104 protein-coding genes and 2 tRNA genes (2 of these 106 only partly in view) are annotated in these 113,224 nt (G+C 70.2%); 52 read left to right on the top strand and 54 right to left on the bottom strand.

Going from position 1 to position 113,224, the window contains the following annotated elements; translation table 11 throughout:
• Positions 1–4,100 carry the 3' portion of an HAD-IC family P-type ATPase gene (locus ACIBF7_RS05155; protein WP_397196489.1) on the top strand. It extends 193 nt beyond the left edge of the window, so 4,100 of the gene's 4,293 nt are visible here — the last part of the coding sequence; its start codon lies off the left edge, out of view; the stop codon is at positions 4,098–4,100.
• Positions 4,101–4,200: 100 nt separating this feature from the next.
• Entirely contained in the window at positions 4,201–4,326 is a 126-nt protein-coding gene (locus tag ACIBF7_RS05150; protein WP_261808989.1) for a hypothetical protein, read from the top strand.
• Here the strand turns inward: ACIBF7_RS05150 and ACIBF7_RS05145 are convergent.
• On the bottom strand, positions 4,323–7,868 hold the full coding sequence (locus tag ACIBF7_RS05145; RefSeq protein WP_397196488.1) for a replicative DNA helicase: 3,546 nt from the start codon (positions 7,866–7,868) through the stop codon (positions 4,323–4,325). The two genes, ACIBF7_RS05150 and ACIBF7_RS05145, sit on opposite strands and share 4 nt — an antisense overlap.
• A gap of 282 nt (positions 7,869–8,150) precedes the next feature.
• Here ACIBF7_RS05145 and ACIBF7_RS05140 point away from each other — a divergent pair, with 282 nt between their 5' ends.
• Both ACIBF7_RS05140 and ACIBF7_RS05135 read left to right on the top strand, forming a co-directional pair.
• Positions 8,151–9,452, top strand: coding sequence for an MATE family efflux transporter (locus ACIBF7_RS05140; protein ID WP_148035965.1), 1,302 nt, complete (start codon positions 8,151–8,153; stop codon positions 9,450–9,452).
• 88 nt (positions 9,453–9,540) lie between these two features.
• Positions 9,541–11,010: an APC family permease gene (locus ACIBF7_RS05135; protein WP_261808988.1), complete on the top strand. Its 1,470-nt coding sequence runs from the start codon at positions 9,541–9,543 to the stop codon at positions 11,008–11,010.
• Here ACIBF7_RS05135 and ACIBF7_RS05130 read toward each other — a convergent pair.
• The 7 genes from ACIBF7_RS05130 to rpsF all read right to left on the bottom strand — a co-directional run bounded on the left by ACIBF7_RS05130 (position 11,007) and on the right by rpsF (position 15,354).
• Positions 11,007–11,750, bottom strand: a complete 744-nt coding sequence (locus tag ACIBF7_RS05130; RefSeq protein WP_397196487.1) for an amino acid ABC transporter ATP-binding protein — start codon at positions 11,748–11,750, stop codon at positions 11,007–11,009. The genes ACIBF7_RS05135 and ACIBF7_RS05130 overlap by 4 nt on opposite strands.
• Positions 11,747–12,595, bottom strand: a complete 849-nt coding sequence (locus tag ACIBF7_RS05125; protein ID WP_148035964.1) for an amino acid ABC transporter permease — start codon at positions 12,593–12,595, stop codon at positions 11,747–11,749. The genes ACIBF7_RS05130 and ACIBF7_RS05125 overlap by 4 nt, the downstream gene beginning before the upstream one ends.
• Positions 12,592–13,458 (bottom strand): ABC transporter substrate-binding protein, encoded by an 867-nt coding sequence (locus tag ACIBF7_RS05120; protein WP_397196486.1) that lies wholly within the window; start codon positions 13,456–13,458, stop codon positions 12,592–12,594. Before ACIBF7_RS05120 ends, ACIBF7_RS05125 begins: the two co-directional genes overlap by 4 nt.
• A 187-nt stretch (positions 13,459–13,645) precedes the next feature.
• On the bottom strand, positions 13,646–14,092 hold the full coding sequence (gene rplI, locus ACIBF7_RS05115) for a 50S ribosomal protein L9 (RefSeq protein ID WP_148035962.1): 447 nt from the start codon (positions 14,090–14,092) through the stop codon (positions 13,646–13,648).
• Positions 14,093–14,106: 14 nt separating this feature from the next.
• Positions 14,107–14,343 (bottom strand): 30S ribosomal protein S18, encoded by a 237-nt coding sequence (gene rpsR / locus ACIBF7_RS05110; protein WP_020543048.1) that lies wholly within the window; start codon positions 14,341–14,343, stop codon positions 14,107–14,109.
• A gap of 66 nt (positions 14,344–14,409) precedes the next feature.
• The gene (locus ACIBF7_RS05105) at positions 14,410–14,970 is read right to left on the bottom strand and encodes a single-stranded DNA-binding protein (protein ID WP_148035961.1); all 561 of its coding nucleotides are present in this window, start codon (positions 14,968–14,970) and stop codon (positions 14,410–14,412) included.
• Between the two features lie 93 nt (positions 14,971–15,063).
• Positions 15,064–15,354, bottom strand: coding sequence for a 30S ribosomal protein S6 (gene rpsF / locus ACIBF7_RS05100; protein ID WP_148035960.1), 291 nt, complete (start codon positions 15,352–15,354; stop codon positions 15,064–15,066).
• Between the two features lie 191 nt (positions 15,355–15,545).
• On the opposite strand from rpsF, the gene ACIBF7_RS05095 reads away from it, so the two are divergent.
• Entirely contained in the window at positions 15,546–15,857 is a 312-nt protein-coding gene (locus tag ACIBF7_RS05095) for a hypothetical protein (RefSeq protein WP_148035959.1), read from the top strand.
• A 44-nt stretch (positions 15,858–15,901) separates the two neighbouring features.
• Here ACIBF7_RS05095 and ACIBF7_RS05090 read toward each other — a convergent pair whose 3' ends face one another.
• The gene (locus tag ACIBF7_RS05090) at positions 15,902–16,081 is read right to left on the bottom strand and encodes a hypothetical protein (RefSeq protein ID WP_219549793.1); all 180 of its coding nucleotides are present in this window, start codon (positions 16,079–16,081) and stop codon (positions 15,902–15,904) included.
• A 72-nt stretch (positions 16,082–16,153) separates the two neighbouring features.
• On the opposite strand from ACIBF7_RS05090, the gene ACIBF7_RS05085 reads away from it, so the two are divergent.
• Entirely contained in the window at positions 16,154–16,897 is a 744-nt protein-coding gene (locus ACIBF7_RS05085; RefSeq protein WP_219549791.1) for a deoxyribonuclease IV, read from the top strand.
• A 63-nt stretch (positions 16,898–16,960) separates the two neighbouring features.
• On the opposite strand, the gene ACIBF7_RS05080 is transcribed toward ACIBF7_RS05085, so the two are convergent.
• The 4 genes from ACIBF7_RS05080 to ACIBF7_RS05065 all read right to left on the bottom strand — a co-directional run bounded on the left by ACIBF7_RS05080 (position 16,961) and on the right by ACIBF7_RS05065 (position 22,544).
• Complete coding sequence (locus tag ACIBF7_RS05080) at positions 16,961–18,025, bottom strand: mannosyltransferase family protein (protein WP_397196485.1); 1,065 nt, start codon at positions 18,023–18,025, stop codon at positions 16,961–16,963.
• A complete protein-coding gene (locus ACIBF7_RS05075; protein WP_271279305.1) occupies positions 18,022–19,347 on the bottom strand; it encodes a glycosyltransferase family 87 protein in 1,326 nt (441 codons plus the stop codon). The genes ACIBF7_RS05080 and ACIBF7_RS05075 overlap by 4 nt, the downstream gene beginning before the upstream one ends.
• Positions 19,344–22,004, bottom strand: a complete 2,661-nt coding sequence (locus ACIBF7_RS05070) for a transglycosylase domain-containing protein (RefSeq protein WP_397196484.1) — start codon at positions 22,002–22,004, stop codon at positions 19,344–19,346. Before ACIBF7_RS05070 ends, ACIBF7_RS05075 begins: the two co-directional genes overlap by 4 nt.
• A 153-nt stretch (positions 22,005–22,157) precedes the next feature.
• Entirely contained in the window at positions 22,158–22,544 is a 387-nt protein-coding gene (locus ACIBF7_RS05065; RefSeq protein ID WP_148035954.1) for a DUF5318 family protein, read from the bottom strand.
• A 133-nt stretch (positions 22,545–22,677) separates the two neighbouring features.
• Between ACIBF7_RS05065 and ACIBF7_RS05060 the strand changes: the two genes are divergently transcribed.
• Together ACIBF7_RS05060 and ACIBF7_RS05055 are read left to right on the top strand one after the other, a co-directional pair.
• Complete coding sequence (locus tag ACIBF7_RS05060) at positions 22,678–23,265, top strand: PadR family transcriptional regulator (protein ID WP_364233918.1); 588 nt, start codon at positions 22,678–22,680, stop codon at positions 23,263–23,265.
• Between the two features lie 13 nt (positions 23,266–23,278).
• Positions 23,279–24,358: an inositol-3-phosphate synthase gene (locus ACIBF7_RS05055; protein WP_148035952.1), complete on the top strand. Its 1,080-nt coding sequence runs from the start codon at positions 23,279–23,281 to the stop codon at positions 24,356–24,358.
• A 49-nt stretch (positions 24,359–24,407) separates the two neighbouring features.
• On the opposite strand, the gene idi is transcribed toward ACIBF7_RS05055, so the two are convergent.
• Positions 24,408–25,004 carry an isopentenyl-diphosphate Delta-isomerase gene (idi, locus tag ACIBF7_RS05050; RefSeq protein WP_148035951.1) on the bottom strand — a complete coding sequence of 199 codons (597 nt, stop codon included), beginning with the start codon at positions 25,002–25,004 and terminating at the stop codon, positions 24,408–24,410.
• 107 nt (positions 25,005–25,111) lie between these two features.
• Here idi and ACIBF7_RS05045 point away from each other — a divergent pair, with 107 nt between their 5' ends.
• Complete coding sequence (locus tag ACIBF7_RS05045; protein ID WP_219549781.1) at positions 25,112–26,398, top strand: MFS transporter; 1,287 nt, start codon at positions 25,112–25,114, stop codon at positions 26,396–26,398.
• Here the strand turns inward: ACIBF7_RS05045 and ACIBF7_RS05040 are convergent.
• The gene (locus ACIBF7_RS05040; protein WP_397196483.1) at positions 26,388–27,791 is read right to left on the bottom strand and encodes a CCA tRNA nucleotidyltransferase; all 1,404 of its coding nucleotides are present in this window, start codon (positions 27,789–27,791) and stop codon (positions 26,388–26,390) included. The genes ACIBF7_RS05045 and ACIBF7_RS05040 overlap by 11 nt on opposite strands.
• Positions 27,792–27,937: 146 nt before the next feature.
• Between ACIBF7_RS05040 and ACIBF7_RS05035 the strand changes: the two genes are divergently transcribed.
• From ACIBF7_RS05035 to trxA, 8 genes are all read left to right on the top strand, one after another.
• Positions 27,938–28,462 (top strand): aminoacyl-tRNA deacylase, encoded by a 525-nt coding sequence (locus ACIBF7_RS05035; protein WP_271276836.1) that lies wholly within the window; start codon positions 27,938–27,940, stop codon positions 28,460–28,462.
• A 47-nt stretch (positions 28,463–28,509) separates the two neighbouring features.
• Entirely contained in the window at positions 28,510–30,657 is a 2,148-nt protein-coding gene (locus tag ACIBF7_RS05030) for a DUF6049 family protein (RefSeq protein ID WP_397196482.1), read from the top strand.
• Positions 30,654–32,261: a murein biosynthesis integral membrane protein MurJ gene (gene murJ / locus ACIBF7_RS05025; protein WP_397196481.1), complete on the top strand. Its 1,608-nt coding sequence runs from the start codon at positions 30,654–30,656 to the stop codon at positions 32,259–32,261. The genes ACIBF7_RS05030 and murJ overlap by 4 nt, the downstream gene beginning before the upstream one ends.
• A gap of 167 nt (positions 32,262–32,428) precedes the next feature.
• Positions 32,429–33,943 carry a protein kinase family protein gene (locus tag ACIBF7_RS05020; protein ID WP_397196480.1) on the top strand — a complete coding sequence of 505 codons (1,515 nt, stop codon included), beginning with the start codon at positions 32,429–32,431 and terminating at the stop codon, positions 33,941–33,943.
• A gap of 15 nt (positions 33,944–33,958) precedes the next feature.
• Positions 33,959–34,588 (top strand): RNA polymerase sigma factor SigM, encoded by a 630-nt coding sequence (gene sigM, locus ACIBF7_RS05015; RefSeq protein WP_148035945.1) that lies wholly within the window; start codon positions 33,959–33,961, stop codon positions 34,586–34,588.
• A complete protein-coding gene (locus ACIBF7_RS05010; protein ID WP_397196479.1) occupies positions 34,585–35,445 on the top strand; it encodes an anti-sigma factor family protein in 861 nt (286 codons plus the stop codon). Before sigM ends, ACIBF7_RS05010 begins: the two co-directional genes overlap by 4 nt.
• A gap of 125 nt (positions 35,446–35,570) precedes the next feature.
• Positions 35,571–36,503 (top strand): thioredoxin-disulfide reductase, encoded by a 933-nt coding sequence (gene trxB, locus ACIBF7_RS05005; RefSeq protein ID WP_148035943.1) that lies wholly within the window; start codon positions 35,571–35,573, stop codon positions 36,501–36,503.
• 12 nt (positions 36,504–36,515) lie between these two features.
• Positions 36,516–36,830 carry a thioredoxin gene (trxA, locus tag ACIBF7_RS05000; protein WP_148035942.1) on the top strand — a complete coding sequence of 105 codons (315 nt, stop codon included), beginning with the start codon at positions 36,516–36,518 and terminating at the stop codon, positions 36,828–36,830.
• Positions 36,831–36,878: 48 nt separating this feature from the next.
• On the opposite strand, the gene ACIBF7_RS04995 is transcribed toward trxA, so the two are convergent.
• Both ACIBF7_RS04995 and dnaE read right to left on the bottom strand, forming a co-directional pair.
• Positions 36,879–37,166: a DUF6300 family protein gene (locus ACIBF7_RS04995; RefSeq protein WP_148035941.1), complete on the bottom strand. Its 288-nt coding sequence runs from the start codon at positions 37,164–37,166 to the stop codon at positions 36,879–36,881.
• The gene (gene dnaE / locus ACIBF7_RS04990) at positions 37,163–40,687 is read right to left on the bottom strand and encodes a DNA polymerase III subunit alpha (RefSeq protein ID WP_397196478.1); all 3,525 of its coding nucleotides are present in this window, start codon (positions 40,685–40,687) and stop codon (positions 37,163–37,165) included. Before dnaE ends, ACIBF7_RS04995 begins: the two co-directional genes overlap by 4 nt.
• A 100-nt stretch (positions 40,688–40,787) precedes the next feature.
• Here dnaE and ACIBF7_RS04985 point away from each other — a divergent pair, with 100 nt between their 5' ends.
• Complete coding sequence (locus ACIBF7_RS04985) at positions 40,788–41,738, top strand: LysR family transcriptional regulator (RefSeq protein ID WP_397196477.1); 951 nt, start codon at positions 40,788–40,790, stop codon at positions 41,736–41,738.
• 36 nt (positions 41,739–41,774) lie between these two features.
• Here ACIBF7_RS04985 and ACIBF7_RS04980 read toward each other — a convergent pair whose 3' ends face one another.
• Positions 41,775–42,392 (bottom strand): GNAT family N-acetyltransferase, encoded by a 618-nt coding sequence (locus ACIBF7_RS04980; protein ID WP_397196476.1) that lies wholly within the window; start codon positions 42,390–42,392, stop codon positions 41,775–41,777.
• 267 nt (positions 42,393–42,659) lie between these two features.
• Between ACIBF7_RS04980 and ACIBF7_RS04975 the strand changes: the two genes are divergently transcribed.
• The 3 genes from ACIBF7_RS04975 to ACIBF7_RS04965 all read left to right on the top strand — a co-directional run bounded on the left by ACIBF7_RS04975 (position 42,660) and on the right by ACIBF7_RS04965 (position 47,367).
• On the top strand, positions 42,660–43,892 hold the full coding sequence (locus ACIBF7_RS04975) for a PLP-dependent aminotransferase family protein (protein WP_246640482.1): 1,233 nt from the start codon (positions 42,660–42,662) through the stop codon (positions 43,890–43,892).
• Positions 43,893–44,032: 140 nt separating this feature from the next.
• Positions 44,033–45,004 (top strand): D-alanine--D-alanine ligase, encoded by a 972-nt coding sequence (locus ACIBF7_RS04970; RefSeq protein ID WP_148035936.1) that lies wholly within the window; start codon positions 44,033–44,035, stop codon positions 45,002–45,004.
• A gap of 1,319 nt (positions 45,005–46,323) precedes the next feature.
• A complete protein-coding gene (locus tag ACIBF7_RS04965; protein ID WP_397196475.1) occupies positions 46,324–47,367 on the top strand; it encodes a threonine aldolase family protein in 1,044 nt (347 codons plus the stop codon).
• Positions 47,368–47,691: 324 nt separating this feature from the next.
• Here ACIBF7_RS04965 and ACIBF7_RS04960 read toward each other — a convergent pair whose 3' ends face one another.
• The 8 genes from ACIBF7_RS04960 to rpmH form a co-directional block, all read right to left on the bottom strand.
• Complete coding sequence (locus tag ACIBF7_RS04960; protein WP_397196474.1) at positions 47,692–48,657, bottom strand: ParB/RepB/Spo0J family partition protein; 966 nt, start codon at positions 48,655–48,657, stop codon at positions 47,692–47,694.
• A 271-nt stretch (positions 48,658–48,928) separates the two neighbouring features.
• Positions 48,929–49,861 carry a ParA family protein gene (locus ACIBF7_RS04955; RefSeq protein ID WP_271276846.1) on the bottom strand — a complete coding sequence of 311 codons (933 nt, stop codon included), beginning with the start codon at positions 49,859–49,861 and terminating at the stop codon, positions 48,929–48,931.
• Between the two features lie 136 nt (positions 49,862–49,997).
• A complete protein-coding gene (gene rsmG, locus ACIBF7_RS04950; protein WP_397196473.1) occupies positions 49,998–50,690 on the bottom strand; it encodes a 16S rRNA (guanine(527)-N(7))-methyltransferase RsmG in 693 nt (230 codons plus the stop codon).
• Between the two features lie 248 nt (positions 50,691–50,938).
• A complete protein-coding gene (locus ACIBF7_RS04945; protein WP_148035932.1) occupies positions 50,939–51,427 on the bottom strand; it encodes a R3H domain-containing nucleic acid-binding protein in 489 nt (162 codons plus the stop codon).
• 20 nt (positions 51,428–51,447) lie between these two features.
• Positions 51,448–52,398, bottom strand: a complete 951-nt coding sequence (gene yidC / locus ACIBF7_RS04940) for a membrane protein insertase YidC (protein ID WP_397196472.1) — start codon at positions 52,396–52,398, stop codon at positions 51,448–51,450.
• 4 nt (positions 52,399–52,402) lie between these two features.
• Positions 52,403–52,681, bottom strand: a complete 279-nt coding sequence (yidD, locus tag ACIBF7_RS04935) for a membrane protein insertion efficiency factor YidD (RefSeq protein WP_148035930.1) — start codon at positions 52,679–52,681, stop codon at positions 52,403–52,405.
• Positions 52,678–53,043, bottom strand: coding sequence for a ribonuclease P protein component (gene rnpA, locus ACIBF7_RS04930; RefSeq protein WP_148035929.1), 366 nt, complete (start codon positions 53,041–53,043; stop codon positions 52,678–52,680). The genes yidD and rnpA overlap by 4 nt, the downstream gene beginning before the upstream one ends.
• A 63-nt stretch (positions 53,044–53,106) precedes the next feature.
• Entirely contained in the window at positions 53,107–53,244 is a 138-nt protein-coding gene (rpmH, locus tag ACIBF7_RS04925; RefSeq protein WP_020547366.1) for a 50S ribosomal protein L34, read from the bottom strand.
• Positions 53,245–53,691: 447 nt separating this feature from the next.
• Between rpmH and dnaA the strand changes: the two genes are divergently transcribed.
• The 9 genes from dnaA to ACIBF7_RS04880 all read left to right on the top strand — a co-directional run bounded on the left by dnaA (position 53,692) and on the right by ACIBF7_RS04880 (position 65,514).
• Positions 53,692–55,287 (top strand): chromosomal replication initiator protein DnaA, encoded by a 1,596-nt coding sequence (gene dnaA / locus ACIBF7_RS04920; RefSeq protein ID WP_397196471.1) that lies wholly within the window; start codon positions 53,692–53,694, stop codon positions 55,285–55,287.
• Between the two features lie 522 nt (positions 55,288–55,809).
• A complete protein-coding gene (gene dnaN / locus ACIBF7_RS04915) occupies positions 55,810–56,949 on the top strand; it encodes a DNA polymerase III subunit beta (protein ID WP_148035927.1) in 1,140 nt (379 codons plus the stop codon).
• 49 nt (positions 56,950–56,998) lie between these two features.
• Positions 56,999–57,949, top strand: a complete 951-nt coding sequence (gene gnd, locus ACIBF7_RS04910) for a phosphogluconate dehydrogenase (NAD(+)-dependent, decarboxylating) (RefSeq protein WP_148035926.1) — start codon at positions 56,999–57,001, stop codon at positions 57,947–57,949.
• 62 nt (positions 57,950–58,011) lie between these two features.
• Positions 58,012–59,244 carry a DNA replication/repair protein RecF gene (gene recF / locus ACIBF7_RS04905; RefSeq protein ID WP_148035925.1) on the top strand — a complete coding sequence of 411 codons (1,233 nt, stop codon included), beginning with the start codon at positions 58,012–58,014 and terminating at the stop codon, positions 59,242–59,244.
• Positions 59,234–59,734, top strand: coding sequence for a DUF721 domain-containing protein (locus tag ACIBF7_RS04900; protein ID WP_261808987.1), 501 nt, complete (start codon positions 59,234–59,236; stop codon positions 59,732–59,734). The genes recF and ACIBF7_RS04900 overlap by 11 nt, the downstream gene beginning before the upstream one ends.
• 411 nt (positions 59,735–60,145) lie before the next feature.
• Entirely contained in the window at positions 60,146–62,068 is a 1,923-nt protein-coding gene (gene gyrB / locus ACIBF7_RS04895) for a DNA topoisomerase (ATP-hydrolyzing) subunit B (RefSeq protein WP_396991010.1), read from the top strand.
• Between the two features lie 36 nt (positions 62,069–62,104).
• Positions 62,105–64,606 (top strand): DNA gyrase subunit A, encoded by a 2,502-nt coding sequence (gyrA, locus tag ACIBF7_RS04890; RefSeq protein WP_148035923.1) that lies wholly within the window; start codon positions 62,105–62,107, stop codon positions 64,604–64,606.
• Between the two features lie 3 nt (positions 64,607–64,609).
• Complete coding sequence (locus ACIBF7_RS04885) at positions 64,610–65,314, top strand: DUF3566 domain-containing protein (RefSeq protein ID WP_148035922.1); 705 nt, start codon at positions 64,610–64,612, stop codon at positions 65,312–65,314.
• A gap of 126 nt (positions 65,315–65,440) precedes the next feature.
• A tRNA-Ile gene (locus ACIBF7_RS04880) sits at positions 65,441–65,514 on the top strand.
• Positions 65,515–66,560: 1,046 nt separating this feature from the next.
• Here ACIBF7_RS04880 and ACIBF7_RS04875 read toward each other — a convergent pair.
• Positions 66,561–66,956 (bottom strand): RidA family protein, encoded by a 396-nt coding sequence (locus ACIBF7_RS04875; RefSeq protein WP_397196707.1) that lies wholly within the window; start codon positions 66,954–66,956, stop codon positions 66,561–66,563.
• Positions 66,957–67,067: 111 nt separating this feature from the next.
• On the opposite strand from ACIBF7_RS04875, the gene ACIBF7_RS04870 reads away from it, so the two are divergent.
• From ACIBF7_RS04870 to ACIBF7_RS04855, 4 genes are all read left to right on the top strand, one after another.
• Complete coding sequence (locus ACIBF7_RS04870; RefSeq protein ID WP_271276849.1) at positions 67,068–68,042, top strand: YafY family protein; 975 nt, start codon at positions 67,068–67,070, stop codon at positions 68,040–68,042.
• Between the two features lie 185 nt (positions 68,043–68,227).
• A complete protein-coding gene (locus ACIBF7_RS04865) occupies positions 68,228–69,046 on the top strand; it encodes an ABC transporter ATP-binding protein (RefSeq protein ID WP_271276850.1) in 819 nt (272 codons plus the stop codon).
• Positions 69,043–70,029: an aliphatic sulfonate ABC transporter substrate-binding protein gene (locus ACIBF7_RS04860; protein ID WP_397196470.1), complete on the top strand. Its 987-nt coding sequence runs from the start codon at positions 69,043–69,045 to the stop codon at positions 70,027–70,029. The genes ACIBF7_RS04865 and ACIBF7_RS04860 overlap by 4 nt, the downstream gene beginning before the upstream one ends.
• Entirely contained in the window at positions 70,026–70,796 is a 771-nt protein-coding gene (locus ACIBF7_RS04855) for an ABC transporter permease (protein WP_148035917.1), read from the top strand. Before ACIBF7_RS04860 ends, ACIBF7_RS04855 begins: the two co-directional genes overlap by 4 nt.
• A gap of 9 nt (positions 70,797–70,805) precedes the next feature.
• Here the strand turns inward: ACIBF7_RS04855 and ACIBF7_RS04850 are convergent, their stop codons facing one another.
• Positions 70,806–71,345, bottom strand: coding sequence for a dihydrofolate reductase family protein (locus ACIBF7_RS04850; protein WP_397196469.1), 540 nt, complete (start codon positions 71,343–71,345; stop codon positions 70,806–70,808).
• Between the two features lie 137 nt (positions 71,346–71,482).
• On the opposite strand from ACIBF7_RS04850, the gene ACIBF7_RS04845 reads away from it, so the two are divergent.
• Positions 71,483–73,984, top strand: a complete 2,502-nt coding sequence (locus tag ACIBF7_RS04845; RefSeq protein ID WP_397196468.1) for an ABC transporter substrate-binding protein — start codon at positions 71,483–71,485, stop codon at positions 73,982–73,984.
• A gap of 40 nt (positions 73,985–74,024) precedes the next feature.
• Here the strand turns inward: ACIBF7_RS04845 and ACIBF7_RS04840 are convergent, their stop codons facing one another.
• Entirely contained in the window at positions 74,025–75,629 is a 1,605-nt protein-coding gene (locus tag ACIBF7_RS04840) for an RICIN domain-containing protein (RefSeq protein WP_372452471.1), read from the bottom strand.
• A 173-nt stretch (positions 75,630–75,802) separates the two neighbouring features.
• Between ACIBF7_RS04840 and ACIBF7_RS04835 the strand changes: the two genes are divergently transcribed.
• Positions 75,803–76,651, top strand: a complete 849-nt coding sequence (locus ACIBF7_RS04835) for a fumarylacetoacetate hydrolase family protein (protein ID WP_148035915.1) — start codon at positions 75,803–75,805, stop codon at positions 76,649–76,651.
• Here ACIBF7_RS04835 and ACIBF7_RS04830 read toward each other — a convergent pair.
• The 4 genes from ACIBF7_RS04830 to ACIBF7_RS04815 form a co-directional block, all read right to left on the bottom strand.
• On the bottom strand, positions 76,640–76,915 hold the full coding sequence (locus ACIBF7_RS04830; RefSeq protein ID WP_271276856.1) for a hypothetical protein: 276 nt from the start codon (positions 76,913–76,915) through the stop codon (positions 76,640–76,642). The genes ACIBF7_RS04835 and ACIBF7_RS04830 overlap by 12 nt on opposite strands.
• A gap of 18 nt (positions 76,916–76,933) precedes the next feature.
• Positions 76,934–77,941, bottom strand: a complete 1,008-nt coding sequence (locus ACIBF7_RS04825; RefSeq protein ID WP_397196467.1) for a methyltransferase — start codon at positions 77,939–77,941, stop codon at positions 76,934–76,936.
• 267 nt (positions 77,942–78,208) lie between these two features.
• The gene (locus ACIBF7_RS04820) at positions 78,209–79,396 is read right to left on the bottom strand and encodes a sensor histidine kinase (protein WP_397196466.1); all 1,188 of its coding nucleotides are present in this window, start codon (positions 79,394–79,396) and stop codon (positions 78,209–78,211) included.
• The gene (locus ACIBF7_RS04815) at positions 79,393–80,049 is read right to left on the bottom strand and encodes a response regulator transcription factor (RefSeq protein ID WP_148035911.1); all 657 of its coding nucleotides are present in this window, start codon (positions 80,047–80,049) and stop codon (positions 79,393–79,395) included. Before ACIBF7_RS04815 ends, ACIBF7_RS04820 begins: the two co-directional genes overlap by 4 nt.
• A gap of 128 nt (positions 80,050–80,177) precedes the next feature.
• Between ACIBF7_RS04815 and ACIBF7_RS04810 the strand changes: the two genes are divergently transcribed.
• Genes ACIBF7_RS04810 through ACIBF7_RS04795 form a run of 4 tightly spaced genes read left to right on the top strand, consistent with a single transcriptional unit; the run spans position 80,178 to position 83,621 of the window.
• Positions 80,178–80,648 carry a hypothetical protein gene (locus tag ACIBF7_RS04810; protein WP_364233969.1) on the top strand — a complete coding sequence of 157 codons (471 nt, stop codon included), beginning with the start codon at positions 80,178–80,180 and terminating at the stop codon, positions 80,646–80,648.
• Entirely contained in the window at positions 80,648–81,748 is a 1,101-nt protein-coding gene (locus ACIBF7_RS04805) for an efflux RND transporter periplasmic adaptor subunit (protein ID WP_397196465.1), read from the top strand. The genes ACIBF7_RS04810 and ACIBF7_RS04805 overlap by 1 nt, the downstream gene beginning before the upstream one ends.
• Positions 81,745–82,416 carry an ABC transporter ATP-binding protein gene (locus tag ACIBF7_RS04800; protein WP_397196464.1) on the top strand — a complete coding sequence of 224 codons (672 nt, stop codon included), beginning with the start codon at positions 81,745–81,747 and terminating at the stop codon, positions 82,414–82,416. The genes ACIBF7_RS04805 and ACIBF7_RS04800 overlap by 4 nt, the downstream gene beginning before the upstream one ends.
• Entirely contained in the window at positions 82,416–83,621 is a 1,206-nt protein-coding gene (locus ACIBF7_RS04795; RefSeq protein WP_148035907.1) for an ABC transporter permease, read from the top strand. Before ACIBF7_RS04800 ends, ACIBF7_RS04795 begins: the two co-directional genes overlap by 1 nt.
• Positions 83,622–83,677: 56 nt before the next feature.
• Here the strand turns inward: ACIBF7_RS04795 and ACIBF7_RS04790 are convergent, their stop codons facing one another.
• The 3 genes from ACIBF7_RS04790 to ACIBF7_RS04780 are packed head-to-tail and all read right to left on the bottom strand — an operon-like array spanning position 83,678 to position 86,005.
• Positions 83,678–84,877: a Dyp-type peroxidase gene (locus ACIBF7_RS04790; protein WP_397196463.1), complete on the bottom strand. Its 1,200-nt coding sequence runs from the start codon at positions 84,875–84,877 to the stop codon at positions 83,678–83,680.
• The gene (locus tag ACIBF7_RS04785) at positions 84,877–85,395 is read right to left on the bottom strand and encodes a copper chaperone PCu(A)C (RefSeq protein ID WP_397196462.1); all 519 of its coding nucleotides are present in this window, start codon (positions 85,393–85,395) and stop codon (positions 84,877–84,879) included. The genes ACIBF7_RS04790 and ACIBF7_RS04785 overlap by 1 nt, the downstream gene beginning before the upstream one ends.
• Positions 85,396–85,453: 58 nt before the next feature.
• Positions 85,454–86,005, bottom strand: coding sequence for an MFS transporter (locus tag ACIBF7_RS04780; protein ID WP_397196461.1), 552 nt, complete (start codon positions 86,003–86,005; stop codon positions 85,454–85,456).
• An 86-nt stretch (positions 86,006–86,091) separates the two neighbouring features.
• On the opposite strand from ACIBF7_RS04780, the gene ACIBF7_RS04775 reads away from it, so the two are divergent.
• Positions 86,092–86,775, top strand: coding sequence for a hypothetical protein (locus tag ACIBF7_RS04775; RefSeq protein WP_397196460.1), 684 nt, complete (start codon positions 86,092–86,094; stop codon positions 86,773–86,775).
• Between the two features lie 74 nt (positions 86,776–86,849).
• Complete coding sequence (locus tag ACIBF7_RS04770; RefSeq protein ID WP_148035902.1) at positions 86,850–87,371, top strand: universal stress protein; 522 nt, start codon at positions 86,850–86,852, stop codon at positions 87,369–87,371.
• Positions 87,372–87,422: 51 nt separating this feature from the next.
• Here the strand turns inward: ACIBF7_RS04770 and ACIBF7_RS04765 are convergent, their stop codons facing one another.
• The 3 genes from ACIBF7_RS04765 to ACIBF7_RS04755 are packed head-to-tail and all read right to left on the bottom strand — an operon-like array spanning position 87,423 to position 90,816.
• On the bottom strand, positions 87,423–89,624 hold the full coding sequence (locus ACIBF7_RS04765; protein WP_397196459.1) for a heavy metal translocating P-type ATPase: 2,202 nt from the start codon (positions 89,622–89,624) through the stop codon (positions 87,423–87,425).
• Positions 89,625–89,644: 20 nt separating this feature from the next.
• On the bottom strand, positions 89,645–90,607 hold the full coding sequence (locus ACIBF7_RS04760) for a hypothetical protein (protein WP_397196458.1): 963 nt from the start codon (positions 90,605–90,607) through the stop codon (positions 89,645–89,647).
• The gene (locus tag ACIBF7_RS04755) at positions 90,604–90,816 is read right to left on the bottom strand and encodes a heavy-metal-associated domain-containing protein (protein ID WP_148035899.1); all 213 of its coding nucleotides are present in this window, start codon (positions 90,814–90,816) and stop codon (positions 90,604–90,606) included. Before ACIBF7_RS04755 ends, ACIBF7_RS04760 begins: the two co-directional genes overlap by 4 nt.
• Positions 90,817–91,098: 282 nt before the next feature.
• On the opposite strand from ACIBF7_RS04755, the gene ACIBF7_RS04750 reads away from it, so the two are divergent.
• From ACIBF7_RS04750 to ACIBF7_RS04740, 3 genes are all read left to right on the top strand, one after another.
• Positions 91,099–91,218: a DLW-39 family protein gene (locus ACIBF7_RS04750; protein ID WP_013130296.1), complete on the top strand. Its 120-nt coding sequence runs from the start codon at positions 91,099–91,101 to the stop codon at positions 91,216–91,218.
• A gap of 15 nt (positions 91,219–91,233) precedes the next feature.
• Entirely contained in the window at positions 91,234–91,965 is a 732-nt protein-coding gene (locus ACIBF7_RS04745) for an HAD family hydrolase (RefSeq protein WP_148035898.1), read from the top strand.
• Between the two features lie 19 nt (positions 91,966–91,984).
• A tRNA-Ala gene (locus ACIBF7_RS04740) sits at positions 91,985–92,057 on the top strand.
• A gap of 126 nt (positions 92,058–92,183) precedes the next feature.
• Here the strand turns inward: ACIBF7_RS04740 and ACIBF7_RS04735 are convergent.
• Together ACIBF7_RS04735 and ACIBF7_RS04730 are read right to left on the bottom strand one after the other, a co-directional pair.
• Positions 92,184–93,617 carry a DEAD/DEAH box helicase gene (locus ACIBF7_RS04735; RefSeq protein ID WP_397196457.1) on the bottom strand — a complete coding sequence of 478 codons (1,434 nt, stop codon included), beginning with the start codon at positions 93,615–93,617 and terminating at the stop codon, positions 92,184–92,186.
• Positions 93,618–93,975: 358 nt separating this feature from the next.
• On the bottom strand, positions 93,976–94,182 hold the full coding sequence (locus ACIBF7_RS04730; RefSeq protein ID WP_397196456.1) for a cold-shock protein: 207 nt from the start codon (positions 94,180–94,182) through the stop codon (positions 93,976–93,978).
• A gap of 1,246 nt (positions 94,183–95,428) precedes the next feature.
• Here ACIBF7_RS04730 and ACIBF7_RS04725 point away from each other — a divergent pair.
• Complete coding sequence (locus tag ACIBF7_RS04725) at positions 95,429–95,785, top strand: helix-turn-helix domain-containing protein (protein ID WP_397196455.1); 357 nt, start codon at positions 95,429–95,431, stop codon at positions 95,783–95,785.
• 27 nt (positions 95,786–95,812) lie between these two features.
• Here the strand turns inward: ACIBF7_RS04725 and ACIBF7_RS04720 are convergent, their stop codons facing one another.
• The gene (locus ACIBF7_RS04720) at positions 95,813–96,403 is read right to left on the bottom strand and encodes a ClpP family protease (RefSeq protein WP_219546817.1); all 591 of its coding nucleotides are present in this window, start codon (positions 96,401–96,403) and stop codon (positions 95,813–95,815) included.
• A complete protein-coding gene (locus ACIBF7_RS04715; RefSeq protein WP_397196454.1) occupies positions 96,400–97,026 on the bottom strand; it encodes a ClpP family protease in 627 nt (208 codons plus the stop codon). Before ACIBF7_RS04715 ends, ACIBF7_RS04720 begins: the two co-directional genes overlap by 4 nt.
• 200 nt (positions 97,027–97,226) lie before the next feature.
• Here ACIBF7_RS04715 and ACIBF7_RS04710 point away from each other — a divergent pair, with 200 nt between their 5' ends.
• The gene (locus ACIBF7_RS04710) at positions 97,227–97,730 is read left to right on the top strand and encodes a hypothetical protein (protein WP_397196453.1); all 504 of its coding nucleotides are present in this window, start codon (positions 97,227–97,229) and stop codon (positions 97,728–97,730) included.
• 225 nt (positions 97,731–97,955) lie between these two features.
• On the opposite strand, the gene ACIBF7_RS04705 is transcribed toward ACIBF7_RS04710, so the two are convergent.
• Positions 97,956–98,606 carry a class I SAM-dependent methyltransferase gene (locus ACIBF7_RS04705; protein ID WP_397196452.1) on the bottom strand — a complete coding sequence of 217 codons (651 nt, stop codon included), beginning with the start codon at positions 98,604–98,606 and terminating at the stop codon, positions 97,956–97,958.
• A 61-nt stretch (positions 98,607–98,667) separates the two neighbouring features.
• Between ACIBF7_RS04705 and ACIBF7_RS04700 the strand changes: the two genes are divergently transcribed.
• Entirely contained in the window at positions 98,668–99,306 is a 639-nt protein-coding gene (locus ACIBF7_RS04700) for a TetR/AcrR family transcriptional regulator (protein ID WP_397196451.1), read from the top strand.
• Between the two features lie 19 nt (positions 99,307–99,325).
• Here ACIBF7_RS04700 and ACIBF7_RS04695 read toward each other — a convergent pair whose 3' ends face one another.
• Complete coding sequence (locus tag ACIBF7_RS04695; protein WP_397196450.1) at positions 99,326–100,216, bottom strand: aminoglycoside phosphotransferase family protein; 891 nt, start codon at positions 100,214–100,216, stop codon at positions 99,326–99,328.
• Positions 100,217–100,469: 253 nt separating this feature from the next.
• On the opposite strand from ACIBF7_RS04695, the gene ACIBF7_RS04690 reads away from it, so the two are divergent.
• Positions 100,470–101,885: a hypothetical protein gene (locus ACIBF7_RS04690; protein WP_397196449.1), complete on the top strand. Its 1,416-nt coding sequence runs from the start codon at positions 100,470–100,472 to the stop codon at positions 101,883–101,885.
• 14 nt (positions 101,886–101,899) lie between these two features.
• On the opposite strand, the gene ACIBF7_RS04685 is transcribed toward ACIBF7_RS04690, so the two are convergent.
• From ACIBF7_RS04685 to sigJ, 3 genes are all read right to left on the bottom strand, one after another.
• A complete protein-coding gene (locus ACIBF7_RS04685) occupies positions 101,900–104,470 on the bottom strand; it encodes a BTAD domain-containing putative transcriptional regulator (RefSeq protein ID WP_397196448.1) in 2,571 nt (856 codons plus the stop codon).
• A gap of 49 nt (positions 104,471–104,519) precedes the next feature.
• The gene (locus ACIBF7_RS04680) at positions 104,520–106,607 is read right to left on the bottom strand and encodes a glycoside hydrolase family 6 protein (protein ID WP_397196447.1); all 2,088 of its coding nucleotides are present in this window, start codon (positions 106,605–106,607) and stop codon (positions 104,520–104,522) included.
• Between the two features lie 63 nt (positions 106,608–106,670).
• Positions 106,671–107,561 carry an RNA polymerase sigma factor SigJ gene (gene sigJ, locus ACIBF7_RS04675; protein ID WP_397196446.1) on the bottom strand — a complete coding sequence of 297 codons (891 nt, stop codon included), beginning with the start codon at positions 107,559–107,561 and terminating at the stop codon, positions 106,671–106,673.
• Between the two features lie 92 nt (positions 107,562–107,653).
• On the opposite strand from sigJ, the gene ACIBF7_RS04670 reads away from it, so the two are divergent.
• Positions 107,654–108,019 carry a hypothetical protein gene (locus ACIBF7_RS04670; RefSeq protein WP_397196445.1) on the top strand — a complete coding sequence of 122 codons (366 nt, stop codon included), beginning with the start codon at positions 107,654–107,656 and terminating at the stop codon, positions 108,017–108,019.
• Between the two features lie 5 nt (positions 108,020–108,024).
• On the opposite strand, the gene lgt is transcribed toward ACIBF7_RS04670, so the two are convergent.
• Both lgt and ACIBF7_RS04660 read right to left on the bottom strand, forming a co-directional pair.
• Entirely contained in the window at positions 108,025–108,888 is an 864-nt protein-coding gene (gene lgt, locus ACIBF7_RS04665) for a prolipoprotein diacylglyceryl transferase (RefSeq protein ID WP_148035877.1), read from the bottom strand.
• Between the two features lie 64 nt (positions 108,889–108,952).
• Positions 108,953–109,879 carry a zinc-binding dehydrogenase gene (locus ACIBF7_RS04660; RefSeq protein WP_397196444.1) on the bottom strand — a complete coding sequence of 309 codons (927 nt, stop codon included), beginning with the start codon at positions 109,877–109,879 and terminating at the stop codon, positions 108,953–108,955.
• 101 nt (positions 109,880–109,980) lie between these two features.
• On the opposite strand from ACIBF7_RS04660, the gene ACIBF7_RS04655 reads away from it, so the two are divergent.
• Entirely contained in the window at positions 109,981–110,673 is a 693-nt protein-coding gene (locus ACIBF7_RS04655) for a TetR/AcrR family transcriptional regulator (RefSeq protein WP_397196443.1), read from the top strand.
• 65 nt (positions 110,674–110,738) lie between these two features.
• On the opposite strand, the gene ACIBF7_RS04650 is transcribed toward ACIBF7_RS04655, so the two are convergent.
• The 4 genes from ACIBF7_RS04650 to ACIBF7_RS04635 all read right to left on the bottom strand — a co-directional run bounded on the left by ACIBF7_RS04650 (position 110,739) and on the right by ACIBF7_RS04635 (position 113,116).
• Positions 110,739–111,002: a hypothetical protein gene (locus ACIBF7_RS04650; RefSeq protein ID WP_397196442.1), complete on the bottom strand. Its 264-nt coding sequence runs from the start codon at positions 111,000–111,002 to the stop codon at positions 110,739–110,741.
• Positions 111,003–111,125: 123 nt separating this feature from the next.
• Positions 111,126–112,010 (bottom strand): hypothetical protein, encoded by an 885-nt coding sequence (locus tag ACIBF7_RS04645; protein WP_397196441.1) that lies wholly within the window; start codon positions 112,008–112,010, stop codon positions 111,126–111,128.
• Positions 112,011–112,064: 54 nt separating this feature from the next.
• A complete protein-coding gene (locus ACIBF7_RS04640) occupies positions 112,065–112,823 on the bottom strand; it encodes a class I SAM-dependent methyltransferase (RefSeq protein ID WP_397196440.1) in 759 nt (252 codons plus the stop codon).
• Between the two features lie 83 nt (positions 112,824–112,906).
• Positions 112,907–113,116 carry an ATP-binding protein gene (locus ACIBF7_RS04635; RefSeq protein ID WP_397196439.1) on the bottom strand — a complete coding sequence of 70 codons (210 nt, stop codon included), beginning with the start codon at positions 113,114–113,116 and terminating at the stop codon, positions 112,907–112,909.
• Between ACIBF7_RS04635 and ACIBF7_RS04630 the strand changes: the two genes are divergently transcribed.
• Positions 113,115–113,224 carry the start of an ABC transporter permease gene (locus ACIBF7_RS04630; RefSeq protein ID WP_397196438.1) on the top strand. It continues 811 nt past the right edge of the window, so only the first 110 of its 921 coding nucleotides appear in the window; the start codon lies at positions 113,115–113,117; its stop codon lies beyond the right edge, outside the window. The two genes, ACIBF7_RS04635 and ACIBF7_RS04630, sit on opposite strands and share 2 nt — an antisense overlap.

Here is a 113,224-nt window from a genome sequence, read left to right as displayed (position 1 = left end):
CGCGCCGCGCCGAGGTGAACGGGGCGCTCGGCTGCGTGTTCGTCGACTGCCGGCCTGGCGAAGAACTGGACGAGCTCATCGAGCTCATCGAGGAGCACGACACCGGGGACCCGGCCCCCGCGCGCGTGCTCGACGGTGTGGAGCAGCAGGCCAAGGCCGCCGTGAGCCTCGGGCTCAACCTCGTCGGCGCCGCCCTCGCACTGACCGGCCAGGTCGCCCGCGTCCCCCGGCTGTCCGACGCGGTGCCCAGCTTCGCCGCGCTGGCCGACGAGATCCCCCGGGTGCGCCTTGAGCTGGAGCACCGCCTTGGCGCGTCGGCCACCGACGCGGTACTCGGCACGACCAGGATCGTCGCCAACGCGCTGGCCGCGCGACCCGTGACGCTGCTCGTCGACTCCGCCGCCGCCGCGGGCCGGTACGCCGCCGCGCACACCGGCCGCCGCGCCTGGGAACGGCGCGAAACGGCGCTCGCCGGCCACGACGGCTCCTACCGGCACATCAGGACCGAGGAGTCCGAACGGCCAGCCCCGCTGCCCCGCGGCCCGCTCGAACGCTACGCCGACCTCGCGGGCCCCGGCGCGCTGGCCGCGCACGGCGTGACCACGTTCCTCACCCGCGACCACCGGCGCGGGCTTCCCCTGCTCATCTCCGGCACGCCCAAGGCCGGCCGGCTCGCCAGGGACGGCTACGTCAGCGCGATCATGGCCGCTCTGGCCAGGCGCGACGCGATGGTGCTCGACCGCCGGGCGTTGTCCCGCATGGACCGCGTCGACACCGTCGTCTTCGACGCCGCCGTGCTCACCTCCGGCCGGTGGGCGATCGAGAGCGTGCTCCCCCTCGTACCCGACGTGGACCTGGACGAGCTGCACGCCTGCCTCTACACGCTGCTCGACCTCAGCGACCCGGACGCGCGGCGCGAGCAGGACGGCTGGACCGCCGCCCCCGCCGGCCTGGACGTCGCCCGCTCGGAGTGGGTCGACCAGGGCATCCGCCCCGTCACCGTCTCGAAGGACGGCGCGGAGGTCGCGCTGGTCGGGCTGGCCAGGGAGCCGCATCCGATGGCCGAGGCGCTGGTCTCCGCGGCCAGGAGCGCCGGCACCGTGATCATCGCCGGCGACGAGGACGGCCTCGCCCTCCGGCTCGGCGTCGATCCGTCCCCAGGGTCAGAGCCGGCTGAGCTGGTGCGCGAGCTGCAGGCTGACGGGCACGGCGTCGCCGTGGTCTCGCGGCGCGCGCGGCGCGCGCTCCGCGGGGCCGACCTGGGCATCGGCGTGCTGGAACCGTCCAGGCGCTTCCCCTGGGACGCCGACGTGGTGGGCGGGCTGGACGCGGCGCACCTGGTGCTGCGGTCCCTGCCGGTCGCCAGGAAGGTGAGCACCCGAGGCGTGTGGCTCGCCGCCTCCGGCGCGGTCGCGGGCTCGGGGCTGGCGTTCATCGGCCCGGAGGCGTCCGCCCCCCGGCGTGCCAGTTGGGTGCGGGACGCCGTGTCGGCGGTCGCGCTGGTCTTCGGCTACTGGTCGGGCCGCGCCACCGGGCGCGGCACTCCGCCCGTCCAGGCCGACCCCACGCCCTGGCACGCCATGGCCATACCCGACGTGCTCGCCCGGCTCGACACCTCACGCAAGGGACTGACCGAGGAGGAGGCCGCCCGCCGCAGGACCCCGCCCGCCGCGACGGAGGAGGCGCCGGAGTCCCTGGCCGGCGCGGCGGTCCGGGAGCTCGCCAACCCGCTGACACCGGTGCTCGCCGCCGGCGCGGGCGTGTCGGCCGCCGTCGGCTCGGTCCTGGACGCCGGGCTCATCGGCGGCGTGATGCTCATCGACGCCCTCCTGGGCGGCGCCCAGCGGACCGGCGCCGACCGGGCGCTCAACCGCCTCTCCGAGATCACCGCGGTCACCGTGCGCGTGCGCCGGCCCGGCGGCACGGTCGACTGCGACGCCGGCGTCCTCGTCCCGGGAGACGTGATCGAGCTGCGCGCGGGCGACGCCGTGCCGGCGGACGCCAGGTTGATCAAGGCGTCGGGGCTGGAGCTCGACGAGTCCACGCTCACCGGCGAGTCGCAGCTCGTCACCAAGACCATCAGCCCCACGGCTGCGCCCGCCGTCGCCGAGCGCAGCTCGATGGTGTATCTGGGCACCACCGTCGCGGCGGGCAGCGGCCGCGCCGTGGTCGTCGCCACCGGCGAACGCACCGAGGCCGGCCGGACCGCCGCGCTCGCCGCCCTGGAGCCGCCACCGAGCGGCGTGGAGCTGCGGCTGCGCGAGCTGAGCCGCAGGATCCTGCCGGCCGCCGTCGGCTCCGGCGTGGTGCTGATGGGCATCGACCTGCTCCGCGGCTCGCCGCTGGCCACCGCGCTCGGGCCCGCCGTGAGCATGATGGTGGCCGCGGTGCCCGAAGGCCTGCCGTTCGTCGCCACCATCGCCGAACTCGCCTCCGCCAAGCGGCTCTCGCAGCGCAACACGCTGGTACGCAACCCGTCCACGATCGAGGCGCTGGGCAGGGTCGGCGTGCTCTGCTTCGACAAGACCGGCACCCTCACCGAAGGCCACATCAGCCTCGGCCGGGTGTCGGACGGATGGCACCAGAGGTCGCCTGAGGAGCTGACCGGCGAGATGCGGGCCCTCGTCGGCGCGGCGCTGCGCGCGGGGCCCAAATTCGGCGACGACCGCAGGATCGCCCACCCCACCGACCGGGCCGTCATCGAAGGCGCGAACGCGCTCGGCATCACCCTCGACGAGGGCCTGAAGTCCTGGAAACGCGTCGACGAACTGCACTTCGAGCCCGCCCGCGGCTACCACGCCGTGCTCGGCACCTCCGGTCCCGGACACCTGCTCAGCGTCAAGGGCGCCCCCGAGGTCGTGCTCGGCCGCTGCTCCACCGTCCTGCGCGACGGCCACCACGTCCCGCTGGACGACCGGATCAGGCTGGAGCTGGGACAGGAGGTGGAGCGGCTGGCCCGGCAGGGCTACCGCGTGCTCGCCGTCGCCGAGCGGTCCGCCTCCAGCCGCGCCGACCTGGACGAGTCCCGCATCGAACGGCTGTGCTTCCTCGGCTACCTCGGCCTGGCCGACCCCATCAGGCCCACGGCCAAGGCGAGCGTCCGGCAGCTCATCGGCGCGGGCGTCCGGGTCATCATGATCACCGGCGATCACCCCAGCACCGCCGAGGCCATCGCCGCCGAGCTGGACGCGATCAACGGCCGGCGGATCATGACAGGGCCCGAGATCGACGCGCTCGACGACGAGCGGCTCGGCGAGGTGCTCTCCGACGTGGCCGTCTTCGCCAGGACCACCCCGGAGCACAAGGCACGCATCGTGACCGTCCTGCGCGACACCGGCAAGGTCGTCGCCGTGACCGGCGACGGCGCCAACGACGTGCCGGCCATCCGCCTCGCCGACGTGGGCGTCGCGCTCGGCTCCACGGCCACCCCGGCCGCCCGGTCGGCCGCCGACATCGTCGTCCTGGACAACCGCATCGAGACCATCATCGACGCGATCGTCGAGGGCCGCGCCATGTGGGGGTCCGTACGCGACGCGCTGGGGATCCTGCTCGGCGGCAACGTCGGCGAGATCGCCTTCACCCTCGGGTCGAGCCTGCTGACCCGGCGCAGCGCGCTGAACGCCCGCCAGCTGCTGCTGGTCAACCTCCTGACCGACATGCTGCCCGCACTGGCCGTGGCCGTGCGGCCGCCCAGCGCCGCCAGCCCGGAGAAACTGCTGGCCGAGGGGCCGGAGGCCTCGCTCGGCACCGCGCTCACCCGCGAGATCTACCTGCGCGCCGTCACGACCGCGGCGGCGGCCGCCGCCGCGTGGCTGCTGGCCAGGATGGGCGGCACCCGCGGGCGCGCCGACACCGTCGGGCTCATCGGCCTGGTCGCCGCCCAGCTCCTGCAGACCCTGGCGCTCGGCCGGCGGGACCGCCTGGTCGTGGCGGCGTCCGTGTCGTCGCTGGCCGCCCTCTTCGTGGTCGTGTCGGTGCCGGGCCTCAGCCAGGTCTTCGGCTGCCGCCCGGTCGGCCCCATCGGCTGGGGGATCGGGCTCACCAGCGCGGCCGCGGCCACGCTGGCCGCCGTCGCGGTCGAGAGCCTCGGTATCAGATAGACATCGATCGTTCACCTTCCGGTCACTCGGACTACAGCTCTCGGCGTGTTTTGTGGTTAATTATGCGAGGAAAGACACACTCGTCCCCGCGAGGTACCTAATGTCCGAATTCCTGGCGTCCCTGCTGGCCAAGGCGGCGGTCATGCTGCTCGAAGCCCTCATCATGCGCCTCGTCCAGTCGATCGTCACGTCGCTCGTGAGCCCTGCCGGAGTGCGCCTGGCCTAGTGTTGCGCCATGTCGACGAAGCGGCTGTAGTGGCCCTGGAAGGCCACGGTCACGGTCGCCGTCGGCCCGTTACGATGCTTCGCCACGATCAGGTCGGCCTCGCCCGCCCGTGGCGACTCCCTCTCGTAAGCGTCCTCACGGTGCAGCAGGATCACCATGTCGGCGTCCTGCTCGATGGAGTTGTGCAGGCTGATCCCGTTCGCGATGAAGTTGTGCGTGCCCAGCACCGTGGCGTCGAAGACCGGCTGCTCGCCCAACGACTCGACTGAGGCGATCTCATCCCAGAAGACGTCGTTGGTGGCCAGCAGTTCGAGGTCCGAGGCGTCCAGGACTGCGGCGACCCGTCCGAGGCGCTCCCGGCTCGGCGCGTGTTTCCAGAGCGTGGTCCCGCAATAGCTCGTCCCCATGCCGGCGGCGAACTCACGCTGTGACATACCTCGTTCCACCAGCGCTGTGCGGACGCGCATCCAAACCTCCTTCGGCACCGTGTCGATGTTGGTGTTACCGGTGATCAGCCGTAGGCGCCCGGCGCACTGACGCGCAGCCGTCTCGCGCCCGCCGTGGACACCGATCTCGTCGAGGAAACGCAGCTGGTTCTCCGCTCCGTAGACGAACAGCTGGTAAGAAGGGCGGTGATCGCCCTTGCGGGACTCCTTCACCCGAGTCATCACGTTGAACCGCAGCAGGAGCCGCGCCACGTCGTCCACCAGGCGCCTGCTGGTGGACGCGTAGTAGATGCGCGCCTGCCCGGCCTTCTCGTCCCACCACACGCACCCGTCGGTGGCCCACAGATGCCTGAGGAAGAGCGCGGCCTGCCGCTTCGGCAGCGCGAACAGGCCGTCCGGCATGAACTTCTCATGACTGCGCAGACCGAACAGGCCCAGCCCGTCGAGCCAGGCGGCGATGGGATTCCGCTTGCCATGGGTCAGCCGATACGGCGCGGGCAGCCGCAGGGAGGTGCACCGAGCCGCGGCGTGCTCGTCCCGCACGGCGGTGATGTGGAAACGCCGGGCGGCCGCCTCCGTGACGACGGCCAGGTTCGCCTCGTCGGTGCTGCTGTAGCGGATCGGCTGCCCGCGTACGAACGAGCCGTCGCCGATCAAATGGGCGAGCAGGACCAACTCGTCCTCGTCCCAAGACTCGACGTCCAAGGGAGCGGGGACGTGTCGCGGCACGGCCACCCGCGCCCCGGCGGCGAGATCCGCCAGGGGACGCCAGCCGTCGTAGGTGAGGAACGGGTGGCTGGCCGTCGCCTCCACCTCTCTGCCTGACCGGAGCCGGACCCGGTAGACCTCCCTGACCCCGCTCGGGAAGACGTGCGTCATCGTCCGGGGCACGAGCTTCAGCCGGTCGTCGAGGGACCAGACCGGGATGTCGCGCGCACCCGATTCGAGCAGATCTCCCAGCGAGACCTCGGCGCCCGTGTCGGCCCGCATGACGCGGGTGGCGGCGGTCAGGCAACCGGACTCACGCAGGTCGCTCACCTGGGGGCGCTTGTCCGTGCGTTGTTCGGGGCCTCGGTTGAGCTGGGAGATGGCGATGACGGGGACCTCCAGCTCCTTGGCCAGCAGCTTGATGGCACGGGAGATCTCCGACACTTCGTTCTGACGGCTCTCGGTCTTCTTCGGCGAGCTCATCAGCTGCAGATAGTCGATGACCACGAAGCGCAGGTCGTTGCGCTGCTTGAGGCGGCGGCACTTGGCCCGGATCTCCATCATCGACATGTTGGGCGAGTCGTCGATGAACAGCGGCGCCTCCGCCACCTCGCTCATCCGCCGCGCCAGGCGCGTCCAGTCGTCGTCGGTCATCATGCCCGAGCGCATGGCGTGCAGCGCCACCCGCGCCTCGGCCGACAGCAGTCGCATGGTGATCTCGTTGCGCGACATCTCCAGCGAGAAGATGACGGTCGACATGCCGTGCTTGATCGCCGCCGACCGGGCGAAGTCCAGGCCGAGCGTGCTGTTGTGGGTCGGGATCCAGGACCGGCTCGCCAGGTAGAGGTGGTCGGCGTTGTCGACCTGCACGCAGCGTACGGGCCTGGACGGGACGGGGCGCACGTCCACGATGTGGCGGACCGAGGCCGTCAGGTCGGCGCCGCCGCCCTGCCCGACGGCCTTCCCGGGGAGCCGGAAGACCTGGTCAGGCGTGGTGAAGCCGATCACGTAGGTGGATGACGCCTTCATCCGCTCGGTGCGGACGGTCGGCTGGTAACCGAGGCTCAGGATCAGCTCGCGCGCGTCGCGGGCGAGGCGCCGGTCCGTCACGGCGAGCCGGATCCGGCCCGCGGCGTCGACGCGTCCGCCGGAGTCGAGCAGCCCTGCCAGCAGGGCGCGGCGCTGCCGCTCCGACGCGCGCAGGTAGCTCACGGGGATGTGCCTGTCGTCCAGGACGCCGAGGGAGCGCAGGACACCCTGGAGGCTGGGACTCACGCTCGCGCCGCGGCCGTCGCCCAGCCAGACCCCGAGGGCGTAGGGCGGCAGGGGAAGGTCCGCCTCCTCCCCCTGGAGAGCCGCGGCCACCTCGACGGCGTGGTGGGGCTGCTGATCGGCGGGACACCGCAGGGTGGCGGCGATCTCCTCCGTGGTCACGACCGAGCGGACGGCCGCGCGCGTGCCCCCCTCTCCGCCAGGTCGGGAGAGCGATCGGCGGGAGGCGCGGGTCGTGGTGCGCCACTGATGGCCGGCGTCGGCCACGATCACCGTGCCGTCGCTGAACTCCAGCTCGTAGCAGGGCCTGCCGTGCATCACCTCGGTGGCCGCGACGACGCGGGTCGGCCTGCCGTCGGCGCCGATCAGGTGGTCGCCGACCCGGACCTCGCCCATCGTGGTCCAGCCCGTCGGCGTGGGCAGGGGGGTGTCGAGGGCGAGAGCCTTCCCGATGGCCGGTCGGGCGGCGACGACGATCATCTGGCCCGGGTGGAGGCCGTTGGTGAGCTGGTCGAGGTCGGCGAAGCCGGTCGGGACGCCGACCATCTGACCGCCGCGGCTGCCGATGGCCTCCAGCTCGTCGAGGGCGCCGGGCATGATGTCGGCCAGGGCCGCGTAGTCTTCGGACGTGCGGCGCTCGGTGACCTTGTAGATCTCGGCCTGGGCGCGGTCGACGAGGTCGTCGACCTCTTCGTTCTGGCCGCCGTAGCCGTAGGAGACGATGCGGGTGCCGGCCTCGATGAGGCGGCGCAGCACCGCCTGCTCGCGGACGATCTTGGCGTAGAAGTCGGCGTTGGCGGCGGTCGGGACGACGGCCGTGAGGGTGTGGAGGTAGGCGGCGCCGCCCACGCGGGCCATCTCGCCGCGTTTCTGCAGCTCGGCGAAGACCGTGACCGCGTCGGCCGGCTCACCGCGCCCGTAGAGGTCGGTGATGATGTCGAAGACCATCTGGTGGGCGGGGCGGTAGAAGTCGTCGGAGCGGATGATCTCGATGACGTCGGCGATCGCGTCCTTCGACAGCAGCATGCCGCCCAGCACCGACTGCTCCGCCTCGATGTTGTTGGGCGGTGTGCGCTCGAACCCCGGGCCCGCACCGATCTCTTCGTCAATGCTCACCGCGCCCCCTCAACTGCTCGCAGCGGTCGAGCCACCCCCAGTTGTAGCCGACCGGTCTGACAGTTTCGCGGCTCTGCGGCCCATCAGCAACGCGGCCTGTGGACAAGGTTGTGGTCAAGCTGTGTACGCAGCCCGCTCAGGGTGTGAAAGGCCTGTGGACGAGCCTGGGGATAACTGTGGACATCATCATCCACATGCCCTCCGACCTGCGGATACGATGTCCACCGGCTGTGGAGGGAAGAAAGTTGGCAACCTGCGTCCCGTAAGGGGCATAATCGATGAATGCCCATTACGCCCCAGGATAGGGAGATATTGCGGCTGGCCGTGCCCGCATTCGGCGCGCTGGTGGCCGAGCCGCTCTTCCTGCTCTCCGACTACGCGATCGTGGGCCACGGGCTGGGCACCACCGCGGTGGGCGCGCTGGGCGTGGCCGGCACGGTCCTGACGACGCTGGTGAACCTCTGCGTGTTCCTCGCGTACGGCACGACCGCGTCGGTGGCGCGGCAGACCGGGGCGGGCCACCACGAGCGGGCGATGCGCCACGGCGTGGACGGCATCTGGCTGGCGCTCGGCATCGGCGCGGCGCTGATCGCGGTCATGTGGCCGCTCGCGCCGCCGGTGGTGGACCTGTTCGGCGCCGCCCCGGACCAGGCCGAGCAGGCCGTGACGTACCTGCGGATCAGCCTGCTCGGCACCCCGGGCATGCTGGTGGTGCTGGCCGGTACGGGAGTGCTGCGCGGCCTCCAGGACACCGTGACGCCGCTGGTGGTGGCGGTCGGCTCGTTCGCGCTCAACGCGGTGCTGAACGCCTGGTTCGTGCTGGGCCTGGACTGGGGCATCGCCGGGTCGGCGTGGGGCACCGTGCTGGCGCAGACGCTCGGCGCGGCCGTGTACGTGGCGGTCGTGGTCAAGGGCGCGCGGCGGCTGCGCGTCCCCCTGCGGCCGGACCCGGCGGGGGTGCGCCAGGCGGGCACGGCCGGGTTCGCGCTCCTGGTCAGGACCGTGTGCCTGCGGGTGGTGCTGGTGGTCGCCATGGTGATCGCCACCAGGATGGGGCAGGCCGAGCTGGCCGCGTACGCGATCGCCACGCAGGTGTGGACGATGCTGGCGTTCGCGCTGGACGCCATCGCCATCGCGGGGCAGGCGATCACCGGGCGGGCGCTCGGCGCCGGGGACGTCGAGGCCACCCGGCGGGCCACGCGGCGGATGGTGACGTGGGGCGTCTGGTCGGGTGCGGTGCTGGGGCTGCTGGTGCTGGCGGCGCGGCCGCTGCTGCCGGGCCTGTTCGACGCCGACCCGCAGGTGACCGAACAGCTGCTCGCCGTCCTCTGGCCGGTGGCGCTGTTCCAGCCGATCTGCGGGGTGGTGTTCGTGCTCGACGGCGTGCTGATCGGCGCGGGTGACCAGCGTTATCTGGCGTGGGCGGGGGTGTGGACGACGCTGGCGTACCTGCCCGCCGCCGCCCTCGCGTCCGGGATGGACATCGTGGCCCTGTGGTGCGCGCTCGGGGTGTGGATGGTGGCCAGGCTCGTCACCCTGGCCCGTCGCGCCGCCGGCTCCGCCTGGCTGGTGGTCGGGGCTTAGCACCGTGACGCTTCCGTGCTTGCTGTGGCCGGAAGTGGTGAGGCACTGTGGGCGGGTCTCATGAGCGGGGTGTGTCACTTTGTCCGCAATGATGCGACGGCTGCCACCAGCCGAGGCGACCGGCCTCCGCACCGGCGCGCGCCATGCGCTGGCCCAGGTGTACCGGACCTCCGACCTCGTGGTGCTCGGACTCGGCGTGATGATCGGCGCCGGGATCTTCAGCATCGCCGGGCAGATGGCGGCGACGAAGGCCGGTCCCGGCGTCATCCTGTCCTTCATGATCGCGGGCATCGCCTGCCTGCTGGCCTGCCTGTGCTACGCCGAGCTGTCGTCGACGATGCCGACCTCCGGCAGCGCCTACACCTTCACCTACGTCATCTTCGGCGAGATCTGGGCGTGGATCATCGGCTGGGCGCTGATCCTGGAGCTGCAGCTGGCCGCGGCCGTGGTGTCGCGGGCGTGGGCGCAGATCACCGTGGGCGCCATCGGCAACTTCGGCGTGCGGGTCCCCCGGCCCGAGGTGGTCGAGAACGTCCTCGTCCTGGTCATCCTGGTGCTGCTGACCGGGGTCGTGGCGGCAGGCGCGCGGATCGGCCTGCGCGCGCTGTGGGTGATGGTGACGGCGAAGCTGCTGGCCATCGGCGCGGTCATCGTGGTCGGCGCGACGTACGTGGACGTGGCGAACTTCGGCGACTTCCACGCCGAGCCGCAGCCGGTCACCACGCCGACGGCGACCGTGCTGGACCTGTTCGTCGGCCAGGGCCAGACGTTCGGCTGGTCAGGCGTGTTCGCCGCCGCCCCGGTGATCGCGTTCGCCTACATCGGGTTCGACATCGTCGCGACCGCGGCCGAGGAGACGGTGAACCCGCGCACGGTGGTGCCGAAGGGCATGATCCGCAGCCTGGTCGTGGCCACGGTGATCTACATCGCGGTGGCCGCCGTCATGGTGGGGATGGTCCCGTACACGAGCATCGCGGTGGAGGCGCCGCTGGCGAGCGCGTTCCAGGCGGTGGGCGCCGGGTGGATGACGCACGTCATCGACGTGGGCGCGGTGCTCGGGCTGACCACGGTGATCCTGGTGCTGCTCGTGGGGCAGACCCGGGTGCTGTTCTCGATGGCGCGCGACGGGCTCATCCCGCGCCGGTTGGCGGTGATCAGCCGGGCCTACCACACGCCGTCGCGGGTGACGCTGGTGATCGGCGCGGTCGCGATCGTGCTGGCCGAGTTCGTGCCCGTGCTCACGATGCAGGAACTCGTCGTCATGGGGACGCTGTTCGCGTTCATGTTCGTGGCGGCCGGGGTGATCGTGATGCGGCGCAGGATGCCGGAGCTGGAGCGCGGCTTCCGGGTGCCGCTGTCGCCGCTGCTGCCGATCCTGTCGCTGGTCGCCACGTTCTGGCTGATGGTGAACCTCCAGGTGCACACCTGGGCGTGGTTCGCCCTGTGGATGGCCTTCGGGGTGCTGGTCTACCTCGGGTACGGCAGACGCCGCAGCCTGCTGGCCGACCCCGGCCGGGCCGCCGCGGCGACACCCGGACGGGGCAGGCACCGGCGTTAGAAGCGGCCCGACTCCAGCACGCTGCTCAGGAAGGCACGGGTGCGGTCGTGCTCCGGCTCGGTGAAGATCTTCTCCGGCGGGCCCTTCTCCAGCAGCACGCCGCCGTCGAGAAAGCACACGGTGTCGGAGATGTCGCGGCAGAAGGACATCTCGTGCGTCGTCAGGATCATCGTCATGCCCGACTCCTTGAGCTCCCTGATGACGGCGAGCACCTCCACGACCAGCATGGGGTCGAGCGCGGAGGTGACCTCGTCCAGCAGCATCACCCGCGGCTTGGTGGCCAGGGCCCTGATGATGGCCACCCGCTGCTGCTGGCCGCCGGAGAGCCGGTCCGGGTAGGCCCCCGCCTTGTCCGCCAGCCCGAACCTCCGCAGCAGCTCGTGCGCCTCCTCCTCGGCCTGCGCGCGGCCGACCCGGTGGACCTGGCGCGGGGCCAAGGTGATGTTGTCCATCACGGTCATGTGCGGGAACAGGTTGAACGCCTGGAAAACCGTACCCAGGCGCTTGCGCACCGCGTCGACGTCGACCCGCGGGTCGGTGATCTCCTCGCCGTCGAGATGGATGGTGCCGTCGTCGGCCGTCTCCAGCAGGTTGACGCAGCGCAGCAGCGTCGACTTGCCCGAGCCGGACGCGCCGATCAGGCTCACCACCTCGTGCTGCTCGACCTCCAGGTCGATGCCGCGCAGCACGACGTTGCCGCCGAAGCTTTTCCACAGGTTGTGGATGGTCAGCACGCTCATGAGCCCTGCCTCTTACGCGCCTTCGCCGACAGGTGGTCGGTGTACCGGGCCAGCGGAATCGTCAGCAGGATGAACAGCAGCGACGCCACCAGATAAGGGGTGTAGTTGAACGTCTGCGAGGCGATGATCTGGGCCTGCCGGAGCACCTCCACCAGGCCGATCGTGGACACGAGCGCGGTGTCCTTCTGCAGCGAGATGAAGTCGTTCAGCAGCGGCACCACCACCCGGCGCGCGGCCTGCGGCAGCACCACGAACCGCAGGGTCTTGCCGTGGCTCAGGCCCAGCGAGCGCGCCGCCGCCACCTGGCTGGGGTGGATCGACTCGATGCCCGACCTGAACACCTCCGCGACGTACGCACCGTACGAGAGCGTCAGGGCGATGACGCCGAGAGTGACCAGGTCGTTCGGGATGCCTTGCAGCTTCAGGGCGGGGAGCCCGAAGCCGACCATGAGGATGACCAACAGGGTGGGCACACCGCGGAAGGCGTCCACGTAGAACGTGGCCAGTGCCCTGAGCGGGAAGAGCGCGGGGTTCTTGGTGCCGCGGACCAGCGCCACGAGCAGGCCCACGACCAGGATCAACGGCTCGGCGATCAGGAAGATCTTGATGTTGATCAGGAAGCCCTCGGCCACCGCCGGCGCCGACCTGAGGAACATCTCCGGGTCGAAGAACGTCTCCTGCACCCGGGGCCACCCCGGGGAGTTGATGACCACCACGACGACCAGGGCGACGAACAGGATCGTGGAGATCGTCGCGACCGAGGCCGTGCGGCGGCCCTGTGACGCGAGAACCCGCTCGCGTTCGCGCTGGCGTTCGCTCTTGACCCAGACCGGGTCGGCGGTCACTTCAGCTCCGGCGCGCCCGCGGCCTCGCTCAGCCACTGCTGCTCGATCTTGTCCAGGTCACCGTTGGACTTGAGCTTGTCGACGGCCTTGTCGACGCAGGACTTCAGCCCGCTGCCCTTCTCCATGACCAGCCCGAACTCCTCCGGGGTCTCGCCGGTCGAGCCGAACTGGCCGACGATCTTGGAGCCCTCGACCTGCGCCGCCGTCACGTAGAAGGCCGTCGGCAGGTCGAGCACCAGAGCGTCGATCTGCCCGTTCTTCAGCGCGTTGATGGAGTCGATCTGCTCGTTGTAGACGTTCGGCTCCGCGGTGGGCTGGATCACGCTCTTGACCGCGTCCAGCGCGGTGGTGCCGACCTGCACGCCGATCTTGGCGTCCTTGAGCTCTGCCAGCGAGGCGGCGCCGGCGAACTTGCCGTCGCCCAGCGTCACCACGGACTGCTTGACCGTGTAGTAGCCGTTGCTGAAGTCGACGGCCTTGGCCCGGTCGGGCGTGATCGAGACCTGGTTGATGTCGAAGTCGAACCGCTTCTCGCCCGGGGCGAACGCGGTGTCGAACTTGACCGTCTCCCACTGCACCTCGTCGCGGTCGAAGCCCAGCTCCCCCGCGACCGCGTACGCGACGGCGCTCTCGAACCCCTGGCCGTTGGCCGGGTCGTCGTCTTTGAACCACGGTTCGAAGGCGGGCTTGTCGGTGCCGATGGTCAGCTTGCCCTGGTTGACGAGCGTGAGCTGGTCCTTGGTGCACGCCGTGGACGAGGTGGGAGAGGCCGCCGCCGTCGTCGCCGTTTCGTCGACGGGCGCGCAGGCGACGGTCGCGGCCGCCAGCGCACCGAGCGCGATCAGCATCGAAGGACGGGCCATGGGGAGCCTCCAGGGGGAACGCGAGAGGAAGAACGTGAGAATTCTACGCGGCCACGGCGGGGATCAGGTCCCCCACCTGCGCGTACGGGCCGCCAAGCGGCGCCCCGTGAGCACCGGCCCTGGCCGCGGCAAAAGGCAGGCCCCCTTCCCGCGGACGGGAAGGGGGCCGTGAGGCCGGGGCCTGGTGTCAGCCCGCGACGACCTCGACGTCGACGGACGCCGAGACCTCGGGGTGCAGCTTGACGGTGACCTTGTGGGCGCCGGTGCTCTTGATCGGGTTGACGATCTCGATGCGACGGCGGTCGAGGATCGGGCCGCCGGCGGCCTTCACGGCGTCGGCGATGTCGCCCGTGGTGACCGAGCCGAACAGCCGGCCGGACTCGCCGGCGCGGGTGGCCAGGCGCACGCGCAGGGCGCCGAGCTGGCCGGCGACCTCCTTGGCGGTGCCGAGGTCGCGGATCTCGCGGGCGTCGCGCGCCTTCCTGATGGACTCGATCTGGCGCTCGGCGCCACGGGTCCAGCGCATGGCGTAGCCGCGCGGGATGAGGTAGTTACGGCCGTAGCCGTCCTTGACCTCGACGATGTCACCGGGGGTGCCGAGGCCGGAGACCTCGTGGGTGAGGATGAGCTTCATGTCGACAGACCTCCTTAGCGCGCGGTGCTCGTGTAGGGCAGCAGAGCCACCTCACGGGCGTTCTTGATCGCGGTCGCCACGTCGCGCTGGTGCTGGGTGCAGTTGCCCGTCACCCGGCGCGCACGGATCTTGCCGCGGTCGGAGATGAACTTCCGCAGCAGCGCCGTGTCCTTGTAGTCGACGTAGGAGATCTTGTCGTGGCAGAACAGGCAAACCTTCTTCTTGGGCTTGCGCAGTGCCGGCTTGGCCATCGTGGTGCTCCTCTCAGAGCCCCGCTGTCAGAAGCGGGAATGGACTCGGACTGGATTTCTGGTGGGTTAGAAAGGCGGTTCGTCGCTGAAGTCGCCACCGCCGCCGAAGCCGCCGGAGGAGGACCCGCCGCCCTGCTGCTGGCCGCCGCCCTGGTAGCCGCCGCCACCGCCGAAGCCGCCGCCCTGGGGCGGGGCGGGCGTGGCGGACGCCCAGGGGTCGTCGGCCGGGCCGCCGCCGAAGCCGCCGCCGCCACCCTGCCGGGAGGTGCGGTTGACCTTGGCGGTGGCGTTGCGCAGGGACGGGCCGACCTCGTCGACCTCGACCTCGTAGACGGTGCGCTTCTCGCCTTCCTTGGTCTCGTAGGAGCGCTGCTTGAGCCGCCCCTGGACGATGACCCGCATCCCGCGCTGGAGGCTCTCGGCGGCGTTCTCCGCCGCCTGGCGCCACACGTTGCAGGTGAGGAAGAGGCTCTCGCCGTCCTTCCACTCGTTGGTCTGGCGGTCCATAAAGCGCGGAGTGGACGCGATGCGGAACCGGGCCACCGCTTGCCCCGTCGGGGTGAAGCGCAGCTCGGGGTCGTCGACGAGGTTGCCGACGAGGGTGATTACGGTGTCGCCTGCTGCCATGGCTTGCGCTCGCCTTCCTGCACGTCTTCGCTTGGGATTACGGCTCAGACTACGGTCGCGGCCCGACAAAAAGCCGGGCTACGAGCGGCTCCTTCAGTGGTTGTCCGGACGCAGGACCTTGGTGCGCAGAATGCCCTCGTTGAGGTTCATCTGCCGGTCGAGCTCCTTGACCGTGGCCGGCTCGGCGGACAGGTCGATGACGGCGTAGATGCCTTCGGACTTCTTGTCGATGTCGTAGGCGAGACGGCGACGGCCCCAGACGTCGACCTTCTCCACGGTGCCGCCGTCGTTGCGGACCACGGTGAGGAACTGGTCGAGGGACGGTGCCACGGTGCGCTCATCGAGCGAAGGGTCCAGAATGACCATTACTTCGTAACGACGCATGCGGGACTCCTACCTCCTCTGGACTGTTGCGGTCACGACGCTCTGCCGTGACAGGAGGACGCTGACGTCTGACCCGGACGCCCCCTTCGGCGCTCCGGGGTGACGGGTCTCCCATCACAACGCAGCCTGACCAGGTTACCAGCAGCCCGCTGATGGGAAAGCCTGTCAGAAAGCCAAGGAGGTGCTCCGCAGTGCCACACTTCCTCCAGCCCGCCCAGACCGAGCGGTTCCGGCTCACGCTCAACACCGACGGCCGCCGGCATCCGGTGGAGAACACCCTCGCCGTGGCCGCGGTGGTGTGCGGGCTCGTCGCGTTCGCATCCCTGTTCTTCCCTGGCGGGCACGTCGTCGCTTCCTGGGCGGGCACGCTCGGTCTCGGCATCGGCTTCTACTCGCAGTACGTCTCGGTGACCACGCCGCAGCGTTCGCTCAACATCGTCGGCATGGTGTCCGCGTTCGTCGGCGTCGCGCTCGGCATCGCGGGCGGCGGCTACCTTCCGTAAAGCGAACGGCCCGGGCCGGAGCCGGGGCCGTTCGGTGATATCGGTCATCCTCCGATGTGCAGGTCCACGCCGAGCAGGACCAGGAACCAGAGGAAGATGGCGAGCAGCGCCTCGGCGACGTCCCTCAGGATGGCCGGGGTGATGTAGTCGTACACCCACGCCACGTAGATGCCGATGATCACGTAGACGAGCAGGATCAACGACCGCCAGCGCCAGCGGGTCATATCGTCTCCTCGGGTAGGGGGTGCAAGCCGACTGCCCCGCCGCAGGTCAGTCAAACGGATAGGCTCCATGACATGGTGCGCATCGGAGCTCACGTCCACCAGGACGACATCACGGCCCACGCCGAGGCCGTCGGCGCCGAGGTCGTGCAGTTCTTCCTCGGCAACCCCCAGGGCTACAAGAAGCCCGTGCTGCCCGCCCAGCCGGTCGAGGGCGTCGACATCTACATCCACGCCCCCTATCTGGTCAACGTCGCCACGACCAACAACCGGATCAGGATCCCCAGCCGCAAGCTCCTCGCCCAGCACCTGGAGGCGGCGGCGAGCATCGGCGCCAAGGGCCTGATCGTGCACGGCGGCCACCTCGGCAAGGACGAGGACCCGCAGGTCGGCTTCGACAACTGGCGCAAGGTGTTCGAGCGCATGGAGTGCCCGATCCCGGTGCTGATCGAGAACACCGCGGGCGGCGACAACGCGATGGCCCGCAGGCTGGAGAGCATCGCCCGGCTGTGGGACGCGCTCGACGGCTTCGACGTCGGGTTCTGCCTCGACACGTGCCACGCGCACGCGGGCGGCGAGGAGCTGCTCGGGCTGGTCGACCGGGTCAAGGCGATCACCGGCCGGATCGACCTGGTCCACTGCAACGACTCGCGCGACGACTTCGGCTCGGGCGCCGACCGTCACGCCAACATCGGCAACGGGCGGATCGACCCGGAGCTGATCCTGGAGGTGTGCCGGATGGCCGGGGCCCCGGTCGTGGTGGAGACTCCGGCGGAGGGCCAGGCGGACGACATCGCGTTCCTGAGGAAGAATCTGTAGACGATGTACACAACCTGTGGATAACTTCCCTGGATTACCGATGCCGTCTAACGGGTATAGAGATCAGCCCGCCCAGGCGCCTTCCAGGAACCGGGCCGTGTTCAGCACCATCAGCGGCCCCGAGACCAGCGCGTACGCCACGATCACCCACCGTCTCCTGGTGGCGAGCAGGGCCAGCGCCACCCAGAGCGGAAACCACAGCAGCAGCGAGCGCGGCACCGACAGGTAGTACGCCGAGGTCATGAGCGCGGCCGCCTGCAGCCCCGTGTAGACGGCCTCGCTCCACCTGCGCAGCACCAGCAACCAGATCAGCCCGATCACCGCCACCACGGCGCCGGCGATCTCCATCCGGAAGGCCGGCGCCATGTCGCCGCCGCCCATCGCGTTGTTCCAGGTGACCGCCCAGGCGTCCCAGGGCCACACCATCTCGCGCCCCCAGCCGGCCTCCTGCGCGTGCTTCCACGCCAGCCAGTCGCCGGTACGGGTGTAGTGGTAGAAGGAGTAGCCGGCCAGCGGCAGGAACGGCACGGCCAGCCACGGCGCGCGGCGCAGCGGGGCCCCGCTCAGGGCGAACTCCGCGATCAGCGCCGCGGCCAGGAACAGCCCGGTGATGCGTACGCACGAGGCGCCGGCGGCGAGGGCCGCGGCCGCCGGCCAGCGGCCCTGCCGGGCGGCCAGCCAGGCGGGGATCGCGAAGGCCAGGAACAACGACTCGCTGTAGCCGGCGCTCAGGAACACGGCGGCGGGGAAGAGCACCAGCCCCAGCACCGCCATCCAGCCCTGCGCGCCCTCGTGCTCGGCCAGCCTGGCCAGCGCCACCATGGCCACCGCCCCGGCGACGAGCGAGACGATCAGCCCGGCCGCCGACCAGTCGGGCACCACCAGGTGCACCAGGCGCAGCGCCGCCGGCAGGCCAGGGAAGAAGGCGGGCAGCCCGTCGTCGGCCGGCCGGGCCGGGTCGCCGTCGTAGCCGAAGCGCGCAATGGTGACGAACAGGTGCGCGTCCCACCGCTCCCACCGGCCGAGATACTCGTGCAGCGACACGCCCAGCAGCGTCGTCACGAGCAGGCCGATCCGCGAGCCGAACCAGATCAGCAGCGCGTCCCGGCCGGCCGAGCGGGTGATCATCGGAAGGCGAGGCTCCGCAGCGTGAACCGGTCAGGCGCCTCGTCGAAAACCCCGCCGATCTGGTCGTCCACACCTCCCTGGCGCACCAGGTCCTTGTCCGGGCGCAGGATGTCGCGTACCACGAACGCCATCATGATCCCGATGGTGATGACCCGTCCCCACACGGCGGTGAAGTACGTGTCGTCCCCGATGCCCAGGTCGGTCCGGGAGAGCGGCGCCTGGTTGAGCAGGTAGAGCCAGATCGCGAAGAAGTACCAGACCTCGGCCACCTGCCACAGCGCCAGCGGCTTCCAGTTCGGCCTGGCGAGCACCGCGAGCGGCACCAGCCACAGCACGAACTGCGGCGACCACACCTTGTTCGTCATCATGAACGCGGCCAGCGCCAGGAAGCAGATCTGCGCCAGCCGGGGCCGGCGCGGCGAGGTCAGCGTGAGCACCGCGATGCCCAGGCAGAGCAGCGCCAGCGACACCATGCCGAGCGTGCTGACGTCGGTCTCGCCCAGGATCGGCCAGCCCTTGTTGTGGAAGAACAGCCACGGCGATCCCCAGTCGACGCCGCGCTCCTGGGAGAAGACGTAGAACCGGCGCCAGCCGTCCCAGGCGAAGACCATGAAGGGCAGGTTGACCGCGAGCCACACGCCGGCGGCGTAAGCCATGGTGACCAGGAACGGCCGCCATCGCCCCGTACGCCAGGTGAGCAGGAACAACGCCCCCACGAACATCAGCGGGTAGAACTTTGTGGCGATGGCCAGCCCCAGCAGCACGCCGGCCAGCACCTGCCGCTTGCGCGCCCAGGCCAGGAGCATGCCCATGGACAGCGCGCCGGCGACGAGGTCCCAGTTGATGTAGGCGGCCAGCACGACCGCGGGCGCGAGCGCGTACCAGACGGCGTCCCAGCGGCGGGTCGGCCCGGCGGCGGCGGCCATCAGCAGCACGCCGGCCACCAAGGAGAGGCCCATCAGCACGACCGTGATGTCGTAGAAGCGCGCCGCCTGCGCCGCGACGTCCTGCTCCAGCCACCGCACGATCCAGGCGATGACCTGCATCACCTCGCCGAGCACCACGGGGTACTCGACGTGCTTGTCGAACGGGACGTCGGCGAAGTAGGGGTTCTGGGTCGCGAGCTGCCGGTCGAAGTAGAGCGGGTAGATGTCGGTGTAGCAGAAGTTGGTGTACGTGGCAGTCTGGTCGTTCCAGCCGCCGTTGCGACAGGGCAGCCGCATCACGTACGCAAGGGTCGCCCCCAGGACCGCGAACAGCCCCAGGGGGAGATACGGCACGACCCGCGCCATGGACGGGCCGCGCCTCAGTATCGCCGTCACCGTTCCTCGCGCCTGCCCGGCGGGGAGTCCGGCCCGTTCCTGCTACCGCCCATGAAGCCGTCGTCCACGGGGATCTCGTCGTCCTGGTTGGGGTCGACCGACACGTTGCCGTCGTCGTCGGAGCACGGCCCGATGACGCAGTCCTGCTCGGTGCCCTGCTGGTCGTTGTCGAACGGGTCGCCGGTGTCGAGCTCCAGCGAGTCCTCCGTGGGCGTCGGGGTCGGGGTCGGCTTGGGCACGAGGTCCTCGGTGACACCGGTGTCGGCCCGCTCGGGGAACGGCACGACCTTCTGGCCCTTGGTGGCCTCGGTCATGAACGTCTTCCAGATCGACGCCGGGTAGGTGGCGCCCTGGAACGCGGAGCCCAGCGGGATCTCGTACGGCCTGGAGTACGGGTTCTCCATGGTGTACTTCTTGCTCTTGCCGCGGGCCCAGGGGCAGTTGTCGTTCACCGGCTTGACGACCTTGCCGCTGTCGGTACGGCACTGCTGCCTGAACATGCCGACCGCGGTCGACACCTGCGGCGTGAACCCGACGAACCAGGCTTCCTTGTTCTCGTTGTTGGTGCCGGTCTTGCCGGCCACCGGGCGGTCGTAGAGCGCGGCGTTGCGGCCGGTGCCCTGCTTGACCACGGCCTCCAGCGCGATGACGGCGTCGGCGGCGGCCTCCGGCGAGATGACCTGGGCGTAGCTCTTCTTCTCGGTGAGCACGGTGTCGCCGTGCTTGTCCTTCACCTCGATGACGACGTGGTTGTCGTAGTGCCTGCCCTGGTTGGCGAAGATCGAGTAGCCGCCCGCCTGCTCCACCGCCGACACCGTGCCGCTGCCGATGGTGATCAGGTAGTGGTGCTGCTCCATGGCGGCCTCGAGCCGCTTCTTGCTGAGGCCCGACTTGCTCGCGATGTCGATGACCTTGTCGAGGCCGACCTTCTCCCCCATCTTGGCGTAGGCGGTGTTGACGGAGCTGGCCGTGGCGCTCACCACGTCGACGCCCGGGGCCTTGAACGGGTGGTCGTTGTCGATCGGGGTGGTGCCGGGCAGCTTGACCGGGCCCTTGGTGGGCACGTAGCTGCGCAGGCTGTAGCCGGCGTCCAGCCAGGCGGCCAGCACGTACGGCTTGAACGCCGACGCGGCCTGCTTCTGCGACTGGAAGGCGTCGATCCACTGGTCCTTGGCGTAGTCGGCGCCGCCGTAGAAGGCGAGGACCTGCCCGTTGCGCGGGTCGACGGCCGCCAGGGTGGTGTTGATCTCCGGGTCGAGGCTGCCGGTGTGCTTGTCGACCGCGGCCTTGGCGGCGCGCATGAGCTTGAGGTCGAGCGACGACTTGATCCTGTAGCCGCCCTTCTCGACGTCCTCCCTGGGGATGTCCAGCGACTCCAGCTCGTCCAGGACCACCTGGACCATGTAGCCCTTGATGCCGTTGAACGGGTTCTTCGGCTTGTACTTGGTCCGCTTGGGCGCCGTGGGCGACTTGGCCGGGAGTGCGCCGTACGCCTGCGGGTCGAGCTTGGCCATCTGCCCGAGCGCGTAGTCGTAGCGCTCCTCGGTCGGGGCGAGGTTGCCCGCCTTCTCCTCGCGGTCGAAGCGGTCCGGGTTCTGGATGCGGCCGGCGAGGTAGGCGCCCTGCTCGGGTGTGAGCTTCTCCACCTTCTTGCCGAAGAACGCCTCGGCTGCCGCGCCGATGCCGTGGGCGCCGCGGCCGAAGTAGATGGTGTTGAGGTACTGCTCCAGGATCTGCTCCTTGGAGATCTTGTCGCTCAGCTTGACCGCGACGAAGATCTCCTTGACCTTCCGCTGGATCGTGCGCTCCTGGGAGAGGCCGTCGTAGTAGGCGCGGGCCATCTGCTGGGTGATGGTGGACGCGCCCTGCACCTGCTGGCCGCTGACCGTGCTGTAGAGGGAGCGGACCATACCGCTGAAGGAGATGCCGGAGTCATCCCGGAAGGTGTCGTTCTCGGCGGCGATGACCGCGTCCTGCACCGCGCGCGGCACCTGGTCGTAGGTGACCGGGATGCGCTTGGTGCCGAGCCTGGCCAGCTCCGTGCCGTGCCGGTCGACGATGATGCTCTCCTGGTCCTCCACACCGTCCTGGACCTGGTCCTGGGTGGGGACGGGAGTGTTGGCGTACGCGACCGCGATCATGCCGAAGACGCCCGCGGACAGCACCACGAAGCTGGCCACGACGAGCTTCCAGCTCGGCAGGAACTTGCGCCACTTGGGGCGGTCGCCGCCGCCCTTCGGCGGGCCGTCCGGCGGCTCCGACGGGCCGCCGGGACCGCCGCCGCTCCTGCGCGCGCGCCTGGGCGCGTCGCTGACCATCGTCTCCTGGTTGCTGCGGGCCCGGGTCTCCTGCTCGGGAGCCCGGCGGCGGGAACCGGCCGCGCGCCTGCGACCGGGCTGGCCGGGAGCCCCCGGCTGCTGACCGGGCTGACCCGGCTGGGGGCCGGGCTGAGGGCTCGGCTGGCGGCTGGGCTGCTGACCGGGACCGGGCACGCCCGGCTGGGCGGGCGGCGCCGAGCGCGGGTTGGCGCGGGTGGGCGGGTCGTTGTACGGCTGCGCGGCCATCGCGCCGGTCTGCTCGTACGCGGCCTCGGGACGACGGGCGGGCGGCCCGCCCCAGCTGGACTCGCCGGTTTGCGGCGGCGGCTCCTGGGGCACGGAACGAGTTGAGCCGGAGCGGCGGCGCCTCCCCGGGCGGGCCGTCCCTTCGTTGCTGCTGTAACTCACGCGTCCTCGCATCGTCGTCGGATAGCACGGCGGATTGGGGCGTGACTCCTCGCCGTCCTCGGTTCTGTCGTGCGGCCGTTTGCCCTAGCTCCGGCCGACGAGGCCCGGCGGCCCGTTCCCGAGGACGAACGAGACCGTCAGGTGATTCCAGGAACAACCTTGGCAGACCTCGACCACGTACACCCGGAACTCGTCGTAATCATGAGCCATCTCGGTCAGGTCTGAGGTCACCTTTGCCTGACCGGCATGGCGTCCGAGCGAGTCCCCGTACACATAGGTCACGTTGGTGACGTTCTCCCGCTCGCACATCGGGCAGAGGCGATCGGTCGGCTCGCCGAAGTGGCGGGCCGCCCGGAGGAGGTACGGCTGTGCGTCGCAGACGTCGCCGGGCGGAGTCCGCCCCGCGCGCACGGCGTGGACGACCGCCCGCTTGGCGAGCCCGTAGTCCACCACCCTTCGCTGTGACCACATGGGCGCCAGACTACGGCTTTTTTCCGATTGATCCCAACGACTTGGGGAAGTCGTCAATTGCTCGATATAGCGGCGCGACGTATCCTCTGGATGTATCGGCTCGATACATCGACGCGAGAGGAGGGCGGTTCCCATGGCCGGCGGACAACGCAGGGTGCTGGAACTGGCCGTGCTCGGGTCGCTGCACGAGACGCCGCTTCACGGCTACGAGCTGCGCAAACGGCTTAACACGCTACTCGGCATGTTCCGCGCGTTCTCCTACGGGTCGCTGTATCCCTGCCTGCGCTCTCTGCTGGAGCAGGGGCTCATCGCGGAGGAGCAACCGGCCCAGGCCATGATCGTGGGCGGCCGATCGAAGATCGTCTATAAGCTCACGGCGGAGGGCAAGGAGCGACTGCAGGAGCTGCTCACCCAGGCCGGCCCGTCGGCCTGGGAGGACGAGAGCTTCGGCGTCCACTTCGCGTTCTTCCGCCACACCGAGGCCGAAGTCCGCCTGCGCATCCTCGAAGGCCGGCGCAGCCGGCTGGAGGAGCGCCTCGACAGCGTGCGCACCGCCCTGGCCCGCACCAGGGAGCGGCTCGACAGCTACACCCTCGAACTCCAGCGTCACGGGCTCGAGTCCGTCGAGCGCGAGGTGCGCTGGCTCAACGAGCTGATCGCCACGGAAAGACGGGCCTCAGAGCGGGGCCCGGCAACAGACACCACATCAAGTGATGAGTAAGGGAGCGAGTGCGATGGGTTCGGTTCGCGTGGCCATTGTCGGTGTCGGCAACTGCGCGGCGTCACTGGTCCAGGGCGTTCACTACTACAGGGACGCCGACCCGGCCGCGCGCGTGCCGGGCTTGATGCACGTGAAGTTCGGCGACTACCACGTGGGCGACGTCGAGTTCGTCGCGGCCTTCGACGTGGACGCCAAGAAGGTCGGTCGCGACCTGTCGGAGGCGATCGTCGCCAGCGAGAACAACACGATCAAGATCACTGATGTGCCTCCGACGGGGGTGATCGTCCAGCGTGGCCACACCTACGACGGCCTGGGCGAGTTCTACAGCGAGATCATCGAGGAGTCCGACGAGACTCCCGCCGACGTGGTCCAGGTGCTCCGCGACAACCGGGTCGACGTACTCGTCTCCTATCTGCCCGTGGGCTCCGAGGACGCCGCCCGGTTCTACGCGCAGTGCGCCATCGAGGCGGGGGTGGGCTTCGTCAACGCGCTGCCCGTGTTCATCGCCTCCGACCCCGAGTGGGCGGAGAAGTTCACCGAAGCGGGCGTGCCGATCGTCGGCGACGACATCAAGTCGCAGGTCGGCGCCACCATCACGCACCGCGTCATGGCCAAGTTGTTCGAGGACCGCGGGGTCGAGCTGCTGCGCACCTACCAGCTCAACTTCGGCGGCAACATGGACTTCATGAACATGCTGGAGCGCAAGCGCCTCCAGTCGAAGAAGATCTCCAAGACGCAGTCGGTGACCTCGCAGATCCCGCACGAGATGGCCAAGGCCGACGTGCACATCGGGCCGTCCGACCACGTGCCGTGGCTCGACGACCGCAAGTGGGCCTACGTGCGACTCGAAGGCCGCTCGTTCGGCGACACGCCGCTCAACCTGGAGTACAAGCTCGAGGTCTGGGACTCTCCCAACTCGGCCGGCATCATCATCGACGCCGTGCGCGCGGCCAAGATCGCCCTCGACCGCGGCATCGGGGGCCCGATCCTGAGCGCTTCTTCGTACTTCATGAAGTCGCCGCCCGTGCAGTACTCCGACGACGAGGCCCGCGAGCAGGTGGAGAAGTTCATCCGCGGCGAGGTCGAGCGCTGACCCCGGTCTTCGCGGCGCCGCACGGCACGTGCGGCGCCGCGGCGCGTTTCTAGGGGGCGTACGGCTGGCGCGCGGCGGGCGGCAGCTCGTCCTCCGAGGCCGTCGGCCACTGGAGCGGGTCGGGGCCGAGCGCCGACAGCAGCGGCATCTGCTCGCGGCACCACGGCGAGATGGAGATCAGCTCGCTGAGCACGCCCTCGGCGAACTCGGGCCACGGCATCCACCTCGTCTCCCCCACCTCGTCGGGGTTGGGGCTGGCGGAGCCGTCGACCAGCACGCGGTAGACGGGGCACAGCTCGTGCTCGACGATGCCGTTGCCCATGACCGCGCGGTAGGAGAAGCCGGGCAGCACCAGGTCGGCCCGCTCGACGGACAGGCCCAGCTCGAAGGAGAGCCGGCGCAGGACCGCCTGGTCGAGCCGCTCGCCCGGCAGCGGATGGCCGCAGCAGCTGTTGGTCCACACCCCCGGCCAGGTGAGCTTGTGGCCGGCGCGCCTGGTCAGCAGCACGCGGCCGTCGCGGTCGAAGGCGTAGCTGGAGAAGGCCAGGTGCAGCGGAGTCTCCCGGCCGTGCACGGACAGCTTGGGCGCGGTGCCGAGCGCGTGGCCGGAGCCGTCAACGAGTACCACGTGTTCCACAGTCGTCACGCTATGAAGCGTATGTGATCACGTGCTTCCCCTGAACCCGTTCGCCCACCTGATGCGCCAACCTCTTGTGTCCCCGTGCATCACAGGCTCAGGGCTAGGCTGGCGGGGTGTCATTCGTCGCCGATCTGCGCGTGGTCCTCCGAGGCCGGGATTTCCGGCGGCTTTTCGGCACGAGACTGGTCTCCCAGTTCTCCGACGGGATCTTCCAGTTCGGCGTACTCGGGTTCGCCTTCTTCAACCCGGAGAGCCAGACCACCGCCCTGGGCGTCGCGGCCGGTCTGGCGGTGCTGCTGTTGCCTTACAGCGTGCTCGGGCCGTTCGTCGGGGTGTTCATCGACCGGTGGTCGCGACGGCAGATCCTGATGATCGCGCCGATCGTGCGCGGCGCGCTGCTGCTCGGCGCGGCCGCCCTGGTGGCGGCCGACGTGCCCGACCCCGTCTTCTACATGGCGGCGCTCGCCGTGCTGGGCGTCAACCGGTTCTTCCTGGCGGCGCTGGGCGCCTCGCTGCCGCACGTGGTGCCGAGAGACCAGCTGATGGCCGCCAACGCGGTCACCCCGACCTCCGGGACCGTCGTCACCTTCGTCGGCGTGGGCGCCGGGTTCCTGCTGCGCGAGCTGTTCGGCATCGGCGACACGGGGGTGGCGTGGCTCCTGGCGACCTCCGGCGTGGTGTTCGGGCTCAGCGCCCTGATCGCGCGCACGATGGAGCGCTCACTGCTCGGCCCCTCCCACGACCCCGACCGGCCGCAGACGCGCGAGGCGCTGCGCAACGTGGTGGCCGGGCTCGCCGACGGCGCCCGCCACCTGGTCGGACACCGGGTCGCCGCCGCCACGATGGGCGCGATGGCCGCGCACCGGTTCTTCTACGGCATGGCGACCGCGCTGGGCATCATCCTCTACCGCTACTACTTCACCGACGGCGATCCGGAGGCGGCGCTGAACGGGGTCAGCCTCGTGGTGGCCACCTCCGGCGTCGGCTACTTCCTCGCCGTGATCATCACCCCGTACGCGACCGAGTGGTTCACCATCACCCGGTGGGTGCCGATCGCGCTGACGTCCGCGGGCGTGCTCGCGGGCGTGCTCGTGGTGCCCTTCCAGGAGTGGGGGCTCCCGGTGGCCGGGTTCGTGCTCGGCCTGGCTGGGCAGAGCGTCAAGATCTGCGCCGACACGACCGTGCAGCGCGACCTCGACGACGTCTATCTCGGCCGCGCGTTCTCCGTCTACGACATGCTCTTCAACGGCATGTACGTGCTCGCGGCGGCCCTGTCGGCGGCCATCCTGCCGCCCGACGGCAAGTCGTACGCCGCCGTGGTGATCATCACGGCCGGCTACCTGGCGAGCGCGCTGGCCTACCGGATGATCACCCGGACGCGCGAGACGGTCAGCCCGTGACGACGTCGTTGGCCTCGGCCCAGTCGCGCAGCGCGGCCGTGGCCTCCTCCTTGCCCAGCACGCCTTTGTCGAGCCGCAGGTCGAGCAGGAACTTGTAGGCCTTGCCCACCACCGGCCCCGGGCCGACGCCGAGCACCCGCTGGATCTCGTTGCCGTCGAGCTCGGGGCGGATCTTGGCGAGCTCCTCCTCCTCGGCCAGCCGGGAGATGCGCTCCTCCAGCTGGTCGTACGTGCGCGACAGGGCGGCCGCCTTGCGCTTGTTGCGCGTGGTGCAGTCGGCCCTGGTCAGCTTGTGGAGGCGGGTCAGCAGGTGGCCGGCGTCGCGCACGTAGCGGCGCACCGCGCTGTCGGTCCACTCGCCGGTGCCGTAGCCGTGGAAGCGCAGGTGGAGCTCCACCAGCCGCGACACGTCGGCGACGACGTCCTTGGGGAAGCGCAGCTCGGTCATCCGCTTCTTCGTCATCTGCGCGCCCACGACCTCGTGGTGGTGGAACGACACCCGGCCGCCGGGCTCGTGACGCCTGGTCTTGGGCTTGCCGATGTCGTGCAGGAGGGCGGCCCAGCGCAGGATGCGGTCGGGCTGGCCGTCGTCCTCCTGGGCGATCGCCTGGTCGAGCACGGTCAGGCTGTGCTCGTAGACGTCCTTGTGGCGGTGGTGCTCGTCGATCTCCAGGCGCAGCTTGGGCAGCTCGGGCAGCACGTGGGCGGCCAGGCCGGTGTCGACGAGCAGGCGCAGGCCGTCGCGCGGGCGGGCGCCGCAGACCAGCTTGTCGAGCTCGTCGCGGATCCGCTCGGCCGAGACGATCTCGATGCGCCCGGCCATCTCCGTCATCGCGGTCACCGCCGCCTGGTCGACGGTGAAGCCGAGCTGCGAGGCGAACCTGGCGGCGCGGAGCATGCGCAGCGGGTCGTCGCCGAAGGAGCGCTCCGGCGGGCCGGGGGTGCGCAGCCGCTTGGCGGCCAGGTCGGGCAGGCCGCCGTAGGGGTCGACGAACTCGTTGGAGGGCAGCCGTATCGCCATCGCGTTGACGGCGAAGTCGCGGCGCTCCAGGTCGGCGTCCAGGGTGTCGCCGTACATGACCTCGGGTTTGCGCGACTTGGGGTCGTAGCTCTCGCTGCGGTAGGTCGTGATCTCGATCAGCCAGCCGCCTTTGCGCAACCCGACTGTGCCGAAGTCGATGCCGATCGTCCAGACGGAGTCGGCCCAGTCGCGCACGATGTCGAGCACCCGTTCGGGCCGCGCGTCGGTGGTCAGGTCGAGGTCCTTGCCGACACGGCCGAGCAAGAGGTCGCGCACGGGGCCGCCGACCAGGGCCAGCTCGTGGCCGTGCTCGGCGAACACGCGGCCGAGCTCGTCGGCCACGGGGGCGATCTTGCGGAACAGGTCACGCATGGCCCGCTGCTGCGTTTCGGTCAGATTTGAGTCGGACAAGCTGGGTAGGTCCTTCGATTCCGGAACATATCCCCCGAGCCACACCGGGTCCGGGTTACCTTCGGTCAGGGGACCGACGGCGCGATGGAACGAGGCAAGGAGGTCTCATGAAGGACGCCCTCGCGATCCACCGCTGGCTCCTCGCACACCAGGTCCACCATGAGATCGTACGCCTTCCGCGCCCCATCACTTGCGCGGACGAGCTTCCCGAGACGATCTCCGCCGCGCCCGAGAGGTGCGTGACGGTCACGGTGTTCGAGGTCGCTCCGAGGATAGGGCGCGAGTTCGTCGTCGCCGTCGTCCACCCTCTCGCCACTCCCCCGGGACCGGCCGCCGTCGGCGGCCTGCTCGGTGTCCGTACGGTACGCCTCGCGCGCGCGCACGTCGTCAACAGGGCCACGGACTACGCGGCCGGGCTGGTCGGCCCGCTGCTGCTGCCCGAAGAGCTGCCGCTGTTCATCGACGACCGCCTGAGCGCCGACACCGAGCCGGTCTTCTCCGCCACCGGCGAACGCCACGCGGTCCTCAGCATGCGCGCCCTCGACCTGCTCACACTCGTGTCAGGGAAGACCGTCGACCTCCGCGTGCCGCAGCCCCGCGGAAGCCTGGAGGCGGTCGCGCCGGGGCACTGAGCCCGTACCATTGCGGGCGTGTGTCGTAATCCAGCCAGGGCGCAGGCGTGATCCGGAAGGCCACGCTGCTCGCCGTGCTCTCGGCCGCGCTGCTCGTCCCCTCCACGGTGGCGGCGGCGCCGGGCGCGGCTGCCGCGAGCGCCGCCGCGCGGCAGGGCATCGACCTGACCCTCACCTCCGTCACGCCCGATTACGCCACCGAGCGGGCGACCGAGATCAAGATCACCGGCACGGTGCGCAACAGCGGCTCCGTCGCCACGCCGGGCCTGCGGGTCAGGGTGCGCTACTCCTCCCAGCGCTTCGCCGACCGGGCCGCGATGGCCGCCTACGCCGACGACACCACGACGGCCACCCAGCCGCCCAACGTCTCGACCCAGTCGAGCATGGTCATCTCCGAGCTGGCCGCCAGCGCCTCCCAGGACTTCGAGCTGACCATGACGCCCGCGCAGTTCGGGCTGACCTCGTTCGGCGCCTACCCGCTCGCCGTCGAGGTGGTGCAGTGGGACGCCGTGCAGCTCGCCTCCCAGCGCACCTTCCTCACGTACGCGCCCGCGACCGGCCAGCAGCAGCCGGTGCGCAACCGGCTGGCGCTCGTGCTGCCCGTGATCGACCAGCCGCGCCGGTCCGACGACGGCACGTTCGTCGACGACGAGCTGGGCGCCGAGCTCACCGGCAAGGGCCGGCTGGCCGACCTGGCGCGCATCGCCGAGATCGCGCCGCCCAGCGTGACCTGGGTCGTCGACCCGGCGCTCTTCGACGACGTCCAGGCCATGACCAAGCCGTTCCGGGTCAAGACCGGCGACGGCAAGCCCGAGGAGCGGCCCGCCGACGCCGCGGCCTCCCAGTGGCTCGTCGGGATGCGCGCGGCGCTGGCCGACAATCCCGTCATCGCCACCCCGTACGCCGACCCCGACGTGACCGCGCTGGCCCACCGGGGCCTCGACCGGCAGCCGGGGCGCGCGCTGGAGCTGGCCGCGAAGAAGGCCGCGCTCATCAAGAGCGACGTGTCGACCTCGACCTACTGGCCGGTCGGCGGCATGCTCGACGCCGACGCGCTCGACCTGCTCGCCGTCGGCGCGCCCGGCGCCACCCGGGTCGGCAAGGTCCTGCTCGACCCGGCCAGCCTGCCGACCCAGCAGGCCGCCTCCGCGGCGACCGTGCTCCCCGCCGTCACCCCCGACGCCGCCACCACGCTCGACACCGTCATGGGCCCCGTCACCGCGCTGGTGGCCGACGCCGAGCTGAGCCACGTGCTCGAACCCACCCCCGGCACCCGCGGCGCGATCCTGCTGAGCAGGCAGCGGTTCATCGCCGAGACCGCGATGATCTCCGTCGAGCCGGGCCAGACCCGCGCGCGTTCCCTCGTCATGGCCCCGTCCCGGCGCTGGAACCCCAGCCCGACGCTCGTCTCGACGCTGCTGAAGACCGCGGGCAAGCTCCCGTGGCTGTCGCTCACCCCGCTCGACTCGATCAAGGTGCCCCGCGACCGGGTCCCGCGCGCCGGGCTGACCTACTCCGACCGCGACCGCAAGCAGGAGCTCAGCGGCAAGTACCTGGAGCCGGTCCGCGAGGTCGCCGCGCAGGCCCAGCTGGCCGCGGAGGTCACCGGCCAGCAGCAGTCGTCCTTCGACGCCGCGGTGCTCAGGCTCGCCTCCTCCGCCTGGCGCGGCGACACCAAGGCCGGGCGCGCCGTCACCGAGCAGGTGAGCGAGGCGGTCAAGGACCGCATCGGGAAGGTGTCGATCACCGGCGCCGGCCCCGACCAGCCGCGCACCCTCGCGGGCAGCGACGGCGAGGTCCCGATCAGCGTGAAGAACGAGCTGAGCACCCCCGTCTCGCTGTACGTCGACGTCAAGTCCGACGACCCGGGCCTGCTCGAAACCCATCTCCCGCAGCTGGAGCCGCTGCAGATCGACGGCGAGCAGAGCGGCACCGTCCAGATCCCCATGACCGTGACCTCCTCCGGCGGCGGCGACGCCTCGGTGACCGTCCAGCTGCGCACCGCCGACGGCCGGGCCTACGGCGAGCCGGTCAAACTGATCGTGCGCACCACCGGCTACACCGGCATCGCCCTGGTCATCGTGGGCGGCGCGCTGACCGTCATGCTGGCGGCGGTGGTCACCCGGATACTCCGGCGCAGGTCGCAGCGGCGGGTCGCACGGGCGGCCCGGACACGTGAGAGTGAGGCCATATGAGCCGCCTGCTGCGTGCCAGCGCCATCATGGCCGCCGGCACGATGGTTTCGCGCGTCACCGGGTTCGTCCGCACCATGGTGCTGGCCTACGCCATCGGCACGGCCGCGCTGGGCGACGCCTACAACGTCGCCTACGCCATCCCCTACAGCATCCTCGACCTGCTGCTGCTCGGCGTGCTCAGCAGCGTCGTGGTGCCGATGATCGTCAAGGCCCAGCAGCGCGACGCCGACGGCGGCCGCGCCTACGAGCAGCGGTTGCTGACGCTCGCCACCATCGCGCTCATCGTCGTGGCCGCGCTGGCGGTGCTGGCCGCCCCGATGATCATCGACCTCTACACCGACTGGGACCGCGGGGAGCGCCAGTTCGAGGTGGCGGTGCGGCTGGCCCAGTTCATCCTGCCGCAGCTCGCCTTCTTCGGCATCGGCGCGGTGGCCGGGGCGATCCTCAACACCCGTGACCGGTTCGCCGCCCCGATGTGGGCGCCGGTGGTCAACAACCTGGTCGTCATCTGCGTCATGGTCGCCTACGCGATCATCGTCTCCAACGGTTCCGACGTCGACGCCGTCACCAACGGCGAGCTGGCCCTGCTCGGCCTCGGCACCACGGCCGGCATCGTGGCCCAGGCGACGGTGCTGGTGATCGCGCTGAAGCGGGCCGGGTTCCGCTTCGTCGCCCGCTTCGACCTGCGCAACGCCCGCCTCGGCGAGATGGCCAAGATGGGCGTCTGGACCATCGGCTACGTGGTCGTCACGCAGCTCGGGTTCCTGCTCACCACCAACCTCGCCAGCGCGGCCGGCGACGTGGTCAGCGGTCACGGCGTCTCCCCGTACACCCTGGCCTTCCAGCTCTTCCAACTTCCGTACGGGGTCGTCGGCGTCTCGGTGATCACCGCGATGCTGCCCAGGATGAGCCGGGCCGTGGCCGAAGGGCGCTTCGACCAGGTGCGGTCCGAGTTCGGCTCCAGCGTGCGGCTCATCGGGGCGGTGATGGTGCCGGTGTCGCTGCTGCTCATGGTGCTCGGGCCGGCGATCGCCGTGCCGCTCTACGGCCACGGCGCCAACACCGTCGCCAACGCCGTCTACATCGGCAACGTGCTGCAGGTCTACGGCCTCGCGCTGGTGCCGTTCGCGGTCTTCCAGCTGCTGTTGCGGGTCTTCTACAGCTTCGGCGACACCCGCACGCCCGTCTTCGTCGGCGCCGGCACCACCGCCGTCAACGCCGCGCTGATGGTGCTGCTCTACAACCTGCTGCCGGCCCGCTACGCGGTCATGGGGCTGGCCCTGGCCTACGCGATCGCCTACGCGCTCGGCGCGCTGCTGGCCTGGGTGCTGGCCTCCCGCCGGGTCGGGGGGCTGGGCGGCTGGCAGGTCTGCATGTCGATGACCAGGATGTATCTCGCCGCCCTGCCCACGGCGGTGCTGGCCCTGGCCACCGTGTGGAGCATGCAGGAGATCTTCGGGATGCCCGGCTTCCTCGACTCGGTGATCACTTTGGCCGTCGGCGGCGGGCTGGGGATGATCCTTTACCTGTGGGTCGCCCACCGCGCGCGCATTCCCGAGGTCAGCTCGGTCGTTGGGATGGTCGCCGGGCGGGTACGCCGCTAAAGAGCGCGGGGAGCAACCGGCTCGGGCACTAGCATGGTGCCGACACGCGCGAATGGAAGCAGGAGGGGCGTGGGCGGATCCATCCGGCATAGCGTGCCTGCGCAGGACACCGCCAGGCAGGCACGTCGAGCCGTGACCAGGGATGATCGGGCGAGCGAGGTGAGCCAGTGAGCACATCGGCGATCGAGCCCGGCACCCGCCTCTCCGACCGGTTCCGGCTGGAGGACCGGGTCAGCGAATCCGACGGCGCCACCTACTGGAAGGCCATCGACGAGATCCTCGCCCGCCCCGTCGCGGTGCTGACCTTCGCGCCCGACTTCCCGCGCGTGCAGGAGGTCGTCACCGCCGCCCGGGCCGCGAGCAGGCTCACCGACCCCCGACTCACCCAGGTGTTCGACGCCGCCCAGGACGCCGATCGCGCTTACGTCGTCAGCGAGTGGGTGACCGGCGACACCCTCGCCGACCTGCTCTCTTCCGGTCCCCTGGATCCCGAGCGGGCCGCAGGGCTGGTGGCCGAGGCCGCCGAGGCGCTCGCGCACGCCCACGAGGCCGGCCTCTACCACCTGTGCCTGCGCCCCGGCAACCTGGTGTGGACCACCGGAAACACGGTCAAGGTGCTGGGCGTGGCCGTCGACTCGGCGCTCTACGGACTGACCACCGACCAGCCCGGGCTCGACGACGCCGAGGGCCTCGGCCGCCTGTTGTACGCGGGGCTGACCGGCCACTGGCCCGGCGACGAGGAAGAGGGCACGCTCCCGGCCGCGCCGATGACCGACGGCCACTTCTGCACCCCCCGCCAGGTGACCGCCGGCGTGCCCGGTTATCTCGATACGGTCACGATCCGGGCCTGCCTTCCCGAGTCGCGCCGGGGGCAGGGCGCGCTGTCCAGCCCCGCCGAGATCGCCGAGGCGCTCGCCGACGTGGCCAGGCCGATGCCGATCTCGATCCCGTACGGATCCGCGCCGTCGGTGACGACGTCGGCCTCCCCCAGTGAGGGCCTCGACACCGACCGGCGCAGGCTCACGGCGCCGCAGCACCTCCAGCCGGCCGTCCAGACCGGGCCGCAGGGCGGCGGCAACGTGCTCAACCGGGCGCTGATGACCGCGGTCGTGCTGCTGGTGATCGTCGCGGTGGGCGTCGGCGCCTGGACGATCGGCCGGAGCCTCGGCAGCCCCGACGGCCAGGAGGCGCAGCCCACGCCGACCACCGCCACCACGTCGCCGCCCGCCCAGGCGCAGGCGGTCAAGGCCGAGAAGGCGACCGGGTTCGACCCACTCGGCGACCAGGAGGAGAAGGCCGAGCTGGCGGCCCTTACCATCGACGGCAAGCCCAGCACGTTCTGGAAGACCGACAACTACAACAGCGCCGCGCTGGGCAATCTCAAGGACGGGGTGGGCCTGCTCCTCGACATGGGCAAGTCCATGCAGATCAGCGACGTGGTGGCTACGCTGGGCGAGGCCCCCGGCGCGACCGTCGAGCTCAAGGTCGGCGACCAGGCCGACCTGTCGTCGCTCAAGACCGTCGCCCGGGTGAAGGGCGCCTCCGGCAAGACGACCTTCAAGCCGGAGCAGACTGCCAGCGGGCAGTACGTTTTGATCTGGTTTACCCGTCTTCCGGCGGACGCGGGCAAGTTTCATGGCACCATCTATGAAGTAGTCGTGCACTCTCCAGGATCGGCATAACCAGGAATCCCTCTTGTGAACTCCCCACCCGAGACCCCCTCACCAGCGGATCGGCCTGCGGTCAGCGACGCCGATCTGCTGGCCGCGCACATCACCGGGGATCCTCACGCCTTCAGCGAGATCGTCAAGAGGCACCGCGACCGGATGTGGGCCGTCGCGCTGCGCACGCTCGGCGACCCCGACGAGGCCGCCGACGCCGTCCAGGACGCCTTCGTCTCCGCCTACCGCAAGGCCGGCTCGTTCCGCGGCGAGGCCGCCGTCACCACCTGGCTCCACCGCATCGTCGTCAACGCCTGCCTCGACAGGATGCGCCGCAAGTCCGTGCGCCCGGTGGCCGACGACGAGCTGATCGAGGCCGCCGAACGCGACGCCCAGCTGCCCGACCAGACGGTCGAGCGTGAGGTGTCGATGGAGGTCTCGGCCGCGCTCAAACTGCTCCCCGCCGACCAGCGGGCCGCGCTCGTGCTGGTCGACATGATGGGCTACTCCGTCGAAGACGCAGCTCAGGTGCTGCAGGTGCCCAGCGGGACGGTGAAGAGCCGATGCGCCAGGGGCCGCGCGAAACTTGCCCCGATTCTTTCGCATCTGCGGAACCGATCTGACTTGAGTCGCGTCTCATCCGCGAAGGGAGACAGAACTTCGTGACGGGTGAAACGCACTACGATCTGGACGCCCTCGCCGATTTCGCCGAGGGCCTCCTAGACGCCGACACGGCCGGCCTGGTCCGCGACCACCTCGCGGTCTGCCCCCCATGCGGGGAGCTACTGGCCGATCTAGCGGCGGTTCGAGAGGTGCTCGCGGCGACTCCCACGCCGGCCATGCCGATGGGTGTCGCACTGCGCATCGACAAGGCGCTGGCCGCCGAGGCGGAGTCCCAGCGCGGCGGAGTCGGCCTGGCGGATGCGCCGGACTGGGACAAGCTCATGCGCGACGCTCCATGGGAGCGGCAGGAGCCGGAGCCCGTGCGACTCGGGGTGGTCTCCGACGACGGCACGGTCGTCCCGGCCCGCACGCGCACCGCCCGGCGGCGCCGGTGGGCGATGCCCGCGGTGGCAGCGGCCGCCGCGGCCGCGGTGGTGGGCACCGCCGCGGTGTCGGCGAGCCTGCTCGCCTCCGGAGGAAGCGAGCCGACGGTCCAGCCACCACCGGTCGTGGCCCAGAGCCAGCCGGCCCGGGAGGAGATCAAGGCCCGCGCCTACGCGCTCACCGACAGCGGCCACAACTACAGCGACCAGGAGCTGGCCCAGGCGCTCGGCGACTTCCTCGCGCCCGCCCCGATCGTCGGCGGCGAGTCCGGCGGCAACCAGGTCGACCACTGCGTCGGCACGGTGTCCAGCCGGGCCAAGCTCGAGGTCTTCGCCGTCGACCAGGGCCAGTACAACGGCCAGGAGGCCATCATCATGGCGTCCTGGAAGAACAAGGAGACCAAGCGGCTGCGCATCGACGTCGTCGACCCGTTCAACTGCAAGAACCTGCGCAAGCCCGCTCTGGGCCGCTGGTAGTCCCTGACCTGTGAAGAGCCCGCCTCGGCGGGCTCTTTCGCGTGTGCGCCCGAGGGCCGGGAATGGCGACGGCTTAGGATCTGTTGAGGCCAAAGGCAACATCAGACTAGAGAGGCGTGGGAGCGTTGGACGACGTTCGTAACGTGATCATCATCGGATCCGGTCCCGCCGGATACACCGCGGCCGTCTACTCCGCACGCGCCGAACTCCAGCCTCTGGTCTTCGAAGGCTCCGTCACCGCCGGCGGCGCGCTCATGAACACCACCGACGTGGAGAACTTCCCCGGGTTCCCCGACGGCATCATGGGCCCCGACCTCATGGGCAACCTGCGCAAGCAGGCCGAGCGGTTCGGCGCCGAGCTGATCGCCGACGACGTGGTGGAGGTCGACCTCAAGGCCGATCCCAAGGTCGTCAAGACCTACGACCAGACCTACTACGCCAAGTCGGTCATCCTCGCGATGGGCTCCGGCTACCGCGAGCTCGGCCTGGAGAACGAGAAGCGGCTGTCCGGCCGCGGCGTCTCCTGGTGCGCGACCTGTGACGGCTTCTTCTTCCGCAACAAGGACATCGTGGTCGTGGGCGGCGGCGACACCGCCATGGAAGAGGCGACGTTCCTGACCCGCTTCGGCCGCATGGTGACCGTGGTGCACCGCCGCGACCAGCTGCGCGCCAGCAAGATCATGCAGGATCGGGCGTTCGCCAACGACAAGATCCGCTTCATCTGGGACACCGAGGTCGTCGACGTCCTCGGCGACACCAGGGTGGAGTCCGTCAAGCTGCGCAACGTCAAGACGGGCGAGGAGTGCGACCTGGCCACCGACGCGCTGTTCCTGGCGATCGGCCACGACCCGCGCACCGAGCTCGTCAAGGGCCAGGTGGACCTCGACGACGACGGCTACATCAAGGTCGCCCACCCGACCACCGCCACCAACATCGACGGCGTGTTCGCCGCGGGGGACGTCGTCGACCACATCTACCGCCAGGCGATCACCGCGGCGGGCACCGGCTGCTCGGCGTCCCTCGACTCCGAGCGCTGGCTCGCCAACAACGAGAAGTAAGGGAGCGCATCCGTGAAGGCAGTTACCGACGCCACGTTCGAGGCCGAGGTCCTCAAGAGCGAGAAGCCCGTTCTGGTCGACTTCTGGGCCGAGTGGTGCGGCCCGTGCCGTCAGGTCGCGCCCATCCTCCAGGAGATCGCCAACGAGCACGGCGACAAGCTCGAGATCGTCAAGCTCAACATCGACGAGAACCCCGAGGTTCCCCGGCAGGCGGGTGTCCTCCAGATCCCGACGATGAACGTCTACAAGGGCGGCGAGCTCGTCAAGCAGATCATCGGCGCCAAGCCGAAGGCCATGCTGCTCCGCGAGCTCGACGGCATCATCTAGGTCCGTCCGTCCGAGAGCCCTCCGCCGTGCGGCGGAGGGCTCTCGCGTTCACAGCTCGCCTCGATACCAGGCCTCGGCCTCGGCTCTCAGCGCGTGCTCGTCCGGTTCCGGCGGCCGCGCTCCGGCGGCCTTCCCCAGCAGTGCCCGTACGAACCGGTCCGGATCGTACGGAGGAGTGAAGGACGCGACGAGAGGGTCGCCCGCGTCGCAGCGGGCGCACAGGAGCACCTCGCTGATGCCCCGGACCTCGTTCCCCGAGGCGTTCGTCCAGATGTGGGGCAGGCGCAGGACGGCGAGGACGTCGCCGGTGCGGCACCTCGGGCACGCCGGGGTCATGCGAACGCGCCGGCGCCGAGCAGCGCCTTGACGTCGCCGTAGAACGCCGGCTCGGCGGCGACCCGGAACGGGCGGAGGTCCAGCAGCACGGCCCCGACCCGCACGTGCACGGGAGCTCTGCCGGGATGGGTGGTCAGGATGTGCTTGAACTCCCGGACGAGTCGCGGGTTCAGCTGGTTCTCCCTGATCGAGATCACCACGGGCGGCTCGGCGTCCGCCCGGGTGACGTCCAGGACGGCGATCTCCTCGGCGTAGACGCTCGTCGTCTCGTCGCGCACGTTGACCCGTCCGCGTACGGAGATCACCCGGTCCTGCGCCAGCGCCTCCCCGTACAGGATGTAGGTCTTGGGGAAGACGAGGCACTCCACGGAGGCGTCGTGGTCCTCCAGGGTGACGATCGCCCACGGGCTGCCCTGCTTGGTGACCTTGCGCTGCAGGCCGGAGACGATGCCGCTGACCCGGGCCGCGGCGTCCTGCCGTCCGGAGGCCAGCAGGTCGGCGATCGTGGTGTCGCGGTTGGCGTCGAGGATGTGCTCGGCGCCGTCGAGCGGGTGGCTGGAGACGTACAGCCCGAGCATCTCGCGCTCGAAGGTCAGCAGCGTGGCCTGGTCCCACTCGCCTTCGGGGATCACGACGGAGAACCCCTCGCCCTGCTCGGTGTGCTCGCCGAAGAGCGAGTCCTGACCGCGCGCCTCGTTCCGCTTGACGTCGGCGACCAGGTCGACGGCCTGCTCGTGCACCGCGACCAGGGCCTTGCGGTGATGGCCCAGGCTGTCGAAGGCCCCCGCCTTGGCCAGTGACTCGATGACCCGCTTGTTGCAGACCACAGAGGGGACCTTGGCGAGGAAGTCGTTGAAGCAGGCGTAGCGGCCCGCGGTCTCCCTGGTGGTGACGATGGCGTCCACGGCGCCGGCGCCGACGTTGCGGACGGCGCCCAGGCCGAAGCGGATGTCGGAGCCGACGGCGGCGAAGTCCAGCCGGCTGGCGTTGACGTCGGGAGGCAGCACCCTGATGCCCAGGCGACGGCAGTCGGCCAGATAGACGGCCATCTTGTCCTTGTCGTCGCCGACCGAGGTGAGCAGCGCCGCCAGATACTCCTGCGGGTGGTTGGCCTTGAGGTAGGCGGTCCAGTAGGAGACCAGGCCGTATCCGGCGGTGTGCGACTTGTTGAAGCCGTAGCCGCTGAACGGGACCAGCACGTCCCAGACCGCGCCGATCGCCTCGGCGGAGAAGCCGCGCTCGCGCATCCCGGCGGAGAAGCGGTCCCACTCGGCGTCCAGGACCTCCTTCTTCTTCTTGCCCATGGCCCGGCGCAGCATGTCGGCGGCGCCGAGGGAGTAGCCGGCCAGCTGCTGGGCGATGGCCATCACCTGTTCCTGGAAGACGACCAGGTGGTAGGTGTCGCCCAGGATGGGCTCCAGCGCCTGTTCCAGCTCCGGGTGGATGGGCTCGACGGGCTGCCTGCCGGTCTTGCGCAGCGCGTAGTTGGTGTGGGCGTTCATCTCCATCGGGCCGGGCCGGTAGAGCGCGTTCACCGCGGCGATGTCGGTGAACGTGGTGGGCCGCATCAGCCTCAGCAGGACCCGCATGCCGCCGCTGTCGAGCTGGAAGACGCCGAGCGTGTCGCCGCGCGCCAGCAGCTCGTACGTGGTCGGGTCGTCGAGCGGGATGTCCAGGATGTCGAGGTCGACGCCCTTGTTGGCGCGGACGCCCGCGATGGCGTCGCCGATGACGGTGAGGTTGCGCAGGCCGAGGAAGTCCATCTTCAGCAGGCCCATGTCCTCGGCCTGGGTGAACGGGAAACCGGTGATGACCGGGCCGCCGGCCTTGGGCTTGACCAGCGGGAGCACGTCGATCAGGGGCTCGCTGGAGAGGATCACGCCTGCGGCGTGCACGCCGGTGCCCCGGGTCAGGCCCTCGATGCCGGCCGCGGTGTCGATCACCCGCTTGACGTCGGGGTCCCGCTCGTACATCTGGCGCAGCTCGCTCGCCTCGCCGTGCCTGGGGTGGGCGGCGTCGTGGATGGCGGCCAGCGGGATCTCCTTGCCGCCGTCCGCCGCGGGGAACGCCTTGGTGATGCGGTCGCCCAGCGCGTAGGGCAGGCCGAGCACCCGGCAGGAGTCCTTGATGGCGGCCTTGGCCTTGATGGTGCTGAAGGTGACGATCTGGCAGACCCGGTCGTCGCCGTACCTGCGCGTGACGTAGTCGATCATCTCGTCCCGCCGCCGGTCGTCGAAGTCCAGGTCGACGTCCGGCATGGTGACGCGTTCGGGGTTGAGGAAGCGTTCGAAGATGAGCCGGTGCTCGATCGGGTCGAGCTGGGTGATGCCCGTGCAGTAGGCGACCATCGAGCCCGTGGCGGAGCCGCGGCCGGGGCCCAGGCCGATGCCGTTCTCGCGCGCGTACCGGCAGATGTCGGCCACGACCAGGAAGTAGCCGGGGAACCCCATCGCGTCGATGACGGACAGCTCGTAGTCGATGCGGTCGAGCACCTCCCGCGGCGGATCGCCGCCGTAGCGGCGGCGCGCCCCGTCGAGCGTCTCCGCGCGCAGCCAGCTCGACTCGGTCTCGCCCTCGGGTACGGGGAAGCGCGGCGTCAGATCGCGGTGGGCGAACACCTCGTCGTAGTCGCCGACCCGCTCGGCGATCAGCAGCGTGTTGTCGCAGGCGCCGGGCACCTCGGCGTCCCAGAGCGCGCGCATCTGCGCGGGAGACTTGATGAAGTAGCCGCTGCCGGAGAACCGGAAGCGGTCGGCGTCGGCCAGGCGCTTGCCGGTGCCCACGCACAGGAGCGCGTCATGGGCCCTGGCCTGGTCCTCCGTGACGTAGTGGGAGTCGTTGGTGGCCAGGGGCGGCAGCCCGAGCCGCTTGCCGAGGCGCAGCAGGTCGTCCCTGACCCGGCGCTCGATGGCCAGGCCGTGGTCCATCAGCTCCAGGAAGTAGTTGCCGGGGCCGAAGAGGTCGCGGTAGCGCGCGGCGGCCTCGACGGCCTGGTCGTACTGGCCGAGGCGGAGCCTGGTCTGCACCTGGCCGGAGGGGCAGCCAGTGGTGGCGATGATGCCGGGGGCGTGTTCGGCCAGCAGTTCATCATCCATACGCGGATATTTCTGGACATGCCCCTCCAGCCAGGCCCGTGACTGGAGGCGGAACAGGTTACGCAGCCCCTGGGCGCCGGTCGCCCACATGGTCATGTGCGTGTAGAGGCCGCGCCCGGAGACGTCGCCGCCCTCGCCGGTCTCGTCGTCGGACCGGCGCAGCGCGAGGTTGTCGCTGTAGTACACCGGCTTCCGGTGGAGCCGCGACTCCGGGGCGACGTAGGCCTCGATGCCGATGATGGGCTTGACTCCGGCCTTGCGCGCCGTCCGGAAGAACTCGTACGCACCGTGCACGTTGCCGTGGTCGCTCATCGCCACGGCGGGCATCTCCTGGCGGGCGACCTCGTCCATCAGCAGGCCGACCTTGGCTGCGCCGTCGAGCATGCTGTACTCCGTATGCACATGCAGATGGACGAAGGACACCACGTCTCCCAGTTGTAGGCTCGCTCGCGAACCCGAGCATTCGACCCGAGAGGCGGCCCGGTTGTCCAACAATCGACACGCCGATCCCCCACATCCACCGGTTGTGGACCTGGACCTCGGCACGGTCCGGGCCTTCGTCGCCGTCACCGAGGACCACTCCTTCAGCGAGGCCGCCACCCGGCTGGAGATCAGCCAGCAGGCCGTCTCCAAACGGATCGCCAAACTGGAGTCCGACCTCGGCGTGCGGTTGTTCTACCGCTCACGCAACGGGGCCGCCCTCACCGAGGACGGCCGGGCGTTCCTGCACTACGCGCGCAGCCTCGTCGGCCTCGCGGACCAGGCGCTCGGCGTGCTGCGCGGCCGTTTCCGCCCGCTCCGGGTCGACGTCCTGGACACCAGGCTGGCCTCGGTCGAGCTGGTCAGGGCGTTCCACAGTACGGCCGAGGACCTGCACATCGACGTCACCACCTCGAACGGCCTCAGGTCGGCCCGCGGCACGCTCACCAGGGGATCCGTCGACGCCGCCTTCGTCCGCGTCAGCGGGACGCTGGAGGAGGACCTCCGGTACGTGCCGGCCTACTTCGACCCGGTGCACCTGCTGATCAGCCGCGACCACCCGCTGGCCGACCGGCGGGCGGTGGAGGTATCACGGCTCTCGGGATCGACCGTGTGGATGCCCGGCAACGCCCCCGGCAGCGAGTGGGCCGAGTTCTACGGCCTCCTCGGCGCCGCGTTCGACCTCCGGATCGACGCGACGGGGCCGGACTTCGGCTGGGAGCACTTCGTGGCCGACATCGCCTCGGGCGAACGCCTCGGGTTCGTCGGCGAGGGCTGCCGCCTGCCCTGGCACGCCGGTGTCGTGCAGATCCCGGTGGTCGACCCCGTCCCCGTCTACCCGTGCTCGCTGCTCTACCACCGGCAGAACCACCACCCGGTGCTGGCCTCGCTCGTCGACTTCGTGTCCGAGAGGTTCCGGCCGCTCGACCCGCGGCGTCAGTGGGTGCCGGACGCCGATCGCGCCGCCCTGGCCGCCCTGGCCGCAGGAGGGCGCTGACGGGCCCGTACGAGGGCGGGCGGGGGCAGACTGGGGTCAGACCGGGCGAAGGGCGCGTTCGGGGCTCATGGAGCCCAGGAGACGTTCCAGGGCGACCTCGACGTCCTCGCGCCAGGACACGGCGGTTTTCAGCTCCAGCCGTAGCCGCGGAAATCGCAAATGCGGACGAACAGTTTTAAAGCCTACGGAAAGCAAATATTCAGCAGGAACCACACAACTCGGCTCCTCCCATTTGAGGTCCCCGAATACCTCGATCGCCTTGACCCCCCGGCGTGTGAGGTCCTTCGCCACGCCCTGGATGAGCATCCGCCCCAGCCCGCCACCGGAGAACTCCTGCACGATATGGGCCGTCATCAACAGCACGGCGTCGGCGCTGACCGGGGACGTGGGAAAGGCCACCGAACGCGGGCTGTAGAGCGGAGGGCTGTAGAGCACGAACCCCGCGGGCACCCCGTCGACATAGACGATCTTCCCGCAGCTCCCCCATTCGAGGAGCGTGCCGGAGATCCAGGCCTCCTTCTCCAGCCCCGGGTCACCCGACTTCACCGCCCGCTCTCCGCTGACAGGGTCGAGCTCCCAGAAAACACACTGGCGGCAGCGCCTTGGAAGATCTTCCAGATTGTCCAGGGTGATATTGACCAGCCGACGCGACAACTACGGCCCCAATCGTAGACCCGGAAAAGCGCGGAAAACCGCGTCCCCACCTGGCATCGTAGCCCAGTGACGGTCTCGCCAGCGGGCACCACGGCCGTACCGCCCCGTCATGGGCGACATGTCCGGCTGGCGTAACCTGGAGTCTCGGATCGATATACACCTAGGAGGTGGGCCGTGACAGAAGAGCAGGATCACGGTCAGACGCCCGCGACCCAAGGGTCGCGCATCGACGCCTACGTCGACCGGTACGCCGCGCGAGCTACCGGGATGGTCGCCTCCGAGATCCGAGCTCTCTTCGCCGTCGCGTCGAGGCCCGAGGTGGTCTCGCTCGCGGGCGGCATGCCGTACGTCACGGCGCTTCCCCTCGACATGGTCGGCGAGCTGGTCTCGGATCTCGTGACCAGGCGCGGGCCCGTAGCGCTCCAGTACGGCTCCGGCCAGGGCGACCCGCATCTGCGCGAGCAGATCTGCGAGGTCATGGCGCTGGAAGGGATTCAGGCCGGCGGCAACGACGTGGTCGTCACCGTCGGCTCACAGCAGGCACTCGACCTGATCACCCGGATCTTCATCGATCCGGGTGATGTGGTCCTGGCGGAGGGCCCCTCGTACGTGGGCGCCCTCGGAACCTTTGCGGCATACCAGGCCAAAGTGGTGCATATCGCCATGGACGATCAGGGCATCCTGCCCGAATCCCTCGCCCAGACCATCTACGCCCTGGAGACGGCGGGAGCTCCGATCAAGTTCCTGTACACGATCCCGACCTTCCACAACCCCGGCGGCGTCACGCTCAACACCGCGCGGCGCCAGCAGGTGCTCGACATCTGCCAGCGCGCCGGGGTGCTCATCGTCGAGGACAACCCGTACGGGCTGCTCGGTTTCGACGGCGAGCCGATGCGCGCGCTGCGCGCGGACAACCCCGACGGGGTGGTCTACCTCGGGTCGTTCTCCAAGACGCTCGCCCCGGGCTTCCGCGTCGGCTGGGCGCTCGCCCCGCACGCCGTCCGCGACAAGCTCGTGCTCGCCATGGAGTCGGCCGTGCTGTCCCACTCGTCGTTCACCCAGCTGGCCGTCGGCCAGTACCTCGCCACGCAGCCGTGGCGCGAGCAGATCAAGACGTTCAAGGAGCTCTACCGCGAGCGCCGCGACGCCATGCTCGACGCCCTGGAGTCGCTGATGCCTCCGGAGGTCACCTGGACACGGCCCGCGGGCGGGTTCTTCGTCTGGGCGACGCTTCCCGAAGGGCTCGACTCGAAGGCGATCCTGCCCCGCGCGGTGGCCGAGCGGGTGGCGTTCGTCCCGGGCACCGGGTTCTTCTCCGACGGCAGCGGCGCCCGCCACATGCGGCTGTCGTTCTGCTATCCGGAGCCGCACCGCATCCGGGAGGGCGTCCGCCGTCTGGCGGGCGTCATCGAGCAGGAGATGCAGCTGCGCGACACGTTCGGCACCGGCTCCACCCGGGACCACCCCGGCGTGGACACGCCCGGCCCCGACCTGGCCTGACCACCTCACGAACGACCGGCGTCCGCGCGGACGCCGGTCGTTCGCCGTTCCACCCGGCCGGCGTGAACCACGCCCGTCGTACGCCACCGCCCCTTCTCCGCCGGTACGGTTGGACCTCGGGCGATCAGCGAGGAGAAGAGATGAGCGACCTGGGCCACGTGCTCGTGCTGGCCGGCGGCCTTTCCTACGAGCGTGAAGTCTCCCTGCGCTCCGGCCGCCGGGTGAGCGAGGTGCTCAGGGCGGCGGGCATCGACGTGGAGGCCCGCGACACGGACGCGTCGCTGGTGCCGTCGATCCTGGCCGACCCGCCCGACGCCGTGTTCGTGACGCTCCACGGCGGAGCCGGCGAAGACGGCGCGATCCGCTCGGTGCTGGAGCTCCTCAACGTGCCGTACGTGGGAGCCGACCCCGACGCGTGCCGGGTCGCCTTCGACAAGCCCACGGCCAAGGCCGTCGTCCGCTCGGTCGGCCTGCGCACGCCCGCCTCGATCACGCTGCCCAAGGAGACGTTCCACGACCTCGGCGCGACGGCCGTGCTCGGCCGCATCGTCGACCAGCTCGGCCTCCCCCTGTTCGTCAAGCCCGCCCGCGGCGGCTCCGCCCTGGGCGCCTCCATCGTCCGCACCGCCGAGGAGCTCCCGGCCGCGATGGTCGGCTGCTTCGCCTACGGCGACACCGCGCTGATCGAGCGGTACGTCGAGGGCATCGAGGTCGCGGTCTCGGTCGTCGACCTGGGCGAGGGCCCCGTCGCCCTCCCGGCCGTGGAGATCGTCCCCGACGAGGGCGTGTACGACTACGCCGCCCGCTACACAGCCGGCCACACAGAGTTCTTCGCCCCCGCCCGCCTGTCCCCCGCCGCGGCGGCGGCCTGCGCCGAAACCGCCGTAACGGCCCACACGGCGCTCGGCCTGCGCGACATCTCCCGCACCGACCTCATCGTCGACGCCACCGACACCCCCCACTTCCTGGAGGTGAACGTCGCACCCGGCATGACGGAGACCTCCCTCCTGCCGATGGCGGCGGAAGCGGCCGGCCAGGACCTCGGCGACCTCTGCCGCGCCCTCCTCCAGAACGCCGCCTCCCGCCCCCGCCCCAACCTCTCCACCCTCTGACCTCCTTCACCCCGAGGACGCGCCTTTCCTCTGAGGTCGGGAGGACTGTCTCCACCGGCCACGCGAGGTTCTCAGCCGAACTCGGACTCGTCCTGGGGGGTGCAGGAGCGCATCCCGCCGAGGTCGAGAGCAGCGCCTCCCGTCAACCCAGCCACGTCGGAATCCATGGAGCCCTCCCGCAGGGGACTCGCCGTCCGCCGAAGCTGGGAGCCGCCCCGAGGGACGCAGGAGCGTCCCATCGCACACGCCCGCTGAGGTCGAGAGCAGTGCCCTCCGCCGAGGTCCGTGGAAGGGCCTCCCGTCGTACGGGCTACCCGCCGAGGTCGCCACGCCGACGTCCCTGGGACCCTCCCCTCCAATGCGCCACACGCCAAGGTCGAAAGCAGCGCCTCCCGCTGTTCTCCCACGCAGCCTCAGCAAGCATCTCCCTCTCGGGAGTCGCCACTCACCGAAGCCGGTCCTTGCCTCCCGTCGAGAGGCGTAGGAGCGCCTCCTGCGAGGCTCGCGCTCGCCGAGGTCGAGAACAACTCCTGCCCTGCCCTGGCCACGCCGGGTCTCATGGACTCGCCACCCGCCGAAGCGGAGGCTTGCCCGGAGGGTGTCGGAGCGCTTCCCATCGCACACGTCAAGGTCGAGGGAAGCGCCTCCCACGGAACTCGCCGCCCTCTCCGAGAGCCGGGGGCAGCGCCCTCCGCCGAAGTCCGTAGGAATGCCTCCCGCCAGACGCACCACCCGCCAAGGCCGGGAGCAACTCCTAGCGTCGACCCCGCCACACAGGGGCCGTGGGGCTCTCCCGCCCGATGCGCCGCGCCGAGCTGGGACGCCCCGGCTGAAGGGCGTGGTGGCGCCTCGTCATGCGCGCCCAACCACCGGGATTGAGGCGCAGCGCCTCCTACTGGACTCGTCCTCTCCAAGAGCGGGAGCAGCGTCCTCTGCCGAGTCTGTGGGAATGCCTCCCCGTCGTAAGCACCACCGCCTTCTACTGGACTCGCCCTCGCCGAGGTCCAGGTACAGCGCCTGCCACCGACCCGACCGTGGTGGCTCTCCTGCCTGAGACTCGCCTCCTATCGAAGCCGGAACTCGCGTCGAGGGCGTGGGAGTGTGTCCCTTCTGATTTGCTGTCCGCCGAGGTGCTGGGGTCACGCCTGTGGGAATCGCCGGTTGCCGTGGTCCGGGGTAGCGCGTTGGGCGGCTTTCTCGATGTCGCTCAGGTCGCCGGTCGTCGGCGTGCTCGTTCCTGGATGCGGGTGCGGCCATCCTCGATCGGATGCGACGGATCTCGTACGAAGGGGCGTCTCTTTCGTAAGTAGCCTTGGCGTGTGATCGAGCCGACCTACCCGAAGAGCTTCGCCAGCGACAACCACGCCGGCGTCCATCCAGCCATCCTCGAAGCCATGGCCGCCGCCAATCAGGGCGACGCACCCGCATACGGCGGCGACACCTGGACGGGGGCGTTCGAGCAGCGCGTCAAGGACGTGTTCGGCTCTCATGCCGAGGGTTTCGCCGTGCTCAACGGCGCGGGCGCGAACATGGTGGGCCTGGCCCTCATGCTCGGCCGCTATGACGCGATCATCTGTCCCGACACCGCCCACATCGCCACCCACGAGACCGGCGCCACGGAACGCATCCTCGGCGTGAAGCTCATGACCGTCCCGACTCCGGACGGCAAGCTGCGCCCTGGTGACATCACCTCCCGGCTGTCCGTGCTGGGCGACCACCACCAGCCCCAGCCGCGCGTCGTCTCCATCTCCCAGGTCACCGAACTCGGCACCTGCTACTCCCCCGACGAGATCGCCGCCCTGGCCGAGACCGCCCACGCCGCCGGCATGCGCCTGCACGTCGACGGCGCCCGGCTGGCCAACGCGGCGGCCCATCGCGGGTGCGGCCTCGACGCGATCACCACGGCGGTGGGCGTGGACGTCTTCAGCTTCGGCGGCACCAAGAACGGCGCGCTGGCCGCCGAAGCGGTCGTCGTCCTGGATCCGTCCCTCGCCGACTCCGCCCCGTTCCTGCGCCGCCAGTCGCTCCAGCTCGCTTCGAAGATGCGCTTCATCTCGGCTCAGCTCAGCGCGCTTCTCACCGACGACCTGTGGCGGCAGAACGCGGCCCACGCCAACGCCATGGCCCTCCGCCTGGCGAACGGCCTCGCCGACGTCCCCGGTGTCGCCCTGGAGTATCCCGTCGAGTCCAACGCCGTCTTCGCGCGGCTCCCCATCCAGGTCGCCACCGCGCTCAAGCGCCGTTATCTCTTCCACTTCTGGGACGAGACGGCAGGCGTCGTCCGCTGGATGACCGCCTTCGACACGACACCGGAACATGTCGACGACTTCCTCGACGACATCCGCAAGGCAGCCACCGCCTAACGCCCCACCCGTGTTTCACGTGAAACACGTCCCAAGCGCCCTCGCAGGGCGGGGAGAGTCACGAGCCATGGGCAACGACGCTCACCGCCGCCACGAGACAGGCAGTCTCACAGCGCCAGAAACACCAAGCCCTACGTTTCACGTGAAACACGCCCCCGAGCCCTCCCCGGATGGAGAACCACGAGCCATAGGCAAGGACCTTCACCACGACACGAGGAGCGAAGTCCCACAGCGCCGCCAACAAGAAGCCCCGTGTTTCACGTGAAACACGGGGCGTGGGCAGTCGGCGGACGTTTCACGTGAAACCGAGGACTTGAACCGGAACTACTCCCCGGCCTCTCGCATGGCACGGGCCGCCTCAGGCGCCATCGTGCCGATGATGCGCTCAAGGTCGTCGATCGTGGCGAACTCCACCACGATGCGCCCCTTCCGGCGCCCGAGGTCGACCTTCACCTTGGTTTCGAAGTGATCAGAGAGCCGGTCCGCGAGATGGGAGAGGCCCGGGGCGGTGGGCTTGCCGGCCTGGCGTTCACGGACGGGCTTGGCCGGAGCGGCCTGGGCGCTACCAAGGGCGACGATCTCCTCCACCGCGCGCACCGAGAGCAACTCGGCGCTGATGCGCTTGGCGAGCAGGATCATCTCCTCCGGCGTGGACAGGCCGAGCAGAGCGCGCCCGTGACCGGCCGTGATGGAGCCGGCCGCGACCTTGAGCTGAACTTCCGGCGGGAGGTTGAGCAGGCGGAGGGTGTTGGTGATGTGTGAGCGGGAGCGGCCGACCTTCTGGGCGAGCTGGTCGTGGGTCGCATCGAAGTCGTCGAGGAGCTGCTGGTAGGCGGCGGCCTCTTCCAGCGGGTTGAGCTGCTCACGCTGGAGGTTCTCGATCAGGGCGTCGCGGAGGAGGTCGGTGTCACGGGTGTTGCGGACGATCGCCGGAATCTCCTGCAGGCCCGCCATCTTGCAGGCCCGCAGCCGCCGCTCCCCCATGATGAGCTCGTACTGTCCGCCACCCACCGGGCGCACCACCACGGGCTGCAGGAGACCGACCTCGCGGATCGACGCCTCCAGCTCCAGAAGGCGTTCGTCGTCGAACACCTCACGCGGCTGACGCGGGTTCGGCACGATCGCGGAGACGGCGACTTCCTTGAAGTACGCCCCGGCGACGGGTTTCGGTCCGACCTCCGGCGCCGCCGAACCGTTGGCAGGGGGCACCGTCCCCGCGCCGTCAACAATGGGACCGGTCGGAATGAGCGCCCCCAGCCCCTTGCCCAATCCCCGCCGCTGCTGGCTCACTGCGTCTCCTCATCCACCCGAACCGATTCCGGTCACTCCAGGAGAGGTTACCGTTGCCTGCCCCGGCCAGGGCCGCCTCTACACACCGTCCCACCGGATTTACACCACCATGCCCTGAACACACCCGATGCCAGAACCCCAGAGAGGGGGGCACAGCGGGCATGCATGACTCGATCAGCTCAGGCGGCCGACCCTCACCAGGTGCTCGGCGGCTGCTGAGCCGCTGGCCACTGCCGTCGAAAGGGCACCGTCCCGTCGTGACCCAGAGAGATCACACCAACGCGCGGTGGGCGATCTCCCGAGCGGCGTCCATGTAGGCCATCGCACCACTGGAGCCCGGATCGTACGTCATCACCGACTGCCCGTAGCTGGGCGCCTCCGAGAGGCGGACGCTACGCGGGATCAGCGTGTTGAGCACCGTGTCCCCGAAGTGCGCCCGGACCTCCTCCGCCACCTGTGAAGCCAGCCGGGTGCGGCCGTCGTACATGGTGAGGACGATCGTGGACAGGCGGAGCGTCGGGTTGAGGTGGACCTTGATGAGGTCGACGTTCCTGAGGAGCTGCCCGAGACCTTCCAGCGCGTAGTACTCGCACTGGATCGGGATCATCACCTCGTCCGCCGCGACCAGGGCGTTGACCGTGAGCAGGCCGAGCGACGGCGGGCAGTCGATGATGATGTAGTCGAAGTCCATGGAGTCGTACGCGGCCAGCGCCCGGCGCAGCCGCGCCTCCCGAGCCACCAGGGAGACGAGCTCGATCTCCGCGCCGGCCAGGTCGATGGTGGCGGGGGCGCAGTAGAGGTTGGGCATGTCGGGGACCTGCTTGACGATGTCCGCCATCGGCAGGTCGTCGACCAGCACCTGATAGACATCCGGCACGTCACCACGGTGCTCGGTGGCCAGCGCGGTGGACGCGTTGCCCTGGGGGTCCAGGTCGACCACCAGCACGCGCTCGCCCTTCATCGACAGCGCGGCCGCGATGTTCACCGAGGTCGTGGTCTTGCCGACGCCACCCTTCTGGTTCGCCACCGCGATCACCCGGGTCTTCGCCGGCTTGGGCCAGGCGTCACTGTCGCCCAGGGGGAGATCACCCGCCTGGGCGGGCAACTGTGCGGCCGGTGTTTCACGTGAAACCACTGAGTTGAGCGCCTCTCGTACCAACGGCGAATCACCTGGGTTCAGGGGGGTCTGGGTCACGATGGCCATCCTTTCAACCCGTGGCGTATCGGTGACGGGGATTCGCTGTCGGGACACGCCCATTTCGGGCCAGCCAACCCCGGTGGGATTCTCGGACAGAGGCCTGTCCGGCCAGCCCAGACCGCATTGCGCGACTGGCATGCCGTCACCTCCTTCGTCGCCGCCTTTTCTGCTCCGGCGCGCGACCCGCTACGACTCGCACCAGTGTTGCAGGCGGCTCGACCTTACCGTGCCCCACGGTCACAAGCTCGGCCGTGAGGGCGCCGACGGCCTTGAGTCGCGGCTCCGCCTCGGTAAGCTCCTCGGCGGCCCGCTCCCCCTTCATGGCGATGAGCTCGCCGCCCTCGCGGAGCAGCGGCATCGCCCAGGTGAGCAGCCGGTCGAGCGGCGCGACGGCGCGGGCGCTGGCGACGTCGAACTCCCGCTTGCCCTTCAGCTCCTCGGCGCGGCCGCGCAGCACCTCGACGTTGTCGAGCTTGAGCGCCTCGACGCACTCCTCCAGGAACACGGTACGGCGGAGCAGCGGCTCCAGCAGGGTGACCGTGAGATCCGGCCGGACGATCGCCAGCACCAGCCCGGGCAGGCCCGCACCGGAGCCGATGTCGACCAGGCGGGCGTCATGAGGCACGGCCTCCGCGACGACGGCGCAGTTGAGCAGGTGACGGTCCCAGATCCGCGGCACCTCGCGCGGGCCGAGCAGCCCTCGCACCACCCCGGGGCCGGCGAGCAGTCCGGCGAACTCCTGGGCGCGGTCCCAGGCGTCGCCGGTGAACACGTCCCGCGCGATGTCCGGCGGAGGCGGCAGCTCGTCGCTCACTGCTTGGTGGCCCTTTCTCATGGGTGACGGTTTCTAGGCTGGGCAGGCGATCTCACCGAAGACTATCGGCCCTGCCTGAACGGAACCCCAGAGCGCGCCGCGCCGACTTTTCCACAATGCGGAAGCGCAGCTGGGGAGGGGGTCTGTGGATAAGGCTGTGGACAGAACGGATGCTCGCTCGTACCCCTGAAAGCCCTGGAAGAGGCCTGAAAACGCGACGGCCGCCGGCGCCCGAAGGCGGGCCGGCGGCCGGGATGCCAGAGGAGTGGTCAGGCGGGCATGACCACGACGTAGCGGTTGGGCTCCTCGCCCTCGGACTCGCTGCGGAGGCCGGCGGCCGCCACCGCGTCGTGGACGATCTTGCGTTCGAAGGGAGTCATCGGCTCCAGAGCCCTGGGCTCACCGTGGTCCTTGACCTGGTCGGCGACCTCGGTGCCGAGCTTGGTGAGCTCCGCGCGGCGGCGCTCGCGGTAGCCGGCGACGTCGAGCATGAGGCGTGACCGCTCCCCCGTCTGCCTGTGGACGGCCAGCCGGGTGAGCTCCTGCAGCGCTTCCAGCACCTCGCCGTCCGGGCCGACCAGCTCGTTGCTCTTGATGCCGACGACGGAGACCATCGCGCGGTCTCCCTCGACGTCCATGTCGATGTCGCCGTCGATGTCGGCGATGTCGAGAAGGCCTTCGACGTAGTCGGCCGCGATCTCGCCTTCCTGCTCCAGCGCGTTGAGATCAGGAGCTTTCTCCTGCTCGGCCTCGGTCATGACCGGCCTCTCCTTCGTAATCACGACTTCTTGCTGCCGGTGCGCTTGCTGCGGCTCTGGCGGCTGGGCTGGTTCCTGACGATCTTAGGCTCAGGAGGCGGGGCGGGGGCCTCTTCTTCCGGAGTCGTCCCGCGCAGCCGCTGGGACAGGCTCGGCTTGGGCTTGACCGGGATCACGTTGCCCTTGGCGTCGAACTGCGGCATCGGGTTGCGGCTGTAGAACCAGTGCTGCTGGCCGAGCGTCCACACGTTGGTGGTGACCCAGTAGAGGATCAGGCCGAGCGGGAAGTTCAGGCTGAAGAACGCGAACAGCGGCGAGATCCACATGAGGATCTTCTGCTGCTGGGCCATCGGGTTGTCGGGCATCTGCGCCATGGATCGCGTGACGCTCTGCCGGACGGTGAGGAACGTGGTCAGCGAGCTCAGCGCCACGAAGATCGCCATCACGACCCGCGTCTGCACGGGGCTCGCGTCCAGGGCGATCATGTCCGCTTCGGGCATGAAGAAGTAGGCCGGCAGCGGGGCGCCGAAGATGTGCGCCTTGCCGGCGCTGTCGACCAGCTCCTGGGTCATGCCGAACTTCGGCTCGCCGCTGGCCATCGCCTGCAGCACGGTGAACATGCCGATGAAGATCGGGAACTGCGCCAGAACGGGAAGGCACCCGCCCAGCGGGTTCGCGCCCGCGCCCTGGTACAGCGCCATGACCTCTTGGTTCATGCGCTGTTTGTCGTTCTTGTAGCGCTTGCGGATGTCCGCCACCTTGGGGGCGAGCTCCTGCATCTTCTTCGACGAGCGCATCTGCTTGAGGAAGAGCGGGAAGATGCAGATCCGCATCAGCACGGTCAACGTGATGATGGTCAACGCCCACGTCAGGCCACTGTCCGGGTTGAGGAAGGTGGCGTATCCCGTATGGATCCAGGTGATGACGAAGGCTACGGCTTCATAGAGCCAGCTCAGCCAGGACAGCTCCACTGAGCTATCTCCCTTGCAATTCGTGAGACCGAACCGGGCGTGGGGGCACCGGGTCTATACCTCCGGGGTGGAATGGGTGGCACCGCCCGATGCGCCGGACAGTCAACCATGTGCCGCGCAGGGCTCCGTGTACGGACATCGCCTCAAGCCCGTACGCGCTGCACGATGGGTAGAAGCGGCAGCGTGGACCGAGCAGGGGGCTGATGAACGCCCGATAGAACCGGATGGGGACGATCAGCACGCGAGCGGCGAGGCTCGGCGTCCCTTGCGGCTGCTCCGTCATCTCTGCTGCCCATCCATCGCGGACTCGTGCCGCCTGAGCAATCGGTCCAGGGTGGAGTCGAGCTCGGCGGCGAGGTGCTCGTATCGCGCTGACGCGGCCGGGGGGTTGGCGCGTACCACAAGCAGGCTACCTCTCGGAAGCCGGTCGAGACGCTCGCGCATCAGGTGTCGGAGCCGCCGCTTGACCTTGTTGCGCACCACCGCGCCTCCGACGGCCCGGCTCACCACGAAACCCACCAGAGGCGTCTCTTCCCCAGAAACGGCGAGATGTATCACCAAAGTAGGGCGACCGGCGCGATTTCCGCGCTTGATCGCCTTCTGGAAGTCGTCGCCCCGCCGCATGCGGGATGGCCGGGAAAGCATGGGAATACGCCTATCGCCCGCCGGCACAAGTCACCGGCGGGCGGAAAGTCGGGCGCGGGTCGATCAGGCCGACAGCTTCTCGCGGCCCTTGCGGCGGCGAGAGGCGAGGATGGCACGACCGGCCCGGGTGCGCATCCGCAGCCGGAAGCCGTGGGTCTTCGCGCGGCGACGGTTGTTCGGCTGGAAAGTACGCTTGCTCACGAGTGGGCTCCAGGCTTGAGGGTGCGCACGAGGCGCTGAACACACATGGCTGGCCTGTCATTAAGGCGAGGGCACGCGAAATAGCCGACGCGTGACAAGCCGACCGTCGTACGTTACGGGTCAGGAGCGCCCCAGGTCAAACCGGAACCGTCATCCACGGATCCACAGGCGACTTTTCCACCGGCCCGCCGACGTCCACATGTTGTGCACTCAGGTACCACTAGGCTGTGGACAACGCCTTGAACACAGCTGTGCACATAGATACTGTCGGCCCTTCCAGACCCACTAGCAGGGCTGTGCACAACTTGTGGATCTCCTGTGGAGACCCTGGGGGTTCCCACCCGGGCTCGACGCTGTGGACGGCAGGGCTGATCGCGAGGCGGTGGCCCTCTGGGTGTGGATAACACTCGCGGGGGGGCCGCGATAGGAAGGAGGGGGAAACGCCCGATGACCAACGTCGACCTCGGCGCGGTATGGGCCAGGGCTCTGGGCAACTTTCTCAACGAGAACGTGCCCATACAGCAGCGCACCTGGCTCGGGATGGTGCGCCCCATCGCTCTCGCGGACGACACGATCGTGCTCGGCGTCCCCAACGACTTCCTGAAGGACCTCATCGAGGGCAAGCTGCGCCCGCTCGTGGCTCACGCGCTGTCCCAGGAGCTGGGCCGCGCCATGCGGCTGGCCGTGATGATCGACACCACCGCCCCCGAGCCGCCCAAGCAGGATCTTCATCCCCAGCCTGGGGGTAATGGTTATCCCCAGGGGCAGGACCCCCAGCCGCGTTTTCCACAGGGTGCGCCACCCCAGCATTTCCAGGTTTCCGAGCCCCCGCAGTTCTATTCTCCACAGCCGGAATCCGGCCAGCCGTCCACCGAATATCCACAGCCTTCGTTCTCTTTCGACCCGGGCACGTTCGACCAGCCTCCGTCGTACACACCGCCTGTGGAGAAGGCGCCGGAACCGGCGCCGAACCGGTGGGAAGCCAAGAGCAGCAAGCCCAGCGAGCCGGCCCGGCTCAACCAGAAATACACCTTCGAGACCTTCGTCATCGGCGCCAGCAACCGCTTCGCGCACGCCGCGGCCGTGGCCGTCGCCGAATCGCCGGCCAAGGCGTACAACCCGCTGTTCATCTACGGCGACTCGGGGCTGGGGAAAACTCACCTGCTCCACGCGATCGGGCATTACGCGCAGAGCCTGTACGACGGCGCCCGGGTGCGTTACGTGAGCTCCGAGGAGTTCACCAACGACTTCATCAACAGCATCCGCGACCACAAGGCCGACGGTTTCCGGGGCCGCTACCGCGCGATCGACATCCTGCTCGTGGACGACATCCAGTTCCTGGAGGGCAAGGAGCAGACGCAGGAGGAGTTCTTCCACACCTTCAACACGCTCCACAACGCCAACAAGCAGATCGTGATCTCCAGTGACCGGGCGCCGAAGCAGCTGATCACGCTGGAAGACCGGCTGCGCAACCGGTTCGAGTGGGGCCTGATCACCGACGTGCAGCCGCCCGAGCTGGAGACGCGGATCGCGATCCTCAGGAAGAAGGCCATACAGGAGGGCCTGGCGGCGCCGCCGGAGGTGCTGGAGTACATCGCCAGCCGGATCTCCACCAACATCCGCGAGCTGGAGGGGGCGCTGATCAGGGTCACCGCGTTCGCCAGCCTCAACCGGCAGGGTGTGGATCTCCAGCTGGCCGAGGTGGTGCTGAAGGACCTGATCACCTCGGAGTCGGGGCCGGAGATCACCATCGCCACGATCATGGCGAAGACGTCCGAATACTTCGGCATCAGCATCGACGACCTGTGCGGCAGCTCGCGCAGCAGAGCTCTGGTGAACGCGCGGCAGATCGCGATGTATCTGGCGAGGGAGCTGACGGAGCTGTCGCTGCCGAAGATCGGGCAGCAGTTCGGCGGCCGCGACCACACGACCGTGATGCACGCCGAACGCAAGATCCGCTCGCTCATCGCGGAGCGCCGCTCGATGTACAACCAGGTCAACGAGCTGACAATGCGCATCAAACAGACGTCGCGCGGGTCCTAGCCGTCATGCACACCCTGTGGAAAACGCTGTGGATCAGGGGAAACGCGCCAAGCCGCCGTTCGTACGCCCCGCTATGCCCGGAAATTTCCTGCACAGAGGCTGGGGATAACAGTGGGGACATCCTGAGGAGAACCTGGGGACTACCGGTGGATGACTTGGGGACGGCCTGTGAACAGTCTCCGAGGGCGGAACGGAAGACCCGTTTACCCCGTGGACAACCGGTGGAAACCCGGTGGATGACCGGTGGACGAAGGCACCAAGATCTGGGGACGGCCTGTGGGCGACGCGGCTTCATCCCCAGCCGCCGAAGTTACCCCCAGGCGTCACCCACACCCGCAGTGGATGAAAATCGGGCCGTCGAGCTGCGGAGACGCAGGTTTTCCACAGTATCCACCGCCCCTAGTGTGATGACTCCACTTATCTCTTAAGAAGAAACTCAAGACCCATAGAGGGGTTCTCGCTGTTCGCGTCTGCCGGAGGCGAGACACTTGGAATCAACGACGAAGCAGGAGGCTGATCACCGTGATGTTCCGAATCGAGCGAGACGTCCTCGCTGAGGCGGTGGCATGGACGGCACGCAGTCTCCCGGCACGGCCGTCCGTGCCCGTCCTCGCAGGCATGCGCCTGGAGGTCACCGAGGAGCAGCAGTTGAAGCTGTCCGGCTTCGACTACGAGGTCTCGGCGGAGGTGACGCTCGAACTGCACACCGGCGAGCCCGGCATGGTCCTGGTCTCCGGCAAACTGCTGGCCGAGATCACCCGCTCGCTTCCCGCACAGCCTGTGGACTTCGTGGTGGAGGGCGCCAAGGCGGTCGTCACGTGCGGCAGCGCCCGGTTCACCCTCCTCACCATGCCTGTGGAGGACTACCCGACGCTCCCCGCCATGCCGCCCGCGGCCGGCCGGGTGGGCAGCGACGTCTTCGCCTCCGCGGTCAGCCAGGTGGCCGTCGCCGCCGGACGTGACGACACGCTGCCGATGCTGACCGGCGTGCGCATGGAGATCGAGGGCGACACCGTCACCCTCGCCGCGACCGACCGCTACCGTCTGGCCGTGCGCGAGCTGAAGTGGCAGCCTGGCCAGCCCGACTTCTCCGCCATCGCGATGATCCCCGGCAAGACCCTGGCCGACACGGCCAAGGCCCTGGGCGCCACCGGCGCCGAGGTGGAGATCGCGCTCAGCTCCGCCGGCGGCACCGGCGAGGGCATGATCGGCTTCTCCAGCGCGGGCCGGCGCACCACCACGCGCCTGCTCGACCCCGAGTTCCCCAAGTACCGCTCGCTGCTGCCCACCGAGTTCTCCGCGCGCGCCGACCTGTCCACAGGCCCGTTCGTCGAAGCGGTCAAGCGCGTCGCCCTGGTCGCCGAGCGCAACACCCCGGTGCGGCTGGCCTTCAGGAGCGGCGAGGTCGTGCTGGAGGCGGGCAGCGGCGACGAGGCCCAGGCCGTCGAGGCCCTGCCCGTCGAGTACGAGGGCGAGGAGATGAACATCGCCTTCAACCACCAGTTCCTGCTCGAAGGGCTGGGCGCGATCGACTCCGACGTGGCCCGCCTGCAGATGACCACCTCGACCAAGCCCGCCATCCTCACCGGTGGAAAGCCTGTGGACGAGGGCGGCACTCCCGATTACCGCTACCTGATCATGCCGATTCGCCTGTCTAGCTGAATAATCGGTCGGAGATGGTGGAATCCGGACGAGGGGGTAGTGGGGCAACATGCAGATCGGCATGGTTGGACTCGGCAAGATGGGCGGCAACATGGCCGAGCGGTTGCGCCGCGGCGGTCACGACGTGGTCGGTTTCGACCGCGACCCCTCCCTCAGCGACGTGGCGAGCCTGAAGGAGCTGGTCAGTCGGCTGCAGACCCCCCGCACGGTCTGGGTGATGGTGCCGGCGGGCGCGCCCACCCAGCAGACGATCGACGACCTCGGCGAGCTGCTGTCAGCGGGCGACGTGGTCGTCGACGGCGGCAACTCCCACTATGTGGACGACCAGAAGCACGCCGCCGAGCTGGCCGGCAAGGGCGTCGGCTTCGTCGACTGCGGCGTGAGCGGCGGCGTCTGGGGTCTCGACAACGGCTACGCCCTCATGTGCGGCGGCGACCGGCCGCACGTCGAGCGCCTCATGCCGATCTTCGAGACGCTCAAGCCCGAGGGCGAGGACGGTTTCGTGCACGCCGGCGACGTGGGCGCGGGCCACTTCGCGAAGATGGTCCACAACGGCATCGAGTACGGCATGATGCAGTCCTTCGCCGAGGGCTGGGAGCTGCTCGAGGCCTCCGACGTGGTCAAGGACGTGCGGGGCTGCTTCAGCAGCTGGCGCACCGGCACCGTGATCCGCTCCTGGCTGCTCGACCTCATGGTGCGGGCGCTCGACGACGACGAGCACCTGGAGGGCCTGCGCGGCTACGCGCAGGACTCCGGGGAGGGCCGGTGGACCGTGCAGGCCGCCGTCGACCACGAGGTGCCGCTGCCCGTGATCACCGCCGCGCTGTTCGCCAGGTTCGGCTCGCGGCAGGACGACCCTCCGGCGATGAAGGTGGTGGCCGCGCTGCGCAACCAGTTCGGCGGCCACGCGACCACCTCGGCCGAGGGCTCGACGGCCAAGGGCGCCGACGCGCCGGGCGCGGACGTGCCCCCGCTGCCCCGCGACGGCGAGCGGGAGTGAGTTTTCCACAGGGTGTGAGCCGGTGACCGCAGAGGTCGGCGCGGCCGACTAACCTTCGTGGGGTGCATGTCGCCCACCTGTCGCTGACCGATTTCCGGTCCTACACGTCCGTGGAGCTCGGCCTGGAGCCGGGCGTCACGGCCTTCGTGGGGCCCAACGGCCAGGGCAAGACCAACCTCGTCGAGGCGCTGGGCTACGTGGCGACCCATTCCAGCCACCGGGTGGCGAGCGACGCGCCGCTGGTGCGCCACGGCGCCTCGCGGGCGGTCGTCCGCTGCGCCGTCCACAGGGACGACCGGCGCGCCCTCGTGGAGCTGGAGATCAACCCCGGCAGGGCCAACCGCGCCCGGCTCAACCGCTCCCCCGTGTCCCGCGCGCGCGACGTCGTCGGGCTGCTGCGCACGGTCCTGTTCGCCCCCGAGGACCTCGCCATGGTCAAGGGCGACCCGTCCGAGCGCCGCCGCTTCCTCGACGACCTGCTGGTCTCCAGGACTCCGCGGTTCGCCGGCGTACGCGCCGACTACGACCGGGTGCTGAAGCAGCGCGGCGCGCTCCTGCGTACGGCCGCGCAGGCCCGCAGAGGCGCCAGGAGCGGCCGGAAGGCCGAGAGTGAGGCCGGGTTCGCGGCGGCGGGCGCCGGCGACGTCCTGGGCACGCTGGAGGTGTGGGACGCCCATCTCGCGCGCCACGGCGCCGAGCTGTTGCGCGCCCGCCTCGAGCTGATCGAGTCGCTGCGCCCGCTGGTCGCCGGGGCCTACGCCGCGCTGGCCCCCACCAGCGCCCCCGCGACGCTGGCCTATCGCAGCACGTTGTCCACAGGCGACGACGCCTCTGAGGACGAAATCCCCGGTGAGAGGGGATCTTCCGATGCGCCGACGTTATCCACAGACCTGGGGAAAACTCTTGAGGAGCGGCTCAAGGAGCGGCTGCTGGAGGTCCGTCCCGCCGAGCTCGAACGCGGCGTGACGCTCGTCGGCCCCCACCGCGACGACCTGGTTCTCGGCCTCGGCGAGCTGCCCGCCAGGGGTTACGCCAGCCATGGCGAGTCCTGGTCGTTCGCGCTGGCCCTGCGGCTGGCCGCCTACGACCTGCTGCGGGCCGACGGCGGCGACCCGGTGCTGATCCTCGACGACGTGTTCGCCGAGCTCGACGCGCAGCGCAGGCGCCGTCTCGCCGAGATCGTCGCCCCGGCCGAACAGGTCCTCATCACGGCGGCTGTGGACGACGACGTGCCGCCCGAGCTGTCCGGAGCCAGGTTCGAGGTCGCTGAAGGGAGCGTGCGACGTGTCCGCTGACCACGACGCCACGGCCAGGGGCGCCGCCCTGGCCAGGGAGAAGCTCGCCCAGGCCAAGGCCGACGCGGCCAAGCGGGGCCAGCTGCCGCGCAGCGAGCCCCGGCGCAGGGCGGCCGGTCCGCGCCGGGACGCCGGCGACCCGCTGCTGTTCGGCCGGGCCATCGCCGACCTGCTGGCGGCCCGGGGCTGGGAGCAGTCCGCGGCCGTGGGCGGCGTGTTCGGCCGGTGGGCCGACATCGTCGGTCCCGACCTGGCCGCCCACACCAAGCCCGAGTCGTTCGAAGACGGCGAGGTGCTGGTGGCGGCCGACTCGACGGCGTGGGCGACGCAGGTCAGGCTGCTGGCGCGCACCCTCGTCCGCCGCCTCAACGAGGAGCTCGGCGACAACACCGTGACGAAGGTGAAGGTCAGAGGCCCGATGAACGCCCCACGCCCCACGGGCGGATTGCGGGTGACCGGAAGCCGGGGCCCGGGCGACACCTACGGATAGCCGGTCCGCCGGCCGTCCACAGCAGGCCTTTCGCGCCGCCGCGGCCGGCCGCGTTCCAGCAGCGGGCGCTCCCGTGGCTCTGGGCAGGCTGTTGGGCGATCAGAGGGCTCCCAGACGCGCTGACCCCCCGATCGGGAGGGGGGATGCTGATCCGGGGGGAAAACGAGCCAGAGAGCATCACAGGCGCGTTCAATGCCACCTTCGGGCTCCGGACCCGGTAGAATGAAAGCGGATTCCGGACACGTCCGCTTGCGTGTCACCCCGGCAGGCAAGCCGACTCCCCTGGGTGACCGCGCATCGGGGCACTCACGACGGTGACGGGCACGGCAGGGGCAGCTTTTTCGCATTCGAGCGTCCCCGCCGCGTGTCCGCGGCAGGAGGATTACGCAGTTGTCCTACGACGCTAGCTCAATCACCGTACTCGAGGGGCTTGAGGCCGTACGCAAGCGCCCGGGTATGTATATCGGCTCGACCGGCGAGCGCGGCCTGCACCACCTCGTCCAGGAGATCGTCGACAACGCGGTCGACGAGGCGCTCGCGGGCTACGCCGACCGGATCGAGGTCACGCTGCTCGCCGACAACGGCGTGCGTGTGGTCGACAACGGCCGGGGCATCCCCACCGGCATACACCCCGTCGAGAAGCGCTCCGCGGTCGAGGTCGTGCTGACGACCCTGCACGCCGGCGGCAAGTTCGACAGCCAGGCCTACGCCGTCTCCGGCGGCCTCCACGGCGTCGGCTCGGCCGTCGTCAACGCGCTGTCCACGGCCATGGACGTCGAGATCAAGCAGAACGGCCACTACTGGCGCATCTCCTTCGACCACTCCAAGCCGACCGCTCCCCTGGCCAAGGGCGAGGAGACCGACGAGACCGGCACCAGCGTGACGTTCTGGCCCGACGCCAACGTCTTCGAGACCACGACATGGAACTTCGAGACGCTCTCGCGCCGGTTCCAGGAGATGGCCTTCCTCAACAAGGGCCTCGCCATCGTCTTCACCGACGAGCGCCCCGACCACGTCAACGGCGAGCCGCACCGGGTCGAATACCTGTACGAGGGCGGCCTGGCCGACTTCGTCAAGCACCTCAACGACAAGAAGGAGCCGGCCCACGCGTCGATCATCTCCTTCGAGACCGAGGGCGACGGCATAGCGGTCGAGATCGCGATGCAGTGGAACAACTCCTACGCGGAGTCCGTCTACACCTTCGCCAACACGATCAACACCGCCGAAGGCGGCACCCACGAGGAAGGCTTCCGCGCCGCGCTGACGACCATCGTCAACCGCTACGCGCGCGAGCAGAAGTTCCTCAAGGAGGGCAAGGACGACAACCTGTCCGGCGAGGACGTCCGCGAGGGCCTCACCGCGATCATCTCGGTCAAGCTCTCCGACCCGCAGTTCGAGGGTCAGACCAAGACCAAGCTGGGCAACACCGAGGCCAAGTCGTTCGTCCAGAAGGCCTGCAACGACCACCTGCGCGACTGGTTCGAGCGCAACCCGGGCGAGGCCAAGGACATCATCAACAAGTGCCTGCAGGCCTCACGCGCCCGCATGGCCGCCCGCCAGGCCCGCGACCTGACGCGCCGCAAGTCCCTGCTGGAGTCCGGCAGCGGGCTGCCCGGCAAGCTGGCCGACTGCCAGTGGAACGACCCCGAGAAGTGCGAGCTGTTCATCGTCGAGGGCGACTCGGCCGGCGGCTCGGCCAAGGGCGGCCGCGACTCGCGCTTCCAGGCGATCCTCCCCATCCGCGGCAAGATCCTCAACGTGGAGAAGGCGCGGATCGACAAGGTCCTGAAGAACAACGAGGTCCAGGCGCTCATCACCGCACTCGGCACCGGCGTCCACGACGACTTCGACATCGCCAAGCTGCGCTACCACAAGGTCATCCTGATGGCCGACGCCGACGTCGACGGCCAGCACATCAACACCCTGCTGCTGACGCTGCTGTTCAGGTTCATGCGGCCGCTCATCGAGGCCGGTCACGTCTACCTGTCCTGCCCGCCGCTCTACAAGATCAAGTGGGACCGCAAGGGCGAGGACGCCTCCTACGCCTACTCCGACTCCGAGCGCGACGCCGTCATCCAGGCGGGCATCGAGGCCGGCAAGCCCGACCCCCGCCCGCGCGACAACGTCCAGCGGTTCAAGGGTCTGGGCGAGATGAACGCCGCCCAGCTCTGGGAGACCACGATGAACCCGGAGACCCGGCTGCTGCGCCTGGTCACCCTTGACGACGCCGCCCAGGCCGACGACCTGTTCAGCGTGCTCATGGGCGAGGACGTGGAGGCGCGCCGCGACTTCATCATCCGCAACGCGCGCGATGTCCGCTTCCTCGACGTCTGAGCGGCCTAGCCGCATCTCGATAAAGGACCACAACCTGTGACGGAAGTGAACACCACTCCCCCAGCTGACCGCATCGAACCGGTGGACATCCAGTCCGAGATGCAGCGCAGCTACATGGACTACGCGATGTCCGTCATCGTGTCCAGGGCGCTGCCGGACGTGCGCGACGGACTCAAGCCGGTGCACCGCCGGGTGCTGTACGCGATGTACGACGGCGGCTACCGCCCCGACCGCGGCTACTTCAAGTGCGCCCGCGTCGTCGGTGACGTGATGGGCACCTACCACCCCCACGGCGACACCTCGATCTACGACGCGCTCGTCCGCCTCGCGCAGCACTGGTCGCTGCGCTACCCGCTGGTCGACGGGCAGGGCAACTTCGGCTCGCCGGGCAACGACCCGGCGGCGGCGATGCGCTACACCGAGTGCAAGCTCGCGCCCATCGCCATGGAGATGCTGCGCGACATCGACAAGGAGACCGTCGACTTCCGGCCCAACTACGACGGCAAGTCGCAGGAGCCCGACGTCCTCCCCGCGCGGTTCCCGCAGCTGCTGGTCAACGGCTCGGGCGGCATCGCGGTCGGCATGGCCACCAACATCCCGCCGCACAACCTGCGCGAGGTCGCCGCCGCGGTCAAATGGTGCCTGGAAAACCCCGAGGCCGACGACGAGGAGCTGCTCGAAGCAGCGATCAAGCTGGTCAAGGGGCCCGACTTCCCCACCCGCGCGCTGATCGTCGGCCGCCGCGGCATCGAGGACGCCTACCGCACCGGCCGCGGCTCGATCACCATGCGGGCCGTGGTCGAGGTCGAGGAAGACGGCAAGGGCCGCCAGGCGCTCGTCGTCACCGAGCTGCCCTACCAGGTCAACCCCGACAACCTCGCCCTCAAGATCGCCGAGCTGGTCCGCGAGGGCAGGCTGACCGGCATCGCCGACGTCCGCGACGAGAGCTCCTCCCGCGTCGGGCAGCGGCTGGTGATCGTGCTCAAGCGCGACGCGGTCGCCAAGGTCGTGCTCAACAACCTCTACAAGCACACCCAGCTGCAGGACACCTTCGGCGCCAACATGCTGGCGCTGGTCGACGGCGTGCCGCGCACGCTCCGCCTCGACCAGTTCGTCCGCCACTACGTGGCGCACCAGATCGAGGTCATCGTCCGCCGTACGCGCTACCTGCTGCGCAAGGCGGAGGAGCGCGCCCACATCCTGCGCGCGCTGCTCAAGGCGCTCGACCGGCTCGACGAGGTCATCGCGCTCATCCGGGCGTCGGAGTCCGCCTCCCACGCCCAGCAGGGCCTGATGTCGCTGCTGGAGATCGACGAGATCCAGGCGCAGGCCATCCTCGACATGCAGCTGCGCAAGCTCGCCGCCCTGGAGCGCCAGGCGATCCAGGACGAGTACGACCACCTCATGACACAGATCGCCGAGTACAACGCGATCCTGGCCAGCGAGGCCCGTCAGCGGGAGATCATCGGCGAGGAGCTGGGCGAGGTCGTCTCGCGTTACGGCGACGAGCGCCGCACCGAGATCATCGCGCACGACGGCGACATGTCCATCGAGGACCTCATCGCCGAAGAGGACGTCGTCGTCACCATCACCCGCGGCGGCTACGCCAAGCGGACCAGGACCGACCTCTACCGCGCGCAGAAGCGCGGCGGCAAGGGCGTGCGCGGCGCGCAGCTGCGCCAGGACGACATCGTCGACCACTTCTTCGTCACGACGACCCACCACTGGCTGCTGTTCTTCACCAACAAGGGCCGCGTCTACCGGGTCAAGGCGTACGAACTGCCCGACGCGGGGCGCGACGCCCGCGGCATGCACCTGGCCAACCTCCTGGCCATGCAGCCGGACGAGACGGTCATGGAGGTCCTCTACCTGCGCGACTACGAGGTGGCCCCCTACCTCGTGCTCGCCACCCGCAGCGGCCTGGTGAAGAAGACCCGCCTGTCCGAGTACGACTCCCCCAGGTCCGGCGGCCTGATCGCGATCAACCTGCGCGACGACGACGAGGTCATCGGCGCCCGCCTGATCTCCGAGGAGGACGATCTGCTGCTCGTCTCCAGGGGCGCGCAGTCGATCCGGTTCACCGCCTCCGACGAGGCGCTGCGCCCGATGGGCCGCGCCACCAGCGGCGTCATCGGCATGCGTTTCCTCGAAGGTGACGAACTTCTGGCCATGAACCGGATCTCCGACGGGCAGGATGTGCTTATCGCCACAAAGGCTGGGTACGCGAAGCGGACACCCGTTGAGCAGTACCCGGTGCAAGGACGTGGCGGAAAGGGCGTGCTGACTGCAAAAATCGTGAGCTCTCGTGGCAAGCTGGTCGGAGCCGTCATGGTCAACCCGGAGGACGAGGTCTTCGCGATCACGTCCGCAGGCGGGGTGATCCGGACGAGTGCCGGTGAGATCAAGCAGTCCGGCCGGCAGACCATGGGAGTCCGATTGATGAACCTCGCCGAAGGCGACAGCGTGGTGGCCCTCGCCCGGAACGCCGAGTCGATGGAGACTTCGGTGGAGAGTGAAGCAGACGGGGGAGGAGAGTAATAGATGAGCGCCCAGGGTGGCGCCGCCAGGACCCAGGCGGCTCGGGACAACGGCCAGCAGCAGCCTGGCAAGGCCCCTGACAAGGAGCCTCGCCAGGCACAGGAGGAGGAAGGCAACCCGACGAAGCCGGCACTCAAGCCGGACGGACAGCAGCCCCGACCCCAGTCGGGCCCCGCCCCGTCAGCTCCCCCGCGGGCCCCGGCCCCGTCGGAGCGCGACGGCAACGACACCGCGCGCTCGCGCCCGTCACTCGCGACCGAGGCTCCCCCGCCGGCCGTCGAGCTCCCCGGCAAGAAGAAGAAGTCGTCCGGCGGCGGAGGCTCGCGCCTCCCCCGCAAGGCCCACCTGGTGCTGCGCCGCATCGAGCCGTGGTCGGCCATGAAGTTCAGCTTCGTGGTGTCCCTGGTCTGCTTCGTGGTGCTCTTCGTCGCGGTCGCCGTCCTGTACGGGGTGCTGTCGGCCCTGGGCGTGTTCGACTCGATCGTCGACCTGGTCAACCAGCTCAGCCAGGGCGAGCAGGGTGAGGGGTCGCTCCAGATCGACATCGCCTCCTGGTTCGAGCCGGTGCGCATCCTGGGCTACACGGCTCTCATCGGCGCCGTGAACGTCGTTCTCATCACCGCGCTCGCCACCCTCGGCGCGGTCATCTACAACGTCTCCAGCGACCTCGTGGGCGGCGTCGAGGTGACCTTCAGCGAGGCCGAGTAATCCCGTCCCACGCACGCTCGCGCCGCCCCCGCGGCGGCGCGAGCAGCGTGCGGGAGGCGGTAAGCTTTTCCTCAGCCGAACCGGTTCGCCTCCGCGCGGCGGATGCGATACGGTTCCATGTGTTGCGGGGCTATAGCTCAGACGGTTAGAGCGCTTCCCTGATAAGGAAGAGGTCCCAGGTTCAAGTCCTGGTAGCCCCACTCTTGCTGAGCGGGAAAAAGACCGCTATTCGATCTTCGAGTAGCGGTCTTTGTGTCTGGTGGGTGTCTAACTGCGCTACTACCGTCCTGGATTCATCCCAGCCAAGAGCTGGTTAGGGGGGCGCCATATGTCGGAGACGCACCCTGAGCCCTCTGTCCACCAGGTGTTCGTTCACGACAGCGCTGGTGCTTACGAGTCGCTGGTGGTCGATGGCTACGGCGATGACGGCACCGAGGCAATACGTGTCCATCGCGGTGGCACAGACGGCCGGTCAGCCAGTGCGGGTGCTACACCTGATGGCCGCATTTCGGACTACATCGGAGGTAGAGCATCAGGCAAGGAACAGCGTGAACTCCGTACTGCGCAGACCTTGGTGCTGGCCCTCAATCAGTCTGGCGCCAGTTGGGGCGATCCGGAGGTCTTGAGTGTCGGCGCTCACGGCGAACGGGGTGTGGACTGTGTCGCTCACGATAATGCTGGCTTGGTGCTGCAAATCCAAGTCACAACGATCGAGCGACACGCGTGGAGGACCCTAGACCGTCAATCCTCGTACGCTCGTAGTGAGTCCTACGAGGTGGTGGTAGAGGCAATCCGCCTCGCGATAGCGGCGAAGGCCACACGAGCTGATCCCCGCGTGATACTTGCATTGGACGCCACAGACAGTGTGAGAGCAGCCTTGAGATCTGTTGTAGCTAGATTTCGCTCGGAGCATGGCTCCTGGGCGGCCAGCATCGGTTTCGAGCAGATCTGGCTCATCGGTCCCGTGGTAGACCTGACGCAGCGCCTAGACATTCACGTGTAGTGAAGGGAACTTGCCACCCAAGGGCTAGGAGCCTTCACTCGCGGACGACGCCTCGCCCACGCTCAGGCCCTCCAAGGCGACGCCGAAGCCGCAGTCGCCACCGCCCTGGATGTCGCTCCGGATGCCAGGTCACTCAACGCCTACGCCGTGACCAACTCCGACGAACCGTGCACGAGATTGCGTTGGCAGGCGCTCCCGGCGCGTGCCGCCTCCGGCAGCCCTGCCGGAGGCGGCGGGGGCGCGTCACGCTACGGCGGTTCCTTCAAGTTCGACCATCAGGGTGGGGATCGCCAGACGTGTCACCCCGAGCATCGTGGTGGACGGCGCCACCCCGGCGGCGCCCAACCGTGAGGCCAGCACGCCGTAGTGCTCGAAGAGGCGGTCGACGTCGGTGGTGTAGACGTTGAGCCTCACAAGGTTCGCCAGGGACATGCCGGCCTCGCCGAGCACGGCCTCCAGGTTGTCGAGGCTCAGCGCCAGCTGCGCCGCCATGTCATCGGCGTGCTGCGGCTTGCCCTCGCCGCTCATCGCGGTCTGTCCTGAGCAGTACAGGGTCCAGGTGTGTCCGGAGACGACCTCGCCCTGGTTGTAGCCCAGCTCCGTCGACCACGCCCACGGGTTGACCGCCGTTCGTTCCATTGCCACATCAGCTCCGTTCGAATGGGTTGCCACCGTCTTTCCGGTCGCGTCGATGAGCCTCGCAAACAAACCACGACATCCACTGTCATGTATTCCGGTAGCGTTCTTCGTATGCGTGCCGACCGGCTGGTCTCGCTGGTGCTGCTGCTGCGGCAGCACGGCAGGCTGTCCGCGACCGCGCTGGCGCGTGAGCTGGAGGTGTCCACGCGGACCGTGCTGCGCGACATCGAGGCGCTGTCCGCGGCCGGCGTCCCGGTCTACGCCGAACGCGGCCGGCACGGCGGGTTCGCGTTGTTGCCCGGTTTCCGGACCGAGCTCACCGGGCTGAACCCCGACGAGGCCCTCGCCCTGCTGGTCGCCGGGTCGCGGCGCGGCGCGCAGGCGTTCGGGCTCGGGTCGGCGCTCGCCTCGGCGATGCTCAAGGTGGTCGACGCGCTGCCCGAAAGCTATCGGGACACCGCGGCCGGCGCGGCCGAGCGGTTGCTCATCGACCCGGAGACCGACCTCCTCTCACGCCGGCTGGTCGCCGAGGAGGTGCCCGACGCCGTCGCGGCCGAGGTCCTGCGCGCGGTGTTCGCCGGGCACAAGCTGCGCATCCACTACGCGGCCGCGGACCAGGCGCCGGAGTGGCGCACGGTGGACCCGATCGGCCTGGTCACCGTACGAGATCGGGGCTACCTGCTGGCCACGAGGTCCGGCGCGGACCGCACCTACCGCCTGTCCCGGATCCTGGCCGCCCAGGAACTCGCCGAACCCGCACAGCGAGCGGACCGGGTCGATCTGGACCTGGCCTGGCAGGAACGGAGCACGAGGTTCCGGGCCGGTGGCGACCAGGTCACCGTGGTGGTACGGCTGGACCCGGCGCGTCGTGAGGACCTGGTGGGCACCGCGCTGGCCGTCCTCGCCGAGGAAACCGACCCGGACGGCCGGCTGCGGCTGGAGGTGACCTTCCAGGATCGGAGACACGCCGAATGGGCGCTGTGGCAGCTCAGCACGAACGCTGAAGCCCTGGCCCCGCAGTGGTTGCGCGACTCCCTGCGCGCCCGCGCCACCGCGGTCGCCACCCGCTACGGCATGTCATCCTAAGCCTTCCGCGGGCCGCCGACGAAAGTCCCACCCAGGCGTGCCTTCGACAGAGGGGCCGCGGCGGAGGACCAGGGCATGATCCCCGGGGACCCTCGGCGCACAAATACCAGTAATCCCTATTGATTATACCGGAATAATAGGTAATCGTGGGAGGGCACCGAGGACCGAGAGCATGGGAGAGGCGTATGACCACCGGCCAGGCCACGTTCCCCGCCAGGGCGGTGGCCGCGGCGGGAGTCGGGTTGCGCGGGGTAGGCCACACCTACGGCAACGGCCACACCGTGCTGCGCGACCTGGAGCTCGACATCCTCCCCGGCGAGATCGTCGCCATCCTGGGGCCTTCGGGCTGCGGCAAGTCCACCCTGCTCCGCCTCGTGGCCGGGCTGGAGGCGCCCTCGGACGGCGAGATCACGGTCGACGGACGTCCGGTCCGCGGGGTCGACGCCCGATGCGCGGTGGTCTTCCAGGAGCCCCGGCTGCTGCCGTGGCGCGACCTGGCCGGCAACGTCGCCCTCGGCCTGCCAAAAGGCGTCGGCAGGGAGAGCGGCGCGCGCATCGTACGGCACTGGCTCGACGTCGTCGGCCTCGACGGCTTCCACCAGCACCGGCCCCGCCAGGTGTCCGGCGGCATGGCCCAGCGCGCGGCCCTCGCCAGGGCGCTGGCCAGGGAGCCCGGCGTGCTGCTGCTCGACGAGCCGTTCGCCGCGCTGGACGCCCTCACCCGGCTGCGCATGCAGGACCTCCTGGCCGACGTGCAGCGCGGCGCCGGAACCACCGTCCTGCTCGTCACCCACGACGTGGACGAGGCGTTGCACCTGGCCGACCGGGTGGTCCTGCTCGGCGCCGAACCGGAGCGGCCGGGCGCCACGATCGCGACCGTGCTCGACGTCCCCCACCGCCGGCCCCGCGACCGCGCCCATCCCGAACTCGCCGCCCTCCGCGCCGACCTGCTGGAGCGGCTCGGCGTGCCCCGCCCCACCCCCGCCGAGGAGCCCACTCCGTGATCCACCGCCGTTCCCTGCTCACCGCCGCCCTGCTCGTCCCCCTGGTCACCGCCTGCGTGCCAGGTGAGAGCGGCACCGCCACGCCCGCCTCGGGCCGGCTCCGGCTCGACTACGCCTACTACAACCCGCTCAGTCTGGTCATCCGGCAGCAGCGCTGGCTGGAGGACGCGCTCCCGGGCACCGAGGTGACCTGGGTGCTGTCGGCCGGCAGCAACAAGGCCAACGAGAACCTGCGCGGCGAGACCATCGACCTCGGCTCCACCGCGGGCGCCGCCGCCCTCCAGGCCCGCGCCAACGGCACCCCGATCAAGACCGTCGGAATCTACACCCGCCCTGAGTGGGCGGCGCTCGTCGTGGCCAAGGACTCCCCGATCACCGAGGTGAGCGGGCTCAAGGGCAAGAAGGTCGCCGCCACCAAGGGCACCGACCCGTACTTCTTCCTGCTCCAGGCCCTGGAGGAGGCAGGGTTGGACGGCGCCGACGTCGAGGTCGTCAACCTCCAGCACGCCGACGGCAAGACCGCGCTGGAGCGCGGCGACGTGGACGCGTGGTCGGGCCTGGACCCGCTGATGGCGCAGAGCCAGGTGGACTCGGGCACGAAGCTGATCTACCGGAACGCGTCCTTCAACTCCTACGGCTTCCTCAACGCCCGCGAGGAGTTCCTCGCCGAACATCCGGACCTCGCCCAGAAGGTGCTCGACGCGTACGAGAGAGCCCGCGCGTGGATCGTCGAGCACCCCGACGACGCGGTCCGGCTGCTGGCCTCGGAGGCCAAGCTCGCCCCCGAGGTCGCCCGCGTGGTGCTCAAGGAGCGGACCGAGGTCGAGATCAGCCCGGTCCCGGGTCCCGACCAGCGCGCGGTGCTGGAACGCATCCTGCCGACGCTGGTACGGGAGAGCCAGGTGCGCTCCGAGCAGGAGGCGAAGACGGCGCTCGACTCCCTGTTCGTTCCCGAGTTCGCCGAGAAGGCCGGGGCCTCGTGACGACACCCGGCCGGTGGGTGCGCCCGTGGAGCTTCGCCGCGGGCCTGGTGGTGCCGCTGGCGGCGCTCGCCGCCTGGCAGGTCGCCACCGGCGCCGGCTGGTTCACCGCGAGCCAGTTGCCTCCGCCCGCGGCGGTCCTCGCGGCGGTGGGCGAGCTGATCCGGCGCGGCGAGCTGTGGCAGCACGTCGCGATCAGCGGTCAGCGCGTGCTGCTGGGCTTCGCCGGGGGAGCGTCGGCAGGGCTGGTGCTCGGCGCGCTCGTCGGACTGTACGCGCCGGTCCGCACCCTGCTCGCCCCCAGCATCGCCGCGCTGCGCGCGGTGCCGTCGCTGGCGTGGGTGCCGCTGCTGGTGCTCTGGCTCGGCATAGCGGAGGGCCCGAAGATCGTCCTGGTGGCGATCGGCGCCTTCTTCCCCGTCTACACCACCGTGTCCGCGGCGCTCGCGCACGTGGATCCGCACCTGGTCGAGGCCGGGCGGGCGTACGGGCTGCGCGGGGTGGGACTGCTCACCCGCGTCCAACTCCCCCACGCCGCCCCCGCCGTCTTCGCGGGGTTGCGGCTCGGACTGGCCCAAGGCTGGTTGTTCCTGGTCGCGGCCGAGCTGATCGCCTCGTCCATGGGCCTGGGATTCCTGCTGATCGACAGCCAGAACACCGGCCGCACGGACATCCTGCTGCTGTCGATCCTGCTCCTGGCGCTCCTCGGCAAGGCCGCCGACATGCTGCTCGGGCTGGCCGTGAGAGCCGCGCCCTTCGACCCGCGCTGAGACCCTTCGTCACAGGACCCGGAACCAGAGGTTGGTCGCCTGGGGGACCTGCGTCACGCCGAGACGTTCGAGCTTGACGTTCGTGCCGCCCGGGTGGTCGAAGAGGCGGACGCCGTCGCCGAGCATGACCGGGGCGACGCAGACCAGGACCTCGTCGAGCGCGCCCGCCGCCAGGCACTGGCGGGCCACGTCGGCGCCGATGACGTTGACGTACTTGCCGCCCGCCGCGGCCTTCGACGCGGTGATCGCGGTGTCGAGGTCGGTGACGAAGGTGACGCCCGGCACCGGATCGGCCGGGGGGTTGTGGGTGAGCACGAACTGGGGCCCGCTCCACCCTCCGCCGAACGCCTCGCCTTCGTGCTCGGTGTCCTTGTACGGGTCGTCGCCGCCGAAGGAGCGGTTGCCCACGAGGAGGGAGCCGACCTGGGGGAGCAGGTCGTCCACGGTCGGGTTGGGGCCGAGGTGCTCGGCCAGCCAGGACATGTCGCCGCCCGGCCCGGCGATGAAGCCGTCGAGCGACATGGTGACCGAGTAGAGCATTCTCGCCATGGGTTCCTCCCGCGATCGGACCTTACCTCGGTTAAGACCACGCACGGCGGCGGAAGTCATCGTGGTTCCGGCAGTACGCTCTTCTTGACGAGCGCTGCGGGGGCCGCGACGGTACGAGTCCGGAGGCTTGATCGCGCATGCCGTCCATCCCCGTGTACGAGCTGATCGACGAGGCCCAGCGCCGTCCCTCGCCCCTGGCCGGGGAGCGCAAGCTGCCCATCCTGGTGTTCACCGGCGACGCGCTGCCGACCGGCACGGCCGTGGAGACGGCGGAGTGCTTCAAGCTGCGGGCACCGTACGCGGAGGTCAACGCGGACGAGACCGACGTCGCGACGATCGTCGACCGGCTCGCGGGGGAGAAGGGCTCGCTGACACCGTGGGTCAAGGGCACGCTGCTCCCGCCTCCCCGCTTCCCGCTGACCCGGTTCGTCCTCTGGGCCTGGAGCGAGCGCGAGACCGCGGCCGGGGAGCCGAAGGATCCCGTGGGCGTCCGCGGCACCCTGCGGCGGTCGCTGTCCCAGCGCCGGAAGAAGGACGCGTTCACCGGGTCGGCGCTGCGGGTCATGTTCGACTACGTGGGCAGGACCATGACCACGTGGCTTCCGGCCACCGGGCTGGCCACGTTCGGGCTCCAGAAGCTCGTGGACGGCGTCAGCCTGGCGCTCTGGCTGGCCAGCCCGATCGTCGCCGTCATCGGCGCCCTGCTGCACGCCGCGCTGCTGATCCGCGGCTGGCTCTTCTACCGCTGGTTCCGCAAGGCCCCCTATGTCAGGCGCAGGAAGGGCGAGGACATCATCGCCTACGCGATCAGCGTGGGCCGCGCCGACCAGGACGCGGTCGAACGGCTGATGGTGACCGCGCTGCTGGAGGACCTCCGCCAGGCCTACCAGCGTCGTGTCCTTCCGTGGCCCGGCTGGGGGCGCAACACCTATCCCGTGGTAGCGCTCAGGAACGCCGACCCGGGCACGATGGGCCGCCGGTTCATGGAACTCCTGGACGAGGTGCGGGTCCGCGGACAGCGGGGCCCTCTCCTGCTGGTCGCCTCCACCTCGGAACCGCCGGCCGGGCACCGCTTCGACCCGCCCGCCACCGGCGAGCTGGAGCCGGTCAGGCAGTACCGCGCATGGCGGGCGGCGATCCACCGGGCGGAGCCGAGCCCGTACCTCGTGATCAGGTTGACGGAGGCCGGCGCGTCGCGCAGCGACGATCCCGCCCGGCTGCTTCTCGCTCGTCCGCTCGCCTTCTGGGCGGTGGTGCTGGCGCTGCTCGTCGTGCCCGTCATGGCGACCGTGACGGCCACCGCGGGCTGCGGCGCCGAGTTGCGCGAGGTGGACGGGCAGTGCGTGGGCCTGGGCGCGCTCGGCAAGATGGCGCCGCACCCGCTCGTCGCGCCGGTGGCGCGACGGATAGAGGAGCAGAACGCGGCGATCCCGCTCGGTCACAAGGTGTTCACCGTCGCCTATCTGGGCCCGCTGACGACACAGCCGGGCGCGCAGTTCAAGGACGGCCAGATGACGGCGGTGGCCGGCGAGCTGGCCGGGATCGGGGCGTACCAGAAGAGTTACAACACGAGCCGATCCGACTGGAAGATGAAGATCGTGTTCGCCAACACCGGCCAGGACTTCATCAGCGCCGAGCTGGCGGCGACCGGCATCGCGGAACGGGCGCGGGAGGACTCGTCGCTGGCGGCCGCCGTGGGCTTCGCCTGGAGCCGCGAGGAGGTCAAACGGGCGGTGGGGGTGCTGACGAGGGCGAACGTGCCGATGGTCAGCACGGTCACCACGGTCGGCGACATCGCGGAGGTGGGGGACCGGCGGTCGGCGTTCCTGTTCCGGCTGGCCGTCGTGAACAGCCTGCAGATGAAGGCCACGGTCCACTGGCTGGAAACCCTCGGGCTCGCCGAGGGGGTGCGCAAGAAGCCCAAGGTGGCCGTCGTCTGGCAGCGGCAGGACGGCGAGCTTTACAGCCAGGATCTGAAAGACCTGTTCCTGGCGGAGTACCCGGGGGAGAGCGCGGACTTCTCGTTCGGCGATGACGCCTCGCTGGGCGTGGCGATGCGGGAGGCGTGCGGGTCGGGCGCCGAGGTGGTCTACTACACCGGCCGGGCCGACTTCCTGAGCAGCCTCAGGCGGGATTGGGGCGCCTCGTGCGAGCAGCGCGAGATCAGGCTGCTCGCCTCGGACGACGTCACCGGCTCCGTCGCCAAGGACGTGCGGTCGAACCCGGCCGCCCACGACGTGAGCATGTCCTTCGTGTCGCTGACCGACGTCCGCGACACCTCGCTCACCAACCAGAGCCAGCAGACCCTGCGGCGGTGGATAGCGGAGTCCGGCGTCGGCGTCTCCTTCGCGCACGCCGCGTTCGGCTTCGACGCGGCCCAGGCCGTGGCGATCGCGTTCAGCGCCTACCGCACGCAGAGCGAGGCCGACGACATCCTCAGCGGCGTCCACTACAACCTGCGTGGTCAGGCGTTCGACGGCGCGACCGGCAAGGTGTCCTTCTCCGAGCACGCCACCGACCACGACGCCCAGGGCCGGGAGGTGTGGCTCATGACCGTCGAGTCGGGCCGGCCGATCCAGGCGACGTGGGTCTGCCGGCCCACCGCGACGGCGGCCGAGTGCGCGTCGCCGTCCGAGTGATCCGGCCGGGCCCGCCCGGCCGGATCACGGTCTGTTCCGGTCAGCAGCGGTTGATGCGGGAGTTCACCAGGTTGATGTTGCGGATGACGATGTTGGTGCCGCACGGGTTCTCGTTGATAGCCGAGTTCGTCAGCGTCAGGTTCTGCAGCGTGATGTCGGAGGTCACGGGGAACTCGCTGCGGGCCGCGATGCGGATGTCGGAGCCGTTCACGGTGCCGCTCTGGGCGGCGATCGTGACGTTGTAGCAGTTCTCGATGAGGATCGAGTTGCTGCCCGTCTGGGCGATGTCCACCCGGTCGATCACCGCGCCGCCGCTCTCCGACACGCAGAAGACGCCGCGGCCGCCGCCCCGGGCCTTGACGGTGCCGACGCGGATGTTGGTCGGGTACGAGCTGCCGATGCGGCCGTTGCGGTTGGCCATCCGGAAGGCCGCGTAACCGGTGCCGGTGCCCGCGCCCTCGGCGTCGACGGTGCCGATGCTGGCGTTGATCGTGTCGTTGAGCAGCAGGCCGGACTCGCCGGTGTTCCGCGCGGTGACGGTGCCGATCGTGATGCCGTCGACGCCGTACGTCTCGACGCCGTGACTGCCGCCGCCGGAGGCGTACACGCTGTCGATGCGGACGTTCCTGGTGCGGACGTTCCTGTTGGCGTGGTTGTCGATGCGCACGCCCAGCCCGGCCGAGCCGAGCCGCAGGTCGAGCTGGCCAAGGGTGATGTTGGTGCCGTTGCGGACGAACACCGCGAAGTACGGGTTGCCGGTCACGGCGAGCCGGGTGACCTCGACGTCGGTGACGTTCTGGGCGCGCACGGCGGCGTTGTTGGCGCTGATCGTGCCGGTCACGTTGATCGTGCCGCACACTTCGAGGACGGTGTAGCTGGGCAGGTCGAGCGACTGGTTGGCGTTCATGCTGCCGGAGCCGCGGACGACCACCTTCTGCTTGGACGTGCGGCCGGAGGTGAGGCTGCCGACGGCGCGGCGCATGGCCTCGATCATGCTGCTGCCGGTGTAGAGGGTGCTGCCGCCGTTCCTGGCCGTCCAGGTGCTGCCGCTGAGCACGGCCTCGGCGTTGAACGAGCCGCCGCCGCAGTCGGCGGAACCGCTGCCCATCTTGACGAGCTGCCACTGCTGGTTGGCGCCGTTGAGGTCGTCCCACTGGGAGATGCGGGCGCCGTCGGCGGTGGACCACTCCCAGGCTTCGAGGGCCTTGCCGCTGTGGCGGTTGATCAGGCGGACGTGGCCGCCGTCGGAGTCGGCCAGCCGGAACTGCTGGTTCCAGCCGTTGGTGTCGGCCCATTGGACGATCTGGGCGCCGCCGTCGGCGTTCCATTCGTAGACGTCCAGCACTTTGCCGCTGTGGCGGGACTTGAGCCGGTAGTAGCCGTCGCCTGAGCTGACGAACTGCCACTGCTGCTGGTTGCCGTCGTTGCGGGCCCACTGGACGATCGGGGCGCCGTCGTTCGTGGCGAACTCGTACAGGTCGAGCGCCTTGCCGCTGTGCCGGTTCACGAGGACGTACCAGGCGTTCGTGTCGACCGTCGCCGCGCTCGCGGGCGGCGGTTGCGCGACGAGGGCGCCTGCCAGCGCCATGACCAGGGCGGCCAGGACGGTGAGCAGGCACCGCCAGGCTTGGGCAACGGATCTCACTGTCTGCTCCCATCGAAGAAGGAAAGCGCTTTCCCCCAGGACTAGATCAGCGAGGACGCACCGCTTCGTCAAGTGCGGCGAACCCGGCAGAACGCCTGCCTGCCGAAACCCGTTGAAACTTTCATCGGATGTCTTAGGCTGGTCCTCCCCGACATTCCGGCAGAAGGGCGCGCATGCACCTCGTCAGGTCCGCTCAATCGCCCCGCTGGGTGGTCCGCGCCGAGGACGGCGACCGGGCGCTGCCCACCGGTTTCTCCCTCGGCGACGCGCTGTCCGCCGACCTCGCCCACTTCCGCGACCAGCTCGCCCGCGCCACCGAGCCGGTCGACCCGGTCACCCCCGCCGCCCCGGTCGACGCCGGCACCGAGGTGTGGGCGGCCGGCGTCACCTACCGCCGCTCCCGCGAGGCCCGGGTGGAGGAGAGCACCGAACCCGACATCTACCAGCGGGTCTACGACGCCGAACGGCCCGAGCTGTTCTTCAAGTCGGTCGGCTGGCGGGTGCGCGGCCACGGCGAGACCATCGGCGTGCGCGAGGACTCCACCTGGGACGTGCCCGAGCCCGAGCTGGCCGTGGTGATCGCCGCGAGCGGCGAGATCGCCGGCTACACCGTCTGCGACGACGTCAGCAGCCGCTCCATCGAGGGCGACAACCCGCTCTACCTGCCCCAGGCCAAGATGTACGCGGGAGCGACGGCGCTCGGCCCCGGCATCCGCCCCGCCTGGGAGGTGCCCGACCCCTACGACCTGGCGATGGCGGTGACCATCACCCGCGAGGGCCGCGTCGTCTGGTCGGACGAGGCGAGCACGGCCCAGCTCCACCGCCGCGTCGACGAGCTGGCCGGCTACCTGTTCAAGGCCGAGCGCTTCCCCCGGGGCGTGGTGCTGTCGACCGGCACCTGCATGGTCCCCGGTCCGGACTTCACGCTGCTGCCCGGGGACCGGGTGGAGATCGTCATCGACGGCGTCGGCACGCTCGCCAACGACGTGCGCCCCGCCCTGGAGGTCGTCTCACCGGCCTGAGCCGGTCACGGGCCGGTGGTGCTCGGCGAGCAGCCGGCCGTTGTGGCGGACCCGGGCTCGCTCGTACGGGCAGAGCCGGCGGGTCACGAAGGACCGGGCGAGGGCGTCGGCGTCCTGGCGGCCGATGCCCCAGCCGATGGTGTGCCACCGGGTGTCGTCGCCTGTGGTGTCCAGGACGGTGATCTCGAAGAGCTGCGCGGGCGTGCACCTCGTGTGGTCATGTCCGGATGGCGCCTGGTTCATGGCCAGAACGTTCTCCGTCACCGAGAGGAGTAAACCGGCTCATCCGGGGACCGCCTCCACGACGTCGAAGACGCCGCCGCCGGTGACGCCGGCCAGCCGCAGGCCGGCCCGCTCGAACAGCTCCGCGTACTCGCCCGCCGTGCGCTGCCTGGCGCCCTTGGCGATGACCAGCATCTCCAGGTCGATCACGGTGGCGGCGGTCGGCTCGCGCGGCGGGTCCGGGATGACGGCCTCGCAGAGCAGGACGCGACCGCCCTCGTTCATCGCCCGCCGGCAGCTCGCCAGGATCCGGACGGCGTCGTCGTCGCCCCAGTCGTGGACGACGTTGGACAGCAGGTAGGCGTCGCCGCCGGGCGGCACCGACGTGAAGAAGTCGCCGCCCACCAGCTCGCACCGGTCGGCCACGCCCGCCTCCACGAGCGGCCCACCCGCTCCCTCGATGACGTGCGGCAGGTCGAACAGCACGCCGCGCCCCGCCGGATGCGCCGACAGGATGGCCGCGAGCATCGCGCCGTGGCCTCCGCCCACGTCGACGACGGTCCCGTACCGGGTGAAGTCGTGGCCGCGCACCGCCGGCCACACGAACGCGGCGGAGACCGACGTCATCGCGTCGTTCAGCACCTCGCCGTGGTCGGGATGGTCGCGGAAGTGGTCGAAGGCCGGGCCGAAGACGCGCTCGAACGCCGACTCGCCGGTCCGCACGCTGTCGGCGAAACCCGACCACGCCCGCCGGTGCCACGACGAGCCGAGCATCACGGCGAACCCGCGCTGCGACTCCGGGTGGTCCCGCCGCAGCCGTTCGCCCGTCTCGGTCAGTTCGAACACGCGGCCGTCGAACTCGCGCAGCACGCCCAGGTCGGCGAGCGCCCGCAGCAGCCGGTAGAGCGCGCCGGGGTGGGCGCCCACGGCCCGCGCCAGCTGATCGGCGTCGCGCGCGCCACCGGCCAGCGCGTCGGCCACCCCGAGCTCGGCCGCGGCGCAGACCGCCGACGCCACCCAGGCGCCGTCGATGTAACCCAGCAGCCGCTGGGCCGGGTCGGGTGGCATGGAACCCTCCTGCTGGATCGGTTGCCGCGCCGTCATTGTCCATCGGCTCGCCGGGGTTCGCCGTACGCGCGAGGACGCGTGTCGTGACGTACGGCCGGGGCGAGTGAGCAGAAACCGGGCAGAAAGTGGTCTGGTGAACGGCGGGCCGTGACCGCCATCGTGTCCGGTACCCGCACCCTCACGCGGGACGGCCGTCCGGGGGTGGACGGCCGGGTGCGGCGGGGTCCGCCGGGCGCGGGGACTCGCTCGACGGACCCGCCGCGCCGGTCACGGCACGGCGCGGGGGAGCGTGGCCGTCATCACCAGGCCGCCGCCCTCCCGGGGATGGGCCGTCACGTCGCCGCCGTGGGCGCGGGCCACCGACCGGACGATCGACAGGCCCAGGCCCGCGCTCTTGCCCGTGACGGTGCGCTCGCCGTTGAGCCGGCGGAACGGCTTGAACAGCTCCGGCACGTCGTACGGCGGCACGACGGGGCCCGTGTTGGTGACCGTCACCGTGACCCGCCCGCCGGTGGCCGTCCGGCTGGCGATCCGGACCCAGCCGGTGCCGTCGCGCAGGTTGTGCCGGACGCCGTTCTCCACCAGGTTCGTCACCAGCCGTTCGAGCAGCAGCGCGTCACCGGTCGTGGGCGCGGGGAACGCTTCCTCGTACACCGTGACCTTCTCCTGCGCCGCCTCGGGGGCGGTCTGGGCGACCACGTGCGCCACGACGTCGGCGAGGTCGACCGGCGACCGGTCGGTCACCTCGTGCTCGGCCCGCGCGAGCAGCAGCAGCCCGGAGATGAGCCGCTCGTGCCTGACGTTGATCTCCAGCAGGCTCTCCCCGAGCCGCTTGACGTCGGCGGAGGCGGAGCGGCGGTGCATGGCCAGCTCGACCAGGGCGCGGTTGAGCGTCAGCGGGGTGCGCAGCTCGTGCGAGGCGTTGGCGACGAACCTGCGCTGCCCGTCGAAGGACCGGTCGAGCCGCGCCACCATGGCGTCGAAGGTGTCGGCCAGCTCCTTGACCTCGTCGATCGGCCCGTCCAGGTCGATCCGCTCGCGCAGGCCGCGGTCGGCGTCGGGGGCGGCGGCGATGCGGCGCGCGGTCGCGGTCACCTTGTGCAGCGGGGCCAGCACCCGCCCGGCCACCACCCAGCCCAGCGCCGTCGCCAGGCAGGCGACCACGACCACCGCGATCACCCCCTGGGCCAGCAGGGACGTGGTCGCGGCGGCGCGCAGGTCGGCCTCCTGCTCGGCCAGCAGCCGCTGCGACGCCTCGGGGCTGAGCATCACCCCGTCCTTCATGACGGAGATGAACCTGTGCCGGTTCCCGCCGGGGTCGCCGTACTTCTCCTCGAAGATCCGTACCAGCTCCTGGTTGAACAGCAGGTACGTGACGCCGACGAGCACCACGCCGGCCAGCATGAACAGCGCGCCGTACACGACCGTGAGCCGCAGGCGCAGCGACAGCCTCATGGGATGCGGTAGCCCGCGCCGGTCACGGTCAGCACCACCGGCGGGTCGCCCAGCTTGCGCCGCAGCTTGAGCACGGTCAGCCGAACCACGCCGGTGAACGGGTCCGCGTTCTCGTCCCACGCCTTCTCCAGGAGCTGCTCGGAGGAGATCACGGCGCCGCCGGCCCGCAGCAGCTCGGCGAGTACGGCGAACTCCTTGTTCGACAGCGGCACGTACCGCCCGTTCCGGTACACCTCGCGCCGGGCCGGGTCGAGCGTGATCCCGGCGCGGCGCAGCACCGGCGGCAGGGCCGGCCGGGCGCGCCGGCCGAGCGCCTGCACCCGGGCCGACAGCTCGGCGAAGGCGAACGGCTTGGCCAGGTAGTCGTCGGCGCCCAGCGACAGGCCCGTCACCCTGTCGTCGATCTCCCCCGCCGCGGTGAGCATCAGCACCCGCGCCGTCGAATCCGACTCCACGAGGTGCCTGCACACGTCGTCGCCGTGCACGAGCGGCAGGTCCCGGTCCAGGATGACCACGTCGTAGTCGTTGACCGCGATCCGCTCCAGCGCCGACTCGCCGTCGCCGGCGGTGTCCACGGCGTGCGTCTCGTCGCGCAGCCACTCGGCTATCGCGTCGGCCAGGATGCGCTCGTCCTCCACTACCAGCACTCGCATGCCGGGAATCGTGGCGGATCGGCTGTTTACTCCCCGTTAGCGCTCGTGGAAACCGCCGGGAAACCGGCTCGTCGGTTCCATCTCCTCTCAGGCGGCCGGAACGGTTCCGGCCCGACGAGGAGAACGTGATGCGAGTACGGATGCTCGGCGTGACCGCGGCGCTCGCGCTGGCGCTGACCGGATGCGGCGCGGAGGCCCCCGGCGTGGCCTCCGCGGGCGGCGATCCCACCGCGAGCGCCGCGCCGAGTCTGGACCGCGAGGAGCGGGGCCTGAAGTGGGCGCAGTGCATGCGCGAGAACGGCGTCGACGTCCCCGACCCCAAGCCGGGCGAGGGCATACGGATGACGATGGGCCCCGGCACCCAGGAGAAGATGGAGCAGGCCCGAGAGGCGTGCAAGGAGTGGCAGCCCCCCGGCGGCGGGCGTGCCGACGGTGAGAGCAACGACGACCTGCTCAAGATCGCTGCCTGCATGCGTGAGAACGGCGTGGAGAACTTCCCCGACCCCGAGGGCGGCAGGGTCCGCATCACCAAGGACGTCGGCGACGACCCCGACTTCGAGGCCGCGCAGAAGAAGTGCCAGATGGACCGGCCCAAGTGATGGGCACGACCACGATCGACGGGGAAGCGCTGGAGACGGCCCCGCGACGCCGCCGCGGCCGTCGGGCGGCCTGGCTGACCACCGCGACCGTGCTGGCCGGCGCGGTGGCCGCCGCCGGTCTCGGCCTGCTCGACAGGGCCCCGGCCGGGCGGCCCGCCGCCGCGCTGCCGCCGGCCACCGCGACGATCGCCGAGGAGACCCTGCGGGACACACGGGAGGCCGACGGCGAGCTGGGCTTCGGCCCGGCCGCCTCGGTGACCAACCGCATGCGCGGCACCGTCACCTGGCTGCCCGGCGGCGACGACGTGATCACCCGCGGCGAGCCGCTCTACAAGGTGGACGACGATCCGGTGGTGCTCATGTACGGGAGCACGCCCGCGTACCGGGACCTGGCGGTGGGCGCCGAGGGCCGTGACGTGGCGAGCCTGGAACGCAACCTGAGCAAGCTCGGCTACGACGGCTTCACCGTCGACGACACGTACACCTGGGCCACGGCGCGGGCGGTCATGGCCTGGCAGGAGGACCGCGGCCTGCCGGAGACCGGCGTGGTCGAGCTGGGCCGGGTGGTGTTCGCCGACGGCAAGGTCCGGGTGGACACCGTGGACGCCGAGACCGGCCGGCCCGCCGCGCCCGGACAGAAGGTGCTCGGCTACACCGGCACCGCCAAGGTCGTCACCGTCCAGCTCGACTCCGAGGACCGGCGGCTGGCGAAGGAGGGCGCCAAGGTGACGGTCACGCTGCCCGGCGGTCAGGAGGTCAGGGGCAAGATCACCGAGGTCGCCACCGTGATCGTCCCGGGGCAGGGGAACGAGGAGCCGCAGACCAAGGTCGAGGCGCTCGTCTCGCTCACCGGCGAGAAGGCGGCTGACCTCGACCAGGCGGCGGTGGACGTGAGGTTCACCGCCGAGGAGCGCGAGAACGTGCTCACCGTCCCGGTCGCCGCCCTGGTGGCGCTGCGCGAGGGCGGGTTCGGCGTGGAGGTCGTCGAAGGCGGCGCCACCCGTTACGTCCCGGTCGAGACCGGCCTGTTCTCCGGCGGCCGGGTGGAGATCACCGGCGACGGGCTCACCGAGGGCATGACGGTGGGGATGGCGAAATGATTGAGCTTTCCCGCGTGAGCAAGGTCTACCCCGGCGGCGTCACCGCGCTGGACGACGTGTCGCTGGAGATCCGGCGCGGCGAGATGGTCGCCATCGCGGGCCCGTCCGGGTCCGGCAAGTCGACGATGCTCAACACCATCGGCACGCTCGACCGGCCCACGTCGGGCACGGTCCGCGTCGACGGATACGACGTCGCGACGCTGTCGGACAACCGGCTGTCGGCGTTGCGGGGGACCGGGATCGGGTTCGTGTTCCAGCAGTTCCACCTGGCCGCGAACGTGCCGGCGCTGGATAACGTGGCCGACGGACTGCTCTACAGCGGCCTGCCGCGGGCCGAGCGGCGCCGCCGCGCGCGGGCCGCGCTGGAGCGGGTGGGGCTCGCCCACCGCATGGACCACGAGCCGCACGAGCTGTCCGGCGGCGAGCGGCAGCGGGTGGCCATCGCCAGGGCGGTGGCCGGCGATCCGCCGCTGCTGCTGGCCGACGAGCCGACCGGCGCGCTCGACTCGGCGTCCGGGGCGGGGGTGATGGAGCTGCTGCGCGAGCTGCACGCGTCCGGTACGACGGTGCTGATCATCACGCACGACCCGGAGATCGCCGGCAGGCTGCCCCGCCAGGTCCGGATGCGCGACGGCCGGATCGTCGCCGACCAAGCCGGGGCGGCCTGATGGCCGGCCGTGATCTCACCCCGCCCCGGTTGCGGCCGCGCGACGTGCTCAGGGTCGGCGCGGTCGGGCTGCGCACCCGCCCGCTGCGGGCGTTCCTGTCGGCGCTGGGCATCGCCATCGGCATCGCGGCGATGATCGGCGTGGTCGGCATCTCCTCCTCGTCCGGCGCCGAGCTGGACCGCCAGCTTTCCGCGCTGGGCACGAACCTGCTCACGGTCTCGTCCGGGCAGACCCTCAGCGGCGAGGAGGCCAAGATGCCGGTGGAGGCCGAGGCGATGATCGAGCGCATCGGTCCTGTGCTGTCGGTGTCGTCGGTCGGGCAAATCCAGGACGCCAAGGTGTACCGGTCGGAGGAGATCCCCGAGGCGCGGACCGGCGGCATCTCCGCCTACGCGGCCCGGCTCGACCTGCTCGACTCCGTGGGCGCGACGCTGCGCGCCGGCACCTGGCTCAACGCGGCCACGCACGCCTACCCGGCCGTGGTGCTCGGTTCGGCCACGGCCGAACGGCTCGGCGTCGGCGCGGTCGGGCCCGACACGCAGGTGCTGGTCGGCGGCCGGCGGTTCACCGTCGTCGGCGTCCTGGAGCCGGTGGCGCTCGCCGTGGAGCTGGACACCGCGGCGCTGGTCGGCTGGCCGGTCGCGGAGGAGCGGCTGGGCTTCGACGGCCACCCCACCGTGCTCTACACGCGGGTGGACGAGCGGCACATGGACGCGGTACGGGACGTACTGGCCGGAACCGGCAACCCGGAGGCGCCCAACGAGGTCGACGTCTCCCGCCCGTCGGACGCGCTGGCCGCCAAGCAGGCCACCGACCAGGCGTTCACCGGCCTGCTGCTGGGCGTCGGCGCGGTGGCGCTGATCGTCGGCGGGGTGGGGGTGGCCAACACCATGGTCATCTCGGTGCTGGAGCGGCGGGCCGAGATCGGCCTGCGCCGCTCGCTGGGCGCCACCCGTGGCCAGATCCGCACCCAGTTCCTGGCCGAGTCGCTGCTGCTGTCGGCGATCGGCGGGGTGGGCGGCGTGTGCGTCGGCGCCGCCGTCACCGTCGGCTACGCCGCCTACGAGGAGTGGCCGTCCGTGATCCCCGCCGAGGCGACGGCGGGCGGCCTGGCCGCGACGCTGGTCATCGGCGCGGTCGCCGGGCTCTACCCGGCGATCCGCGCCGCCCGCCTCTCCCCGACGGAAGCCCTGGCCAGTCCTTGACCGACCGGGCCCGGGCGGTTCCTGACCGACCGGGCCCGGCGCCTACGGACGCGCCGTCAAGGCCCGTCCGCGAGCAGCGTCTCCCCGATCCAGCCGTCCGGGGCGCACCCGGGCGGGATCGCGAACACCGCCGAGCCGATCGCGGTGATCCACTCGTTGAGCAGATCGCCTTCGGCCAGCCGCCGCTGCACCGGGACGAACTGCTTGTCCACGTCCGCCTGGTAGGCGGCGAACAGCAGCCCGGAGTCAGGGATGCCGTCCTCGGCCAGCCCGTCGTCGTAGTTGTACGGCCGCCGCAGCATGCGGGCGCCGGGATCGTCCACCCGGGCCCGCCTGATGTGCGCGTACTCGGAGATGACGGGGAAGCCGAGCCGGTTCAGCCTGCCGAAGTCGGGCTCGTCGTGCTCGGCCCGGCCGGTGAGCGGCGCGCCGTCGGCGAGGCGGCGGCCGATCGTGAACTCCCTGCCGGTCCTGTCCAGCTCGTCCCAGGTCTCCAGGTCCATGCGGATCCGGCGCAGCACCAGCGTGGTGCCGCCGCGCAGCGGGCCCTGGCCGAGCCAGACCGCCCGGTCCAGGTCGGCCGGGTTGACGGTGCCGTCGAGCTGGCCCATCAGGTTGCGCTGGGTGGCGCCGGCGGGCTGGACGTGCGCGCCGCGCCGGAAGCCGCGCTGCGTCCAGCGCACCCGCGCGAACGCCCGCGCGTCCTTGACCACCATCCGCAGCGCGTGCGCGACGGTCAGCGGGTCGTCGGCGCAGATCTGCACCAGCAGGTCACCGCCGGACCAGCGGTCCTCCAGCTTGTCCGTCTCGAACTCCGGCAGCTGCCGGACCGGCGATTCCACCCCGGCCGCCTCGAACAGGCCGGGGCCGAACCCGAACGTGACCGTCAGCCTGGCGGGGGAGGCGGCCAGTTCGGGCTCGGTGTCGGCGAGCGCGCCCCGGCCCAGGGTGAGCCGGCGCGCGTCGTCGGTCAGCAACCGCATGAGCCGGACGATCGGCTCCCGTCCGGTGCCGCGCTTGAGGTCGAACGCGACGAACACGGCGTGCGCCTGCGGGGACGTGGCGATCCCGGCCTGGTGGACGCCGTGGAACGGTTCCGTGGCCGTACCGGACGGGACCTCCGTGGCAGCGCCGCTCGGCGAGGGGCCGGCGGCAGTGCCAGCGGTCGTGCCGGCCACCGTGCCCGCCGCCGTGCCCACGGCCGTCGCCGCCCCGGCGGCGAACAGCCCGCGCCGGGTGATCCTCTGCTCGGCCATCAGTGGTCCGTGCCCGGCTGGTAGTCCTCCTTCGCGCCCGCGAAGTCCTTGCCGACGGCGGTGAACTCCAGCGGGGGGCCTTCCTGCAGCGTCAGCGTGAGCGGGATCTCCGCGCCTGGCTTCACCTCCTCCTTGACGCCCATCAGCATGATGTGGTCGCCGCCGGGCTTGAGCTCGTGGCTGCCACGTGCCGGGACGACGAACCCGCCGTCCTTCGGCCGCATGATCATCTTGTTGTCGGACTCGACCACCTCGTGCAGCTCGATCTCCGGCGAGAGCGGCGAGGCGCCCGCGACGACGGTGATGGGGCTGTCGGTGTGGTTGACGAGGGTGCCGAACGCGGCGGTCATCCCCTCCTTCACCGCCTTCACCCAGGGGTCGGTGATGGTGAGCGCCTGGGCCGGGGCGGCGGCCTCGACACTGGCAGTGGGCGCGGGCCCGGCGGCCGGAGTGGTGGCGCCGCAGCCGGCGAGGAACACGGCCGTGGCGGTGACGAGCAGGGCGGAACGGGTGTTCATGGACATGCCTTCCTGCGCCCGCGGCGGAAGTCGCCGGGGCGTCGGTCATCGGAAAAGGTCAGCGGATTCCGATGACCGCGGGCGGCCCGCGCCCGCTGACGGCATGCCGGAGGATCGCCGAGCGCAGCACCGGCGGCTCGGCGTGGGGCAGCTCGACGAACGGCGTCGCCGGCACCGGCAGCAGCACGGTGACGAGCCGCGCGGCCAGGCGGCGCAGCAGCCCCCACAGCGCGGCCTCCCCGCGCGCCAGCCAGAGCGCGGTCAGCCCGACCGCCCACCCGTGGGCGACGAACATCCCGAGGTCGGGGGCCAGCCCGGCCGAGGCGTGCGCGGCGTGCGCGGCCCCGGCGGCGGGGGAGACGGCGTGGGAGAGCGAGAACATCACGTGCAGGACGAGCTGCAGACCGCTCAGCAGCGCCAGGATCGCCCGCGGGCCCCGCTCCCGCCCGGCCAGCGGGTACGCGCCCCCGGCGGCCACGAAGAACCCGGCCACCATGGCCGGCCCCGGCACGCTCCCGCCCGCCAGCGAGTGGGCCACCATGCCGAGGCTGAGACACACCACGGCGAACACCGCGGTGCGGGCGAGGCGGAACGGAAGGCTGGACGGCACGATGCCGACATGATTTCACGCCACCCCCTCGGTCCTTCTCCCGACACAGCCCAAGATTTCCGGCGAGACCGGCATAATGGCGCGGGATGCTGACGCCCACGGACCCGCACGCGTACGCGGCGGCGATCGCCCCGGTCATCGACGCGGTCCACGTCAACCTGCACGCCGCCACACGCAGACCCGGCGCCCTCGGACTGCTGAACGACCTGCGGTTCACGCTCCCGCTGCGCACCCTCACCAGACGCGACCTGGCCGCCGTCCACCGGTACGGGGACGACCGGGAGGAGAGCATCCGGGAGCACGTCCGGCGCGGCGAACTGGCCGACGACGACGGCACGCTGCGGCTGACGGAGCGGGGCCTGGACCTCGTGCACGGGCTGTACGAGACGCACGCGGCCGCGGCGGGCCGGATCTGGCGGGACCACGACGTCGAGACCCTCGCCGCACTGGCGGGACGGGTGCTCGGCAAGGCCGTGGCGGAGCCGGGTGACGCGCTCGCGGTGATGGCTCCCCCGTACGAACCCGAGGGGGCACCGGCGGGGCTGCTGCTGTTCAACCGGCTGGCGGCGCTACGCTACGCCCGCGCCGACGCGCACGCGGCGGCCTGGCAGGCGGCAGGACTGACCGCGGCCGAGGTCGTCGCACTGGAGCCCGGCCCGCTGCGCGAACGCATCGAGGCGGGCACCAACCGCCGCGCGGCGGTGCCGTACGAAGCCTTTTCCGAGCCGGAACGCGAAACCCTCTATACCGGCTTGCTCGCACTGGTGTGAGAGGTCCGAAACTCACACCTCCCGGTAACTAGCCGAAAGGCGCACTATGGTACGTACCTCGGTAAGGGAGGGGCGTGGTGGATCAGGACCTGCCCGGCGGCGTGCGGCTCATCGTGGGCGTCGACGAGACTCCGGCCGCGCGCTGGGCGCTCGCCTGGGCGATCGGGACCGCGCGGCTGCGCCGCATGGCTCTCGTCGCCGTACATGTCAGCCGGGCTCCGGTGCACCCGTTCCCGGAGGCGCTGCCCGTGCAGCACGCCATCAGATCGGGTGAGGAGGCACGCTGCGGCGAGGTGATCGCCGGCGTGTTCGAGGACGTGGCGGGAGGCCTGCCGGAGGACCTCCACACGGTCATGGTGTCCAGGGTCGGCGATCCCGGCTACCACCTCGTCGACCTGGCCCGCGAGGGCGACCTGCTGGTGCTCGGGCGCAGCCGCCGCGGCCTGCTCAGCCGCATGTTCCTGCCCTCGACCAGCATGTACTGCGCGCGTCACGCCAAGACGACGGTGGTGATCGTGCAGCAGCCCACCCCGCCCGACGAACCCGAGATGTCAGAAGACCGCTCTCGCCGGTTCTGGAGCCGCAGGCACGATTGACGCGCGAAGCCCGCCGCGGGCCCGGCACTGCCGGGCCCGCGACGGACGGTCTCACCTGAAAGCGCGCAGCCGCAGGCTGTTGCTCACCACGAACACGCTGGAGAACGCCATCGCGGCCCCCGCGATCATCGGGTTGAGCAGCCCCATCGCGGCCAGGGGCAGCGCGGCCACGTTGTAGGCGAACGCCCAGAACAGGTTGCCCTTGATGGTGGCGAGCGTCCTGCGCGACAGGCGCAGGGCGTCGGCCGTCACCCGCAGGTCGCCGCGGACCAGCGTCAGGTCGGACGCCTCGATGGCCGCGTCGGTGCCGGTGCCCATGGCCAGCCCGAGGTCGGCCTGGGCGAGCGCGGCCGCGTCGTTGACGCCGTCGCCCACCATCGCCACGACCTTGCCCTCGCCCTGAAGGCGCTTGACCACCTCGACCTTGTCCGCGGGCAGCACCTCGGCGATCACCTCGTCGATGCCCACCTCGGCCGCCACCGCGCGGGCGACCTTCTCGTTGTCGCCGGTCAGCAGCACCGGGGTGAGGCCGAGCCGCTTCAGCTCCGTGACCGCCTCCGCGCTGGTGGGCTTGACCACGTCGGACACCACCAGCACGGCACGGGCCCGGCCGTCCCAGCCGACCGCGACCGCGGTGCGGCCCGCGGCCTGCGCCTGTTCCAGAGCCTCCACGAGCTCGGGGGTGAGGTGCTGCGACCACTCCTCCAGCAGCCTGGGCCGGCCGACCAGCACCGCGTGCCCGTCGACCACGCCCTGCACGCCGAGCCCTTCGACGTTCGCGAAGTCCTCGACCGTGGCGTCCGACCGGGCGGCCCTGGCCACGGCCTGGGCGATCGGGTGCTCGGATGCGTGCTCCAGCGCGCCGGCCAGGCGCAGCACCTCGGCCTCGTCCTCGCCCTCGGCGACGTGGACCTCGGTGAGCGTCATCCGGCCCTCGGTGACCGTGCCGGTCTTGTCGAGCACGATCGTGTTCGCCTTGCGGGTGGACTCCAGCACCTCCGGGCCCTTGATCAGGATGCCGAGCTGCGCGCCCCTGCCGGTGCCGACCAGCAGCGCCGTCGGCGTCGCCAGCCCCAGCGCGCACGGGCAGGCGATGATCAGCACCGCCACCGCCGCGGTGAACGCCGCGCCCGCGCCGTTGCCCGTACCGAGCCAGAACCCGAGCGTGCCCACGGCGAGCGCGATCACGATCGGTACGAACACGCCCGAGATGCGGTCGGCGAGCCGCTGCACCTCGGCCTTGCCCGTCTGGGCTTCCTCCACCAGCCTGGCCATCTGCGCCAGCTGGGTGTCGGCCCCGACCCGGGTGGCGCGGACGACGAGCCGGCCGCCCGCGTTCACCGTCGCACCCGTCACCGCGTCGCCCGGCCGCACCTCGACCGGCACGGACTCGCCGGTCAGCATCGAGGCGTCGACGGCGGACGTGCCTTCCTCGATCACGCCGTCGGTCGCGATCTTCTCGCCCGGCCTGACCACGAACAGGTCACCCGCCTTGAGCTGGTCGGCCGGGACGCGGCGGCCGTCGGCCAGCTCCACGTCCTTGGCGCCCAGCTCCATCAGCGCCCGCAGCGCGGCCCCGGCCTTCCGCTTGGACCGCGACTCGAAGTAGCGCCCGGCCAGGATGAACGCCGTCACCCCGGCCGCCGCCTCCAGGTAGATGTTGCCGGCGCCGTCGGTGCGCTGGATCGTCAGCTCGAACGGGTGGACCATGCCGGGCATCCCGGCCGTGCCGAAGAACAGCGCCCACAGCGACCAGCCGAAGGCCGCGAGCGTGCCCATCGAGACCAGCGTGTCCATGGTGGCGGTGCCGTGACGCAGGTTCGTCCAGGCCGCCTTGTGGAACGGCCAGCCCGCGTACACCACGACCGGCCCGGCCAGCGCCAGCGACAGCCACTGCCAGTAGCGGAACTGCAGCGCCGGGATCATGGCCATGGCCACCACCGGGACGCTCAGCACCACCGCGACGATCAGCCGGTCGCGCAGGCTGTTGTCCGGCTTCTCCGCTTCTTCCTTGGGTCGCTCGTCGGGCAGCTCGGCCGTGTAACCGGCCTTCGCCACCTCTTCGACCAGCGCTCGCGGGTCCAGGTCCGCGGGGAAGGTGACCTTGGCCTTCTCGGTCGCGTAGTTGACCGTCGCCGTGACGCCGTCGAGCTTGTTGAGCTTGCGCTCGATCCGGTTGGCGCAGGAAGCGCACGTCATGCCGCCGATCGAGAGCTCGACCGCGCCCCCGCGGCCGTCGGTGAGTGATGTCATCACCCTTCTCCTCTCAGGCGTCAGTGGCCGTGCGGTCCGGTCTCGGCCGTGAAGGCCGCGGTGCGCACCTTGCCGTCGTGCTTGAAGTCCAGGAACAGGCGGTAGGAGCCGGTGCTGGGCACCTCGGCGAAGAACGTGATCTCCGGGCCCGCCTTGCCGGTCTCCTCAGGATGGACGTGCAGATAGGCGAGATCGCCGGCCCTGAGGGCCACCAGGTGTCCGTAGGCGCCGAGGTAGGGCTCCAGGTCGGTCACCGGCTTGCCGTCCTTGCTCACCTTGAGCGTCAGCTTGCTCGACCGGCCGGGCTCCAGGCTCCCGGCGAGGCTCACAGTGTAGTCACCGGTCCGCGCCTCGGTGCTCGCGTGCGGGAGCTCGCGCGGGCGGTAGTCGCCCGGCACCTGCAGGTCGAGGCCGAGCGTCAGCTTGTCGGCGCCGGTGGGCTTGAAGTCGGCGAAGGCACGGTACGGGCCGGGCTCGTCCAGGGGGAGCTTCACGCGCCAGGTGCCGTCGGCGGCCATCTCCGGGTGGAGGTGCCGGAAGATGGTCAGGTCGCGGGAGGCGACGATGAGGTGCAGCTTCTTGTCGTGCTCGACGTCGAACTCCGTCACCGGCTTGCCGCCGGGGCCGTCGACGGTGAAGCGGAAGTCGTCGGGGTCGTCGGTGGCGAGGCGGGTGAAGGTGTAGCCGTCCTGGGAGACCTGGAGCCCCCCGGGGGTATCCGTAGCGCCTGAATGCCCGCTGTCGGCGTGGCCGTCCGCGCTGTCGGTGTGGCCGTCTTCGGCCTGCTCACCCTGGCCGTTCTCGGCCTGCTCACCGGTTCCGTGGTCCATGGCCGTCTCTCCCTGCTTCACCTGCTCCGCCGTACGGCCGGTCGGGCCGGGGGCGGGCCCGATCTGGCCCGCCGCGCTCCCGGCGCCCAGCGCCGCGGCGAAGACCACCGCGAGCCCGGCGCCGTAGAGGCCCAACCGGCCTGCCGTTCTCATGACACCCCCACCAGTTCGTAGCCGGCCTCCTTGACCGCGCCGCTGATCTCCGCCTCATTGACAGGACCGTCGCTGACCACGGTCAACCGGCCGCTCTTGAGGTCCACGTCGACGGAGGTCACGCCGGCCACCTCGCCGACCTCCTCCTTGACGGAACTCACGCAGTGGCCGCAGGTCATGCCCTTGACGGTGTAGGTGGCGGTGCTCATCGCATGCTCCTTCATATGCTCGTACGTGATGCCTTGTATCGAGTCTAACACCGTACCCCCCTAGGGTATGTCTTGACCCTGGTTGTGCATACCTGGAGGGGGTATGTGGAGGACGATATATACGGCTAGGGGGTATGTCAATCCTCGGCGCCGCGTGTTCCTTGAACAATCCGACATCTGGTCCGCGCAAACACGGGGACCGCCGCCATCCCTTGCTAGGCTGCAAAGCATCCGTTGGGTCTTGCCCAGCGGGCGAGACCGTCGAAGAAGTGGGGTCACACAGTGAAGAAGCTGCTTGTTCTGGCGCTGGTCGCCCTTGGGGGGTTGCTGATCTGGCGCAAGGTGCAGGCCGATCGGGCAGAGCTCGATCTCTGGACCGAGGCGACCGGTAGCGAGAACTAACCGACCGGCGAGGCGATGAGTGACATCGTCCCCATCAAGCTGGTGTGCCTGGACCTGGCAGGCACCACGGTCGGCGACATCGCCACGGTGGAGCGCGCGTTCGCCGAGGCGATCGCCACCCAGGGCATAGTCCCCGGGACCGGAGCGTACGCACGTGCCATGGTGCACGTGCACCGGTCCCGGGGGCAACCCAAGATCGACGTCTTCCGGGGCATCTTCCCCGAGAACGAGGCCCGGGCTCAGGCCGCCAACCTGACCTTCGAGCGCGCCTACGAAGGCGCCCTCGAACGCTCCGGCCTCACCCCCGCCCCCGGCATCGTCGAGGTCCTCGACAAGCTCCGCGGCTCCGACATCCGGCTGGCCCTGCTCACCGGCTTCAGCCGCACCACCCTCGGCCGCGTCCTCGGCATCCTCGGCTGGCACGACAAGATCGACCTGGCCATCAGCCCCGAAGACGCGGGCGGCCGCGGCCGCCCCTGGCCCGACATGGTCCTGCACGCCGTCCTCCGCCTCGGCATCCCCGACGTCCGTCAGGTGGCCGTCGCCGGTGACTCCGAGAGCCACATGCTCGCCGGCCACCGCGCCGGCGCCGCCGTCGTGGCCGGCATCCTCACCGACAGCGGCCACAGCCGAGACCGCCTCGTCGGCGGCGGCGCCACCCACGTGTTACCGTCCGTCGGCGCACTCCCGGAGCTGATCCTGAGCGGCGACCTGGGAGGCGCGCGGATACCGGCGCCGGTTCGGTAGGCTATCTTCATTGTTCGAAGGGGCCTTAGCTCAGCTGGCAGAGCGCCTGCTTTGCAAGCAGGAAGTCAGGAGTTCGAATCTCCTAGGCTCCACCGCATGTCGAAGGCCACATCCCGTGATCGGGAAGTGGCCTTTTCGATCTTGTGCAGCTGCAAACTGCAGCTACACTCGCTGATCGACGTCTTCGAGGTCCTGTTCCGCCGGGCGGTGATCCACCGCTACCTGAATCGGCGGCCGTTCCGTCCCGCCCGACGATCTGCAACCGGTGTGGTGATGGTCACGGGGATCCCTGAGGGAGCCTGGGCGCCCGTGATACGTGCTAGTTCGGCCTCGCCCGAACGGACCTGGCTGGTCTGCGGGACAATGCCGGCGTCGGCCATCAGGCGGGTCATGTCACGGCGCTGGTTGGGCAGGACGAGGGTGACGACGCTGCCGGACTCGCCGGCGCGGGCGGTGCGGCCGCCGCGGTGCAGGTAGTCCTTGTGGTCGTTCGGCGGGTCGACGTTGACGACGAGGTCGAGGTTGTCGACGTGGATGCCGCGGGCCGCGACGTTGGTCGCCACCAGCACCGTGATGTGGCCGGTCTTGAACTGGGCGAGGGTGCGGGTGCGCTGGGGCTGGGACTTGCCCCCGTGCAGCGCGGCGGCGCGTACGCCACTGTTCAGCAGGTTTTCGGTGAGCTGATCCACGGCGTGCTTGGTGTCCAGGAACATGATCACCCGGCCGTCGCGAGCAGCGATCTCCACAGTGGTGGCCTGCTTGTCGGCGCCTTGGACGTGCAGCACGTGGTGCTCCATCGTGGTGACCGCGCCCGCCGAGGGGTCAACCGAATGGACCACCGGGTCGGTCAGGTAGCGGCGTACCAGCAGGTCGACGTTGCGGTCCAGAGTGGCGGAGAACAGCATCCGCTGGCCCCCGGGACGCACCTGGTCGAGCAGGTGGGTGATCTGAGGCATGAAGCCCATGTCGGCCATCTGGTCGGCCTCGTCCAGCACGGTGATGCCGACCTGATCCAGGCGGCAGTCGCCGCGCTCGATGAGATCCCTGAGCCGCCCCGGGGTCGCAACGACGACCTCGGCACCACCACGCAGCGCATTGGCCTGCCGACCGATCGACATACCGCCGACGACGGTGGCCAGCCGCAGCTTCAGTGACCGGGCGTACGGGGTGAGCGCGTCGGTGACCTGCTGGGCCAGCTCCCGAGTGGGAACGAGGATCAGAGCCAGCGGCTGCCGGGATTCGGCGCGCTGTCCGGAAGTGCGGGCGAGCAGGGCCAGGCCGAAGGCGAGTGTCTTGCCTGACCCGGTGCGTCCCCGCCCAAGGACATCCCGGCCGGCCAGGGAGTTCGGCAGCGTGGCCGCCTGGATCGGGAACGGTTCCTTCATACCTAGGCTGGCGAGCGTCTTCAGCAGCGCGGGAGGCATGTCGAGTTCAGCGAATGTCGCGGCTGCGGGCAGGGCCGGGGTGACGGTGACCGGCAGTGCGAACTCCCTTTGGGGAGCGGCGGGACGTCGCCCGTAACCACTGGAACGGCTGGGGGCGCCTGAACGGCCCCGAGCGGGCGAGCCGAGTCGGTCACCCTTGCCGGCGTTGGCAGAGCCGCCCGTGCGGGTGGGGGAGTAGCGGCCGTGCGTGCGAGTTGCATGGTTCATGCAGAACCTTCCTCGATGCGGCACGTGTCAAGTGATTCTCGGCGCGATGAGCGCACAAAGAACAGCGAGCACGAGCCGAAGAAAAGACGAGCCGGGCCGGCGGAAAACAGCCTGGCCTCGTGCGTCGAAATGGTCGGCATTCGCCGGAAAGAACGGCGGCTGCGATGCCGGTCAGAGGGCTGGAGCGGACTTATGCCCGAACCGGAGCCATGAGTGGTCCATCCGGTGTGCGGCGGAAGAACAGACATGCTGTCCCTGTGCGGTTTGTGAGGCCGTCACGGCACGTTGGGTACCACAAAAGCAACGCGGTGGGGCCCACACCCTATGGCGCGGGCCCCAGCTGCGTGGTGCGTCGGTGTCAGGCGGAAACGATGTTCTCGGCCTGCGGGCCCTTCTGGCCCTGGGTGACGTCGAAGGTCACCTTCTGGCCGTCGCGCAGCTCGCGGTAGCCGCCGTTGGCGACGATGTTGGAGTAGTGGGCGAAGACGTCGGCGCCGCCGCCGTCCTGCTCGATGAAGCCGAAGCCCTTTTCCGCGTTGAACCACTTCACGGTGCCAGAAGCCATGTTGATCTCCTTTGATAGGTGCAAAGCCGAAATCCGCATCGGACGAACTTCGCGTCGCCGCGATAGGACCACACACCCGGAGATGACCGGAAAACATAAAATGCACCTGAGGCTACATACCGTCAGGTGCACACAAGTTCTTATGGGTACCACAACTGCAACTGGATTCAACATAGCACACGTTCAGGCGTGCTGCGCATGCCCCGCCGCCGTTGCGCCTGAAGATCATGATCGGGAAGTAGCCTTTTCGATCTTGTTCAGCTACGGCGCCGCTCAACCATCGTGGTCGAGCGGACCGCCTAAGAGGTTTGCCCCGTCGGCCCTGTGATTCGCGGTCTCGTCGGCAAACCTGAGCTACAGAGCAGTCACCGGGCAAGCATGCGGGCTAAGGGCCGGTTTCGCGCGGAAGCCGCGCGCGTGGAGAGGATGGAAGAGCTGCTTCTGTGGAGTGTCGGCCACGGCCTCTCGGCCAGCGGATCCGTTCCAGCAGCGACATCACCGGCTCGCACAACACGGTAACGACTGCTCCCATCGCGATCACTACCAGTGCGACAACGCGACGGATCCGGCTCACTCCACCAATCTACGCCTCGGACGGAGACCGCCTCCGGGATGATGCGGACGTATGGCATCTTTGATGCCGATTGCCGTCCCCTGTGCGGCGAGGGTTATCCAACGGCCCTGGTGATCGTGCTGACAAAGAAGGCCACCCCTCGTGAATCGGGGAGGGGCCCGGCTTCCCTGGTCCTCACCACCTCCACCCACCCCTTAACCATCTGAGGGATGGGCCGTGGCTGCCCACCCCTCATAAAAGGTCCTCGCTCCGCTCGGGCTGTGCTTCCAGGGGCGTGCCTCCGGCGCGCCGGCTCCGCCACCGGGACATCACGTTGGCCGTCTGGCGGATCCTGACGCTCAACCCCGCGTCCAGACGTGTCGGCGATGCTCTGGGTCGGCGTCCACAGCTGAACGACGAGGAAGGCCCCGGTGGGTGAGCCGAGCACTGCACGCGGGACTACCAGCAGACAAGCTCGCGTTCGGATCACTGGCGGTCCTCGCTCGCCCGCTAGGGATGTGAGGCGCGACGAGGCAGGGTCCGCGCAATACCCTCCACGGCCATTCGTGGAGGGACCCGCCACCTTGCCGACCGCCGCGTGATTCGCCGTCGGCCGGATCGGAGAAGACGGGGACGATTCCGCTCTGCGCGGATCAGGCCGACTTCGAACGCGGCACCTGTCTAAGGTGAGGCATGGCCCCTTCCATCCCGCCGCTACGTTCAGCGATCGATCGGACCAACTCCAAGCCGTCTCCGGCGCGCGAGCCACTGTGGCGGCACGCGCTCGGTGAGTGTCTCAGAGGTCTTCGTCACGAGCGGGGCGAGAAGTTGAGCGAGACGGCACGTCGCGCCGGGGTCTCGCCGCAGTATCTCTCCGAGATGGAACGAGGCGTCAAAGAGCCGTCGAGTGAAATGATCGCTGCGGTCGCCGGCGCGCTGGACGTGACCCTGGTCGATCTGACCCTCGCCGTTGCCGAGAGCTTGCGGTCTGCTCAGAACAGCACGTCGAGAGGCGCTACCTGCTCGGCGGCGTACGCTCTGGCCGCGTAGCGTGGCTTGCCCGGGTCATCCTCTGGCCTATGAACGCTCCTCGATGATCTGATCGAGGAGCCCGTACTCCAAGGCAGCGGTCGCGGTGAACACGCGATCGTGATCGGTGTCGGCGCGTAGGGTCTCGATCGTCTGGCCGGTGTGCCGCGACAGTATGCGCTCGATGTCTGCTCGGACACGGACGACCTCGTCAGCCTGCAAGATGAGATCGGGGATCGTGCCGCGTCCCTGAGCGGCTGGTTGGTGCAGGATCACTCGTGCGTGCGGGAGAGCGGCACGCTTTCCTTCGGCGCCCGCGGCAAGAAGGACGGCACCCACCGCGACGGCCTGTCCGACGCAGGTGGTCGAAACCCGGGGGCGGATATGACGCATGGTGTCATATATCGCGAGCATCGCGCTCGGATCCCCGCCTTCGCAGTTGATGTAGAACTGTATTTCGGCATCGGGGTTGTCCGACTCGAGAAATATCAGTTGGGCGATGAGAGCGTTGGCGACGCCCGCGTCGATCGCGGTGCCCAGATAGATGATCCGCTCGGTGAGCAGGTGCGAGTAGACATCCATGATGCGCTCGCCACGAGAATTCTGCGTGATGACGTTGGGAATCGTATACGTGCTCACTGGCCGCCTCCTTCGGTCACGTCGAATCCGAGCCGTGGGCGATTGCGCGGCGCGATTTCGTCGAAATTTTGTACGATCGCATCTATGAAGCCGTAGTCCAGTGCCTCTCGCGCCGTGTACCAGCGATCGTGCAGAGAATCCTCGAATATGCGCTCGACGGACTGCCCCGTGTCCTCGGCGATGAGGCCGAGCACCGTGTCGCGAGTATGCCGAAGGTCGCCGGCCTGCAGTTCGATGTCGACTGCGGTGCCACCGATTCCCGCCGAGCCCTGGTGCATCAGGACACGTGCGTGTGGCAGGGCGCGACGCTTCCCTGGGGCGCCCGACGACAGCAAGAACTGCCCGGCGCTGTAAGCGATGCCCAGCACGAGGGTCGACACGTCACAGGGAATGAGTCGAATGATGTCGCGGATCGCGAGCATCGAGGGAACCGACCCACCCGGCGAGTGAATCCACAAGGCGATGTCCGCCGAGGCGTCCTGCGTGGCGAGCGCAATCAGTTGCGTGGCCAGCAGCGTCCCGTTGTCGTCATCGAGAGGGCCGTCGAGAACGAGAACGCGCTGGTCGTAGAGTTCGCGCCTGACCCGCGAATTGAACAGTGGAAGATTCGATTCTCCGCTCATGAGCCCATCATGTGAGGCGATCCGGACCGAGGTCGACACGATCCGCTTGGGGCAGATCTGCTCTGAGCAGCGGGACTCGAGTTCCGTTCCGTGTTCTTAGGCCACCTCCCGTGACCGGGAAGTGGCCTTTTCGATCTTGTGCAGCTGCAAAGTACGGCTGAGATGGCGCTTGGGTGAGCACGCCCACAATGATGGTGCGCGTGGCGATACTCCGGTTTTTGGCACTCGGGCTCATCGGTGGCGTCATGGTGATCCCGTTCCTAGGGGGTCATCGTGGCAGCGACTTCGAGCACCTCCGTCTCTCGGCTCTGATAGGCCTGAACTTGGGTCAGCTCGTGACCGTCCCGCTCGGGTTGCTGATCGGCATCGTGCTTGTCGCGAGGCGGTCGTGGACGCGTCCTCCCGGTTACGTGCTGGCTGCGGCCACGATCATGTTCGGTGTGGTTGTAGCGACGCAGGCGTGGGCCATGGCGGACTGGGCCGAAGGCCGACCTGCCGGGATCGGCGATCCAGACGGAGAGGTAGGCCTCGGGGGGCTGAACGTTCTCGCGGGTGGGTTCACGGTCCTCCTAGGCGTCTCCATCGCCTTGATTCGGTGGTCTGGTTGGGAGCCGGAGGCGGCTTCGGTGCGTCAGAGGTCCGCACGAAGGGCGCGACGGAGGAGGCGTAAGTCATCGGCCCACGTCAAAGGCCATTCCCCATGATCGGGGAACGGCCTCATTCGCCTTTGTCGGCGCTGGATGCCGCTACGAGTCCAGATGATCACCAAGCTTCTTGAGCGTTCGGCGCGACTCTTCGGATGAGACGCGCAGTCGTGACGATCTCAGGGGAGTCAGTGCGGAGCGGGCCCTTGTCCGGACTGACGAAGATGATGCCCTCGTTCCCGTCCAGGACGAACGCGGTCAACAGCGGGTGGCGGCCAGAGATCGCTAGGCGTCGCGTCGCAGGGTGAACCAGAAGGTCGGCACCGAGTTGGTGCCCGGTGTGACGTCGATCACTTCCCAGCCGGTGAACCTGGCGTGGAGTTCGTCGGCGGTGACGCCCGCCGCCCACGACGTGACCTCAGGGGTGGGATTGCCGAGCGGCTCGGGACCGTACCCGAACATCAGCAACCGTGCTCCGGGAGTGGCGCGGTCGGTGAGTCCGGCGGCGTAGGCGTCGCGGCGGTGCAGGGGGATCCCGCAGTAGCAGCTCAGGTCGAAGAACAGGTCGAAGGGCCCGGGCGCGTCCAGCTCGTCGAGGCGGGTGGCGTCTCCGTGCAGCAGTCGCACCGCCACCCCAGCCGCCTCGGCCTTCTCCCGGGCCTGGTCGACGGCGCTGTCGATCAGGTCGACGGCCGTCACCTCCCAGCCGTGCCGGGCGAGGTAGATCGCGTTGGTCCCCGTGCCGCAACCGAGTTCGAGGGCGCGGCCGGGCGGCGGCGCGCCGTGCCCCTCTACCAGGGCCACCAGCTCGGGTGGCGTCACGCCGGTGTCCCACGGCGGCTTGCCGGCGCGGTAGTAGCCCTCCAGCGCGCGATGGACGGACTCCTCCTCCTGGTCTCGCAGCGTTGAGGTCGGGCCCGTGTTGGGCTGGTCCATCGTCCCCTCCAAGAATTCAGAGTCAAACTCTAGTGTTGTTCTCTAAAGTTATACTCGCAATATGGACAGAGTCAATCGGCCGGACAAGCGAGCCGAGCGCTCACGCCGCACCCGGGCGAAGGTCATCGAGGCGGCTCGCGAGCTGTTCGTCGCGCAGGGGTACGGGGCGACGAGCCTTCAGGAGGTCGCGGACCGGGCGGGCGTGGCCGTCCAGACGGTCTACTTCGTCTTCCGCAACAAGCGCACGCTGTTCAAGGACGTGGTGGACACGTCCATCGCCGGGGACACCGAGCCTGTCGCCATCATGGATCGTGAGTGGTTCCGCGCCGCCTGCGCCGAGCCCACCGCGGCGGGGCAACTGCGCGCGCACATCCGCGGCACCCACGAGATCCTGGGCCGGGTCGCCCCGATCATGCCGTTGATCGCGGCCGCCGCGGCCACCGACCCTGAGATCGCCGCGCAGTGGCCGGACGGTCCCGACCCGCGTTACACCGTGCAGCACGCGGCGGCCGAGGCCCTGGCCGGCAAGCCCGACGCCCGTCCCGGCCTCTCTGTCGAGATGGCGGCTGACCTGCTGTTCGGCCTGCTCAGCCCGCAGCTCTACCTGATCTTCGTCCGTGACCGCGGCTGGTCACCGGACACGTGGGAAGAGTGGGCCCGCACCGCTCTGACCTCCCAGCTCTGCGCCGACCCAGGGTGAAGTGGGCGGAGGTTCTGATCTAGCCGATGAGGGCCTCGGTGATCTGACGGGTGGTCTGCGCGGCGACCCTCGGGTCGACAGCGGCGTAGGCGGTGTAGGCGTTCAGGCCGGTGGCGAGGGCCCAGCCGCGACCCCGGGTCCAGGTGGCGTCGTCCACGTCGAGCGCGGCGCGGAAGGCGGCCCGGCTGCCGGCCGACATCAGGGTGAAGGCGATCATCAGATCACAGGCCGGATCGCCGATGCCGAGCCCGCCGAAGTCGATCACCGCGCTGAGACGGCCGTCGACGGTCAGCAGGTTGCCGGTGTGGAAGTCGCCGTGGAACCAGACCGGAGGGCGGTCCCATCCGGGAGCGTTCACGGCCGCGTTCCACAGTTCGGTCATGACGGTGGCGTCGAACACCTCGCCGACCTCGGCGATGGCGGCTCGCGTCGCGCGATCCCGGTCCACCAACGGGCGGCCCTGGAGGCTTTCACGGGTCGCCAGGGCTTGGATGTCCTCGGGCGCGAACTGTCGCAGGGCTGCCAGGAATTCCGCCAGTCGGACGGCGGCCGTGGACGAGTCGGCCAGTGCCTCGACGGTCGCCACCTCGCCCTCCAGCCAAGAGGACACCGCCCACCGCCACGGATAGCCGAAGCCGGGCTCACCCACGCCCACCGGCACCGGGATGGCCAGGGGTAGTCGCGGGGCGAGCCGGGGCAGCCACTCGAGTTCCTTCTCGGCCTGTCCGATGGCGCCGCTGTGGCGGGGCAGCCGGACGGACAGCTGTTCGCCCAGCCGGTAGATCACATGGTCCGAGCCGGCCGGATCCAGCAGTTCCAGCGGCAACGCGGCCCACTGCGGGAACTGCGTATCGACCAGCTTCCTGACCAGCGCGGCATCGATCGTGGGCCGGGTGTCCGTCGTTCTCACGGCTGCCAAGAACTCCTGCGATCGGCCCGCTCCGTGCGGCGGGCGGCTGAACCATCGCAGTGCACCGCGGCTCGCCTGTCGACCGAATTTCGGCAGGGCTGGTCACCCGCCGCCCGGAAGCTGCCAAAGATCAGTCGACGGCCGTCGCGACACGCCCGCACTCAGGGTTACAGCCACCTTGCAGAGAGCTACTGCTAGAACCCATCTGTGGAGCAACCGCGTGCTCCGGTGCAGAGGAAAGAGGAGTTCCCTGATGTCCTGGCAGAGATTCCGCGCGCAGGGCCCGGCCCGCGACGTCCGGCGAGCGTTTCCGGCCCGGCTCCTGGTCGCGGCGAGCCTCGCGGCCGGCGTCGTGACGCTCCCGGCCCTGCCCGCCGACGCCGCCACCGTGTCCGTGAGGTGCTCGGTCTCGGACCTCGTCAGGGCCATCAGGAACGCCAACAACTCGCCGGGCCCCGACACGCTCAACCTGTCCCACAGGTGCCACTACCGCCTGGTGCGTCCTGATACCGCGAACCCCGCCAACGGGTTGCCGGCCATCACCAGCGACATCACGATCAACGGCAACGGCGCGGCGATCACGCGGGCCAAGACCGCCCCCGCCTTCCGCATCCTCCTCGTGGCCGGCACGGGCACCCTCACGCTCAACAGGGCCACCATCAGCGGCGGCAGGGCGACGGACTGCCCCGGTGCGCCGGCCCCGCCCAATCCTCCCGGGCTGGTCTGCGGTGGCGGCATCAACAACCAAGGCACCCTGACGGTGAACCACAGCCGGGTGATCGGCAATACCGCCACGTCCGGGGTCTTCGCCGAGGGCGGCGGCATCGACAGCGACGGCACCGCGACCTTGAACAACACCGACGTCAGCTACAACACCGCCAGTTACACCGGCACCGACCCGAGCGCCGCCGCGGGCGGCGGGATCGCCAACGACGGCCCGATGACGGTCAGGCACAGCCGGGTGACCGGCAACACCGTCCACGTCACCAGGAGATCCCGTGACAGCTTCGCTTTCGGCGCCGGCCACGCCGCCTTCGCCGCCACGACGATCGTCCACAGCACGATCAGCGGCAACCGCGCCAGTGCCCCGGGCGGCACCGCGCGGGGCGCGCTGACCAGCGCGGTCGACATGACCGTGACCGACACCTTCATCCGGGGCAACACCGCCAGCGCCTGGCGTGGCACCGTGACCGGCGGCGGAGTCGCGTACACCGGCACCATGCTCATGACCCGCACGCACGTCACCGGCAATCGAGCCATCGCCGAGGGCGGCAACGCGCTGGCCGGCGGGATCCGGATCGGCCCAGGCGGTCAGCTCACCCTGCGCGACAGCGCGGTGATCGGCAACATCGTCAGTGCCCCCCGTGGCAGGAGCGCCGTGGGCGGCGGCATCGACAACTCCGCCGGCGGCACCCTGACAAGCAGCCAATCGAAGATCATCAAGAATGTCGCCACAGCCCTGGGCCCCGGCACGGCACGCGGCGGTGGCCTCTTCAACGCCATCGGCTCGGCGAGCCTGACCGACAGCGTCGTCACCGGCAACACAGCCGGCGACGGGGGCGGCATCTTCGAAGAGTCCGGCGCGGTCACGCTGAGCGACAGCGTGGTCAGGGGCAATCGGCCGAACAACTGCGCCCCACCCAACAGCGTCCCCGGCTGCGTCGGCTGACCGAGCCGGGCAGCTCAGAGCAGCGCCAGCAGGGACCTGGCGTTCGCGCCGCCCTGGCGGTCGCCGGTCTCCTCGAAGACCTCCAGCGCCGCCCGGGCCAGCTCGCGCGAGCGTACGGTCGCGCCCTCCGAACGGTTGACCTTCGCCAGGGCCAGCAGGGCCTGCGCGTCGAGCAGCCGGTCGCCGAGTCGTACGGCGATGCTCCGGGCCCGTTCGGCGGCGGCGCGCGCGTCCGGTCGCGCGCCCTGCGCCAGGTGTACGGCCGACAGCTCCAGAAGCGTGTCGGCCTGGCGGTGCCGGTCGCCGAGCTCGGCCAGGCGACCGGCGGCGGCCAGCAGCCGGTCGGCGGCCTCGTCCGGCCGGCCCGCGCGGCGCAGCATGACACCGAGAACCTGCTCGGCGTCTGCGGCGTCGCGCTGGTTCTCCGCCGCATCCAGGCAGGCCAGCAGGGCACGCTCCGCCTCCGCCAGGCGGCCCAGCTCCAGGTGGACGCGGCCGAGCCGGCGCGTGGCGTGGGCGACCTCGCGGGCGTGTCCCCGGCTCCGGAACATCTCCACCGCCAGCCGGAGCCGCTCCTCCGCCCGCTGCCAGTCCCGCTCGGCCAGGTGCAGGTCACCCTGGTCCAGCAGGATGAGCGCCTCGCCCAGACCGTCGCCCGCCCGCCGCGCCGACTCCATCGCAAGCCCCGCCAAGGTCCGCCAGTCGTCCAGGAACCGGTGCCGCTCCAGGTAGGGCGTCAGCAGGTGGGCCAGCCGCCAGCAGCCGTCGTCCAGCCCGGCGGCGCCCAGGTCGGCGACCAGGCTTACCAGGAACGCCCGCTCGGCCGCCAGCCACTCGACCGACTCCCTGATGTCCCTGGTCGCCACGGCCGTGGCCGGATCTCCCGACACCAGCGGGAACCGCGACGCCCGCACGCGCGACAGCGCCACGTCCGCCAGCTTCGCCAGCGTCCCCGGCGCCGGCTGCTCGCGCGCGAACAGCCGGGTCAGGTCGTGCAGCCGGTAACGCACCTGCCCGGCCGCGTCCACGCCGTGCGTCTCCAGCAGGCCCGCGTCCACCAGCGCCTCCGCCTGCCCGCCGAACAGTTCGGTCACCCAGTCGGCGAAGTCCGGCGCGGACAGCGCGCCCAGCCCGCGTAACGTCAGACTCGCCGCCTCCGGCAGCCCGTCGAACCCGATCGCGAACACGCTGCGCACCGTCAGGTCGCCCGCGCGCAGCCGGTCGAGCCGCTGGTGCTCGTCCTCCAGCAGACCCACCAGATAGTCGGCGGTCCACTCGGGGCGGGCCGCCAGCCGGGAGCCCGCGATGCGCAGGGCGATCGGCAGGCCGCCGCAGAAGCGCGCGAGCCGCCGCAAGGCGCCGTCCGCCGCCCGGCCCGAGCTCTTGACCAGCAGCTCCAGCGCCTCACCGTCGTCCAGCACGCCCACCGGCAGCCGCCGCGCGCCGGGCAGGCCGCCCAGCGGGGAACGGCTGGTGACGATCGTCGGGCACGAGGTCAGCAGCGGCCGCACCTGCGCCTCGCCGGCGGCGTTGTCCAGCACCACCAGGAGCTTGCGGTTGGCGGTGTAAGTGCGGAACAGCCGCTCGCGCTGCTCAGGCGCGGCCGGCATCGCCCGGGCCGGGCAGCCGAGCCAGCGCAGGAAGTCCTCCAGTACGGCCGCCGGGGCCGTGGTCTCGCGCAGGTCGGCGTACAGGATGCCGTCGGGGAAGTGGGGGCGCCGCCGCCACGCCGCGTGCACGGCCAGCGCCGACTTGCCCGCCCCCGCCTGCCCGTGCACCACGACGAGGCCGCCCGCCACGTCCTCCAGCAGCTCGGCCCGGCCGGTGAAGTCGGCCACGTCGGGCGGCAGCAGCACCGGCGGCCCGGCCGACACGTGCAGCGAGGCGTCGTCGTGCAGCATGCGATGGTAGAGCAGCTGGAGCTCCGGGTCCGGCTCGATGGCGTGGCCGCCGTCGAGCTGGTCGCGCAGCACCGCGTACGAGGCCAGCGCGTCCACCCGGCGCCCGCTGCGGTAGAGCGCCAGCATGTACTGGCCGCGGAACCGCTGCCACGTCGGGTGCTGCCGCGTCAGCCGGCGCAGCTCGGCCAGCAGCTCGCGATGGCGCCCGGCGTCCAGGTCGGCCTGCACCCGGCGCTCCAGCGCCAGCAGCCGCAGCTCCTCCAGCTCCTCGCGCAGCCGCCGGGTCTCCACCCACCGCTCGCCCTCGGGGTCCACGTCGTCCAGCGCCTCGCCGCGCCACAGGGCCAGCGCCTCCTCGTACGCGCCCCGGTCCACCAGCAGCCGGAACCGATCGACGTCGAGCTGCCCGTCACCGAGGTTCAGCAGGTACGCGCCGGACACAGTGGTGATCGTCCCCTGTCCGATGAGCCGCCGGAGCTGCCCCACGTACCCGCGGACGAGCGAGTCGGACCGGTCGCCGCCCTCGTGCGGCCACAGCAGCCTGCGCAGCCGCTCGGCCGTCAGCGGCCGGCCCGCGTTGAGCAGGAACATCGCCAGGAGATCGCGATGCTTGCGCACGGTCGGGGTGCAGTTCTTGCCGTCGGTGTCGCGGACCTCCAGCGGGCCCATGATGCGGAACTCCACGGCTCCTCCCTATCAGGAAGCCCGCTCGCGCGGACGATGAGCGCGGGCCTCACCGCAAGGGCGGGTCGGCCAGTTTCGCCCGTTCGAGGGCCAGCTCGGCCCACCACTCGCCCGCCTCCGGCGACACGACGCCGCGCTCCGGGTCCTTCTCGCCGTCGGTGCCGCGCCGGCACCGGCCTCCTGACGTGCCCGCCCGCGCGATCCACAGGTAGGCGTCCACCAGCTCCTCGCCCGTCGCCGTGGTCGGCCGGTCGCCGACGCCCCTGCCCGGCGGGTTGCACCAGGTCTGCGGGTCGGGGTAGCTCCTGGCCGGGGCCCAGGAGCCCTGGCCGTTCCTGCCGGTGTCGACGACGAAGTGCGGCATGGCGGCCGGGTCCGCCCGCACGTCCGCGGGGCAGTCCTTCCGGCCGGTGGCGCGCCGGACGGCGACGCAGGCCGACAGCTTCTTGCCGTACGCGACGGCCTTCTCGGTGCGCTGGAAGCCGGCCGTGTTGACGAAGAAGCCGTCCGCCCGGTCGATGCTCGCGCCGATCAGGCGTTCGGCCATGGGTTCCGTGCCCGGCCAGAGGTCCTGGCCGCCGTCGAGGTAGACGGCGGTGTTCGGGTTGGACTTGAGGGCCTGGACGGCCTGGCGCAGGTCTTCGTAGCGCTGATCAGAGGAGCCCTGGGGGTCGCAGTTCGCCGTGCCGGGCAGCCTGGCGAGGCTGCCGGGCTCCAGGATGACCGCCGCGCGTGCGTCGCCGATCTGGGCGGCTATGCCCTTGATCCAGTCGTGGTAGGCGGCGAGGTCGGCGGAGGCGGCCGGGCCGCACTCGCTGCCCGGCAGGCGGTTGATCAGGAACACGGGCACGGCGTCCCGCTGCCCGGCGGCCGTGACGGCGTCCTTCACCTTGGCGCCGGCCTCGGGCTTGCCGAGGCGGATGGCGTACGGGATGGCGGCCAGTTTCGTCATGAGCTCGGCGTCCTTCGGCCGGTCCTCGGCCCAGAGCTTCGCCTGGCGGTCGGCCTCCGGCTCGGGTGGGGCGTAGAAGCGGACGTCCTTCCCGGCCCGCAGGGGGTTCCGCGCGGCGGTGGTTCGAGAGGCCGCCGGAGACGGCGTGTCGACCGTACCCTTGGCCGTCGGATCCCGGACGCCCTGCCCCTGCGACGCGAACGCCGCCGCCACCCCGGCCGTGGCGACGACCACGGCAGCGGCCCCGGCCACCCACTTGCGCCGGCCGTCCACGACGCGCGCCGCTTGTGCCGGTGCGGGTCCGGAGGATGAGGACCGGGGTGGCCTGGTCGGGCCGGCCCGTTCGGCGCTCCCGCCCGTGTCGTTCGGGGGAGCGACGGGTAACGGGATGGACGTGCTGAGGTGGTCCAGGATCTCCTGGGCGGTGGGACGGTCCGCGGGCGTCTTGAGCAGGGCGGCCGCGACCACGTCGTGCAACTGGCCGGAGAGCCCGTGCAGGGCCGGGGGGTCGTTGACGATGCGGAGGAGGACCGTGGGCACCGAGCCCGAACCGAAGGGCGACGCCCCGGCCGCGGCGAAGGCCACCGTGGAGCCCCACGAGAAGATGTCCGACGCGGGACCCACCTGCGAGCCCGAGACCTGCTCGGGAGACATGTACGCCGGCGTCCCCACGATCGCGCTGCTCATCTCCGCGTCGGCGAGGCGGGCGATGCCGAAGTCGATGACCTTGGGCCCCACCTGGGACAGCAGCACGTTGGCCGGTTTGAGGTCGCGGTGCACCACCCCCGCCCCGTGGATGGCCCGCAGCGCCACCGCCATGGACGCCGCCAGCCCGTCCAGCGCCGAGCCCTTCAGCGGCCCCGACCGGCGCACGACGTCCTCGATGTTCGGTCCCTCGACGTACTCGGTGACCAGGTAGGCCGTCTCGCCCTCGACGTCGGCGTCCAGCACCGGAGCCGTGCAGAAGCGGGCGACCCGCCGGGCGGCGGCGACCTCGCGGGCGAAGCGGCGGCGGAAGTCGGCATCCGCGCTCATCCTGTGGTGGATGAGCTTCACGGCCACCCGCGTGCCGTCCGGTCCCTCACCCAGGTAGACGACCCCCATCCCGCCCTCGCCCAGCCGGGCGAGCAGGACGTACGGCCCGGCCAGGCGTGGATCCCCGTCGCGCAACGCCTCCAAGGTCATAGACCGTCAGGTTAGCCCGCGGCCGGTGGCCCTTCCAGACCTCACTCTTCCGCCCGGTGCGAGCTACGGCGACATCCACGGCCGGAGCTTCCGCGGGTTGCGGACCGCCCAGATCCGGGTGACACGGCCGTCGGCGACATCGAACGAGGCCACGACCACGACTTCCCCGGCACGCCGGGCCACCAGGCCCGGCACGCCGTTGACCGACCGCTCCAGGAGTTCGAGCCCGGGCGCCTTGTCGGCGATGGCGACCATGTACTGAGCGATGCGCGCGCCGCCTTCGACCGGGCGCAGGACGGTGCCGACCACGCCGCCGCCGTCGGCGGTCATCACGGCGGCCGGGTCGAGGAGGTCGACGAGGGCCGCGATGTCCTTCGTCTCCCATGCCTCTTTCACCCGCCGCACCGTGTCGGCCTGCCCGGCCGCCGTCACGGGAGCGCGCGCGACGCCCACCCGCCGCCGCGCGGAGGCCGCCAGCTGCTTGCAGGCCGCAGGGGTACGGCCGAGGACGCCGGCGATCTCGGCGAAGGGGTAACGGAACACGTCGTGCAGGACGAACGCCACCCGCTCGGCCGGCGTCATCGACTCCAGGACGACGAGGAAGGCCATGGTCACCGATTCGTCCAGGACCAACTGGTCGGCGGGGTCGGCGCCCTGGCCATGGTCCCACTCGGCGCGGTCGGGCAGCGGCTCGGGCAGCCACGCGCCGACATAGCGTTCGCGCCGGGCCCGCGCCGATCCGAGCACGTCCAGGCAGATGCGGCCGGTCACCGTCGTCAGCCAGGCGCCGGGGGACACGATCTCCTCCTGCCGGCTCGGCGGCAGCGCGTACCAGCGCGCGTAGGCCTCTTGCACGGCGTCCTCGGCCTCGGCCAGCGAACCGAGCAACCGGTAGGCCACGTTGATCAGTTGGCGCCGCTCACCGGCTGTCCCATCGGTGCTGGCCGTCACCACGCTGCCGACCGCCTTACCTTTCGCGGGCCCGCGTCGTCGGGCTGGTGAGACCTTATCCATGCACCGCCTCCGGGCGGAAAGGAGACCTTGTCATGGCCACCCAGGCGACGGCACAGCGCGGCCTCTCGTTTCTGCGGGTCGCGATCGCCCTGCAGACCCTGACCATCTTCTTTCAGGCGGTCTCCGCCGGACTGCTGCTGACCTCGTCCCACGGAGAGACGCTGCACAGCGCGGGAGCCCGCGTGATGTTCGGGGCGTCGGTGCTGTACGTGCTCGCGGCGGTGCTGGCGTGGAAGCCGGGCGGCGGCTCACCCCGGCCCGTCTGGCAGGCGGCCGGCTTCCTCGCCCTCGCCTCCGTCCAGGTCGTGCTCGGCATCGCGCACGTGCCGTCGATCCATCTCCCTCTCGGCGTCCTGATGTTCGGGCTGAGCGTTCTGGCGCTGGCGCGGGAGCTTTGACATCCTCAAGAACCTCGTGCGGCGGGCTGCTCGGGCGAAGCGGGCACCACGATCTCTTCGGTGTCCTTGTGACGGGTCACCCAGAAGTACACCAGCGCCCCGGCGAGCAGCACGATCGAGGTCCACTGGTTGATCCGCAGGTCCAGGAACATGACCGCGTGGTCCACCCCGCCGACCGGGTCGATCCGCAGCCCTTCGATCCAGAACCGCCCCAGCGTGTAACCGGCGACGTAGAGGGCGAACAGGCGGCCGTGGCGGAGCGTGAACCGTCTGCCGGCGTAGATCAGGGCGAAGCCGAGCGCGACGTTCCACAGCGACTCGTACAGGAATGTCGGATGGTAGAGCACGCCCGGCTGGCCGCCGTGCGCCTGGTCGATCTCCAGGCCCCACGGCAACGTGGTCGGGCTCCCGTACAGCTCCTGGTTGAACCAGTTGCCCCAGCGGGCGATCGCCTGCCCGAACGCGATGCCGGGCGCGACCGCGTCGGCCACGGCGCTGACGGACAGTCCCCGGCGGCGGCAGGCCAGCCACACGCCCACGCCTCCCAGGGCGACCGCGCCCCAGATGCTCATCCCGCCTTCCCAGATGAACAGCGCCTGGTAGGGCTCCTTGATCGCGCGCGGGCCGAAGTACAGCTGCCAGTCGGTGATGACGTGGTAGAGGCGGGCGCCGATCAGGCCGAACACCACCCCGGGCACCGCGATGTCGGTGATCGCGCCCTCCTCGCCACCCCGCGCGCGCCAGCGACGCTGACTGAGCCAGACGCCGAAGGCGATGCCGACGATGAAGCACAGCGCGTACGCCCGGATCGGAATGAATCCGAGATGCCAGACACCTTCGGAAGGGCTGGGAATCGAGGCGAGGGGCATGACCGTGACGGTAGCCGATGCGGCCCCCATTCGTCGCGTGCGCGATGCGTACGGGGTGAGGTCGTCAGGCGATGTCGAGTACGGCCTTGCCGTGCAGGCGGCGGCCCAGGAGGGCGTCGATCGCCTCGGCGGCCTTGTCCCAGGGGCCGCGCCAGGAGATCTGCGGGGTGAGGACGCCCGCGGCGACCTTGGCGGCCAGCCAGGTGAGGTCGGGGCCGAGGCCGGACTCGCCGGGCAGGTAGAAGGACACGATGGAGCGGTCGTGGCCGCGGTCGCCGGACAGCATCGGGTACGGGAAGCTCTCGCCCTCGCCTGTCACCCGGCCCACCGCGACGAGGGCGCCGCCGGGGGCGAGGCGGTCGTAGGCCGCGACGAGGTGGTGACCGCCCACCATGTCGAGGACGCCGTGCACCGGTTCGTCCACGTTCTCCGGGCCGGCGAACACTTCGTCGGCTCCGAGGGCGCGCAGGGTGTCGCCGTGCGCGGCGGGGTCGCCGGTGGAGGCGATGACGTGGGCGCCGGCCAGCCGGGCGAGCTGGACGGCGTACCGGCCGACGCCTCCTGTCGCGCCGGTGATCAGCACCCGCCTGCCGAGGACCGGGCCGAGACGGCGCAGGGCGCGCAGGGCCGAGAGTCCCGCGACGGGGATCGTGCTGATCGCGCCGGGGTCGGCGCCCTCGGGCACGGTGCCGATCATGCCGGTGTGCACGGCGCGCTGTTCGGCCCAGGCGCCGGCCATGCCGAGGGTGATCACGGGGGTGCCCGCCGGTGGGCTCGATCCGTCGCCGGCGGGCCGGACCACCACTCCGGCGGCGTCCCAGCCCAGGACCGCGCCCGCCGGCGCCCCCTGCCGCGCCAGGGACGCTTCGCCGTGGTTCAGGGACGTGGCGGTCACGCGTACGAGAGCCTCATCCGGTGCGGGGACGGGGTCGGGCGTCTCGCCCAGGCGGAGCCCGCCGGGAGCCGCGGGGTCGGTGATCAAAGCGCGCATGGTGGTGCCTTTCGTCGAAGTGCGCCGACATGGCTCACTATAACGCCACTCAGTGGCATAAACCTCCTGTAGGCGTTAGCGCATCCGTTACACTTGGAGGGGTGGACAGCATCGCACCGACCCGCCCGGCCGTACTCGCCCGCCGGGTGATGCCCGAGGACGAACTCCGTGACCTGCCGCTGCGCGAGCGGAAGAAGGCGCGGACCCGGCAGGCCCTGATCGACACGGCGCTGGAGCTGTTCACCGAGCGGGGCTTCGACGGCGTGACGCTCGACGAGCTGTGTGACGCGGTGGAGATCTCCAAGCGCACGTTCTTCCGCACCTTCACCAGCAAGGAGGACGTGGCCGGCGCGCCCACGCACGATCTGTGGATCGCCTTCCTCGACGACATCGAGTCCCGCGATCCTTCCGGCGCCGCGATCCTGCCGTTCCTGTGCGACGCGCTGCTCTCCGTCATCGACCGGATGCCCGCCGAGGGGTGGACCCGCCGCGTCCTGCTCAACCTGCGGCTGGCCGACAAGACCCCGTCGCTGGACGCGCACTGCCGTTACCTGTGCGACCTCATCACCCGCACCGCCCTCGACATCCTGTCTCGCCGCTTCGACGTGCCGCAGGAACGCGACGATCCCCGTCTTCGCCTGGCCCTGGACATGGCGGTCGCGGCCTTTCACCACGCCCTGGAAGGGTGGGCCGCCGACCCGGCGGAGCCCACCCGCGCCTCCCTGACGGCCCGCATACGCGACACCTTCACCGCCGTCCCCGGCGCCTTGACCCTGACCCTCACGCCCCGCTGACTACGGAAGAGAACGCAAGGGTACGCAGGCGCGTCGATTCTCCGTCACGCCTGACTAGGTAGTTGTCAGTCGAAGAGTTCTTCGACGCTTCGTACGGTGACCGCCTTGTGGATCCACGACTCGAGCGTTTCCTGGTCGGTGCAGCCGAGGATGCGTTCCCGCGTCTCGTCGGACACTTCGAGGCCGCGTGTCTCGAGAACCATCAGGATCGCTTTGGCCTCTCCCTTGGCTTCTCCCAAGCTCTCGCCGTGGGCGATCCAGCCGCGTACCCACGGGTGCTTGATCTCATCCAGGACGGCCACTGCGATCTCCCTCCCGCGTCCCAGCATGCCGGAATGTTACTCCGAGTCATTGCCTGCTTTCGCGGGGTGGCTCGGAGGAGACAGTCGTCGGGGGCGTCGGGTCTGCGGCGGCTGCCTGTTCCAGGCGGCGGAAGCCTGACTAGGTAGTTGTCAGTCGAAGAGTTCTTCGACGCTTCGTACGGTGACCGCCTTGTGGATCCACGCTTCGAGCGTTTCCTGGTCGGTGCAGCCGAGGATGCGTTCCCGCGTCTCGTCGGACACTTCGAGGCCACGTGTCTCGAGAACCATCAGGATCGCTTTGGCCTCTCCTCTGGCCTCTCCTCTGGCCTCTCCCTTGGCTTCTCCCAAGCTCTCGCCGTGGGCGATCCAGCCGCGTACCCACGGGTGCTTGATCTCATCCAGGACGGCCACTGCGATCTCCCTGAACTTGGTGACAACGGACTCGGGCAGCAGCGCGAGTACCAGATCAGAATAACTCCGCTGCTCCTGGGACAGGTGCTGCTGTGAGTCATGCAGTACTTGCAGGACTTTGAGGCCTTCGTCGCCATCGCCATGCACGACGGCGGACAGGGCGGTCAGCTCGGGCTCGGCGATGGCGCGGGCGATATCGGTGATCATGGGCACCTGTTCCGGGCCCACCACCACCGGGCAGAGGACCCAGCCGGGATGCCCCATGTCGATATGAGTGGCGCACCTTCTGGCTTCCGCCGCGTCGGAGCAGAAGACGAGAAGGACGCAGGGACACTTGAGGCGCGCCCGCAGCGTGGCCAGATATACCGGCCACGACCAGTGTTTTCGTCTGTCGTATCTGCGTTGCACCTCCAGTACGACGGCGAAGACTCGCTTGTCGTCGACCATGGCGACGACCGAGTCCGCGCGGTATTCGGTAGGCCGGCAGTCGTTCAGGTCGGCGCTTTCCAGCCGGGCCTCCTTGAACGCGGGCACCTTGAGGCCGACTTCGGCCAGCAGGGTCGCGACCAGGGAGGGTCGATGGCGGACGAGTTCGATGAGGAACTCGTGCTCCTGCGTCAGCATGCCTGAATATTACTCACAGCTACTGCTTGTTTACTGTGAGTTTCGGCTGTTCGCTCAGTTGCGTTCGAGGGTGAGGAGTGGCTCGGAGAAGACGGGTGCCGGGGCGTCGGGGTCTGCGGCGACCGCCTGTTCGAGGCGGCGGAAGCCGGTCTCCAGGTCGTCGGGGCTGAGCTGGGCGAAGAACGAAAGGGTACGCAGGCGCAGTCGTTCGAGCATGTCGCCGAGGGTGCCGTAGGACGGCTCGGTGACCGTGCGGAAGTCGGTGACGCGCCAGCCGTCCGACGTGAACATCGCGATGACCTCGTGCAGCGGCTGGAACAGGGCGGCGTCCACCTCGTAGCCGCGGGGGAAGTGTTCCAGCCACCACGGCCTGGGGTGGTGGTCGCTGAAGTTGGCGCGCAGCAGGAGGCGCCCGCCGGGCCTGAGCACCCTGGCCAGCTCGCGGGCCGCGCGTGGTTTGTCCTGGACGTGGTGCCAGGACAGGAACATGAGCGCGTAGTCGGCGCAGGCGGACGGCACCGGCATGTCCTCGGCGGAGCCTGCCAGATAGCGCACCTCGGGATGGCGGGACTGGGCCTGCGCTGTCTCGCGCATGCGGATCGACGGCTCGACGCCGGTGACAGGGCCGAACGCGCGCGCCAGTGCGGGGGTGAACCTGCCGGTCCCGGAGCCGACGTCCAGCCCGGCGAGCGGGCGCGCCTCGGGCAGCGCCGCCTCGAAGGCGCTGATCCATGTCCGCAGTTGCTGCTCGTCGAGCGCCCGGCCGCGCGCGTAGTCCTGGTGCTGCTCGGTGTCGTAGTCGATCCGCCTCATCGCAGCTCCCGCCTCACCGGGTCACCCCGATGTATCGACTTGATATATCGGGACGATATGCAGGATCACGCCACGACGCAAGGTCACGACGAGGGCAGGCGCACGGTCATCGTCAGCCCGCCTTCCTCGCGCGGTTCGGCCACGACGGTGCCCTGGTGAGCCTGGGCCGTGGCGCGCACGATGGACAGCCCCAGCCCGGTGCCGCGGTCGGAGCGCACCCGGTCGGTCCGCAGACGGCGGAACGGCTCGAAGATCGCTTTCAGGTCGTACGCGGGCTCGGACGCCGCGCTCATGGTCCGCAGGATCGCGGGAGTCACCGACGTCAGCGCCACCGGCACCGTGGCCGCGACCATCCGCAGGACCTACCGCGTTCCCAAGGAGGACACGGGCGGACTGACCGT

Source organism: Nonomuraea sp. NPDC050478 (genome assembly GCF_044458265.1).
In the GTDB taxonomy this organism is placed as follows: Bacteria; Actinomycetota; Actinomycetes; order Streptosporangiales; family Streptosporangiaceae; genus Nonomuraea; species Nonomuraea ferruginea.
The sequence above is the reverse complement of the archived record's forward strand: the minus strand, read 5'-3'. Positions and strand labels throughout refer to the sequence as shown.

Excerpts from the sequence above, each read along its gene's own strand:
- ACIBF7_RS04975 (WP_246640482.1), top strand. The coding sequence starts at position 42,660 with ATGGTCGCCTCCGAGATCCGAGCTCTCTTCGCCGTCGCGTCGAGGCCC.
- ACIBF7_RS05135 (WP_261808988.1), top strand. The coding sequence starts at position 9,541 with ATGATGCGACGGCTGCCACCAGCCGAGGCGACCGGCCTCCGCACCGGC.
- ACIBF7_RS04730 (WP_397196456.1), bottom strand. The coding sequence starts at position 94,182 with ATGGCTTCTGGCACCGTGAAGTGGTTCAACGCGGAAAAGGGCTTCGGC.
- ACIBF7_RS05080 (WP_397196485.1), bottom strand. The coding sequence starts at position 18,025 with ATGATCACCCGCTCGGCCGGCCGGGACGCGCTGCTGATCTGGTTCGGC.
- ACIBF7_RS05120 (WP_397196486.1), bottom strand. The coding sequence starts at position 13,458 with ATGGCCCGTCCTTCGATGCTGATCGCGCTCGGTGCGCTGGCGGCCGCG.
- rpsR (WP_020543048.1), bottom strand. The coding sequence starts at position 14,343 with ATGGCCAAGCCGGCACTGCGCAAGCCCAAGAAGAAGGTTTGCCTGTTC.
- ACIBF7_RS05090 (WP_219549793.1), bottom strand. The coding sequence starts at position 16,081 with ATGACCCGCTGGCGCTGGCGGTCGTTGATCCTGCTCGTCTACGTGATC.
- ACIBF7_RS04955 (WP_271276846.1), bottom strand. The coding sequence starts at position 49,861 with ATGGCCATCGTGACCCAGACCCCCCTGAACCCAGGTGATTCGCCGTTG.
- ACIBF7_RS05055 (WP_148035952.1), top strand. The coding sequence starts at position 23,279 with ATGGGTTCGGTTCGCGTGGCCATTGTCGGTGTCGGCAACTGCGCGGCG.
- gnd (WP_148035926.1), top strand. The coding sequence starts at position 56,999 with ATGCAGATCGGCATGGTTGGACTCGGCAAGATGGGCGGCAACATGGCC.
- ACIBF7_RS04645 (WP_397196441.1), bottom strand. The coding sequence starts at position 112,010 with ATGCTGACGCAGGAGCACGAGTTCCTCATCGAACTCGTCCGCCATCGA.
- ACIBF7_RS05150 (WP_261808989.1), top strand. The coding sequence starts at position 4,201 with ATGTCCGAATTCCTGGCGTCCCTGCTGGCCAAGGCGGCGGTCATGCTG.
- lgt (WP_148035877.1), bottom strand. The coding sequence starts at position 108,888 with ATGCCCCTCGCCTCGATTCCCAGCCCTTCCGAAGGTGTCTGGCATCTC.
- ACIBF7_RS04845 (WP_397196468.1), top strand. The coding sequence starts at position 71,483 with ATGCCGTCCATCCCCGTGTACGAGCTGATCGACGAGGCCCAGCGCCGT.
- ACIBF7_RS04850 (WP_397196469.1), bottom strand. The coding sequence starts at position 71,345 with ATGGCGAGAATGCTCTACTCGGTCACCATGTCGCTCGACGGCTTCATC.
- rsmG (WP_397196473.1), bottom strand. The coding sequence starts at position 50,690 with ATGAGAAAGGGCCACCAAGCAGTGAGCGACGAGCTGCCGCCTCCGCCG.
- ACIBF7_RS04735 (WP_397196457.1), bottom strand. The coding sequence starts at position 93,617 with ATGAACCATGCAACTCGCACGCACGGCCGCTACTCCCCCACCCGCACG.
- ACIBF7_RS04970 (WP_148035936.1), top strand. The coding sequence starts at position 44,033 with ATGAGCGACCTGGGCCACGTGCTCGTGCTGGCCGGCGGCCTTTCCTAC.
- yidD (WP_148035930.1), bottom strand. The coding sequence starts at position 52,681 with ATGACGGAGCAGCCGCAAGGGACGCCGAGCCTCGCCGCTCGCGTGCTG.
- ACIBF7_RS04795 (WP_148035907.1), top strand. The coding sequence starts at position 82,416 with ATGGCCGGCCGTGATCTCACCCCGCCCCGGTTGCGGCCGCGCGACGTG.
- ACIBF7_RS05060 (WP_364233918.1), top strand. The coding sequence starts at position 22,678 with ATGGCCGGCGGACAACGCAGGGTGCTGGAACTGGCCGTGCTCGGGTCG.
- ACIBF7_RS04745 (WP_148035898.1), top strand. The coding sequence starts at position 91,234 with ATGAGTGACATCGTCCCCATCAAGCTGGTGTGCCTGGACCTGGCAGGC.
- ACIBF7_RS04870 (WP_271276849.1), top strand. The coding sequence starts at position 67,068 with ATGCGTGCCGACCGGCTGGTCTCGCTGGTGCTGCTGCTGCGGCAGCAC.
- ACIBF7_RS04700 (WP_397196451.1), top strand. The coding sequence starts at position 98,668 with ATGGACAGAGTCAATCGGCCGGACAAGCGAGCCGAGCGCTCACGCCGC.
- ACIBF7_RS04725 (WP_397196455.1), top strand. The coding sequence starts at position 95,429 with ATGGCCCCTTCCATCCCGCCGCTACGTTCAGCGATCGATCGGACCAAC.
- ACIBF7_RS04680 (WP_397196447.1), bottom strand. The coding sequence starts at position 106,607 with ATGACCTTGGAGGCGTTGCGCGACGGGGATCCACGCCTGGCCGGGCCG.
- ACIBF7_RS04760 (WP_397196458.1), bottom strand. The coding sequence starts at position 90,607 with ATGAGAACGGCAGGCCGGTTGGGCCTCTACGGCGCCGGGCTCGCGGTG.
- ACIBF7_RS04670 (WP_397196445.1), top strand. The coding sequence starts at position 107,654 with ATGGCCACCCAGGCGACGGCACAGCGCGGCCTCTCGTTTCTGCGGGTC.
- ACIBF7_RS04885 (WP_148035922.1), top strand. The coding sequence starts at position 64,610 with ATGAGCGCCCAGGGTGGCGCCGCCAGGACCCAGGCGGCTCGGGACAAC.
- ACIBF7_RS05085 (WP_219549791.1), top strand. The coding sequence starts at position 16,154 with ATGGTGCGCATCGGAGCTCACGTCCACCAGGACGACATCACGGCCCAC.
- ACIBF7_RS04715 (WP_397196454.1), bottom strand. The coding sequence starts at position 97,026 with ATGAGCGGAGAATCGAATCTTCCACTGTTCAATTCGCGGGTCAGGCGC.
- ACIBF7_RS04865 (WP_271276850.1), top strand. The coding sequence starts at position 68,228 with ATGACCACCGGCCAGGCCACGTTCCCCGCCAGGGCGGTGGCCGCGGCG.
- ACIBF7_RS04875 (WP_397196707.1), bottom strand. The coding sequence starts at position 66,956 with ATGGAACGAACGGCGGTCAACCCGTGGGCGTGGTCGACGGAGCTGGGC.
- ACIBF7_RS05130 (WP_397196487.1), bottom strand. The coding sequence starts at position 11,750 with ATGAGCGTGCTGACCATCCACAACCTGTGGAAAAGCTTCGGCGGCAAC.
- ACIBF7_RS05035 (WP_271276836.1), top strand. The coding sequence starts at position 27,938 with ATGAAGGACGCCCTCGCGATCCACCGCTGGCTCCTCGCACACCAGGTC.
- ACIBF7_RS04805 (WP_397196465.1), top strand. The coding sequence starts at position 80,648 with ATGGGCACGACCACGATCGACGGGGAAGCGCTGGAGACGGCCCCGCGA.
- dnaA (WP_397196471.1), top strand. The coding sequence starts at position 53,692 with ATGACCAACGTCGACCTCGGCGCGGTATGGGCCAGGGCTCTGGGCAAC.
- ACIBF7_RS04820 (WP_397196466.1), bottom strand. The coding sequence starts at position 79,396 with ATGAGGCTGTCGCTGCGCCTGCGGCTCACGGTCGTGTACGGCGCGCTG.
- ACIBF7_RS04640 (WP_397196440.1), bottom strand. The coding sequence starts at position 112,823 with ATGAGGCGGATCGACTACGACACCGAGCAGCACCAGGACTACGCGCGC.
- ACIBF7_RS04835 (WP_148035915.1), top strand. The coding sequence starts at position 75,803 with ATGCACCTCGTCAGGTCCGCTCAATCGCCCCGCTGGGTGGTCCGCGCC.
- ACIBF7_RS04785 (WP_397196462.1), bottom strand. The coding sequence starts at position 85,395 with ATGAACACCCGTTCCGCCCTGCTCGTCACCGCCACGGCCGTGTTCCTC.
- ACIBF7_RS04690 (WP_397196449.1), top strand. The coding sequence starts at position 100,470 with ATGTCCTGGCAGAGATTCCGCGCGCAGGGCCCGGCCCGCGACGTCCGG.
- ACIBF7_RS05140 (WP_148035965.1), top strand. The coding sequence starts at position 8,151 with ATGCCCATTACGCCCCAGGATAGGGAGATATTGCGGCTGGCCGTGCCC.
- ACIBF7_RS04815 (WP_148035911.1), bottom strand. The coding sequence starts at position 80,049 with ATGCGAGTGCTGGTAGTGGAGGACGAGCGCATCCTGGCCGACGCGATA.
- murJ (WP_397196481.1), top strand. The coding sequence starts at position 30,654 with ATGAGCCGCCTGCTGCGTGCCAGCGCCATCATGGCCGCCGGCACGATG.
- rnpA (WP_148035929.1), bottom strand. The coding sequence starts at position 53,043 with ATGCTTTCCCGGCCATCCCGCATGCGGCGGGGCGACGACTTCCAGAAG.
- ACIBF7_RS04800 (WP_397196464.1), top strand. The coding sequence starts at position 81,745 with ATGATTGAGCTTTCCCGCGTGAGCAAGGTCTACCCCGGCGGCGTCACC.
- ACIBF7_RS04825 (WP_397196467.1), bottom strand. The coding sequence starts at position 77,941 with ATGCCACCCGACCCGGCCCAGCGGCTGCTGGGTTACATCGACGGCGCC.
- ACIBF7_RS04995 (WP_148035941.1), bottom strand. The coding sequence starts at position 37,166 with ATGACCCCGGCGTGCCCGAGGTGCCGCACCGGCGACGTCCTCGCCGTC.
- rplI (WP_148035962.1), bottom strand. The coding sequence starts at position 14,092 with ATGAAGCTCATCCTCACCCACGAGGTCTCCGGCCTCGGCACCCCCGGT.
- ACIBF7_RS05040 (WP_397196483.1), bottom strand. The coding sequence starts at position 27,791 with ATGCGTGACCTGTTCCGCAAGATCGCCCCCGTGGCCGACGAGCTCGGC.
- ACIBF7_RS04660 (WP_397196444.1), bottom strand. The coding sequence starts at position 109,879 with ATGCGCGCTTTGATCACCGACCCCGCGGCTCCCGGCGGGCTCCGCCTG.
- ACIBF7_RS04650 (WP_397196442.1), bottom strand. The coding sequence starts at position 111,002 with ATGCTGGGACGCGGGAGGGAGATCGCAGTGGCCGTCCTGGATGAGATC.
- ACIBF7_RS04635 (WP_397196439.1), bottom strand. The coding sequence starts at position 113,116 with ATGAGCGCGGCGTCCGAGCCCGCGTACGACCTGAAAGCGATCTTCGAG.
- ACIBF7_RS05065 (WP_148035954.1), bottom strand. The coding sequence starts at position 22,544 with ATGTGGTCACAGCGAAGGGTGGTGGACTACGGGCTCGCCAAGCGGGCG.
- ACIBF7_RS04755 (WP_148035899.1), bottom strand. The coding sequence starts at position 90,816 with ATGAGCACCGCCACCTACACCGTCAAGGGCATGACCTGCGGCCACTGC.
- ACIBF7_RS05105 (WP_148035961.1), bottom strand. The coding sequence starts at position 14,970 with ATGGCAGCAGGCGACACCGTAATCACCCTCGTCGGCAACCTCGTCGAC.
- ACIBF7_RS04790 (WP_397196463.1), bottom strand. The coding sequence starts at position 84,877 with ATGGCCGAGCAGAGGATCACCCGGCGCGGGCTGTTCGCCGCCGGGGCG.
- ACIBF7_RS04705 (WP_397196452.1), bottom strand. The coding sequence starts at position 98,606 with ATGGACCAGCCCAACACGGGCCCGACCTCAACGCTGCGAGACCAGGAG.
- ACIBF7_RS04810 (WP_364233969.1), top strand. The coding sequence starts at position 80,178 with ATGCGAGTACGGATGCTCGGCGTGACCGCGGCGCTCGCGCTGGCGCTG.
- ACIBF7_RS04945 (WP_148035932.1), bottom strand. The coding sequence starts at position 51,427 with ATGACCGAGGCCGAGCAGGAGAAAGCTCCTGATCTCAACGCGCTGGAG.
- rpsF (WP_148035960.1), bottom strand. The coding sequence starts at position 15,354 with ATGCGTCGTTACGAAGTAATGGTCATTCTGGACCCTTCGCTCGATGAG.
- ACIBF7_RS04775 (WP_397196460.1), top strand. The coding sequence starts at position 86,092 with ATGCTGACGCCCACGGACCCGCACGCGTACGCGGCGGCGATCGCCCCG.
- ACIBF7_RS04765 (WP_397196459.1), bottom strand. The coding sequence starts at position 89,624 with ATGACATCACTCACCGACGGCCGCGGGGGCGCGGTCGAGCTCTCGATC.